The 89,662-nt window shown below is 50.1% G+C and carries 73 protein-coding genes (1 of these 73 running past the window's edge); 50 read left to right on the forward strand and 23 right to left on the reverse strand.

The genetic code is table 11. The annotated features are described in order from the left end of the window. The 4 genes in view from nuoK to K3G39_RS12910 are tightly spaced (at most 46 nt apart) and all read left to right on the forward strand, a layout consistent with a single transcriptional unit that may run on beyond the window. Nucleotides 1-157 carry the 3' end of an NADH-quinone oxidoreductase subunit NuoK gene (nuoK, locus tag K3G39_RS12895; RefSeq protein ID WP_188502252.1) on the forward strand. It extends 173 nt beyond the left edge of the window, so the window shows 157 of its 330 coding nt (coding positions 174-330); the start codon falls outside the window, past its left edge; it ends in the stop codon at nucleotides 155-157. A 46-nt stretch (nucleotides 158-203) separates the two neighbouring features. Beyond that, nucleotides 204-2,165 (forward strand): NADH-quinone oxidoreductase subunit L, encoded by a 1,962-nt coding sequence (gene nuoL, locus K3G39_RS12900; RefSeq protein ID WP_255594300.1) that lies wholly within the window; start codon nucleotides 204-206, stop codon nucleotides 2,163-2,165. Between the two features lie 12 nt (nucleotides 2,166-2,177). After that, a complete protein-coding gene (locus tag K3G39_RS12905) occupies nucleotides 2,178-3,638 on the forward strand; it encodes a NuoM family protein (RefSeq protein WP_220626580.1) in 1,461 nt (486 codons plus the stop codon). Nucleotides 3,639-3,666: 28 nt separating this feature from the next. Next, nucleotides 3,667-5,058, forward strand: a complete 1,392-nt coding sequence (locus K3G39_RS12910; RefSeq protein WP_220626581.1) for an NADH-quinone oxidoreductase subunit N — start codon at nucleotides 3,667-3,669, stop codon at nucleotides 5,056-5,058. Nucleotides 5,059-5,439: 381 nt separating this feature from the next. Here the strand turns inward: K3G39_RS12910 and aspS are convergent, their stop codons facing one another. Continuing rightward, on the reverse strand, nucleotides 5,440-7,197 hold the full coding sequence (aspS, locus tag K3G39_RS12915; RefSeq protein ID WP_220626582.1) for an aspartate--tRNA ligase: 1,758 nt from the start codon (nucleotides 7,195-7,197) through the stop codon (nucleotides 5,440-5,442). 49 nt (nucleotides 7,198-7,246) lie between these two features. Here aspS and K3G39_RS12920 point away from each other — a divergent pair, with 49 nt between their 5' ends. Further along, a complete protein-coding gene (locus K3G39_RS12920) occupies nucleotides 7,247-7,441 on the forward strand; it encodes a hypothetical protein (protein WP_220626583.1) in 195 nt (64 codons plus the stop codon). Nucleotides 7,442-7,448: 7 nt separating this feature from the next. On the opposite strand, the gene K3G39_RS12925 is transcribed toward K3G39_RS12920, so the two are convergent. Further along, nucleotides 7,449-8,357, reverse strand: coding sequence for a glycerophosphodiester phosphodiesterase family protein (locus tag K3G39_RS12925; RefSeq protein ID WP_220626584.1), 909 nt, complete (start codon nucleotides 8,355-8,357; stop codon nucleotides 7,449-7,451). An 86-nt stretch (nucleotides 8,358-8,443) separates the two neighbouring features. Here K3G39_RS12925 and K3G39_RS12930 point away from each other — a divergent pair, with 86 nt between their 5' ends. Continuing rightward, nucleotides 8,444-10,066, forward strand: coding sequence for a glycosyltransferase family 39 protein (locus K3G39_RS12930; protein ID WP_220626585.1), 1,623 nt, complete (start codon nucleotides 8,444-8,446; stop codon nucleotides 10,064-10,066). On the opposite strand, the gene K3G39_RS12935 is transcribed toward K3G39_RS12930, so the two are convergent. Together K3G39_RS12935 and K3G39_RS12940 are read right to left on the reverse strand one after the other, a co-directional pair. Then, nucleotides 10,063-10,479, reverse strand: a complete 417-nt coding sequence (locus tag K3G39_RS12935) for a GtrA family protein (RefSeq protein WP_255594301.1) — start codon at nucleotides 10,477-10,479, stop codon at nucleotides 10,063-10,065. The two genes, K3G39_RS12930 and K3G39_RS12935, sit on opposite strands and share 4 nt — an antisense overlap. Nucleotides 10,480-11,038: 559 nt before the next feature. Further along, a complete protein-coding gene (locus tag K3G39_RS12940; RefSeq protein ID WP_220626586.1) occupies nucleotides 11,039-11,470 on the reverse strand; it encodes a hypothetical protein in 432 nt (143 codons plus the stop codon). A gap of 213 nt (nucleotides 11,471-11,683) precedes the next feature. Here K3G39_RS12940 and K3G39_RS12945 point away from each other — a divergent pair, with 213 nt between their 5' ends. The 3 genes from K3G39_RS12945 to K3G39_RS12955 all read left to right on the forward strand — a co-directional run bounded on the left by K3G39_RS12945 (nucleotide 11,684) and on the right by K3G39_RS12955 (nucleotide 13,474). After that, nucleotides 11,684-12,238, forward strand: coding sequence for a hypothetical protein (locus tag K3G39_RS12945; protein ID WP_220626587.1), 555 nt, complete (start codon nucleotides 11,684-11,686; stop codon nucleotides 12,236-12,238). Between the two features lie 91 nt (nucleotides 12,239-12,329). Next, the gene (locus K3G39_RS12950; RefSeq protein ID WP_370627260.1) at nucleotides 12,330-12,779 is read left to right on the forward strand and encodes a nucleoside deaminase; all 450 of its coding nucleotides are present in this window, start codon (nucleotides 12,330-12,332) and stop codon (nucleotides 12,777-12,779) included. An 86-nt stretch (nucleotides 12,780-12,865) separates the two neighbouring features. After that, nucleotides 12,866-13,474: a superoxide dismutase gene (locus K3G39_RS12955; RefSeq protein WP_220626588.1), complete on the forward strand. Its 609-nt coding sequence runs from the start codon at nucleotides 12,866-12,868 to the stop codon at nucleotides 13,472-13,474. 106 nt (nucleotides 13,475-13,580) lie between these two features. Here K3G39_RS12955 and K3G39_RS12960 read toward each other — a convergent pair whose 3' ends face one another. Beyond that, nucleotides 13,581-15,797 (reverse strand): thioredoxin family protein, encoded by a 2,217-nt coding sequence (locus K3G39_RS12960; protein ID WP_220626589.1) that lies wholly within the window; start codon nucleotides 15,795-15,797, stop codon nucleotides 13,581-13,583. Between the two features lie 404 nt (nucleotides 15,798-16,201). On the opposite strand from K3G39_RS12960, the gene K3G39_RS12965 reads away from it, so the two are divergent. From K3G39_RS12965 to K3G39_RS12975, 3 genes are all read left to right on the forward strand, one after another. Further along, nucleotides 16,202-16,513 (forward strand): hypothetical protein, encoded by a 312-nt coding sequence (locus K3G39_RS12965; RefSeq protein ID WP_220626590.1) that lies wholly within the window; start codon nucleotides 16,202-16,204, stop codon nucleotides 16,511-16,513. A 183-nt stretch (nucleotides 16,514-16,696) separates the two neighbouring features. Then, nucleotides 16,697-18,034 carry a hemolysin family protein gene (locus K3G39_RS12970; RefSeq protein ID WP_220626591.1) on the forward strand — a complete coding sequence of 446 codons (1,338 nt, stop codon included), beginning with the start codon at nucleotides 16,697-16,699 and terminating at the stop codon, nucleotides 18,032-18,034. Between the two features lie 95 nt (nucleotides 18,035-18,129). Continuing rightward, the gene (locus tag K3G39_RS12975; RefSeq protein WP_220626592.1) at nucleotides 18,130-19,485 is read left to right on the forward strand and encodes a transposase; all 1,356 of its coding nucleotides are present in this window, start codon (nucleotides 18,130-18,132) and stop codon (nucleotides 19,483-19,485) included. Between the two features lie 18 nt (nucleotides 19,486-19,503). On the opposite strand, the gene K3G39_RS12980 is transcribed toward K3G39_RS12975, so the two are convergent. Both K3G39_RS12980 and K3G39_RS12985 read right to left on the reverse strand, forming a co-directional pair. Next, nucleotides 19,504-20,025 (reverse strand): gamma carbonic anhydrase family protein, encoded by a 522-nt coding sequence (locus K3G39_RS12980; protein ID WP_220626593.1) that lies wholly within the window; start codon nucleotides 20,023-20,025, stop codon nucleotides 19,504-19,506. 141 nt (nucleotides 20,026-20,166) lie between these two features. After that, entirely contained in the window at nucleotides 20,167-21,150 is a 984-nt protein-coding gene (locus tag K3G39_RS12985; protein WP_220626594.1) for a radical SAM protein, read from the reverse strand. A 251-nt stretch (nucleotides 21,151-21,401) separates the two neighbouring features. Between K3G39_RS12985 and K3G39_RS12990 the strand changes: the two genes are divergently transcribed. The 4 genes from K3G39_RS12990 to K3G39_RS13005 all read left to right on the forward strand — a co-directional run bounded on the left by K3G39_RS12990 (nucleotide 21,402) and on the right by K3G39_RS13005 (nucleotide 24,418). Next, entirely contained in the window at nucleotides 21,402-21,833 is a 432-nt protein-coding gene (locus tag K3G39_RS12990) for a RidA family protein (RefSeq protein ID WP_220626595.1), read from the forward strand. Beyond that, nucleotides 21,790-22,614 carry a hypothetical protein gene (locus K3G39_RS12995; RefSeq protein WP_220626596.1) on the forward strand — a complete coding sequence of 275 codons (825 nt, stop codon included), beginning with the start codon at nucleotides 21,790-21,792 and terminating at the stop codon, nucleotides 22,612-22,614. The genes K3G39_RS12990 and K3G39_RS12995 overlap by 44 nt, the downstream gene beginning before the upstream one ends. Nucleotides 22,615-22,706: 92 nt before the next feature. Then, complete coding sequence (locus K3G39_RS13000) at nucleotides 22,707-23,642, forward strand: hypothetical protein (protein WP_220626597.1); 936 nt, start codon at nucleotides 22,707-22,709, stop codon at nucleotides 23,640-23,642. Between the two features lie 173 nt (nucleotides 23,643-23,815). After that, nucleotides 23,816-24,418 (forward strand): porin family protein, encoded by a 603-nt coding sequence (locus K3G39_RS13005; protein WP_220626598.1) that lies wholly within the window; start codon nucleotides 23,816-23,818, stop codon nucleotides 24,416-24,418. A 90-nt stretch (nucleotides 24,419-24,508) separates the two neighbouring features. Here K3G39_RS13005 and K3G39_RS13010 read toward each other — a convergent pair whose 3' ends face one another. Continuing rightward, a complete protein-coding gene (locus K3G39_RS13010) occupies nucleotides 24,509-26,041 on the reverse strand; it encodes an AbgT family transporter (RefSeq protein ID WP_220626599.1) in 1,533 nt (510 codons plus the stop codon). A 167-nt stretch (nucleotides 26,042-26,208) separates the two neighbouring features. Between K3G39_RS13010 and K3G39_RS13015 the strand changes: the two genes are divergently transcribed. The 6 genes from K3G39_RS13015 (at nucleotide 26,209) to K3G39_RS20915 (ending at nucleotide 29,102) form a co-directional block, all read left to right on the forward strand. Continuing rightward, nucleotides 26,209-27,099: an LD-carboxypeptidase gene (locus tag K3G39_RS13015; RefSeq protein WP_220626600.1), complete on the forward strand. Its 891-nt coding sequence runs from the start codon at nucleotides 26,209-26,211 to the stop codon at nucleotides 27,097-27,099. Between the two features lie 12 nt (nucleotides 27,100-27,111). Continuing rightward, nucleotides 27,112-27,408 carry a hypothetical protein gene (locus K3G39_RS13020; protein WP_220626601.1) on the forward strand — a complete coding sequence of 99 codons (297 nt, stop codon included), beginning with the start codon at nucleotides 27,112-27,114 and terminating at the stop codon, nucleotides 27,406-27,408. A 202-nt stretch (nucleotides 27,409-27,610) separates the two neighbouring features. Further along, nucleotides 27,611-27,865: a hypothetical protein gene (locus tag K3G39_RS13025; RefSeq protein WP_220626602.1), complete on the forward strand. Its 255-nt coding sequence runs from the start codon at nucleotides 27,611-27,613 to the stop codon at nucleotides 27,863-27,865. 111 nt (nucleotides 27,866-27,976) lie between these two features. Then, nucleotides 27,977-28,495 carry a GNAT family N-acetyltransferase gene (locus K3G39_RS13030; RefSeq protein ID WP_220626603.1) on the forward strand — a complete coding sequence of 173 codons (519 nt, stop codon included), beginning with the start codon at nucleotides 27,977-27,979 and terminating at the stop codon, nucleotides 28,493-28,495. 81 nt (nucleotides 28,496-28,576) lie between these two features. Further along, the gene (locus K3G39_RS13035) at nucleotides 28,577-28,954 is read left to right on the forward strand and encodes a GNAT family N-acetyltransferase (protein WP_255594303.1); all 378 of its coding nucleotides are present in this window, start codon (nucleotides 28,577-28,579) and stop codon (nucleotides 28,952-28,954) included. Beyond that, nucleotides 28,935-29,102 (forward strand): hypothetical protein, encoded by a 168-nt coding sequence (locus K3G39_RS20915; protein ID WP_370627261.1) that lies wholly within the window; start codon nucleotides 28,935-28,937, stop codon nucleotides 29,100-29,102. The genes K3G39_RS13035 and K3G39_RS20915 overlap by 20 nt, the downstream gene beginning before the upstream one ends. A gap of 5 nt (nucleotides 29,103-29,107) precedes the next feature. Here K3G39_RS20915 and nth read toward each other — a convergent pair whose 3' ends face one another. Further along, the gene (gene nth / locus K3G39_RS13040) at nucleotides 29,108-29,815 is read right to left on the reverse strand and encodes an endonuclease III (protein ID WP_220626604.1); all 708 of its coding nucleotides are present in this window, start codon (nucleotides 29,813-29,815) and stop codon (nucleotides 29,108-29,110) included. Nucleotides 29,816-30,004: 189 nt separating this feature from the next. Between nth and K3G39_RS13045 the strand changes: the two genes are divergently transcribed. Next, the gene (locus tag K3G39_RS13045) at nucleotides 30,005-30,697 is read left to right on the forward strand and encodes an MBL fold metallo-hydrolase (protein ID WP_220626605.1); all 693 of its coding nucleotides are present in this window, start codon (nucleotides 30,005-30,007) and stop codon (nucleotides 30,695-30,697) included. Between the two features lie 89 nt (nucleotides 30,698-30,786). After that, nucleotides 30,787-31,449 carry a DUF2238 domain-containing protein gene (locus tag K3G39_RS13050; RefSeq protein ID WP_255594304.1) on the forward strand — a complete coding sequence of 221 codons (663 nt, stop codon included), beginning with the start codon at nucleotides 30,787-30,789 and terminating at the stop codon, nucleotides 31,447-31,449. Between the two features lie 61 nt (nucleotides 31,450-31,510). Here K3G39_RS13050 and K3G39_RS13055 read toward each other — a convergent pair whose 3' ends face one another. The 4 genes from K3G39_RS13055 to K3G39_RS13070 form a co-directional block, all read right to left on the reverse strand. After that, on the reverse strand, nucleotides 31,511-32,176 hold the full coding sequence (locus tag K3G39_RS13055) for an OmpA family protein (RefSeq protein WP_220626606.1): 666 nt from the start codon (nucleotides 32,174-32,176) through the stop codon (nucleotides 31,511-31,513). A 320-nt stretch (nucleotides 32,177-32,496) separates the two neighbouring features. Continuing rightward, entirely contained in the window at nucleotides 32,497-33,258 is a 762-nt protein-coding gene (locus tag K3G39_RS13060; protein WP_255594306.1) for an OmpA family protein, read from the reverse strand. Between the two features lie 260 nt (nucleotides 33,259-33,518). Next, nucleotides 33,519-34,418, reverse strand: a complete 900-nt coding sequence (gene accD, locus K3G39_RS13065; protein WP_220626649.1) for an acetyl-CoA carboxylase, carboxyltransferase subunit beta — start codon at nucleotides 34,416-34,418, stop codon at nucleotides 33,519-33,521. Between the two features lie 170 nt (nucleotides 34,419-34,588). After that, entirely contained in the window at nucleotides 34,589-35,647 is a 1,059-nt protein-coding gene (locus K3G39_RS13070) for a class I fructose-bisphosphate aldolase (RefSeq protein WP_220626607.1), read from the reverse strand. A gap of 269 nt (nucleotides 35,648-35,916) precedes the next feature. Between K3G39_RS13070 and K3G39_RS13075 the strand changes: the two genes are divergently transcribed. Next, a complete protein-coding gene (locus K3G39_RS13075) occupies nucleotides 35,917-36,582 on the forward strand; it encodes a hypothetical protein (RefSeq protein ID WP_220626608.1) in 666 nt (221 codons plus the stop codon). 49 nt (nucleotides 36,583-36,631) lie between these two features. Here K3G39_RS13075 and K3G39_RS13080 read toward each other — a convergent pair whose 3' ends face one another. From K3G39_RS13080 to K3G39_RS13090, 3 genes are all read right to left on the reverse strand, one after another. After that, entirely contained in the window at nucleotides 36,632-37,645 is a 1,014-nt protein-coding gene (locus K3G39_RS13080) for a M28 family peptidase (RefSeq protein ID WP_255594308.1), read from the reverse strand. Further along, the gene (gene cysS, locus K3G39_RS13085) at nucleotides 37,635-39,161 is read right to left on the reverse strand and encodes a cysteine--tRNA ligase (RefSeq protein WP_255594310.1); all 1,527 of its coding nucleotides are present in this window, start codon (nucleotides 39,159-39,161) and stop codon (nucleotides 37,635-37,637) included. The genes K3G39_RS13080 and cysS overlap by 11 nt, the downstream gene beginning before the upstream one ends. An 82-nt stretch (nucleotides 39,162-39,243) precedes the next feature. Beyond that, nucleotides 39,244-40,374: an endonuclease/exonuclease/phosphatase family protein gene (locus K3G39_RS13090; protein WP_220626609.1), complete on the reverse strand. Its 1,131-nt coding sequence runs from the start codon at nucleotides 40,372-40,374 to the stop codon at nucleotides 39,244-39,246. Between the two features lie 338 nt (nucleotides 40,375-40,712). On the opposite strand from K3G39_RS13090, the gene rimP reads away from it, so the two are divergent. The 3 genes from rimP to infB all read left to right on the forward strand — a co-directional run bounded on the left by rimP (nucleotide 40,713) and on the right by infB (nucleotide 45,608). Further along, on the forward strand, nucleotides 40,713-41,156 hold the full coding sequence (rimP, locus tag K3G39_RS13095; protein WP_220626610.1) for a ribosome maturation factor RimP: 444 nt from the start codon (nucleotides 40,713-40,715) through the stop codon (nucleotides 41,154-41,156). A gap of 7 nt (nucleotides 41,157-41,163) precedes the next feature. Beyond that, nucleotides 41,164-42,417, forward strand: coding sequence for a transcription termination factor NusA (gene nusA, locus K3G39_RS13100; RefSeq protein WP_220626611.1), 1,254 nt, complete (start codon nucleotides 41,164-41,166; stop codon nucleotides 42,415-42,417). A 119-nt stretch (nucleotides 42,418-42,536) separates the two neighbouring features. Then, on the forward strand, nucleotides 42,537-45,608 hold the full coding sequence (gene infB / locus K3G39_RS13105; RefSeq protein WP_220626612.1) for a translation initiation factor IF-2: 3,072 nt from the start codon (nucleotides 42,537-42,539) through the stop codon (nucleotides 45,606-45,608). A 317-nt stretch (nucleotides 45,609-45,925) separates the two neighbouring features. Here infB and K3G39_RS13110 read toward each other — a convergent pair whose 3' ends face one another. Both K3G39_RS13110 and K3G39_RS13115 read right to left on the reverse strand, forming a co-directional pair. Further along, nucleotides 45,926-46,270: a hypothetical protein gene (locus tag K3G39_RS13110; RefSeq protein WP_220626613.1), complete on the reverse strand. Its 345-nt coding sequence runs from the start codon at nucleotides 46,268-46,270 to the stop codon at nucleotides 45,926-45,928. Between the two features lie 93 nt (nucleotides 46,271-46,363). Continuing rightward, the gene (locus K3G39_RS13115; protein WP_220626614.1) at nucleotides 46,364-47,323 is read right to left on the reverse strand and encodes a DUF3078 domain-containing protein; all 960 of its coding nucleotides are present in this window, start codon (nucleotides 47,321-47,323) and stop codon (nucleotides 46,364-46,366) included. Nucleotides 47,324-47,522: 199 nt separating this feature from the next. On the opposite strand from K3G39_RS13115, the gene K3G39_RS13120 reads away from it, so the two are divergent. From K3G39_RS13120 to K3G39_RS13200, 17 genes are all read left to right on the forward strand, one after another. Then, a complete protein-coding gene (locus K3G39_RS13120; RefSeq protein WP_220626615.1) occupies nucleotides 47,523-48,305 on the forward strand; it encodes an enoyl-CoA hydratase/isomerase family protein in 783 nt (260 codons plus the stop codon). Nucleotides 48,306-48,408: 103 nt separating this feature from the next. After that, complete coding sequence (locus K3G39_RS13125) at nucleotides 48,409-49,902, forward strand: lipopolysaccharide biosynthesis protein (protein ID WP_220626616.1); 1,494 nt, start codon at nucleotides 48,409-48,411, stop codon at nucleotides 49,900-49,902. 16 nt (nucleotides 49,903-49,918) lie between these two features. Continuing rightward, entirely contained in the window at nucleotides 49,919-50,368 is a 450-nt protein-coding gene (dut, locus tag K3G39_RS13130) for a dUTP diphosphatase (protein ID WP_220626617.1), read from the forward strand. Nucleotides 50,369-50,520: 152 nt separating this feature from the next. Beyond that, nucleotides 50,521-51,528 (forward strand): sugar phosphate nucleotidyltransferase, encoded by a 1,008-nt coding sequence (locus K3G39_RS13135; protein WP_220626618.1) that lies wholly within the window; start codon nucleotides 50,521-50,523, stop codon nucleotides 51,526-51,528. Between the two features lie 12 nt (nucleotides 51,529-51,540). Further along, nucleotides 51,541-53,313 (forward strand): tetratricopeptide repeat protein, encoded by a 1,773-nt coding sequence (locus tag K3G39_RS13140; RefSeq protein WP_255594313.1) that lies wholly within the window; start codon nucleotides 51,541-51,543, stop codon nucleotides 53,311-53,313. Continuing rightward, entirely contained in the window at nucleotides 53,306-54,049 is a 744-nt protein-coding gene (locus K3G39_RS13145; RefSeq protein WP_220626619.1) for a DUF4292 domain-containing protein, read from the forward strand. Before K3G39_RS13140 ends, K3G39_RS13145 begins: the two co-directional genes overlap by 8 nt. An 83-nt stretch (nucleotides 54,050-54,132) precedes the next feature. Further along, a complete protein-coding gene (locus K3G39_RS13150; RefSeq protein ID WP_220626620.1) occupies nucleotides 54,133-55,368 on the forward strand; it encodes a murein hydrolase activator EnvC in 1,236 nt (411 codons plus the stop codon). A 735-nt stretch (nucleotides 55,369-56,103) separates the two neighbouring features. Further along, nucleotides 56,104-56,313, forward strand: coding sequence for a twin-arginine translocase TatA/TatE family subunit (locus K3G39_RS13155; RefSeq protein WP_101446552.1), 210 nt, complete (start codon nucleotides 56,104-56,106; stop codon nucleotides 56,311-56,313). Nucleotides 56,314-56,331: 18 nt separating this feature from the next. Beyond that, nucleotides 56,332-56,544: a twin-arginine translocase TatA/TatE family subunit gene (locus K3G39_RS13160; protein ID WP_220626621.1), complete on the forward strand. Its 213-nt coding sequence runs from the start codon at nucleotides 56,332-56,334 to the stop codon at nucleotides 56,542-56,544. 1 nt (nucleotide 56,545) lies between these two features. Continuing rightward, on the forward strand, nucleotides 56,546-57,982 hold the full coding sequence (gene gatA, locus K3G39_RS13165) for an Asp-tRNA(Asn)/Glu-tRNA(Gln) amidotransferase subunit GatA (protein WP_220626622.1): 1,437 nt from the start codon (nucleotides 56,546-56,548) through the stop codon (nucleotides 57,980-57,982). 6 nt (nucleotides 57,983-57,988) lie between these two features. Beyond that, nucleotides 57,989-59,491 carry a lytic transglycosylase domain-containing protein gene (locus tag K3G39_RS13170; protein WP_220626623.1) on the forward strand — a complete coding sequence of 501 codons (1,503 nt, stop codon included), beginning with the start codon at nucleotides 57,989-57,991 and terminating at the stop codon, nucleotides 59,489-59,491. Between the two features lie 295 nt (nucleotides 59,492-59,786). Further along, nucleotides 59,787-62,060, forward strand: coding sequence for an NADP-dependent malic enzyme (locus tag K3G39_RS13175; RefSeq protein WP_220626624.1), 2,274 nt, complete (start codon nucleotides 59,787-59,789; stop codon nucleotides 62,058-62,060). After that, nucleotides 62,061-62,654: a Holliday junction branch migration protein RuvA gene (gene ruvA, locus K3G39_RS13180; protein WP_220626625.1), complete on the forward strand. Its 594-nt coding sequence runs from the start codon at nucleotides 62,061-62,063 to the stop codon at nucleotides 62,652-62,654. 72 nt (nucleotides 62,655-62,726) lie between these two features. Next, complete coding sequence (gene sprA, locus K3G39_RS13185) at nucleotides 62,727-69,857, forward strand: cell surface protein SprA (RefSeq protein WP_220626626.1); 7,131 nt, start codon at nucleotides 62,727-62,729, stop codon at nucleotides 69,855-69,857. 59 nt (nucleotides 69,858-69,916) lie between these two features. Further along, complete coding sequence (gcvH, locus tag K3G39_RS13190; protein WP_220626627.1) at nucleotides 69,917-70,297, forward strand: glycine cleavage system protein GcvH; 381 nt, start codon at nucleotides 69,917-69,919, stop codon at nucleotides 70,295-70,297. A 22-nt stretch (nucleotides 70,298-70,319) separates the two neighbouring features. After that, on the forward strand, nucleotides 70,320-70,694 hold the full coding sequence (locus K3G39_RS13195; RefSeq protein WP_255594314.1) for a VanZ family protein: 375 nt from the start codon (nucleotides 70,320-70,322) through the stop codon (nucleotides 70,692-70,694). A 164-nt stretch (nucleotides 70,695-70,858) separates the two neighbouring features. Beyond that, complete coding sequence (locus tag K3G39_RS13200; protein WP_220626628.1) at nucleotides 70,859-73,507, forward strand: S8 family peptidase; 2,649 nt, start codon at nucleotides 70,859-70,861, stop codon at nucleotides 73,505-73,507. Between the two features lie 244 nt (nucleotides 73,508-73,751). On the opposite strand, the gene K3G39_RS13205 is transcribed toward K3G39_RS13200, so the two are convergent. The 5 genes from K3G39_RS13205 to K3G39_RS13225 form a co-directional block, all read right to left on the reverse strand. Beyond that, complete coding sequence (locus K3G39_RS13205; protein ID WP_220626629.1) at nucleotides 73,752-74,555, reverse strand: M57 family metalloprotease; 804 nt, start codon at nucleotides 74,553-74,555, stop codon at nucleotides 73,752-73,754. A 365-nt stretch (nucleotides 74,556-74,920) separates the two neighbouring features. Continuing rightward, entirely contained in the window at nucleotides 74,921-75,802 is an 882-nt protein-coding gene (locus K3G39_RS13210) for a YicC/YloC family endoribonuclease (RefSeq protein WP_220626630.1), read from the reverse strand. Between the two features lie 157 nt (nucleotides 75,803-75,959). Continuing rightward, the gene (locus tag K3G39_RS13215) at nucleotides 75,960-77,111 is read right to left on the reverse strand and encodes a serine hydrolase (protein ID WP_220626631.1); all 1,152 of its coding nucleotides are present in this window, start codon (nucleotides 77,109-77,111) and stop codon (nucleotides 75,960-75,962) included. Nucleotides 77,112-77,118: 7 nt separating this feature from the next. Further along, on the reverse strand, nucleotides 77,119-80,322 hold the full coding sequence (locus K3G39_RS13220; protein WP_220626632.1) for a hypothetical protein: 3,204 nt from the start codon (nucleotides 80,320-80,322) through the stop codon (nucleotides 77,119-77,121). Nucleotides 80,323-80,326: 4 nt separating this feature from the next. Continuing rightward, the gene (locus K3G39_RS13225; RefSeq protein ID WP_220626633.1) at nucleotides 80,327-81,418 is read right to left on the reverse strand and encodes an FAD-binding oxidoreductase; all 1,092 of its coding nucleotides are present in this window, start codon (nucleotides 81,416-81,418) and stop codon (nucleotides 80,327-80,329) included. A gap of 81 nt (nucleotides 81,419-81,499) precedes the next feature. On the opposite strand from K3G39_RS13225, the gene K3G39_RS13230 reads away from it, so the two are divergent. The 5 genes from K3G39_RS13230 to K3G39_RS13250 all read left to right on the forward strand — a co-directional run bounded on the left by K3G39_RS13230 (nucleotide 81,500) and on the right by K3G39_RS13250 (nucleotide 89,089). Continuing rightward, nucleotides 81,500-82,138 (forward strand): MBL fold metallo-hydrolase, encoded by a 639-nt coding sequence (locus K3G39_RS13230; RefSeq protein WP_220626654.1) that lies wholly within the window; start codon nucleotides 81,500-81,502, stop codon nucleotides 82,136-82,138. Nucleotides 82,139-82,146: 8 nt separating this feature from the next. Beyond that, nucleotides 82,147-82,869 carry a phosphatidylcholine/phosphatidylserine synthase gene (locus K3G39_RS13235; RefSeq protein ID WP_220626634.1) on the forward strand — a complete coding sequence of 241 codons (723 nt, stop codon included), beginning with the start codon at nucleotides 82,147-82,149 and terminating at the stop codon, nucleotides 82,867-82,869. Nucleotides 82,870-83,068: 199 nt separating this feature from the next. Beyond that, on the forward strand, nucleotides 83,069-86,623 hold the full coding sequence (gene porU / locus K3G39_RS13240) for a type IX secretion system sortase PorU (protein ID WP_220626635.1): 3,555 nt from the start codon (nucleotides 83,069-83,071) through the stop codon (nucleotides 86,621-86,623). 49 nt (nucleotides 86,624-86,672) lie between these two features. Continuing rightward, a complete protein-coding gene (porV, locus tag K3G39_RS13245) occupies nucleotides 86,673-87,797 on the forward strand; it encodes a type IX secretion system outer membrane channel protein PorV (protein WP_220626636.1) in 1,125 nt (374 codons plus the stop codon). A gap of 14 nt (nucleotides 87,798-87,811) precedes the next feature. Further along, nucleotides 87,812-89,089 (forward strand): pitrilysin family protein, encoded by a 1,278-nt coding sequence (locus tag K3G39_RS13250; RefSeq protein ID WP_220626637.1) that lies wholly within the window; start codon nucleotides 87,812-87,814, stop codon nucleotides 89,087-89,089. The last annotated feature ends 573 nt before the right edge of the window (nucleotides 89,090-89,662 follow it).

Genomic DNA, 89,662 nt, shown 5'->3' on the forward strand with positions numbered 1-89,662 from the left:
GTCGTCATACCGCTCTGACCCGAACGGACAGATCTTCGTGTTCTTCATCATGGCAGTGGCAGCGGCAGAAGTTACAGTTGGTCTGGCCATCATCGTGATGATTTACCGCAATATCCGCTCGACGGATGTGCAACTGATGAACTACCTGAAGTGGTAGCCGCACACCTAATTAATCTGAATAGCTTAACTAAATCATACGCTAAATGCAAGAAGTAGTAATGCCCTTCAACAACCAGGAAATGGCGCTGCTGTGTTTGCTTGTTCCGCTCCTGCCGTTCATCGGCTTTCTGATTAACGGACTTGGCAACCGCAAATTGCCCAAGGCCCTTGTAGGGCTGCTGGGCTCTGGCACGGTGCTGGCCTCGTTCCTGATCTCGGTATACCTGTTCATCGACTTCACTTCCAACGGCAGCCGCCCTTACATCGTCGACCTCTACAACTGGTTCACGGTAGGCAGCCTCGAGATTGGTTTCTCGTTCATGATTGACCAGCTTACGCTGCTGATGTTGCTGATGGTGACAGGTATAGGTTTCCTGATTCACGTGTACTCGGCCGGTTACATGAGCCACGACGAAGGCTACGGCAAGTTTTTCGCCTACCTCAACCTGTTCATGTTCTCGATGTTGGTACTCGTAATGGGCTCTAACTACGTGATGATGTTCGTGGGATGGGAAGGCGTTGGTCTTTGCTCCTACCTGCTGATCGGCTTCTGGAACAAGAACCACAATTACAACAATGCCGCTAAGAAAGCCTTCATTATGAACCGTATTGGTGACCTGGGCTTTCTGCTGGCTATTTTCCTGATCTTCATCACTTTCGGCAGCGTGAGCTTCCCGGAGGTGTTCCTGTCTGCCTCGCAGATGTCGGGCCTGACTGACAGTGGTGTGATGATTGCCATTACCATGCTGCTGTTTGTAGGCGCGATGGGTAAAAGTGCTCAGTTGCCGCTCTTTACGTGGCTTCCGGATGCAATGGCGGGTCCTACGCCGGTTTCTGCCCTGATTCACGCCGCTACCATGGTGACGGCAGGTATCTACATGGTTATTCGTTCGAACGTGCTGTATGTGATGGCCCCGACTACCATGGAGTTTATCGCCATCATTGGTCTGATAACGGCCCTGGTGGCCGCTACCATTGGTCTGGCACAAAATGACATCAAGAAAGTGTTGGCTTACTCTACCGTTTCGCAGTTGGGCTTTATGTTCCTGGCGCTGGGTGTGATGGCCTTCTCTTCTTCTATCTTCCACGTACTCACGCACGCTTTCTTTAAGGCATTGCTGTTCCTGGGTGCTGGTTCTGTGATTCATGCCGTGAGCAACGAACAGGATATCCGCAACATGGGTGGCCTGCGCAAGTGGCTGCCGGTTACGTTCATCACTTTCCTGATTGGTACACTCGCTATTTCAGGTATACCGCCATTCGCTGGTTTCTTCTCGAAAGACGAATTGCTGGCGCATGTATTTGAGCACAACAAGCTTATGTGGGTTGGAGGCCTGCTGGCTTCGTTCATGACGGCTTTCTACATGTTCCGCCTCCTGTTCCTGACATTCTTCGGCAAGTTCCGTGGCACGGAAGCACAGCGTTCGCACCTGCACGAGTCACCTTCTTCCATGACCATTCCCCTGATTGTACTAGCCATTCTTTCCACTATAGGTGGTTTTATTGGTCTGCCAGCTGTTTTCAGCGACACGCATACGCTGGGTAACTTCCTGGCTCCTATTTATGACCTGGCACGCCGTGCTAACGGTGCCGCCATGGAAGCGCCGCACATTGATCATGCTACAGAATACATCCTGATGGCAGTTTCGGTAGCAGTGGCAGTTATCGCAATTATCATTGCCTACATCATGTATGTGAAGAAAGAAACAGTGCCGGCTCCGGAAGGAACGCGTCTGTCTCCTATCCACAACCTGATCTACAACAAATACTACATCGACGAAATTTACGACACTGTGTTTGTGCGCCCAGTCATGGCGCTGTCTACTGCCCTGCACCGCTTCGTGGATGTGGTAGTGGTAGACGGAATTGTAAATGGCTTCGGCAAACTGGTGATGGTAAGCGGCCGCGTGCTGCGCCTGACACAGAGTGGCGTTACTGGCTTCTATGTGTTTGTGATGGTGGCCAGCATCGTTCTGATTCTATTTTTAAACTTCTTTATCGGTTAAGGTTCTAAGAAGATGATTACAGCTCTATTACTTTTCTGGCCTGCCCTAGCTGCACTGCTGGTGCTGCTTATAAAAGGCGAAGGTGCCAAGAAAGTGGCTTTTATAGCAACGCTAGTTGAGTTTGCCATTGCCCTGTTTGCAACTGTAAACTTTGTTCCGGATGCCACTACACAATTCGCCCTCGATATACCGTGGGTGGAGCGCGCAGGTATAGGCTTCAGCATTGGTATGGACGGCATCAGCCTCCTGATGGTGCTCCTGACTGCCTTCCTGGTGCCCTTGATCGTCCTTTCCTCTTTCAAGCACGACTACAAGAACCCGCACGTGTTCTATGCGCTGGTACTGTTTATGCAGACGGGCCTGACTGGTGTATTTGTGGCGATGGACGCGTTCCTGTTCTACTTCTTCTGGGAAGTGGCCTTGATTCCAATCTACTTTATCGCAGCCATTTGGGGCGGCGCACGCAGAATTCCGGTTACGTTCAAGTTCTTTGTGTATACGATTTTCGGTTCGCTCTTCATGCTGGCCGCTTTCGTATACCTGTACTTCCAAACGGCTGGTACAGAGCTGGCGGCGCATTCTTCTAATGTGAACGCTTTCTACCAACTGACGCTGGACAGCGCGACGCAGAGCTGGATTTTCTGGTTCCTGTTCCTTGCCTTCGCCATTAAAATGCCGGTTTTCCCTTTCCATACCTGGCAGCCGGATACCTATACCGAGTCACCTACACAGGCAACGATGTTGCTGGCTGGTATCATGCTGAAAATGGGTATCTATGGTGTGCTGCGCTGGTTACTACCTGTTGTGCCACTTGGCGTGAGCGAATGGGCAGACACGGTGCTGGTGCTGTCCATCATCGGCATCATCTACGGTTCTATCATCGCCATCCGTCAGCACGACCTCAAGCGCCTGATCGCTTACTCGTCCATTGCACACGTTGGCCTAATCGCTGCGGGTATCTTTACCCTGAACGAGCAAGGTCTGCAAGGCGGCATGATTCAAATGCTGAGCCACGGTATCAACGTGGTGGGCCTGTTCTTCATCATCGACATCATTTTCCGCAGAACGAACACACGAGAGATTGCCAGCCTGGGCGGTATCACCCAGACCACGCCAGCACTTTCTATCATGTTCCTGATTCTGTTGATGGGTTCTGTGGCACTTCCGCTAACTAACGGCTTCATTGGTGAATTCCTGCTGCTGTCGGGCGTATTCCAGTATAACTACTACTTCGGTGCTGTAGCTGGCCTGACCATTATTCTGGCAGCGGTATACATGCTGCGTATGTTCCAGGGCGTGATGTTTGGCTCGAAGTCAGAGGCTACCGAGGGCTTCGCTGACCTGACCTTCCACGAGAAAGCTGTTTTGATTCCACTGGTGATCATGGTCTTCTGGATTGGTTTGTTCCCGAACACTTTTCTGAGCATTTCAGAGCCTGCGGTTGGACAGCTGCTGAGCATTATCAATAGATAGTCCGCAAAAAGAAACGATAATAAACGACATGATTTCGATTATACTTCTATCTGGATTTGGGATTATCAACCTTTTCGTAGGTTTCCTGAAATCTAAACGAATTCTGTTGCCGCTGTCGCTGCTGTTTTTGGCGATCGTGTTCGGCATCAATCTACTCGACTGGAACGATACCAAGAGCTACTTCGATAATATGATTACCATCGACAATTACGCGGTGGCTTTCACAGGTATCATGGTACTTTCAACGCTCCTGATTCTTCCTTTCACGCAGCACTACATCACCCGCAACGACGAAAACATCGGCGAGCTTTATGCCCTGATTCTGTTCTCGCTGGTTGGTGCTATCATGATGGTGAGCTACAACAACATGCTGATGCTGTTCATAGGTATAGAGATTCTCTCGATTGCCATGTACGTGTTGGCCGGTAGTGACAAGAGAAGTATGCGCTCCGCGGAAGCTGCCCTGAAGTACTTCCTGATGGGCTCTTTCTTTACAGGCATTATGCTATTCGGCATTGTGATGGTATATGGCGCGACTGGCACCTTCAACATCTCAGAAATTGCCGGCTCAGCTGAAGCCATGGGCACGGAAGGTATGAATAATGTAATGTTCATGCTGGGTGTGCTGATCATCATAATCGGTATCTCTTTCAAAATCTCCGCCGCTCCTTTCCACTTCTGGACACCTGACGTATACGAAGGTACCCCAACAGTGTGGACAGCTTACATGTCGACTGTAGTTAAAACAGCTGGTGTTGCGGCATTCTATAAGCTGATGGACGCTGCTTTCGCCGCTTCTTATCCGGCCTGGATGCCAACGCTGGTGGCCATCATCGTACTCTCGCTCCTGATTGGTAACGTAGGCGCGGTGGTGCAGCAAAGCATGAAGCGTATGCTGGCTTACTCCAGTATCTCACACGCAGGTTACCTGCTGATGACGCTCCTTGCCTTTAACAATCTCTCTACTTCTGCTATCCTGTTCTATTCTTTCGCTTACTCCACTGCTTCTATCGCTGCTTTTGGTGTGCTGCAGCTCGTAGCGAAACAGCGTGGCAGCGAGAACTATGAAGCTTTTAACGGTTTGGGCAAAACCAATCCATTGATGGCCTTCGCGGTAACAGTTGCCATGATGTCTTTGGGAGGTATACCACTCACAGCCGGCTTCTTCGGTAAATTCTTCGTGTTCTCTGCCCTCATCGAAAATCCTGATATGATGTGGCTGATTGTAGTAGCCGTGATTCTGGCTGCTGTGGGTATCTATTACTATTTCCGTGTGGTGATTGCCATGTACCTGCACCCGGTTGCGGAAGATCATACGCCAATCCAGAGCACCAGCTTTATCAATGTCATGCTGATTATCATCTCTGCTCTGACGATTCTGCTAGGTATAGCGCCTGCTTTGTTAAGTGGTGTGTTGTAAGGTATAGCTGATGATATGGAAGCGGCTGCTCTGTGGAAGGGCAGCCGCTTTTTTTATACCTATACCTTGTTGGCGTAGCTTTTACTTTTGCAGGTATAGCTAGTTGTGTAGTTTTATAGCGTCGCCTATGCGGCGGGCACTTACTCTTTTTCCTTGATGGGGGTAAGGGCCAGCAACTGGCTCACACTCATCCGGTGGTCTTTGAATAGGCACATCATCTTGATCAGTTAGCCTATAAAGACAACAAACAAAAGAAGCAGAGAGGTCAGAGAAGTGAAAAAATAGCCCCTAAATCAAAAATGGCCGGAAGATTTCATCTTCCGACCACACCTGCCTTTACAAGCAGCCTTTCCAATATCTCAATAGCGTAAGTTTTACGCCTTACGACGACAAGTTCTTCATTTTAATATGCAATTCATCCAGCTGCGCATCGGCAATCGGAGACGGTGCGTCTATCATTACATCGCGGCCGGAGTTGTTTTTCGGGAAGGCGATGTAGTCGCGGATGGAGTCGGAACCACCAAAGAGGGAGCACAAACGGTCGAAACCGAAGGCGATACCACCGTGAGGAGGTGCTCCGTATTCGAAAGCATCCATCAGGAAGCCGAACTGTGCTTTGGCCTCGTCGTTAGAGAAGCCAAGCAAACGGAACATCTGCTCCTGTAGACGCCGGTCGTGGATACGGATAGAGCCACCGCCAACTTCTACCCCATTTATCACCATGTCGTAAGCATTGGCGCGGATGTCACCCGGACGGTCATCGATCAATTCGAGGTCCTCAGGCTTCGGCGATGTGAACGGGTGGTGCATGGCATGGTAGCGGTTGCTGTCCTCGTCCCACTCCAATAGCGGAAAGTCTACTACCCACAGCGGAGAGAATACGTTCTTGTCACGCAATCCCATACACTCGCCCATCTCCAGACGAAGCTCGTTCAAGGCCTTACGGGTTTTATCTCTGCCGCCGGCCAACACCAGTAGCAGGTCACCAGGGGCAGCATTAAAAGCTTTCGCCCATTCCTGCAGGTCTTCTAAGGTATAGAATTTGTCAACCGATGACTTTACGGTACCGTCTTCCTGCACGCGGGCATATACCAAACCGGTTGCCCCGATCTGCGGACGCTTCACGAAATCAGTTAGTTCGTCGAGTTGCTTACGGGTATAGCTGGCAGCTCCTTTGGCGTTTATACCTACGACCAGTTCGGCATCATCAAATACTTTGAAGCCTTTGTTCTTTACCAGCTGGTTCAGCTCCACGAAACGCATGTCGAAGCGGGTATCTGGCTTGTCGGAGCCGTAGAACTTCATGGCGTCGGCATAGGTCATGCGTGGCAATTTCTCGATGTTCACACCTTTTACTTTCAGGAACAGGTGACGAATCAGGCCTTCGAACGTGTTCAGGATATCTTCCTGGGTCACAAAAGAAAGCTCGCAGTCTATCTGGGTAAATTCCGGCTGACGGTCGGCACGAAGGTCTTCATCGCGGAAGCATTTTACGATCTGGTAATATTTATCAAAGCCCGATACCATCAGCAATTGCTTGAAGGTCTGCGGTGATTGCGGCAGCGCATAGAACTCACCTGGGTTCATGCGGCTTGGTACCACAAAATCGCGGGCACCTTCCGGCGTGGATTTGATCAGCACCGGCGTTTCCACTTCAATGAAATAATGCTCGTCCAGGTATGAGCGTACGGCACGCATCATCTGGTGGCGCAGCTCCAGGTTGCGGCGCACAGGCGTACGGCGCAGATCAAGGTAACGGTACTTCATGCGCAAGTCGTCGCCACCGTCGGTTTCGTCCTCAATCATGAATGGAGGCAGTTTGGCTGCATTCAGCAACTCTATTTTAGAAGCATGGATCTCGATATCGCCTGTCGGCATTTTGTCGTTTTTAGAGTAGCGCTCTATTACTTTGCCGGTCACTTTTACCACGTACTCGCGGCCCAGGCTGCGGGCTTCTTCAAACAGGTGAGCAGGCGTTATGCCTTCTTCAAACGTAAGTTGTGTAATGCCATAGCGGTCGCGCAGGTCAATCCAGAGCATGCCGCCCTTGTCGCGCAGGCGCTGCACCCAGCCAGTTAGTACAACCTCTTCGCCTACATTGTCTATTCTTAGTTCGCCGCAAGTATGTGTCCGGAGCATAAATGTCGTTTTGTTATGATATGGTGCAAAAGTAATAATTGTTTCGCTGTTGTGCCTCGAAAAGCGAGGCCTCCGCAGGTATAATCTTGTCAGGTTAATCTCAGGCCATCCCAATCACGTTATTATACCTGAAAAGGAATTAACTCAACCGAGATACTCCCCTATGAAACGCAATTTGTTCACTTTCCGGAACATCGCGCTGGCGATCATCCTGATTGCATTGCTCATGATGCTGGTAGGCTAATTTCGGCCTACTTGCTGCCCATCAGGGAACGCATCCGCTTTACGTTGTTCACCTGTATGGCGTCGGGTTCCAGCTCTAGCATGTTGGCAATAGTGCCTTTCGATTTACCACCAAACAGCACCACCTGCAAGCCCTGCGCCCTCGCCCGCAGCAATTGCTCCCGGCTCACGTGCTTCCCGTTCGCAGTTACACCGTGTAGTTTGTTGTCCAGCGCTTGCTGCGCCGCAAGATCAAAGTCCTCTCCCGCATCCAGCATCAGCATCGCCTCAGGTTCCAGTTCATGCACGCCATGCAGCATACCCGGATCGTTAAAAATAAAGGCCAGTTTCTCTATAGGGTAGTCATATTTACGAAGTAGTTCCAAGACCGATTGAGCATAAAAGCTATTCCGGTTTGGGTCGTGATTCCGGATGTCGATGTGCAGGTATGGTAACTCCGGATAAGTCTGGAAGCGCTGCAACATTGCTTCCATCGAAATGATCTTTTCGCTGTGAAAAAGGTCATACAATACTCCTCCTCTATACCTTATACCTACCACCTCACTAGCTGGTAGTTCTGCGATGATGCCGGAACCTTCGCTCATCGTCTCCAGCGTGTTGTCGTGGTAGAGAATCGGTACGCCATCCCGGCTCACATGTACATCCACCTCTACTCCGTCGGCTCCATCATCTTCCATGGCTTGGGCAATAGACGCCATGCTGTTGGCGGGTAGCGGATTATAAGGGTTGAGAGGAGAGAAAAAGCCGGAACCGGCATGGCCCATCACCAGAATTTGACGAGAATAAATGCCTGACTCGGGCTGCAGGATGTTGTGTACATTCAGCAGGAGCACCGCTAAACCGAGTATACCCACGAGTAAGGTAGTGCTTCTACGCTTTAAAAATAGGATCTTCTGTTTCGGCTCAGTCAAATTCATACACAAACTTAAGTGTATATCTTTTAACTTTGGAACGGATTTCCTTAAAAAATCATAGGTCAATCCCTATTCCATAATATTGCCTTATGTCATTCTCTCCTCAAACTGCCCCTGACAAGCTCACGACGGCTGATCAAGTCGGTGTCCATAACCGGCTCATGGTACCGCTGTCGCTTATCATGCTGATCGCTTTTGTTATCCGTATGGTGGCGGCTTTCTTTTCGAAGGGCTTTGCTTTTCACGACGACCATTTTGACGTGATCACGATTGCGCAGCACTGGCTTTATGGCTTGCCTTCGTGGCTGCACGAACCGATGCCGCCGCGCCACAGCATGTTTTACGCAGGTATACACTACAGCCTGTTTTACCTGCTGGAGAGTATCGGCATCTCGAATGCGGATACTAAAATGACCATTGTGCGGGTGTTGCACGGGCTGTACTCACTGCTGATTGTGTACTATGGCTATAAGATTACGGAACGACTTTCGAACCAGGCGAATGCCCGTATTGTGGGCCTGATGCTGTCACTGATGTGGTTTATGCCCTTTATGAGTGTGCGTAATCTGGTCGAAATGGTTTGCATTCCGCCATACCTGGCAGCCTTCTATTTTATGCTGAAGCAGGATGACCGAAAAAAGAACCTGCACTACCTGTGGGCAGGGGCATTGTTTGCGCTGGCTTTTGTGCTGCGTTACCATGCGGTACTCTTCGCGGTAGGCGCAGGTATGGTACTGCTATACCGTCGTCAGTGGAAAGAAATCTTTTGGTTGGCGCTGGGCTTTATTCTCATGGCGACGCTTATTCAGGGGACAATCGACCTGATCTTCTTCGACTACCCTTTCCACTCGGTTATTACCTATTTCTTCTACAACGCTGATAACGCCTACAACTACAGCACCGGACCGGTATATCGATTCCTGCTCACCATACTAGGTTTTATGGTGCCGCCCATCAGCGTATACCTGTTGCTGGGTTATAGTCGTACGGCAAGGCTGGCTCCTATGCTGTTCTGGGGCGGACTGCTGTTTTTTGTAGTGCACTCACTTTTCCCGAACAAGCAAGAGCGTTTCATTCTGCCGCTTTTCCCGCTTATCATGGTCTTGGGTGTAATCGGCTGGCAGGATTTTGTGCGCAACTCCAGATTCTGGCAGGGCCGCAAAAAGCTCTTGGCTGCCAGCTGGACCTTCTTTTGGATTCTCAACATTGTGGTAGCAGTGGCCATGTCCTTTACCTATACCAAAAAGAGCCGCATTGCGCCGCTCGTATACCTGTCGGAAAAGCAGGACATGGACGCCGTATTGCTCGAGTTTGGCAACTCATCCATGAAGCAGCCGCCGCTATATTACCTCAACCGCCTGGCTGCAGAGTTTCACGAGTACCACTTCAACGAAAAGCGTGACTGGGACGAGTATAAGGCCGGTAAGCCGCTGCCGCAAAATTTTGCGATGACCTACAGCCTGAATGGAGAAAAGTCGCTGGACAGCCTGCAAACAGAGCTCAGCCTATACCCCTTCCAACCAGACTATGTGGTAGTGGTGGGTCAGAAAGACATGGAAGAGCGCATGCAGCGCATCAACAGCCTATACCCTGCGCTGGAATTGGAGGAAACCATCACGCCTTCGCTCTACGACCGAGTGCTGCACTTCCTCAACCCGCGCGTGCACAAAGACGAGCATGTACGTATTTACCGCATACAGGGACAGAACTAACGGGTAAAGGTATAAAGGTAATTGAGCAGGAAGTTCCAGATGAAGACTAGCACGATGGCGATGAACTTGGAAACGTAGAAGTTGAGTTTCGCTTTTTCGGTGAGCAGGTATACGATCAGGTTGTTGATGACCAGCCCGGCCACGGCTACCAGCAGGAACTTAGAAAACTGCCAGCCTATTTCGGGGTCGTGGCTATGGAAGGTCCAGAGGCGGTTGAGGACGTAGTTGTTAATACTGGCCAGAATAAAGCCCAGGCTGTTAGCTACATACTTGTTCCAGCGCAGTTTTTCCTTTACCAGAAAAGTAACGCCGAAATCAATGATGAGCCCTGTAAAGCCCACCAGACCAAACTTCAGAAATTTAAGAAAGAAAGCGCCTATACCTTCGGACATGCCGGCAGTTGATGTGTACAACTGATTTAACTTACGTATTAACTGGTAAAATTAAGCACTTTCGTACACAGTGACAAATCGCATTCTGTTGAAGTATTTACCGCTTTGGTCGAGTAAATGCAGATGTTTGCAGAGTACATTTTGAAATATGCATATTAATGCCTTACTTAGTAGAGCATCAGTAAAACACTGCAGCAGCCCGATCGAGCCACTATTAGGTAACTGATCGGGTTTCTAATGAAATTTATGCTATCTTCGCGCCACAATCCTGATAGTAGCGCAATTAATACCTATCCGGTGGCCAGTTTAAGGAACTGCCGCTTTTCTTAAAGCATTGTAAACTTTTTAGTGTTTGGTATGGTTAGAGAATCATCCACGTGAAACTACGCGCATTATAAATTCAGTACAAATAATTTAAAGATATTGCTTAGGAGCTCCCCGCTCCGGCAATTACAGGCATACTTGTTTAAGGTGAGATGTAAGTAAGTTGCCGACTTGCAACCAAAAAACACAACAACACAACCAAAGAGAAGCCATACCTGCTAGGTATGGCTTCTCTTATTTCAGGCTACCGGTGATCTTATTTAAAAAGACCACCGAGTTTATCTCCTATACCTTTCGGCAGCTTGTCTGTCAGTCCGCCACCCAGCATGCCCATTAAATCTGACTGGCTATTCACGTTGCCGCTTATTTTATTCATCAGAAACGACACAACAAAGGGAGCAACCTGCTGCGCCATCGACTCCGGTATACCTACTTTTGAGGTCAGGTCGCCCAGGTATCTCTGAATCATGTTGTTGATAGCCGGGTTGTCCTGTGGTGCCTGCTGGCCTTTCAGCATGTTCATAATACCCCCGGCATCTCCACCTGTAGCTTCCTTTTTCAAACCTTCCTCCACATGCTCTTTCGCCAGGTCCACTGACTGATTAGCTTGCTGCGGGTCTAGCTTGAATTTGTCTTGCAATTCGCCAGTCAGCTGGCCTTTTACACTGTTGATGATGTTTCCTAACATAGCTTTTACATTTACATGATACTAATTTTCAGACAGCTGGAATTATACGGTTGCATCTAGCTGTTTAATTTTTAACGTCATTCCCCTGCAGAAGATATAAATCCAACAGGTATACACACTAAACAGGTACTGCAGCGGCTTTGGCAAAATAATTGCTACAGTTTATCGCAGTCCTTATTATTTGATACCTTTGCCCCCAACAACCCTATGAACATGCGCTATTTAGCCTTTTTAGTTATTATTCTGATTGCCGGCGCAACCCTGGCTGACACCAAATTAAAGAAGACACAGATCACGAAGGAGGTCAGTATCATGTTGCCCCGCGATTTCACACCTCTTCATGACGAAGGTATTGCTAGCAAGTACCCGGCTGCCAACCGCCCGGTTGCTGTTTACTCAAGCCCGAACGGCCAGGTAGACTTCAGCATGACCCAAAAGCGCTCTCAGTTTCGCGCACAGGATTTGAATATGCTCCGGGAAATATATAAGGCAAACCTGCTGGAGCGCTTCACCAAGGTGGATTTTATAAGAGATGAGGTAGCCAACATCAATGGCCGCGACTATATTCTGTATGAGTTTGTGTCGGTAATGGCCGATGAGCGCAACGGTAGCCACTTGGCGCCTGTGCAGAAGTATAGCATCATGCTTTATACCGTGCAGGGCAACCAAATGATGGTGTTCTCGATGCACATGCCGTTCATGATGAAAAACGACTGGCAGAATACTGCCCGTGAGGTCATGGGCTCCCTGAAAATAAAAACAAAATAGACTTCCCTATACCTAGTCATTAAGGCCTCTCCTTTCCTGGAGGGGCTTTTTTTTGTATCTTGTGCAAAAGCGAACACTAATACCTATACCTGTGGACTTACTATCTATACACAGCGACGACCATTTTATGCAGGAGGCTTACCGGCAGGCTACTTATGCCTTCGAGGAAGGAGAAATCCCGATTGGGGCTGTAATTGTGAGCAACAACCGCATCATTGCCAAAGCCTATAACCAGACCGAGAAGCTGAACGACGTAACCGCCCATGCCGAAATGCTGGCACTCACCGCCGCAGCCGAATACCTGGGCAACAAATACCTAAATGACTGCACCATGTTTGTAACCGTGGAGCCCTGCGTGATGTGTGCAGGTGCCAGCTACTGGGCACAGCTGAAACGGGTGGTATTTGGAACATCTGAGCCCAAGCGTGGGTATAGGAGAGTGGGCAAGCTGCTGCACCCTAAAACAGAAATGGTGAGCGGTATAATGGCCCAGGAGTGTGCCGAACTGATGGCTACTTTTTTTGCAGCTAAAAGAAAATAACTAAATTGAAACTCACATTTCAAACGCATACGTACACCTAAAATCTGTACGCATGCTATTATTCACATATATAACCACATAAAACTATGGCTTTCGAATTACCGAAACTACCGTACGCCTACGACGCGCTGGAACCACATATTGATGCGCGCACCATGGAAATCCACCATACAAAGCACCACCAGGCCTATACCGATAACCTGAACAAGGCAATTGCGGGTACTGAGATGGAAAACATGAGCATCGAGGAGATCATGCAAAATGTGAAGGAAGATAACAAAGCAGTTCGTAACAACGGCGGTGGCTACTACAACCACAACCTGTTCTGGACTATCCTGTCGCCAAACGGTGGCGGTCAGCCTTCCGGTGAACTTGCTGATGCGATCAACTCCGCTTTTGGTTCTTTTGAGCAGATGAAAGAGAAGTTCAACGCAGCTGCGGCTACCCGCTTTGGCTCTGGCTGGGCCTGGCTGTGCGTAAAAGGCGACACGCTGGAGATCTGCTCTACACCAAACCAGGACAACACACTCATGCCATTTGCAGAAGGTTGCGGCGGCCAGCCAATCCTTGGTCTTGACGTATGGGAGCACGCGTATTACCTCAACTACCAGAACCGTCGTCCGGATTACGTGAACGCTTTCTGGAACGTGGTGAACTGGGAAGAAGTAACCCGTCGCTACAACGAGGCGAAGTAATTAACAAAGGGAGATAGACACAAGCTGTCAGATTTCCTTTAAAACAAGAGAGCCCCGCCTGAAAAGGTGGGGCTCTCTTGTTTATTTACTTAACAGGTATAGCTAGTTATTTCTTTGCAACCTGCTGATTGTTCTTATACGCTGCCACGCCAGCATCCAGAAACTTCACAAAGTTCTCCACACTCAGGTCGTAAGCGATTGGCTTTACCAGCACGTTCTCGTTCTCATCCATCAGCACATAGTAAGGCTGGGCATTCACGTTGAATTTTGTGATCTGGTAATCCGCGTACTTCTTGCCGAGAGTCTTCTTCTCTTTACTATCGTACTCGCTCACATACCATTCGCTTTCCGGCAGTTCGCTTTTATCATCCACATACAGGGCGGCTATCACGTAATCTTCCTGCAGGCGGCGCAGTACCTCTGGATGCGACCACACATTGGCCTCCATTTCGCGGCAGTTTACGCAGCCATGGCCCGTAAAGTCGATGAAGATCGGCTTGCCCTGCTCGGCAGCGCAGCGCTTGGCCTGCTCCAGATCAAAGTAACCCTGCAAGCCATGTGGCAGGTGCAGGAAGTCGGCATATTTAGGTGGTTCGCAGAGTTGGTTTGAAGTAAACTGTGCCGTGCTTCCTCCTCCGCTCTGGCGCACCAGCGCGTTAATATCAAAGTCGTGGGTGGATTGCGGCGGCAGATAACCTGACAAGGCCTTGAGCGGCGCTCCGAACATTCCCGGGATCAGGTATACCACAAAGCCAAAGGTTGCAATGGCCATGAAAATGCGCGGCACACTGATGTAAGGCAGATCCGAGTCGTGCGCAAACTTGAGTTTGCCCAGCAGGTAGAAGCCCATCAAGGTAAAGATCACGATCCAGAGGGCCAGGTATACTTCACGATCGAGGATACCCCAGTGGTATACCTGATCGGCGATGCTCAGGAACTTTAGCGCCAGCGCCAATTCCAGGAAGCCCAGCACCACTTTCACGGAGTTGAGCCAGCCACCGGACTTGGGCAGGCCACTCAGCCACGATGGGAAAATGGCGAATAAGGTAAACGGTAGCGCAAATGCGAGTGAGAAACCGAACATACCCATAACCGGCCGAAGCGTTTCGCCACCAGCAGAAGCCACCAAAATACTGCCCACAATTGGCCCCGTGCACGAAAACGACACCAGCACCAAGGTAAAGGCCATGAAAAATACGCCCAGTATACCACCTTTATCTGCCTGCGCATCGGCTTTGTTCAGCCAGGAGCTTGGCAGCGTAATCTCGAACAGGCCCAGGAAGGACATACCGAAAATCACGAAAACAGCAAAGAAAAGCACATTGGGTAGCCAGTGCGTGCTCAGAAAGTTAGCGCCGTCGGCTCCGAATAGCTTGGCAACCACCGTACCGGCGATGGTATAGATGGCAATGATGGAGATACCGTATAGCAATGCCTTGCCAATGGCCTGTGCCCGGCTCTGGCTGCTGCCCGTAAAAAAGCTTACCGTCATAGGGACCATCGGGAATACGCAGGGCGTGAGCAACGCCACTAGCCCCGACCCAAAGGCGATCAGCATAAAGGCCCAGATGTTTCCGTCAGACGATGCATCTTCGTTTGAGAAATCGATCAGAGCAGGAGCTACAGTTTCGGCCGCAGCCTCTTCATCCTCCAGTGTTTCATCAGCGGCCAGCATCGAATCCTGTGGTAAGGCAGGCGGCACAGCTGTGTCAAGGCCATCGGGAGCAGCGGCCTGGGTTGTAGCCTGCTCAGGCGCTTGTTCTAATTTTTGGGCAGGTGATTGGGTAGGCGTGATTGTTGGTGTCGCTGCACCGCTGGCGGCTGTTACTTTAATTTGTGCATTGGTGAAGGCAAAGTCATCATCAAACGGGATACACTTGCCATCGATGTCGGTGCATACCTGGTATTCGTATGAGCCTTTTACAACCAGATTAGGCTGCAGTACTCTTACTTTTTGCCGGAACTGAGCGGTGCCTACAAAGTAGGTATATTCTCCCTCCCACAGCTCATCATATTTCTTTTTGGGGTTAACCGGCTTTATTTTTCCTACCAACTCATAGGATGGATGCTTGGCAAATGTAAACTCCGTCACCATCGGACCCAGTTCCGGGTCAAAATCAGAGGAATAGAGATACCAGTCCTTGTCTATTTTTACGTTGAAAATGAGCTCAACTTCCTCCCCCACTCTGACTTCCTTTTTGGAAACATCGTAGCTCCAGGAAGCAGGCTTCAGCACCTGTGCCTGCACCAGTTGCGTTGTAAAGGTTAACAGGACCACCAACAGCCAGGGGAGGCGCAGCGCCGGCCTCAATTTATTTCTCATAAGGGTATGTCAGGTTAATTCAGTAAGATCACAGACGCTCAAGAACGTCAGTACAAAAGTACTGATTTTGATCGAAAGCCCCATCTGTCTGGCAGCACCGTTCTATCCACGAAGACAGATAACAAGCTATTGCCTGCCAATGCCGCTCCTATCGCTATGAATAACAGAAAGCAGAAGCCGGTTGTTTCCAGCTAGACTAATAGCTTTTCCCTTTTTTTTAAACACTTCGGGTCTAAATCTACCAAAAACTTACCAATACCCTGATTATCAGAGCGCTGTCATTCACCCTGATTTTAGCACTGTTCACGGATATAAAAGGTATAACAGGCACTGGTATGGAATTATACGACTCCCCTAAACGTATATTTTATATCAGTTTATTTACAAAACCCGCTTACAAAACTATGAATACAAACTTTCAGCCACAGGAATTTACTTCTATCAAAACTGTTTGCGGTAAAGCACTGGGCTCTACCTTCAAAGCGATCAAGCTGGTGCGCGATGAGAAGCACAATTTCCATATCGTGTACCGTACTTTCTCTGATGAATTTATTTACTCCTTCTGCAATCCCTTCCTCGATACCTCTTCAGAGCATGTTTACAAAATAATTTCCGAAGAAGAAGCAAAGGTTATTTTTATGCCGCTCCTCTCTCAGGAAAATGCCCGCGAGTTGTTTAGCACCGCCCAGGCACCCGCTATGCTGGTTCAATACTAGCCCCCTGAAGATGTATCAATAAGAAAAGGTGCCCGGCGGCACCTTTTCTTATTTAAGCCTTTTTGTCATCTCCCTGCTACACCGCAGGTGCGGTTTCTCGTTAATACGACATACATATATAGTAAAAACACGTATTTTAGTTTAATTTTACGCCACCGGAAGCAAACCGCGCTGTAACAAACTATGGTTCTAAACATTCTACTCACTATACTTCTGGTACTACTCAATGGCTTCTTTGTGGCGGCAGAGTTTGCGATTGTGAAGGTGCGCTCCTCCCAGATTGAACTGAGGGCACAGGCGGGCAGCTCGATGGCCAAACTGGCCCAGCACATGCTCACCCACCTCGATGCCTACCTTTCGGCCACACAACTCGGCATCACGCTGGCCTCGCTTGGCCTGGGCTGGATAGGCGAAAGTGTGGTGTCGCAGATCGTGATTAATGTGATGAATTTCTTTGGCTTCCAGGGAAGTGAGGCACTGGCCCATAAAATAGCGCTTCCGATCTCCTTTGCTATCATTACGGTCCTGCACATCGTGTTTGGTGAGCTTGCCCCAAAGTCACTCGCTATTCAGCGCTCCGAAGCCACTACGCTGGCTATTACGTTGCCGCTCCGCTTCTTTTACTACGTGTTCAGACCATTTATCTGGATTCTCAACGGCTTTGCCAACCTGGTGCTGCGTTCGATGGGTATACGCCCCGTGCATGGCTCCGAGGTACACTCGCCAGAAGAACTACGCCTGCTTTTTGAGCAAAGCGCCGAAGGTGGTTTACTCGTCGATTCGCAGCACGAGCTCCTCGAAAATGTGTTTGAGTTTAACGAGCGTATGGTCAAACAGATCATGGTGCCCCGCACCCGCATGGTGGCCATCGATGTGAATATACCTGAGCCGGAGCTAATGGAAATTATTTTTGAGGAGGGATACTCCAGGCTTCCGGTATACGACGGCTCCATCGATAATATTGTGGGCGTGCTTTACGTGAAAGACATCCTGAGCCTGATGCGGCTGAATGAGCAGATTATTATTAATAAGCTGATGCGTCCCGCTTATTTTGTACCGGAGACCAAAAAGATCCCGCGCCTGTTGCAGCAGTTTCAGCGCCGCCACATGCACATGGCCATCGTAACTGATGAGTTTGGTGGTGTGTCAGGCATCGTGACAATCGAGGACATTATTGAAGAACTGGTAGGCGAAATTCAGGACGAATACGATGAGGAGGTGCCTATTGTAGAGCGCCTGGGCGATTTTGAATACCGTGTAAACGGTGGTGCTCCGGTTTCAGATGCCAACGACTACCTACCCTTTCCTATACCTGAAGGCGACGACTATGAAACGGTAGGCGGCTTCGTGACCATGATCTACGGCCATATACCTGACGATCTGAATGAAGCGGCCGATTTTAACGAGTATGAGATACGGGTGCTCGACAAATCGGATCGCCGCGTGGAATGGGTGCTCTTTACAGTGAAAGAGGACTTTCATTCCCAGATAGAGCCGCAAACAGAAGATCCGGAACTTTAACACAAACATGAAACATCCCGGAGTTTAGGAATGGGATGAAAAAGGAAAACCTCCTGTTTTGTGGTTGTAAGGCCATTTAAAAACAGGAGGTTTTTATGTTTACTACTTCTAAAAACGCATCTTTCCAGGCTGAGGTTCTCTCCCAGGCCCGTTTTTTCTCCCACCGCCTGGAGGATTTCCTCGCTCCCTTCCTGGTGCAGCTCGACCGGCTGCTGGACCACCGCCTTGTTTTGACCTTCCAGGCCCTGTGCCAGGCGCTGGTGCGCCACCGCAGCCGCTCCTCGGGCCTGCTTTTAAGCGAGCTGGGCGGGGTGCTGCTCTCCCCCCACAAGGCGCCGGCCGGCACCAAGCGCCTCTCCAACCTGTTGAGGAGCAAAAAATGGTCGGCCGAAGCCATCACCGATTACCTGACGGGTGAAGCCCAAACGTATGTGGATAGGCTCCTGGAGCAGGAGCGGGAGCTGCCCCTCTTGCTCTGGGACGAGAGCGTGCAGGAGAAAACCGAAAGCCTCAAAAGCCAGGGCCTGTGTGCTGTGCGCAGCATGAAGGCCAGGCGGCAGCTGCGCGTAAAGCCCGGTTATTATGATCCCCCTACCCGTCAGCCGGTGCATGTGCCGGGTTTCCGCTGGGTGGGCCTTTTGTGCTGCGGCCTGTGGGCTCAGCCCCGCCTGGCCCGCTTCACGTGGTGGACCAGCCGGGGGATAAACGCCACTTCCCTGGAGCAAGTCAGGCTCTGGCTGCTGTTGTGGGCCCGCCAGGCCTTCGGCAGGGCCGTGCTGCACGTCTTTGACCGCGGCTACGCCTCCTCTAGGTGGCTGGGGCTGCTCTTGGCCCGAGGAGACCGCTTTCCTTTACGCTGGCCTTCCCGCTACAAGCTTCTGGACGTGAAGGGACTGCTGAAAAATGGCTACCGCTTTTCGGTGGGCAAAAAAGCCACCTCCTCCAAGGTAGTGCGCGACATGGTGCGCCAGCTCGCCTACCGCCGCAGCCTCCTCTGGCAGCGCTGCCTGCACCCGGACTACCCCGACTGCCCGCTCACTTTGATCATCTGCCGGCCGGGCCGAAAGGGCCGCCCGCCCTGGTATTTGCTCACCAATGAAGAGGTGCACACGGATCGGGACGCCTGGCGGTTGGTCTTTGCCTACGCCCGCCGCTGGCAGGTCGAGCAGGCCTTCCGCTTCAACAAGTCGGAGATGGGCATGGAGAGCTGCAGGCTCTGGTTCTGGGACAATAGAATGAAGCTGCTGCAGATCGTCACGCTGGTGTATGCCTTCCTGCTCTCGCTGCTGGAAAAGGAGCTGCGCCAGGCCGTCTCCAACCTGCTCCGGCAGGGCTGCCATAGAACAGGAAAGCGGTGCAGGAAAACTCCCACACCGCTTTACCGCATCCGCCTGGCACTGGCCAACTTATGGAATCTGCTCTACTTATCCCTGATTCAAACTCCGGGATGATTCATGTTCCCTGTATTTCTATACCTCCGGATTTGTAAACCAGCCACTGTACATCACATAGTTATTGGCTACCTTATCCAGACCATCTATCTGCTCCTGGCTCAGCTGCTTTACCTTTTTGGCAGGTATACCGGCATAAATATAGCCCGACTCGCACACGGTGTTTTCGAGCACGATGGCCCCCGCCGCTACAATACAGTTTTTCTGCACCAGCGCATTGTCCATCACAATAGCCCCCATCCCGATCAGTACATTGTCCTCTACCGTGCAGCCGTGCACAATGGCGTTGTGCCCGATGGAAACATTGCTGCCGATGGTGGTAGCGGCTTTCTGATAAGTGCAGTGAATCACGGCGCCGTCCTGAATGTTGGTCTTGTCACCAATCCGAATCGCGTTCACATCGCCCCGGATCACGGCATTGAACCACACCGAGCACGAACGTCCCATCACGACATCGCCCACAATCGTGGCGTTTTCGGCTACAAAGCAATCCACACCCATCTGCGGACTTATTCCTTTTACAGGTAATATAACTGGCATATTTTGAGTTTAGGAGTTTGAGAATTTAAGAGTTTGAGAGTTCAGCGGGTATACCTGTCCGAATCATGTACTGGCAATCATGCAGTAAATAATGTCTGAAAAGTACACGAACAACCAGCAACAATTTAACAATTCAGCCATTTAACCTTTCAGAAGCCGCTTCCATGTTCCTTTGCTCAGGTTGTATTTAAGCGTACTTGGCAGCGCTTTCCAGAAGTATTTATTCATTTCTACCGCGAAACTGGGTTGCATGTAACAGTTGATGGTACAGCCTTCACAGGCCGGCAACCTCCCTTCCAGTCGCTTCAGTTCCTCCACCTCCTGACTCAGGTATAGCTCGCTCAGCTTGCTTTGTATCGGGAAGCTTTTCGTACCCAAATGGTAGCAGGGCAGCACCAGTTCGTTTTCAGGCGAGATGACCAGCGTGGTGCTGGCGGCCTTGCAAACCGGGTCTGCCACCTTATTGCCACCGTCCCGGCGAAGCTGCACAAAGCCCTCGTTCAGGTATACGCCTTTGCGCTTTCCAAAAGCTGTCAGGTAATTTAGTTCCGTTTCCGTAAGCTGCTCCCCTACCGCAACTTCGTTGTATTCAAAAGCCGGGTTGATGATCAGCATCAGTTTATTAGGCTGAGTGATAGTGCGGTATACCTCTTCGAGTTGGTCTAGATTATGACGAAACACGGTAAAGAGAATATCCGGTCGTTCCCCCAGTTTTCGGGCCACTTGTATTGACTCCATCACAAAATCGTAGCAGGCTACGCCCCGGCCTGTATCGTGCTCATCTTTGTGCGCTGAGTCCAGCGAAAAGTGCAGCATGTCTACTTTTCCTTTCAGTCGCGCGGCTAGTTTGGGGTAAAGCATGCCGTTGGTGGTGAGTGTGGTGATGAAACCCAGCTCATGCGCCATACCCAGCATCTGGTCGATCTGCCGGTGCAAAAGGGGCTCTCCGCCTGTAAAATCGATTACCTGCACACCCAGCTTTTTCAGATCGCGCAGGTTTTGGGCCACGTCCTCCAGCGTAATGTAAGGAGAGGGTTTTTCCCAGATATCACAGAACGAGCACTTCGCGTTACAGCGGTAGGTAACGTAGTAGTTGCAAAGCACAGGTTTCGATCGCAGGCGCATCCGGGGGCAGTTGTTTACTCAAAATTAAGGATTCTACCGGAGTATCAGGTATAGAAGTAATCAGGAAACTGAAATAGGCGATATTGCTTCTGAGAATCTGTATATTGAGGGGTTAAATTGTTGAATTGTTAAATGTTGTTCGTGCACGATTCGTGAAGGTATACCGATGCACGATTCGGACAGGCCGCGACCTATCCCTACAGGTATACTGGCTTAACTTTTTAACTCCTAAACTCTCAAAATCCTAAACTATGATAAGACAAAATATTTCATCAGGTGCTGTATGGGAAAACACGATAGGGTATAGCCGTGCTGTGCGCGTGGGCAATGTAGTGGAAGTGGCAGGCACCACGGCCATGGATGGGGACCAGGTTGTAGGTATAGGCAATGCCTACGAGCAGACCCGGTTTATCCTCCAGAAGATTGAGAAGGCCCTGCAGGAAGCCGGCGCTACCATGCAGCAGGTAGTGCGTACACGCATTTACGTGACCGATATCGGCCAGTGGGATGCTGTCGGTCGTGCCCACGGCGAGTTTTTCAGTGACATAAAACCTGCCGCTACTATGGTGCAGGTCAGTGCGCTGATCAGGCCGGAACAACTGGTGGAAATAGAGGCCACGGCCATCCTGAGCGCAACTGATGATCAAATCAACCCCAATGCTATACCTGATGATGAAGTATAAACCGCTGTTCGCGCTGCTCTTCTTGTTTCTGGTCGGCTGCACCAGCACTGTCCCGCCAGCACAAAACTCATCCGGAACTAAGGTTGCTCCCACCCAGGTCATGCTGCTGGCCACACTGCACGGCCTCCACAAAAGTAACCCCCGCTATACCTACAATGATGTGTATGAACTTATCCGCAGGTATAACCCCGACGTGATCGGTGTGGAAATACGCCCTGAAGATATTGGTCAGGATACCACCTACCTGAAGCAGCTATACCCACTGGAGATGCGCCAGATCACAGTACTTTTCCCCCAAAACAAGGTATACGGCGTAGACTGGTATGGCGAAGAAGCGGAAGGGAAGCTCCTCCCTGATAACGTTTTTAAAGGTGCAAACAAGCAACTCACCGAGATAAAGCAACTGGAACGTGACCTGAACACAGACTCAAGCTTGAGTGCACAGCTTAAGCTAATTGCTGTTTTACCACAGAAGATGGTGGCTCTGGCGAGCAGCAGCTCTCCGGCTGAGTTTAACAATTCGGGCCATTACGATCTGGTAGCAGAGCTTTTTTACAAGCAAATGGATATTATGCTGCAGGGCACCCCCTACGAAGCCTACGCTCAGTTCAACCGTCGCCGCGACGAGCACATTGGCCACAACATCATAACGCTGATCAAAAAGAACCCTGGCAGAAAACTCATTTTTGTGTTAGGAGCCAACCATCGATTTGCAGCCGAAAAAAATATTCGGGAGCTACTTGGAGATCAGGTGCGGCCAGTGGAAGTGCCTGAAATTTAATTGCCCAGCCATGCATTGACAGAGTATTTTCATATATTAGTTTGTCATTATATAGCATATTCACTTTTTACCTTTTACAGGCAGTTTGGGCAATGGAACAGCACGAAATTGAAAGCGCGGAGAAGCATATCCGCAACGCATGGATTGTAGGTATTATCTCCACTGCTATGACCATCGTGGTCTCGCTGGTAGGGGCCTATAATGAGGATTTCAGGTATAGCTCCGGTTTTGACACATGGACTTTGTTTGACGCCGCACTTATCGCGGCCCTCACTTACGGCACCTACAAGAAAAGTAGATTCAGCGCCTTGGGCCTTCTTATTTATTTTGTGCTCTCCAAATTTATAGCAGCAGCCTCTGACGGACAGTTTCCTTTTGGCTTTGGAGCCCTCCTATTCGGCTACTTTTACCTGATGGGCACCATTTCCGCTTTCAAACTGCACGCCCATAACAAGCGCCTTGCCGAACAGGAAAGTGGTCCTAAGAAACGAAGCGTTGTATTTTATGCACTAACCGGTTTTGGCGTGTTGGTTGTAGGTTTGTTTATCTGGCTGATCGTGATTAGCGCCGATGGTCCCGGCACCGAGGTAATCCCCGGAAGACAGCTTAAAGCAAAATACGTGGAGTTTGCTTTAAACAAAGGCCTGCTAGATCCGGAAGAGCAAATTCAATTCTGGTATTCTGATGCCTTCAGCGACTTCACAGAGGGCTTCTATTTCTTCACAGACAAAAAGGTGGTTGTTTACAACAAAACATGGGAAGAACCCGCTCTTCTTATGCCTTTCGACTCTATCCAGAACATCAGTTTCACGGCTGATCCATCTTTACTGGAAGACAGCCAACTGTTTCTGGAACTGACTGACGGCACCTACGTCAACTTTCCTGTATCAAGCGACAAGGGAGGTGACCAGCGCTTTCACAAACGGTTGCGGACACTTTGGAAGAAGGCACAGGCTGCGCAGCTAACTGATACACGCTCAGAGCAGGAGGAGGAGCAAAGCAAAGTAACCGTCGTCTCTTATGAATAACCAGGATTTCGTGTTAGCCCCACTTATTAGAAATACTCCATAACAGAATAATACCACAATACCATACTACATACCCTATATTTACAAGGTAACGTACTAAAAAGCTATTGATTTTTCGTTATACCTGTGCCGCTTTGGCTGAGGCTTAACCATGTAAAACTAATCTGATAGCTATGAAAAATTTAGTGCTAACTATATTCGCGCTGGTCGCCCTGAGTACAGCGGCGCAGGCGCAGTTCCTGACGGGTGGACTTAAAGCTGGCGTAGGCTCCTCGAGTGTGAGCGTGCACGATGTCACCAGCAACCCCGCCGAGTATGCCAAAAAAGAATCTGTGACTAGTTACCATGCCGGTGCTTTTGCCCGCATCAATATTCTGGGTCTTTTCATTCAGCCCGAGGCGGTGTTCACGCAGACGGGCGGCCGATTAGAGTCTAACCCCAACGCGACGCTTGCCAACCGTGTAGCCGACATCAAATTTAATCGCCTCGATGTGCCCATTATGGCAGGTATAAGCCTTGGCAATGTGGTGCGGCTGCAGGCCGGTCCGGTGGCCTCCACGCTACTGAGTGCGCGACAGGATGGGCAAAGCATCAAGAGCTTTATGGAAAGTTCTGACTGGGGCTACCAGGCAGGTATAGGTCTCGACATTCAGCGCCTGACCCTTGACGTTCGATACGAGCGTATTAACCGTGGTTATGATAACCCTACAAGTCAGAGCAACTACGACCTGGCCAATAAGCAGATTCTGGTGAGTGTCGGGTTGAAATTGTTTTAGGTATAAATCGATCTCAACTCGCATAAACAAAGCAGCCGATGCAGTTTTATACCTGCATCGGCTGCTTTGTTTATGTAGACTGCATACCTGTTATGGCTGCGGCATATACATTTCGGCTCCCGGACCAATGGGCAGACCAATCAGTATCCAGACGATCAGCAGCAGTACCCAGCCAATAAAGAATACAATTGAGTAAGGAAGCATGGTTGAAATCACAGTACCTATACCTGCGTTCTTGTCATAGCGCTGGATGAAGGCCACGATCAGGGCGAAGTACGACATCATTGGCGAGATAATGTTGGTCACGCTGTCGCCGATGCGGTAGGCCACCTGCGTGAACTCCGGGGTATAACCCAGCAGCATGAACATCGGGATGAATACCGGCGCCATGATGGCCCATTTGGCCGAAGCTGAGCCCATTACCAGGTTAATGACAGCAGCTACCAGGATGAACATGATCATCAGCGGAATCTCGCTCAAACCCATCGTTTGAAGTACATCGGCCCCGTTGATAGCCAGAATCAGGCCCAGGTTCGTCCAGTTGAAGTAAGCCACAAACTGCGCCGCGAAGAACACGAGCACAATGTATGAGCCCAACGTCTCCATGGACTTGGACATCCCGCGCATTACGTCGCTGTCGTTTTTGATGGATTTGGCACCTATGCCATACGCTATACCGCCGATAGCAGCAAGCAGGAAAATAAAGGCAACTATACCTGACATGAATGGCGAGTTAAGTACCTCACCGGTTTCCGGATTGCGCAGGTAACCGTCTTCAGGTAATAAGCCACCTAAAATAAAGGCAATAGAAGCCAGAATAGCCAATGAAGCGTAGAGAAGGCCGCGCTTTTCCTGACTGTTCAGTCGGTCAATACTCTGCGGTTTTTCGTCTCCTGTATACTCTCCCAACCTTGGTATCACTATTCTTTCCGTTACCCAGGTACCCAAACCGGCCACCAGGAAAGTAGAAACAAACATAAAGTAATAGTTGGCTGCCGGGTTCACAATATAGTCGGCATCAATAATACGGGCCGCCTCTGTGGACAGACCAGCCAATAGCGGATCAATTGTACCCAACAACAGGTTGGCGCTGTAACCACCCGACACGCCCGCAAAAGCAGCTGCCAGACCAGCCAGCGGATTACGGCCGGCCGCCAGGAAGATAACTGCTGCCAGCGGCACCAGCAGCACGTAACCTACTTCAGAAGCCGTGTTGGAGATAACTCCGGCAAATACAATCACGAAAGTGAGCAAACGTTTCGGAGATGACAGCACTACCAGGCGCAGCACCGCACCAATCAGGCCTGTGCCCTCGGCTATACCTATACCTAACAAGGAAACAAGCACTGTACCCAGCGGCGCAAAATCGGTAAAGTTGGTCACCATGCGGGTCAGGATCATGTGCAGGCCTTCGGTCGAGAGCAAGTTGACCGGTGTTATGGTCTGGCCAGTGCCCGGGTGTACCACTGCCATGTCGAACATGCTGGCTACCCAAGACAAGATGATAACGAACAGCGCGAAGCCGGCAAAGAGCGTGGCCGGGTGCGGCAGGGCGTTGCCGATGCGTTCCACCACCGACAGGAATTTGTCAATCCCTGACTTTTTTTTCTGAATTTGCGTCATAAAAAGGGGTTAGTTTTAGGTTCCCGCCTGCGCAGCGTTTGTTCAGGTATAGGTGCCGGGCATGCGAGGCCGTAGCAAACGGGTTCCGAAATTGCCCAAAAATTTGCAGCCTCGCAAATTTTAGCAAAAAGCCATACCTTCGTTTATCATCAAAAATTGCTTTACCTATGATCACACCTCTTCAGCCCGCCGACAAAATCGCCATCATCGCCACCGCCCGACTCATTAGCCACGAAGAAATAGCCACTGCCATCGACATACTGCAAGGCTGGGGTCTGGAAGTAGAAGTCGGCCCGACGGTAGGGGCGCAGTACGGTGTGTTTGCCGGCGACGATGCGCTGCGTTTGCAGGACCTGCAGCAGGCCCTCGACCGCCCCGATATCAAAGCGATCATCTGCGCGCGTGGCGGTTACGGCACCACCCGCATCCTTGATCAGGTAGACTTCAGCCATTTCCAAAAACATCCAAAGTGGATAGTTGGCTTCAGCGACATCACCTCGCTTCTGTGCCACATTCACAGTTTAGGTATAGAGAGCGTGCACGGCATCATGCCCCTGCTTTTCCCGAAAGGTACTGAAGCTGCTCTGGACAGTCTGCGCCGCGTGCTCTTCGGTGAAGAACTCAGCTACAGCACAGGCCCCCATACCTTCAACCGCACAGGTATAGCCGAAGGCGAACTGATCGGTGGCAATCTGGCGCTCCTGCACAACGTCTCCGGCACTAGCTCCGACTTCAGCACAAAAGGCAAAGTCCTGTTCCTGGAAGACGTGGACGAGTACCTCTACAGCATCGACCGCATGATGGTGCACCTCGACCGGGCTGGTAAGCTGAAAGACCTGGCAGGTCTCATCGTGGGCCACTTCAGCGATATGAAAGATAATGCTATACCTTTCGGGAAAGATGCCTACGAGATCATAGCTGAACACACTGGCAAATATAACTACCCTGTTTGCTACGGCTTCCCGACCGGCCATGAGCCGGATAACCTGGCGCTGGTATGCGGGAGAAGAGCGAAATTGGAGGTTGAGGAGACTGGGGTGAGGCTGGAGTATTTCTAATTTTGGAGAGTTATGAACCTCTTCAAAAGATTAAAGCTGAATGAAGAATATATCTTTTTCGGAAATGCGCAGGATCTCGAGCGATTTTTACTCTCTTCTAAAGAACCTAAAGTTGAGAAAATCGGCAGGCAGGAATACAGTTTAACTCCTAGCTTTTCGATGGGCACTCTGATGGTGATGGGGATGAAAAAACAAGTGACAGGTATAAATGTAACAGCTTCTGTTACAACAATCAACCAAGCTTATCAACAAATACAGTTTACAACGACACCTCGCATAGAACATTTTTTATCATTTTGGTATTCTTAATTTTCATTGTGGTTGTAACAACTCAAGGAGAGTCTTTTTAGTTTTACCCAATTCTGCTAGGACTATGGGGCTCTCCCATCTGTGATTTCATACTATCTATAGGGCTCAGGGGGAAGAAGTGGTTGATAAGATAGTCCGGCGCTTGCGGCTAATTGATGAAAGCCATTTTCTCTTATCAAGAGATCAAGTTTAATGTATAAGTATGAAGAAGTGGATTAATCTCTTTATCGCTGCACTATTTATCACTTCATTTGTCTTTGCATTTGGAGTATTGAATTCTATGGTAAGCCTCAAATACGAAACTACCTCTCCGGAGCAATGCATATCCACGGTCACAGGAGCTAATCTTTGCGATGCAATACAATTTAATAAGACAGCTGCCAAAGTCTCTTTTTTCATCGCTGTTGTAGCTATAATTTACAGGCTATACTTCATTAAAAATAAAGAAACTGATTAGGCTTAGAAAAACCTATTAGATCAGTACAAAATGGAGCAGCGGCTACATATATCTCACTTTATGCATGAAACTGTTAGTTTCAACCTCAAAAACAACAGACTATAGAACACAATGAATAACGTCGCTATAAAAAGAGTTACGCTAGACGACATCAACCAACTGCAAAAAATCAGCAGACAAACTTTTTCTGAGACATTCTCAGCTGGCAATACAGAGAAGAATATGAAAAGGTATCTGGAGGAAGAGCTTTCTGTTGAGAAGCTGACTGCCGAACTCCGTGACAGCAACTCCCAATTCTACTTCGCTACAATCGATGATAAAGTAGTCGGTTATTTAAAGCTAAACACCGGTCAGGCCCAGACAGAACTGAAAGATGGTCAGAGCCTTGAGATCGAAAGAATTTATGCGCTAAAAGAGTATCACGGAAAAGGCGTGGGACAATCGCTTTATCAACACGCCATCCAGATCGCAAGGCAGCAGCACGTAGACTATGTTTGGTTAGGTGTATGGGAAGAAAATCCGAGAGCAATTAACTTCTATAAAAAGAATGGCTTTGTCGAGTTTGACAAGCATGTTTTCCAGCTAGGTGATGACGAGCAGACGGACATCATGATGAAACTTCAACTGTAGCTACATAGGATTGCAAAAAAGAGCTCCCTCACTCCCTCTACATTAATCGTAAAAATCTTATAACCCACTTTCCAGTATACCATGGCCTCTGCATCACATCCCATCCAACTGCGGCAAGCAACGATCGATGATCTGGCGCTTCTTCGAAAATGGGACGAGGAACCTCACGTGATAGACGCTGACCCAAACGATGACTGGGATTGGGCAATAGAACTGCAGCGCGACCTAGCCTGGCGTAAGCAGCTCGTAGCAGTACTCAATGGCCGTCCTATTGGCTTTGTTCAGATCATTGACCCGGCACAGGAAGAGTCCCATTACTGGGGCGATGTACCGCCTAACCTCAAGGCTGTCGATATCTGGATTGGTGAAAGAGATTGCCTGAACAAAGGCTACGGAACACAGATAATGCACCTGACGCTGGTGCTTCGAAGACGCCAGGGTGACGGCCGTTCTTATTGATCCGTTGGCTTCGAATGTGAGAGCGCACCGGTTCTACGAGCGCCTTGGCTTCCGATTCTTGGAGCAAAGACAGTTCAACGAGGATCTGTGCTTTGTTTATCAACTGAAGCGACAGGACTGGGAAAAGCTGAAAGATAAGCTGGATTAAGTTTGTCAGGCAGCTCTATCAATTCCCTTCGCCCGCACTGCGTTGTAGTAGTTGCAAATTCCGTTCAACACACACTTCTCGCACCTCGGGTATGACCAAGTACAGATCTTCTGCCCGTGCTTGAGCAGGTGCTTGTGAAAATTAAAAAGCACCACCGCATCATTAGGCAGCAGCTCCAGCAGGATATCATGTGCTTTGTTAGCCGTGACTTTGGCTCCGATCAGCCCCACCCGCTGGCTTACCCGGAACACATGCGTATCAACGGGTAGCACCGGCTTTTTGAAGTTGAACAGTAGCACCAGCGTTGCCGTTTTGAGCCCTACACCCGGTAGTCGCGTCAGCCAGGCCAGCGCCTCCTCTACCGGCATCTGTTCCAAAAAATCGATGCTGAATTCTCCCCGCTCCTCTTTGATGATGCGCAACGTTTCCTGAATTTGGGGCACTTTCTGCCCCGGGTAACGTGTCGTGCTGATGGCATCGGCCAGATCATCAAAAGGAGCGTTCATCACTCCTTCCCAGTCTCCAAAACGCTCCATCATGGTATAAAAGGCCTTTTCTTCGTCTTTGTGGTTGGTGCGGTGCGAGAGCATGGTCGAGATCAGCTCGTGCATGTGGCTGCGACGCGGATCAAGTTTCAAGGGCTTGTACTCCTGGTTCAGCAGCTCGTGGGTAATCATTATTTTTTCCTCAGCAGGTAGCTCATATCCTTCCATATTGTATTTAAGTTAGCCAGTTCTTAATTAACGGTTTTCCTTAAATGGCGTTTACGGCAATTACAGTAGCAAAGAGCGACTGTAATTGCTTGAACATTTACTCATAAAAATTGTAATATATCACAACAATTTATTTCGATTCCCGCTATACCTGTAGTCTCAGCCCAAACCGGTATTAATTTTCACTCAATGCAAATTAAATTTTTAGGGACAGGAGGTGCCTTTGACATCGATTATCTGAACTCTGCTGCTCTGGTAACGGTACGGGAAAAATGTGTCCTGCTAGATTGTGGCTTCACGGTATACCCGACGCTGGTGCACAAAAATCTGTTGCATCGGGTAGACTACATCCTGCTCACACACCTGCACAACGACCATTGCGGCAGCCTGGCCAATCTGTTGCTGCACAAGCATGTGATAGACAAAGCCCCGAAGCCAACCATCCTATACCCGACCGATCAATTCAAGGCGCAGGTATACGAGTTCCTCAAAATACAGGTGAAGAACCCGGATAAGTATGCTGAGTTCGTGCCTCTGGAGCATTTTGAAGGTATAAAGGCCGTCAATACCTACGGTATGCACTCAGAAGGGCTGCAGTCGTTTGCTTACATTTTTGAAGAAGAGGATAACCGCATCGTATACTCCGGTGACCTCGGCAAGCCTGACATACTGTTCGACAGACTGAGCCGCATGCCTTCACTGGCTACTTGCGTGTATCACGACATTACCTTCAACCAGGAAAACACGGGCCATACTTTCTACAAAAAGCTGCTGCCTCACATGAATGGCGTAGAGATGTTCGGCTACCACTGTGACCCAACGCAGAATCCGGAGGATAACCCGATTAGACTGGTGTTCTACCAAAAAGACCTACTGGCCTGACGCTTTACCGAAAGCATGTATCCTATTGCGCAAAACATGTGTATCAATTTTAGGTTAATGCTGTATTAAAGCACAAAACCAGTTGGCACATGACCTTTACAATGACTTTTCGCTCTGAGAACAAACTACCTTTCCTTCGCAAGCCGCTACACATAGCTTATACTGCTATTTTCCTGGTTTTCCTGGCGTACACAGGCATTACCACACCAGACCTGCTCAACTGGCTCATCGAAAACTCGCTCACGCTTTCCGTGGTGATCCTTTTGGCGGCATTTTACAACATCTTCCGCCTCACCGATCCCAGCTATACCTTGATTTTCCTGTTTATGATGTTGCACGTGTACGGCAGCTACTACCAGTATGCCGACAACCCGTTTGGAGAATGGATGAAAGGACCGTTTAATTTCCAGCGCAACCATTACGACCGCCTGGTGCACTTTGGCTTCGGACTAATGCTCACATACCCACTGTATGAAATTGCAAGGCGTGGCTTTAACCTGAGCATTTTCTTAAGCAGTGTACTCACACTGTCGCTTGTTCTGTCGCTGGGCGCCTTGTACGAAATTGTAGAGTGGGTTGTGGCGGACCTTGTGTATGATGGAGATGAACAGGGAATGGCCTACCTGGGGATGCAGGGCGATATTTGGGATGCGCAAAAAGACATGGTGCTGGCCTTTGCAGGGGCTTGTATAGCCATTGGGTTTGCTATCGTCTTCCGCAGGCGCAAGCAAGCCGTTGGTTCTGAAAGCTAGCACAAAAAAAGCCAGCTATACCTGATTGGCATAGCTGGCTTTTTTAAGATCTGTTTAATGACTACAAATCACCCCGCTCAGCGGCTTTCTTCATTTTCTCATTTGCAAAGATCGCGATCTCTACACGACGGTTAGCCTGACGGCCAGCTGCTGTAGAGTTATCGGCTACCGGGTGGTCAAAAGCCCAGCCCTGTGTCGTGATGCGGGTACGTGCCACACCCTGCTGTGTAGTATAGTTAGCTACCGACTCAGCGCGACGCTCCGACAGACGTTGGTTTAGATCACGGCTACCGGTGTTGTCGGTGTGGCCCTCAATAATCACGTTTGTATCTTCGTACTTCTTCAGCGTAGTTGCCAGCTGCTGAATGTCAGTTTGTGCATTCGAACGCAGCTCTGCAGAGTTTACATCGAACAGGATACCGGAGTCGAAGGTAATTTTTATACCCTCGCCTACACGCTCTACTTTAGCATTTTCGAGGTCACGGCGCAGCTCTTCGGCCTGCTTGTCCATTCGGCGGCCAATCAGGGCACCAGCCGTACCACCTACGGCAGCACCAATAATAGCACCTGCTGCTGTGTTACCGGCTACTTTACCAATTACACCACCTACTACGGCACCACCACCGGCACCGATGGCGCCGCCTTTGGCCGTACGACTGGCATTACAAGAACTAAATAAGAAGCCGAATACGGCCAGGACTAATAAATAAATTCTAATATGTTTCATTGTTTTTGCTTTTTAAATTTCAATTATAGTTGTCAGATTAAGCCCTTAATACTCAAAATGTATTAAAATGTTGTATCCGCATATAGCAGTTGCACTACTTATCACGCTCAAACTACTAATAACCAGCCCATTACCACTAAACCTTGTTATTCTGCATTAGACAAAGTATATACGTAAACTAATTACAGAATATGCAAAAGCCGTTAAAATGTGGCTTCTGCAGCCTGTAGAGCAGGTTTTCAATAAAAATCTGGTGCACAAAAAAGCGCCTGCCAGGTATACCCGACAGGCGCTTTCGTACAGGTGCTATACCTGATACCTTATTTTACTTCACCGCTTTCGGCAGCTTTTTTCAGCTCCTCGTTTGCTACGATGATAACCTCCACACGGCGGTTTTGCTGGCGACCTTCTGCAGTTGTGTTGTCAGCAATAGGCTGATCAAAGGCATATCCTTTGGCCTCCATACGCGATGCTTCTACACCAAGTGTGCGGGCGTAGTTAGCTACCGACTGTGCACGGCGCTCAGATAAGCCCTGGTTCAGCTCACGGCTACCCGTGTTGTCAGTATGGCCTTCGATGATGATGTTGGTGCCATCATACTTCTTCAGCGTCTCTGCCAGTTTAGCAATATCTTTCTTAGCAGCGGCGCTCAGTTCAGCTGAGTTCACAGCGAACAGGATACCAGAGTCGAAGTTAACGCGGATAGCCTCACCCACGCGCTCTACATTGGCGTTTTCCATGCTCTTCTCCAGTTCCTCAGCCTGCTTGTCCATACGGCGACCGATCACCGCACCAGTGGCACCACCTACAGCAGCACCTATAATGGCACCGGCTGCTGTGTTACCCATACGGTTACCGATGATACCACCTACAACAGCGCCGGAGCCAGCTCCGATAATACCGCCTTTGGTGGTTTTATTCATACCTGTCTTTTCCTGACCGGTAGTGCTTGTATCAGTTCTGTTACCTGTTGTGGTTGACGTATCGCCTGTACCAGAAGTGGTAGGAGCTGTTGTCTGGCACGAAGTGAACAGCATAGTTACAGCCAGCATCGATGTCAACGATAGTTTTACTAATTTCATAGTCATGTGATAAAATTAAAAAAATGGTTATTGGTTGATAGTAGTATTACTTAATACGAGTTGTGTTGCTTTTGTGCTTTCGCAATACTAATGCCAAACGTAGGCACAATATTGTGCTTTACCCAAACTATTACTTTCAGCTGCTGAAAAAGTTTGTTTGCACCCGCTCAGCTTATATTCTGTCATGTTTGAGTACTAGCACAAGAGCCTGTCAGCGACACTAACAGGCTCTTTTAGTCTGAAATTTTAATGCAATCCGTCTATGCCGGCTTGGCAGCTTTCTGAACTTTGGCAGCACCGGCGTTTTCTGCAGTGGCAGGCATGATCATACCCAGCAGGTCAACCAGACGTTGCTTCAGTTCTTTGCGATCCACAATGAAGTCAAGGAAGCCGTGCTCCAATACAAACTCCGCACTCTGGAAGCCTTTCGGCAGGTCTTTGCCAATCGTTTCTTTGATAACACGAGGGCCGGCAAAACCAATCAGCGCACCCGGCTCGGCAATGTTAAAATCGCCCAGCATGGCGTAAGACGCAGTCACGCCACCAGTAGTCGGGTCGGTGAGCAGGGAAATATAAGGCAGTTTTTCTTCTGAAAGCAGGGCTAGTTTAGCAGAGGTCTTGGCCATCTGCATCAGCGAGAAGCCTGCCTCCATCATGCGGGCACCACCCGATTTTGAGATCATCATGAAAGGGGTGCGCGTCTTGCGGGCATGGTCAATGGCGCGGGCAATCTTTTCACCCACCACAGATCCCATAGAGCCGCCGATGTAGGCAAAGTCCATACAGGCGATGGTGATGTCTTTGCCACCGGACTTGCCGTAGGCAGTGCGCACGGCATCTTTCAAACCGGTTTTGCGCTCTGTTTCGACAATGCGCTGCGGGTATGGCTTGGAGTCAGTGAAGTTCAGCGGGTCGCCCGAGCTCATGTCCTGATCCATTTCCGTGAATTTATTGTCGTCGAACAGGATGGCAAAATATTCCTTGGAGCCAATACGGTCGTGGTAGTTGCACTTCACGCAGGTCTTCAGGTTTTTGCGGTGCTCGGTCATGCTGGTCACTGTTTTGCAATCCGGGCACTTAAACCACAAGCCGTCCGGAGTTTCTTTCTTCTCCTCTGTCGGTGTGATAATTCCTTTTTCTACTCGTTTAAACCAAGGCATCATAATCGTATCGGGCGTGCGTGCTGCACATTAAATGGTTGTTCTGCCATACTCCTCTTTCCAAACCGGGCAGATTTGGGCACAAATATAGCCTGCTCCGGAATACTCACAAAAGAGCAATTCCAAAGCAGGCTGTAAAATTAGTTAATAATCAGCAGTTCTGCTACAGATTACGCAAGTGTAATGTCGTTGGCCAGGTATACGTCCTGAATCGCGTTCAGCAACTCCACGCCAACTTTCATGTCTTTCTGGAATGCCTTACGGCCAGAGATCAGGCCCATACCGCCTGCACGCTTGTTAATAACAGCTGTGCGCACAGCATCCGCCAGATCCGACTCACCTTTCGACTCACCACCGGAGTTGATCAGACCGGCACGGCCCATGTAGCAGTTTGCCACCTGGTAGCGAGCCAGGTCAATCGGGTTGTCAGAAGAAAGCTCCGAGTACATTTTCTCGTGGGTCTTGGCAAAACCAACCGCCTTGAAACCGCCGTTGTTCTCCGGCAATTTCTGCTTGATAATGTCGGCCTGAATCGTTACGCCCAGGTGGTTGGCCTGCGCTGTCAGGTCAGCTGCTACGTGGTAGTCTATACCATCTTTTTTGAAAGCATTGTTACGGGCATAGCACCAAAGAATAGTGGCCATACCTAACTGGTGCGCTCTTTCGAAGGCTTCTGCCACTTCTACGATCTGACGCGAAGACTCCTCAGAACCGAAGTAAATGGTGGCACCCACAGCCGTAGCACCCAGGTTCCAGGCTTCGTCCACGGAGCCGAACATGATCTGGTCGAACTTGTTCGGGTAAGTCATCAGTTCGTTGTGGTTGATCTTCACTACAAACGGAATCTTATGGGCGTACTTTCTGGACATCATCGCCAGGTTACCAAACGTAGTGGCCACCGCGTTACAACCACCCTCCATCGCTAATTTGATGATGTTCTCAGGATCGAAGTAAATCGGATTTGGAGCAAAAGAGGCACCAGCTGTGTGCTCTATACCTTGGTCCACGGGCAGGATGGACAGGTAACCGGTACCCGCCAGACGACCATGATTGAAGAGCTGCTGCAGGCTGCGTAATACCTGCGGGTTACGGTTAGACTGCGAGAACACACGGTCTACGAAGTCAGGTCCCGGTGCCTGGATCAGGTCCTTGGAGATTGTTTTACTTTCATACTGAAGCAGGTTCTCCGCTTCAGAACCCAGTAAGGAAACGATGTTATCGTACGACATTTTTTTAATGGTTTTTAATAAAGGGACGTATTGAATTGCAGGACAAATATATAATGCTTTTGTATACTTCAGAAATTATCATGCCTTCTGATTACTTCACAGATATACTGCCCCAACATACCGCATACCGCATTAAAATGTTGCTCTATACCTGACGATCAAAAAACTTTAAATTCCGGGTCTGTCTATACCTGATCATACCTAAACCTAATTCAATTCTGCACTCGTTATACAAAGCAGTAGGTATAAGCATGTTATGCACGTTCGATATGAAACGCAAACTTCTTACAAACGCCTGGCTGCCACTTCTGTTACTGTTGACAGGTATAGCAGGCTGTACTTCTTCTACACAAATTATGGGGTCCTGGAAGAGCTCTGATATCGAAGCTCAGAACTACCGGCGGGTGGTTGTGGCCGCCTTGACCGATAATCTGCTGGCCCGGCAGGAAGTGGAGAATGACCTGCAGGCGCAGCTGCAAACGCGCGGCATCCAGGCCACCCGCAGCATCGATTTGTTCCCGCCCTCAGCCACCGCCAAAGCCAGCCCTGATGTTAATCTGCTCATCGAGCGCATTAAAGCAGACGGACACGATGCTATCCTCACCGCCGCTCTGGTAGACGAGCAAACTGAAACCCGCTATGTGCCCGGCAACATGGGGTATCGCCCTGTGACGCGATTTATGTGGTATGGCAGTTTCAGGGGCTACTATACCTACTGGTACCCTACACTCTATGACCCGGGTTACTACACCGAGGACAAGGTATACTACCTCGAAACAAACCTCTACGACATCAACACGGATCGCCTGGTATGGTCAGCACAGTCCAAGTCGCACAGCCCCCGTAGCCTGCGCAAGGCAGCCAGTAAATTTGCTGAGCTCACCATACAAAAGATGATTGAAGACAATGTGCTTCCCGCTGTAGTAAGCCAATAAAAAAAGGCGCTCCATGGAGCGCCTTTTTTTATGTTAGTCAGGTATAACCTTACTCGTTATACAGCACGTGCAGCACAGTCTGGCCTACTGCTTTCAGGGTGTTTTTGCTGATGATGTCCATCGAGTCAGTATGGCGGTGATGATAGTGCCCGAAGTAGTCGTCCTGATTTGCCATGTTGTACTCAATGATGTCGATCATACGGATGCCGGCTATTGTATTTACATAGTAATGGTCGTCGGTTATGGCCGGAGCATTCACATACTTAAAGTAGTCGGAGTAACCGATCTTATTGCCGGCACGCCATACCTTGTCCACAATGTTGCGGGCATACTGCATGGAGGTGCCTTCGCGGGCAAATTTGGCATTCTCGGCGCCCACCATATCGAGCAGGATGCCATAGTTCGCTTTGTAATTCGGGGTGTGCTTGTTTTTGCTCCAGTGCTGCGAACCCAGGCACCAGTCGTCCTGCATGTAAGGGTAGTCACTGTTGTCAGGACGTCCGTAGTCTTCGCCGTCAAAGAAAATGATATCAATGCCTATACCTGGTTTTTGCTCAGCAGCCTGAATGGTGCGGGCAATCTCGAGCAGTACACCTACACCGCTGGCACCGTCGTTAGCACCGTCAATCGGTTTGTTCTGATCCTTGTCGTCTTTGTCGGCAAAGGGGCGTGTGTCCCAGTGAGCCGCCAGCAGTACCCGCTTGGCTGCGTTGGGGTTGATGGTGCCGATGATGTTGCGCAGATTCAGCATAGTACCGTCAAAAGCACGCGCCTGAAATGTCTGCACCTGTACCTCAGCACCGTAGCTTCTTAGTGTCTCGATCAGCCACTCCCCTGTTTTGTAATGCTCTGCCGTGTTGGGTACACGCGGCCCGAAAGCCACCTGATGATCTACAAAAAAGTAAGCAGAGTCCGCATTGAACTCCGGTGCGTGCACGATAGCTTCTTCCACCTCGGCAGTTGAAACGCGTTCACTGTTGCTTCCGTTCTCAGAAGAGTCGCAGCTGTTAAGCCCCATCGTACCAAACAGCAGCATGGCCAGTAGCTTCATATTATTCTTCATAAGCCCAGTCTATTCCGGTTTTCAGGTCTTTTATCACGATGCCCTGCTTCTTCAGTTCAGCACGAATGGCATCTACCTTATCGTACGCTTTATTCTCCTTGGCCTCTTTGTAGAAACTAAGTACCAGCCCCAGCATTTCTTCCATATCAGCGGTCGGCTCATCTTTCAGGCCCAGCACATCGGTTACCAGTTCGGTATAGGTTGAACGGATGGCATCGAAAGTGCCACGTGTCAGCGCCCCGATTTGCAACTGCCCCAGGTATAGGCTGTTGATTTTCTTGAGCAGGTTAAAGAGCGATGCAATCGTACGGGCCGTGTTCAGGTCGTCGTTCAGGCCACGGAAGCAATCTTCTGTCAGCTTGATCAGTTCTGCGTTCAGCTTCTCATCCGGTGCACCTATACCTTCTTCCGGATACTCCAGTTTCTCGAGTACGCGCAGGCCATTCATCAGCTTCCGATACCCTTTCTGGGCGGCTTGCAGTGCTTCGTTGCTAAAGTCGAGTGTGCTGCGGTAATGTGCCTGCAGGATAAAGAAACGAATCGTCATCGGGCTGTAGGCTTGCTCCAGCATTTTGTGGTTGCCGTTGAAGAGTTCGCTCAGGTTAATGAAGTTGCCCAGCGACTTACCCATTTTCTGGCCGTTCACCGTAATCATGTTGTTGTGCACCCAGTAACGGGCGGCATCGGAGTGGCTGTGGCTGGCCTGGCTCTGCGCAATCTCGCATTCATGGTGTGGGAACATCAGGTCGAGTCCGCCACCATGTATATCGAAAGTTTCGCCAAGGTACTTGCGACTCATGGCCGAGCACTCGAGGTGCCAGCCCGGAAAGCCGTCGCTCCAGGGCGAAGGCCAGCGCATGATGTGCTGCGGCGATGCTTTTTTCCAGAGCGCAAAGTCCATTGGAGAACGCTTCTCGCCCTGTCCCTCAGTGTCGCGGGTGTTACTCAGCAGGTCCTCGATAATGCGGCCGGAAAGCTTGCCATAGTTGTTATGCTTATGGTAGGCTGGCACGTCAAAGTATACCGAGCCGTTCACCTCGTAGGCCATCCCGTTTTCGAGTATCTCCTGTATCATCTGGATCTGCTCAATGATGTGACCGGAAGCACGTGGCTCTATATCCGGCGACTTCACGTTGAGCGTGGCCATGTCCTGCTGATATACATTGGTATAATGTTGCACCACTTCCATCGGCTCGAGGTGCTCCAGCTTGGCTCTTTTCTGAATCTTGTCTTCGCCTTCGTCAGCGTCGTTTTCCAGATGGCCAACGTCAGTGATGTTGCGCACGTAGCGTACTTTGTAGCCCAGGTATTTGAGGTAACGGTACAGCACATCGAAGGTAACGGCACTGCGGGCATGGCCCAGGTGCGGCTCGCCGTATACTGTCGGCCCGCAGACATACATACCCACAAAGGGAGCGTGCAGCGGTTCGAACAGTTCTCGTTTGCGCGTAAGCGTATTGTACAGGTTCAGTTTGTGTTGCATGGTATGGATATGCACAGCATGCGCACAGGGCATGCCTTCTGTTTATACTTGATTTTCTCGGTTAACCTCACTGGCAAACCAAAGTTCAAAATTAAGAAAATATACCGTCAGTGCCTTACTCCTCCTTCGGCTTGATGACATAGGTGGCCGAGATGGGGAAGTGGTCAGAAAGCGGCATTTCGTAATGCGTTTTAAAATCGTAGGCCTCCAGCCCTTCGCTATAGAACTGGTTATCAATACGCAGGAATGGCAGCGGACCGTTGTAAGTGGCCCCCACTCCGTTACCGGCTTTCTCAAACGAGTTGTTCAGTTCACTTACCAATTGACTGTAGGTATAGCTAAACGGAATATCGTTGAAGTCGCCCGTCACAATAACCGGATAGGGTGAAGTTTTGACGTGGTCGAGTAACTGCTGTACCTGCATAGCCCGGGCCCGGAAACCCATGCGCAAACGACGAGCCAGGTTGCGGCTTTCTTTCTTAAAGCTCACTTCATCGCCAATTGCAGAGTAGGTATTTTCGATATCTGCAGCCCTGATGCTCATCGACTGCAGGTGTACAGCATATACCCTAACCGTATCTCCTTTCACATTGATATCAACCCAGGCGGCCCGGTTGGCACTGCGTTTTGAAGTATTTGAGAAGTAGAGCGTATTACCTCTTATGATAGGATATTTTGAGAAAATCACGACCCCAACGTCAGAAACAATACGGTCACTCTGGTAGGTCGACGAGAAAACATACCTGTCATATCGCTTCCCGATCCGGTTAAAATTATTGAACTCAGTAGAATTGACCCGGCTATAAAACTCCTGCAGACAGAACACATCGGCAGGGTGCGTAGCTACCCAATCCACCATCTCTTCCGACACACGCGGCACGCCCTCCACAATCTTTTCGTAAGCGTTAAAGATATGCACGTTGAAGCTGAGCACCTCGAGGGTTTTAGCGCCCATCGGCACTTCCTTATCCCATGAAACAGATAACAGCCGACCATAATGGTTCCAGCCTAGACCGATCACGGCAAGCGGCAGAAAAACATACCACGAGCGCTTCAGCAGCCAGTAAACAAAGAACAAAAAATTGAGGACAAGAGCACCGGGCAGCGAGAAGGCCATAAAGCCGGCAGGCCAGAATTCGTAGGGAGGCACGCGCATGCTCAACACACCCAGCAGCAACCAAAGTACCACCAGGATATTCAGGATCAGCCAGATTCTCCGGCGTATTTGTTTGAATGTACCTGCCACGGTGGCAAACTTACAAATTATGCTTGTAGGAATATCAAGCCTCGCTTCAGAATATATTTAGTTGTGCGGGCTGTAGTGTTCTAAAAAGCAGAACTTTTCGCACGCAGGTTAATGTTACAGAACCGAAGCCCTTCCGGCAGCCCGCATTTGCCATCCAAAAGCCGTCCGAAATCTCCAGAAACCATATAATTACAGCGTACTTAAACACTTATTGTTGTTTATATAATGTTTTTATAGTAAATTTGTGACATTATTTCCAAGGAGATGAGGGGACGCGAGGTCCCCTTCTTTATTTTCTTTAAGTGACTATGGCAATAACGGCACCAAGTATTCGCGCTATGGCTGAGGCCAGCCTACCGGAAAATGACCTGTTCATCGTAGATGTGGCAGTGTCTGATTCGGCGGTGCGTCCCAAGATAACCGTGCTGGCTGACGGCGAGCAGGGCATTACCATTGACCAATGCGCTACCATCAGCCGCCGCGTCAATTCAAAGATCGCGGAGGAGTATGGCGAGGAAATATCTTATGTGCTGGAGGTGAGCTCACCGGGTGTGGATTTTCCGCTCACGCAGCCAAAGCAGTATATGCGAAACATTGGCCGCAACCTGAAACTGAAAATGCAGGATGGCACCGAGAAAACCGGCAAGCTGGAAGAGGTGACAGAAACAGGTATAAGCCTGACACAAGAAATCAAACAAAAAGGCAAAAAGGCAACGTATGAGCCTGTGCAAATACCTTTCGGGGAGATTGTAAAAGCAAATGTTGTAATATCTTTTAAATGATAAAATAATGAACAGTTCAGTCCTGATCGAGTCGTTCGCTGAATTTGCGAAATTCAAGAACATAGACCGCCCGACGATGATGCGCATCCTGGAGGATGTATTCCGTACCATGATCCGCAAGAAGTGGGGCACCGACGAGAACTTTGACATCATCCTGAACGTGGAGAAGGGTGACCTGGAGATCTGGCGCAACCGCGAAATTGTGGACGACAACTCGGAGGACATCTGGGATCATGACAAGATCGCCTTATCAGAGGCACAGAAGATTGAACCTGACTTTGAGGTGGGTGAAGAGGTATCAGAAGAGATACAGTTGGAGGACTTCGGTCGCCGTGCTGTTTTGACTGCCCGCCAAACCCTGATTCAGCGCATCAAGGACATGGAGAAAGAACTCCTGTTCCAGAAATACAAGGACCTTGTTGGCGAGATTATTTCCGGTGAGGTATACCAGGTATGGAACCGCGAGGTGTTGCTGCTCGACCAGGAAGAAAACGAACTGCTGATCCCGAAAGGTGAGCAGATCCCGAAAGACCGTTACCGCAAAGGTGATGTAGTGCGTGCTGTGGTACAGCGTGTTGAGATCGTGAACGGTAATCCGAAAATCATTCTTTCCCGTACATCTCCTGCATTCCTGGAGCGCTTGTTCGAGAACGAGGTACCAGAGATTTATGACGGTTTGATCGCCATTAAAAAAATTGTGCGTGAGCCCGGCGAGCGTGCCAAAGTAGCCGTAGAATCGTTTGACGATCGCATTGACCCGGTAGGTGCCTGCGTGGGCATGAAGGGTTCCCGTATCCACAGCATCGTACGCGAACTGGAGAACGAGAACATCGACGTGATCAACTACACCGACAACCTGGAGCTATACATACAGCGTGCTCTTAGCCCGGCTAAGATCACCAGCATGAAAATAGACAACGAGAACGGCCGTGTATCGGTGTTCCTGAAGCCAGACCAGGTATCGCTTGCGATCGGTAAAGGCGGACAGAACATTAAACTGGCCAGCAAACTGGTTGACATGGAAATCGACGTATTCAGAGAGTCTGAAGTATACGAAGAAGACATCAGCCTGGAAGAATTTACAGACGAAATCGAGGACTGGGTGATTGCAGAATTGCGTCGCATCGGTCTGGACACAGCCAAGAGTGTACTGGCTGTTTCGAAAGAAGACCTGCTTCGCAGAACAGAACTGGAAGAAGAGACGATCGAAAGCGTGCTCTCTATCCTGCGCGAAGAGTTGGAAGAAGAAGACAATCAATAGTTGTGAGTTGCGCCCCATTGCTGTAATTTTGAAAAAAATACAGCAATGGGGCTCGGTTCTATACCTTGCAAGGCAACTATAGTATATTAACAGAATAAATAAAGACAGCATATCAGAACATGGCAGAAGACAAAATCAGGAGGCTCAAACAGGTTGCAACTACTTTAAACATTGGTACAGCTACCATTGTGGATTACCTCTCTGCTAAAGGCTTTGACGTGGAAAACAAACCCACTACCAAAATCACGGCAGAGCAGTTCGGTATGCTGGCTAAGGAGTTCGCCTCTTCCATGCAAGACAAGATTGAGGCAGAAGAACTCAACATCGGCAAGAAACCACAAAGCAACCAGGTTGTGGAATCGGAGCCGCATCACGAGCCAAAGAAAACAACAGAACCTGAGCAGGAGATTCTGATCAAGAACGCGCAGCAGCCGAAAGGCGATGCTCCGGAGGCGAAGCCAAAAGCAGAGCCGGCACCTGAGCCAGCACCTGTTGAATCGAAACTCCCAGGTATAAAAGTACTCGGCAAAATAGAGCTTGACGCTAAAGGCCGCCCTATACCAAAGGCAGCCGCCCCTAAAGCAGAAGAGCCAAAGGCGCCTGTTGCAGAGCAGCCAAAAGTTCCGGAAGCAAAAGCGCCGGAGCAGCCTGTTGCTGCTGCCCCTCAGGTAGAAAAGCCGGTGGAGAAGCCAGCAGCACCTGTGCAGGAAACACCTGCCGCTCCTGCAGCCGAAACACCAAAAGTGGAAGCCCCTAAAGTGGAAGCTCCAAAAATTGAAACACCACAGCAGCCGGCAACGCCTCCTGCCCCTGCTGCGGAACAGAAACCAGCTGAAAAACCAGTTGAGAAAGAACAAGCTCCTGCGCAGGCAGCGGAATCACAGGCCCCGGAAAAGCCGGCACCTACAACTCCTGAAGAAAAAGGACCAGAACAAATAGAAACAATTACAGCAAAAGCCGACCAGCTGAAAGGCCTTACGGTGCTAGGCAAGATTGAATTGCCAGACAGCTCCCGTAGAAAAGGCACCAAGCCGGTAGCGTCTTCTGATGACAAGAAGGCAGGTAAGAAGAAAAAGCGCAAGCGCATTATTGTGGCCGGCCCGGAACAGGGTGGCGGTCAGAACCAGGGACAAAGTGTTGCCAATCCACAGGCTCGCCCAATACAGCACACAGGTGGCGGTGGCGGAGGCTACCAGGGTAATCGTCCGGGACAGCGTCCTGGCGGACCAGGCGGCCGTGGGCCACGCAATGCACCGGGACCACGCGTAGAAAAAGCGGAAGTAACAGATAAGGAAATCCAGGAGCAGATAAAAGCCACACTGGCTAAGCTGAGCGGCGGCAAAGGCGGCGGTGGTAACCGTGCCAAATACCGTCGTGAGAAACGCTCTGCGATTGCCGATGCAACAGAAGAACGTCGTTTGATGGAGCAGGCAGAGTCGAAGACCCTGCGTGTAACAGAATTCGTGTCCGCCAATGACCTCGCCTCGCTGATGAACGTGAGCGTGAATGATGTTATCAAGGTATGTATGCAGCTGGGTATGTTCGTATCCATTAACCAACGCCTTGATGCGGAAGCCATCACCATCATTGCAGACGAGTTTGGCTATGCAGTTGAGTTCATCACATCAGAAGATGAGCAGGCACTGGAAGAAGCACTTGAGGAGAACGAAGAGGACCTGTTGGATCGTGCCCCAATTGTGACTATCATGGGTCACGTTGACCACGGTAAAACGTCCCTCCTTGACTATATCCGAAATGCCAACGTAACTGCTGGCGAAGCCGGCGGTATTACGCAGCACATTGGTGCCTACAGCGTGAAAACCGAAGGTGGCCGTACGGTTACTTTCCTCGATACACCTGGTCACGAAGCCTTTACAGCCATGCGTGCCCGTGGTGCCAAGGTTACGGACGTTGTAATCATTGTGGTAGCCGCCGACGACTCGGTAATGCCACAGACAAAAGAAGCGATCAACCACGCACAAGCTGCTGGTTCACCAATTATTATTGCACTCAACAAAATTGACAAGCCAAGCGCCAACCCGGATAAGGTGCGTGAGGAACTTGCCCAGATGAACATTCTGGTCGAAGAGTGGGGTGGTAAATACCAATCGCAGGAAGTATCTGCCAAAACAGGTCAAGGTATACCAGACCTGCTGGAGAAAGTACTGCTTGAAGCAGAGTTACTTGAGCTCAAGGCGAACCCGAGCAGAAATGCAGTGGGTACAGTAATTGAAGCCTCACTTGACAAAGGCCGCGGTTACGTAGCCACTGTGCTGGTACAAACCGGTACGTTGAACATAGGCGATGTGGTACTGGCTGGCTCTCACTATGGTAGAGTAAAAGCCATGACTGATCACCGCGGTCGCAAAATGAAAGTGGCCGGGCCTTCTACACCGGTACAGTTGCTCGGTCTTGATGGTGCGCCACAGGCAGGTGACAAATTCCAGGTAATGGAGTCGGAGCGTGAAGCCCGTGAGATTGCAAGCAACCGCGCACAACTGCAGCGTGAGCAAAGCCTGCGCACACGTAAGCACATCACTTTGGATGAGATTGGCCGTCGACTGGCGATCGGTACATTCAAGGAGCTGAACGTAATTGTGAAAGGTGACGTGGACGGTTCAGTAGAAGCACTTTCTGACTCCCTGTTGAAGCTTTCAACTGCCGAAGTGCAGGTGAATATCATCAACAAAGGTGTAGGTGCCATTTCAGAATCCGACGTATTGCTTGCTTCGGCATCTGATGCGATCATTATCGGCTTCCAGGTACGTCCTTCGCAAAATGCCCGCAGACTGGCAGAGCAGGAACAGATTGATGTTCGACTGTACTCTATCATCTACGATGCGATCAACGAGGTGAAAGACGCAATGGAAGGTATGCTTGCTCCTACCATGAAAGAGGAGATCACAGGTAACGCTGAAGTGCGCGATGTGTTCAAAATCACGAAGGTTGGTACGATTGCAGGCTGTATGATCACAGACGGCTCTATCCAGCGTAATTCCAAGGTACGTCTCGTGCGTGACGGCATCGTAGTACACGATGGTGAGATCCTGGCCCTTAAGCGTTTCAAAGACGATGTGGCTGAGGTTCGCCAGGGCTACGAGTGCGGTATCAGCCTGAGAGGATACAACGAGATCGAGATCGGAGACGTGATCGAGGCATACGTAGAGAAAGAAGTGAAACGTACGCTGTAGTACAACTGATTTCATGAATCATAAGAAAGGCTCCTGCGAAAGCGGGAGCCTTTTGTTTTGAGTAAGTTAAAAGCGAGAAACTATACCTGATGTGGCTGGCTATACCTGTTGCATTGGCCTGCTTTTACTGTGGTACAGTTGCATCGGGCATCTACTTTGAGGACACATACAAACACAAGTATCCGGCTATACCTGAGGTATAAATTTCATACAGCGCTATACCTATCCCAATACTGACAGCACCATATAGAAGCACAAAAAAAGCCCTGCCTGTTAAATTACAGGCAGGGCTTTTTTGTGCTTTTAGAAGAAGCTAATTATAATGACATCCGGGCCAGACGACGTTTGTCGCGCTTGTGCTTGCGGTGCATCTCTTTCTCTTTTTTCAGAATGGCTTCCATGCGTTTGCTTCCCTTGATGCGGTCCTTGGTGAAGCGGGTACGGTTTGAATTTTCATAAGCATTCCAGCGAGCATCCATACCGGCAGCGCGGGTACCAACGGCATCAACAGTAGTACCTTTTTCCTGCACTCTGGCAGTACCCCAGTACTCATCTTTCCCAGCGTTCAGCGAAGTGCTCGAAGAACTGGAAGTCTGTGCCATCGCATCGGACACAAACAGCAGGATAGCTAAAGAAAACAGTAATGATATGGCTTTTTTCATAAATCCACTTTTGATAATGTATCTATACAACGTACATTATACGCTAAAGTATACATTTTTAGTGAATAACACGAAGTGGTGGAAAAAAGTTTACTATTCAAATTTGTAAGAAAGTCCTATTCCCATAGTTTCTTTTAGCTGCAAACGAGGACCTTTCCCATCCATTGTGCCATCTCCGCTGCGGTCTATATCGATCAAAATATCATCGTCGTAGATCATGTGCAGGAAGAGACTGGCTGACAAAAATTTGTTCACCTTAAAGTTTACCAAATTCTCCCAGCTCACATCAATATTCTTCGCGTTGCGCAGGTAATTGGAGAACAAGTCGGCTTTTGATTGCAGGGTCACATTCTTAAAAATCTCATCTTTGAAGCGCACATTCACAAACCCACCAAACTCTTCACGGAAACGCTCCCCGGTACCAGGTATAAGATTCCCCTCTAGGTCGCGCTGGGCTGGCTCCACCCCGAATGCCCCATAGTCGGCCATGCGCTGGTTGAGCACTGCCGTGAACTTGCCAGTAAAAGGAGAAATGAAGATCGAAAGTTTGGGATTGGGTTTGTAGTCCATACCGATGGAGGCCAGCATAAAAGCGGGTGCCATAAAGTTGGAAACCACCGAATCACGCTCAGGGGTATAGGTCGGGCTGATTTGGGTGCGGGTGTTCAGCTGCACGGTATAAAACCATTTGCTCGAAGCCTGACGTCCATACTTTAAATTCAGCTCCAGGCGGTCGTCGCTTTTGCGCAGGCGCTGATCCTGCAGTTTTACAGTGCCGTAAGTCAGATCGAGGGTATTGTTCCAGGTATTTTTGCCTTTTTTATAATTACCGTATAGGTTCAGGATACCCAATACCGAGAACGAACTCTGGCCTCCGGCTGCCCAGTTGCTGAGACTCACCTGGCTGAAATTGACTGTACCGGCTCCGCCAAAGTTCCAGATATTTTGCACTGCTGCTGTATCAGCCGGTGTGTCTTGGGCGGAAGCGGCGGATAAGGTAAAATGTGTCAGCAAGAAAAAGAGCGTAAAAATGCGCAAGGAGGCCTTAAACATGAAAATAAGGTATAAAGTGAGCGTAATACGTTTAAAAATTGCGCAAATATAACAAATCAGCACCGGAGGAAAGAATCAGGTATGAAACTTTGGAGGATTGGCATTTGAACTGGACCATTGCCAGATTGCATTTTAGGGATTTAAGCAAATCACTGCTATATTTGCTGCTGTTATCTAAACACCCATACAGCATTAAACTATGTCTTTATACGAAAACCTGCTGCTCAACCTTGACAACGGCATTCTGGTCATCACGATAAACCGTGCAGATAAACTCAATGCCCTCAACATCGATACCATCAAGGAGATAAAAGCTGCCATACAGCAAGTCTATGACGACCCTGCTGTAAAGGGGGCTATATTTACTGGTGCTGGTGAGAAAGCCTTTGTGGCAGGTGCTGACATTTCGGAGATCTCAGAACTGAGCAATGTGAATGCCCGCGGATTTGCGGAGCGCGGACAGGAGGTTTTCAGTATGATCGAACGTTGCACCAAGCCCGTAATTGCTGCAGTAAATGGTTTTGCATTGGGTGGAGGTTGCGAACTTGCCATGGCCTGCCACATGCGCGTTGCCAGCGAAGTGGCCCGTTTTGGTCAGCCCGAAGTAAACCTGGGCCTTATACCTGGCTATGGCGGCACACAGCGCCTGACCCAACTTATCGGCAAAGGTAAAGCTATGGAACTGATGATGACCGCCGATATGATTGGCGCTAACGAAGCCAAAGCGCTCGGTCTGGTAAACCACGTGGTGCCAGCCGCAGAGTTGATGCCGAAGTGTATGGAAATCATGACCAAGATTCTGTCCAAGGCGCCACTGGCCATCGGCCTGGTAATCGACTGTGTGAATGCCGTGTACGATAAGGATGAAGATGGCTACCAGACAGAGGCGAATTCGTTTGCCCGCTGCTGCTCATCAGAAGATTTTGTGGAAGGAACGAACGCATTCCTCGAGAAACGCAAGCCCGTATTCAAAGGCGCTTAATTTTACACCTCCTGCAACGCGCTATACCTATCATAAAAGGCAGGTATAGCGCGTTCTGTCTTTTTCAGCTGATACCTATACCTCCCTGCCCTAAAACAAACGCATGAGCATTGCCAAAAAACTGGTCGGGCAAACGGCTGCCTACGGACTGAGCAGCATCGTGGGCCGCGCCCTCAACTACCTGCTCGTACCGGTATATACCCGTGTGTTCCTGCCAGAGGAGTATGGGGTGGTCTCCTACCTGTATGCTTTTGTGGCTTTTTTCAACGTGGTGTATACCTACGGCATGGAGACGGCTTTTTTCCGATTTGCCAATAAACCTGAGCAAGACCCCAAAACGGTTTATAACCGGGTGCTGAGCGCCATTCTGGCCAGCAGCACGATTCTCACAGGTATACTGCTTCTATTTTCACAGCAAATTGCAGATTACATCGGGTACCCGGAGCATCGGGAATACATTATCTGGCTGGCGCTGGTGCTGGCGATCGATGCGCTGGTGGCCATACCTTTTGCCTGGCTCCGGCATCAGAACAAAGCTATTAAGTTTGCCTCCATCAAACTGTCCAACATTCTGTTAACGGTGGGTGCCAATTTGTTTTTCCTGGTACTGTTGCGGCACATCTATGAAGGTCAATACCTACAGAGCCTGCAACCGCTAACCGCATACCTGTACAATCCGAATTTTGGAGTCGGCTATATCTTTGTGATTAACCTAGTGGCCAATGCACTGCTGTTGCCTATGCTGTGGAAGGAGCTGCGCATTTTCCGCTTCAGGCTGGATGTAGAGCAACTCAAACCTATGCTGCGCTATGCTTGGCCACTCATGTTTATGGGCCTGGCAGGTATGGTCAATGAAGTGATCGACCGGATACTTTTAGAGCGCTACCTGCCCGAAGGTTTCTATCCGGGCACCAGCAACATGGCGGCAGTAGGTATATACAGCGCCTGCTACAAGCTTGCCATCTTCATGACGCTCACTATACAGGCTTTCCGTTATGCTGCTGAACCTTTCTTTTTCTCGCAGTCAAAGGAGAAAGACTCTCCTCAGGCCTTTGCCCTGGTGATGAAATGGTTTGTGATCGCTTGCGCCTTCATTTATCTCTTTATCTCGACTAATCTGGAAGACTTCGCCTTGCTAATCGGCCCCGAATACCACGAGGGCCTGATGGTGGTGCCAGTGCTGTTGCTGGCCAATCTGTTCCTAGGAATCTACTACAACCTGACCGTATGGTTTAAGCTGACAGACAAAACCCATTTCGGCACCTACATCAGTTTTGGAGGCGCCGCTGTTACCATTGTTTTAAACTTGCTTCTTATACCTGTGTTGGGGTACATGGGCTCAGCCATTGCCACGCTCTTTTGCTATGCAGGTATGGCACTGGCGACATACCTATTGGGCAATGTGCACTACCCGATCCCATACCCTGTCAAAACCATTTTAGGCTATATCGCGCTGGCAACGGTATTGGTAGCAGTAGCCTTTTTTATACCTGTCGAGAACTTCTGGCTGCGCCATGCATACCACCTGTCGCTCTCAGGCGTCTTCCTGGCGGTGGTCTGGTTCAGGGAGCGGGCGTACTTTCTAACTAAAAAATAATCTTTATCTTTAATAGATGAACACAACGAACTTACCGGTTAAAGTCATTAACCAATCAAAGCATGCGCTCCCTTCTTACCAAACGGAGCACTCGGCAGGAATGGACCTGCGTGCCAACCTGGAAGCACCCATTACGCTAAAGCCACTGCAGCGCGCCCTTATACCTACCGGTCTTTTCATTGAACTGCCCGAAGGACACGAGGCGCAGATCAGACCACGCAGCGGACTGGCGTATAAACACGGCATTTCCATTGTGAACAGCCCCGGCACTATTGATGCCGACTATCGTGGTGAGATTAAGGTGCTGCTCGTTAACCTGTCGGACCAGGACTTTGTGGTAGAGGATGGCGAACGTGTCGCCCAAATGGTGGTAGCACGTTATGAGCGTGTGGGATGGGCGCAAGCGGAGGTGTTGACAGACACCGAGCGCGGCGCAGGCGGCTACGGAAGCACGGGCACTAAGTAACCGCAGCTTAACCATCAATACAAGGTATAGCCAGCCTTTTTCTTCTTTTTGGAAAGGGCTTAAACCAAACATTCAAAATACAGTATTAATCAAAACCAATAGTGGCCGGGCTCCTCGTCTGGCTACATTTTTCAATCCATAAACTAGCAGCTATGAGGATTATTGTACCTATGGCAGGTATGGGCAAGCGTATGCGCCCACACACACTTACTGTTCCTAAACCACTTATACCTATTGCAGGCAAGCCGATCGTGCAGCGCCTGGTAGAAGATATTGCCAAAGTATGCCACGAGCCGATCGAGGAAGTGGCTTTCATAATCGGTCACTTTGGTGAGGCCGTGGAGCGCGACCTGAAAGCAATCGCCGAGTCAGTAGGCGCCAAGTGCAGCATTTTTTACCAGGAAGAAGCCCTGGGAACAGCACACGCCATCATGTGCGCGCAGGACTCGCTGGAAGGCAAGGTAGTCGTGGCTTTTGCCGACACCCTGTTCAAAGCCGACTTCCAGCTCGACACCAACGCCGACGGTACCATCTGGGTGCAGCGCGTAGAGGATCCGCGTCCTTACGGCGTGATCAAACTCAACAACAATAACGAGATCACCGACTTTGTAGAGAAGCCGCAGGAGTTTGTTTCGGACATGGCCATCATTGGCATCTACTTCTTTAAAGATGGTGCCTACCTGCGCAGCGAACTGCAGTACCTACTCGACAACGATATCAAAGACAAGGGCGAGTACCAGCTGACAAATGCGCTGGAGAACATGAAAAACAAAGGCACGAAATTTATTCCTGCCGTTATCTCCGAATGGCTCGATTGTGGCAATAAAAATGCAACTGTTTACACGAATCAACGCTATTTAGAGTATATCAAGGATGAGAAGGACCTGGTAGCCGCGTCGGCTGATATCCAGAACTCTGTCATCATTCCGCCCGTGTATATCGGAGAGAATGCCGTGATCCACAATTCAGTTGTAGGTCCGCACGTTTCTATTGGAGACAACACCAGCGTACTGGAGTCTATTTTGAGCAATTCCATCGTTCAGAAGGAGTCGACCATCAAAAACGGGAACATAGCAAACTCAATGGTAGGTAATTTTGTTTCCTATGAAGGCCGCCAGTCAGACCTGAGCATTGGCGACTACAACACGCTCAAAGATTAGCATACCCATTTTATGACCCGATTCAGAAACATTGTGCTCGCTACTTGCTGCCTTGCACTGGTCGCGACCGGCGAAAGCCAGGCCCAGTCTAAGAAGAAAAAAAAGAAGGGCAAGGAGAAGAGCGAGACGGAGCAGGTAGCCATACCTGTGCCGCAGCCCGAACCCAGCGAGCAGGAAAAGCTGCTGAGCGAGGCATTGTTTCTGGAGGGCATGAAATATTTCATGCTGGAAGATTATAAGCAGGCACTTAGCCAGTTTCAGAAAGCCTATGCTGTTACGCCCAGTAACGCAGCGCTTAACTACAAACTGGCCGAAACTTACATGCTGATGGAGAACCCCAAAGCGGGCCTAACATTTGCACAAGCCGCCATCGCCGGCGATAATCAGAACCCTTACTACTACCTGCTGCTCGCGCAGTTGCATGCCGAACAAAAGCAGTATACCGAGGCTGCTCAGGCTTACAACGACCTGATGCGCAACATACCTGATCAGGAGCAATATCTGTTCAGTTTGGCCGAGCTATACCTGGCACAGTCCAAGTACGACGATGCGCTGAAGACCTACGACCGGATCGAGAAAAAGTACGGAGCGCTGGAGCAGCTTTCCATGAACCGTCAGCAGATATACCTGCGCCAGAAAAATATTGGGAAAGCCCTTGCGGAAGGCGAAAAGCTAATTGCCTCCAACCCTACCGAGATTCGCTATCTGCTGGCCCAGGCCGAGTTGTACAATGCCAGTCAAAAGCCAGACATTGCCATTGAAACGCTCAACCGCGCCCTGCGCATCGAGCCAAACAACCCTTTTGCTCACCTGATGCTCTCGGACCTGCAACGTCAGAAGGGTAATTTACCGGAATCTGAAAAGCAGGTAAAAATCGCATTTGCCAGCACCGACCTCGATATCGACACCAAAGTACGTATTCTGGTTGATTTTATCCGGCAGCTGCCTAACCCCGCTATAGAAGGTATAGCCTTGGAGTTGGCGGACCTCACTATAGCGTCCCATCCCGAGGAAGCCAAGGCCTACGCGGTAGCTGGCGACCTGCAAACCATTACCGGCAAAAAAGACAAGGCCCGTGTCAACTACATCAAAGCTGTAAAACTGGACGACTCGCACTTCAAAATCTGGCAGCAGATCGTGCTGTTGGATGCTGAACTGGGGGAGTCCGGAGAATTGGTGAAGCACTCAGAGCAAGCACTGGAGTTATTCCCTAACCAAGCTGTTTTCTGGTTCTACAACGGCACCGGCCATTTGATTGAGAAGAATTTTGACCGGGCTGCTAAATCGCTGGAACATGGCAAACGACTTTCGGCAAGTGAGCCAGAGCTGGTAGCACAGTTTAATGCGCAGCTTGGAGATGCCTACAACTCCATAAAAGAGTATAAAAAATCGGATGAGGCGTATGAGGCGGTGCTTTCACACGACCCAGACAACGAACACGTACTTAATAACTACAGTTACTTTTTGTCGCTGCGTGGCGAGCAACTGCCCAAAGCCAAAGCCATGGCTGGCCGACTGGTAGAGCAACATCCTGCCAACCCCACTTACCTGGATACCTATGCCTGGGTGCTGTACAAGATGGAAGATTACGAGGGCGCCCTAAAATATCTCGAGCAAGCTATCGCTGTTTCTGAAGACGCCACCATTGTGGAACATTACGGCGACGTGCTGTTTAAGATGGGCAAACGCGATGAAGCAGTCAGACAGTGGGAAAAGGCCAAGCTTAAAGGGGAGGCATCCGCTTTCCTGGACAGAAAGATAAAAGAAAAGAAACTCTATGAATAAACAGCTCCTGCTATGCCTGCTGGGCATACTCCTGTTTTCCGCTTGCAAAAAAGAAACGATCCCTTCTACTGCCACCGCTGCCACTGAAACTGTTGGCAACGTCACTGTCCAGAATCTTGAATTCACTTACCTGAATGCCCGCGGCCAGCTCAAATTCGATGACAAAGGCCAGAGCACTTCGTCGGGTTATGCCCTTCGCATGCAAAAAGACAGCGTGATCTGGGTGTCGGTACTGCCGGGCTTAGGTATAGAAGCTGCCCGTATTAAGCTCACGCCCGACTCCGTATACCTGATGAACCGTATCCAGCGGGAGTATGTTGTTACTGATTATGCTTTTCTGAGCAAGCGCTTTAATGTAGCGCTCGACTTTCAGGTGGTGCAGGCCATTTTGCTTGGAAACTACCAGGCCAACGGCTCTGAAAAAGCCACCAACCAGGGACAGATGCAGCATGTGCAGCAACTGCGCCAAAACCTCCTCTTCGAGTATTTCATCAGCTCTGAAAATCTGAAACTGCAGCAGCTCAACGTGAAAGACCAGCTTTCCGGCAATAGCATTGTGGTGCAATATGAGAGTTTTCAGCCCTTGGGCGATGTCCCTTTTGCCTACAACATGCTGGCTCAGATTCTACAGTCGGGTCAGATATCTGACTTCAATCTAAGCCATACCAAGGTCACTGTTTCTGAGGATGTGCTGGAGTTTCCTTTCAGTGTTCCTTCTGGTTACAAGCGCCTTTAGTCGAATAAAATTTCCGGGCTTCTGGTTCGGGCCATTTAGTTTTACCATATTTGTAAGCTAAGTGTAGTATACCCCTATTTCTGATGAAGGCCCTTTACAAATCAGCCTTTTTCCTGATCGTCCTGCTGTTGCCGTTGGTTACACAAGCCCAGAAACAAAAATCGAAGGCACAGCTTGAGAAAGAGAAAAAGGAAAATCTAAACCGTATTAAAGAAGCAAATCGCATTCTGCAGCAGACCAAGGTGCAGAAGGAAGCTTCTATTGGCCAGCTCAACGCCATTCAGGAAAAAATTGCGGTACAGAAAGGCGTTATCAGCACCATCTCCCGGGAAATAAAGCTGCTCGAGTCGGGTATGAAAGAAACGGAAGGTATAGTAGGCGAACTGCAGGCCGACCTGGAAAGCCTGAAAGCCGAGTACGCCACCATGGTTTACGCCGCCTCCAAAACTGCCAACAGCTACAATAAACTCATGTTCGTGTTCGCTGCTGATTCCTTCAACCAAATGGTACGCCGACTACGTTACCTGCAGCAGTATTCTGAGGCCCGCAAGAAACAGGTAGAACAAATCAACAAGGTACAGGTAGCCCTGACCGGCCAGCTGCGCACCCTGGAATCACAGCGGGAAGAGAAACGTGGTCTGCTCGATAAGCAGATGCTGGAAAATAAAAATCTGGTAACGCTGCGCACCCAGCAGGATGGCATGATCCAAAAGCTCAGCAAGCAGGAGTCGCAACTTAAAAAAGAAGTGGCGCAACGCCAGCAAGCCGTCAGAAAGCTGGATAACCTCATAGCCGACATTGTGAAAGAGGAAATAGCCCGCGCCGCCCGCGCTGCCCGCGAAGAAGGTCGTGCCACCAGCGGAAGCTCCAGCAAAATCACCCTCACACCGGAAGCGGCACTTATCTCCTCATCTTTTGCGGGTAATCGCGGTCGCCTGGCCTGGCCCGTGGACCGTGGTTTTATTTCGCAGAAATTTGGCCGGCACAATCACCCGGTACTGAAAGGCGTAGTCATAGAAAACAGAGGAATTGATATTCAGACCGGTCAGGGAGAGCCTGCACGTGCTATTTTCGAAGGCAAAGTATTAACAGTAGCCAGTGTACCCGGCATGAACAATATTGTGATGGTGCAGCACGGTGAGTACTTTGTGGTTTATGCAAAACTGCGCACCGTGAGCGTAAAAGAAGGGCAGAATGTGAAGCAAAAAGACGTGATCGGCACGGTGTACACCGACTCAAACGGCACGACCGAATTGCAGTTCCAACTCTGGAAAAACAATACCAACCTGAACCCTGAAAGCTGGATCAGGCCAAAGTAGACCTCCTGTTATACCTGACATAAAAAAGCGCAGTGGACCATCTTATAAGATGCCCGCTGCGCTTTTTTAGCTTTCGATTTCTTGTAAGCTAATTTTCTATACCCCCTATAAAGAAAAAACACCCTACAAAGCAGGGTGCCTTTCCAAGCTATGAAAACAAACTTAAAATTATATTTAGACACTCTCTCCTATTCGGGAGGGCTGTGTTAAATTTCTAGGATTAATTTACAACCTTTTAATCACACTTGCAAACAGAAGATTAAAAAAACTTAATATTTAATTTTCTTCTTAACTTGCGATTTTGCTTTCCGCCTCTGCCAGGCGTTTCTATGCGATTCTGTTGTACAAGGCATATTACAAGTAGCTTGCCAAAAATAATAAAAACACTAAACAGCTTATTATCAGCTATAAAAGCAAATCCACAAGCATTCATTTTTCCCTATATCGGAAACTTTATTTTCATTTTGGGAAAAAGACCGATGTAAATCGGTTCGAAAAGATTCTGTTTGTAATAGAACCCTTAAATTTATTTGCCCCTCTATACGCCTCTTCCTATATGAAGTTGCAACTCACTTGCATCGTACCCTAATCACGACTGATGAACCACATGTTACCGTTCCCTATACCTGATTTCTCAAGGTTAATGACAGGTGACTAAACTAATGTTTCCAAATGTGGGTTTAATTAAAATATAAGCTTTATTTTTGCAGCAATTCATCTTAAAATTTTAAGAACATGGTACTTACCAACACACTAGCATTTATCCAGAACATTGGGGGCGGTTCGTTGATCCTGATCCTTGTGGTGATTCTGCTTCTTTTTGGAGCAAAGCGCATTCCAGAGCTTGCAAGAGGTCTGGGCCGTGGAATCCGTGAGTTCAAGGACGCCACCAACGAGATCAAAGACGATCTGGAAAAGTCGACAAAGGATACTCCTGTAAAGTAATTTCCGGCATAACGCTTTATGATACCTAGTGCAATTCTCCTCTTCCTGGCAGACCTGGGAGGAGGAGAAATTCTTGTTGTACTAACCGCAGTACTCCTGCTTTTTGGCGCCGATAAACTCCCAGGCATGGCACGTTCTGCCGGTCGCGGTCTCCGTAGCTTTAACGATGCCAAAAACGAAATCCAGAACGAGCTTGAACGCTCCATCAAGGACATAAAAAAGCCTGACTAGTTTGAAATCATACCACTCACTTCGTGACATTCGCAGCGATATTGCCAACGGGCAACTTTCGTGCAGACAGCTGGTAGAGCACTACCTTCATAATATAAAGCAGAAGCCTGAGCTAAACGCTTTCCTGGAGATATTCGAGGAAGAAGCATTTGCCCAGGCCGACGCTGTAGACAAGAAACTCGCCTCAGGCCATGCCGGCAAACTGGCAGGTATGGTAATCGGCCTTAAAGATGTACTGGCGTACGAAGGCCATAGCCTGCAGGCATCCAGCCAGATTCTGGACGGTTTTAAGTCGCTTTATACCGCTACGGCAGTACAGCGCCTGCTTGCTGAAGATGCTATTATCATTGGTCGCCAGAACTGTGACGAGTTTGCGATGGGAGCTTCTAACGAAAACTCTTCCTTTGGTCCCGTGCTCAACGCAGACGATACGACCCGCGTACCGGGTGGTTCGTCCGGAGGATCTGCCGTAGCCGTACAGGCTGACCTGTGCCTGGCTTCGATTGGTTCCGACACAGGTGGCTCTGTTCGCCAGCCAGCTTCTTTCTGCGGTGTGGTGGGTCTTAAGCCTACTTATTCGCGTATTTCCCGCTACGGCCTGATCGCCTATGCTTCTTCTTTCGACCAGATCGGTATCATTTCGAAGAGCGTAGAAGACGCAGCCCTACTGCTGGAAGTAATGGCTGGTAGTGACGAGTATGACAGCACTGTAAGTCACCGCCCGGTTCCGGCTTATAGCCAGATGCTGCAGACAGACAAGAAATACAAAATTGGCTATATCCGCGACTGCTTCGAAAGTGAGGGTCTGGACGCCGAGGTGAAAGAAAGCATCCTAGGCGTGAAAGACATGTTACAGGAGGCAGGCCACCAGGTAGAAGCCGTGGAGTTCCCATACCTGGATTACATGGTGCCGACTTATTATATTCTCACGACTGCCGAAGCCAGTTCTAACCTGGGTCGTTTTGACGGCGTGAAGTACGGCTACCGCAGCGAGAACGCAACCGACCTTACCTCCCTTTACAAAAAAACGCGTGCCGAGGGCTTCGGTCCGGAGGTGCAGCGCCGCATTATGCTGGGCACTTTTGTGCTGAGCGCCGACTACTATGACGCCTACTATACCAAGGCCCAGCGCGTACGCCGTCTCATAAAAGATAAGACGGATGAGTTGCTGCAACATTATGATTTTCTTATATTGCCTACTGCTCCTACTACGGCCTTCAGGCTAGAGGAGAATACGGCGAATCCGTTGGCTATGTACTTGGCTGACATCTTTACGGTTCAGGCCTCGCTTGCTGGTGTTCCTGCCATCTCTATTCCGGCAGGTCGCGATGCGAATGGCCTTTCCATCGGGTTGCAGTTAATGACCCGCTCATTTGAGGAGCCGCAACTGCTGGCTTTCTCGAATTACATACTGGACAAGCTAACCGTTGAAGCATAAATTATAATGACGCAGTTTAGACTCTTTACAGTACTTGCAGCACTGGTTGGAAGTATGTGGGCGATCCATGCCCAGGCTTTTGGCTATACGATCAGGTTCGAAAGACTCATAGAAGAGGATTCCTTAAAAAAACCACAGGCAGATACTACCTTCCTTTCAGATGAGGAACTGGCGCTGCTCGTGGAGTATATCCCCTATGAGCCCGACGAAGTGATTCAAGACAGGCTGAGCTGTATTGAGGCTGACATCCCTTTGGTATTCAATAAATTTGTGCGCAATCACATCGATTACTTTACTGTCCGTAACAGAAAATATACGCGCACCATGATCTCCCGTGAAAATGTGTATTTCCCGATCTACGAGAAGTACCTGAAGAAGTACAACATGCCGCAGGACATCAAGTACCTTTCCATTGTAGAGTCTGGCCTGAACCCGAAAGCGGCTTCATGGGCGGGTGCAGTTGGTCCCTGGCAGTTCATCAAATCCACGGGCAAAGAATACGGCCTGAACCAGGACCAGCACATCGATGAGCGCATGGATATCGAGAAATCCACGGATGCGGCTATGCGCTTTCTGAGCAGGCTATACCGCACGTATGGCGACTGGGAACTAGCCATGGCTGCCTACAACTGCGGTCAGGGCAACGTGAACAAAGCAATCAGGCGAGCAGGTGGCGGTAAAAAGACCTTTTGGGAAATTTACCCATACCTGCCCAGAGAAACCCGCAACTATATACCTTCTATGACGGCGGTGATCTATGCGATGAAGTATGCGCCGGAGCATAATATTTTCTCTGACTCTATTCTGTATGCAGCCGACTATACTCACCTGGATGTGAACCAGGCGCTGGATCTCGAAAAGCTGGCGGCTGAACTACACATAGACACGCTGGCTTTGCTGGCTCTGAACCCGGAGATCAAACAAGCAAAACTGCCAGCTACGACCCGCAATTACAAATTGCGCGTTCCGGCGCAGGCTGCATACCTGCTGGCTGCCGAACAGAGCTGCATTTTGCTCGCCGCTGCCCCTACGCCTCCTCCGGCCAAAAAGATTACTCCAGCAGAAGCACCGGTTATGCTGGCCTCTGCCACCACGCAGGAAGCGACCAAAGACAGCCTGGTACAAGCCACCTACATTGTACGCCGCGGCGATAACCTGTTTACAATTGCCCGCAGGCATGGCGTTACGATAGAAGACCTGAAGGAGTGGAATAAACTAGAAGGCTCCTCGATCAGAGTGCAGGACAAGCTACTGGTGTGGAAACCTGCTCCGGAAGTAAACACAGCCAAACTGGCTATGGCCACAGAGAAGCCAAAAGCCAATACAACACAAAAGCAGTCATCGGCCAAGAGCCAGGCCCAGGATCGTTTCATTTATCATGTACAGCCAGGCGACACACTCTGGACTATTTCCCAGCGACATGAAGGGGTGACAGTCGAAAAGATCAAGAAGCTGAACAAGCTCAAAAACAGCGCTATAAAACCGGGCCAGCAACTGATTCTGAGCTAGGCAGACAGGTATAAATCAAACGGAACACTCTTCTAACGGAAGGGTGTTTCGTCGTTTATACCCTCCCGATTATCCATTTATTGCAATAAGAGACAGTAGTCCATACCTGAATCTGAGCAGCCTGATAAAAAACAGGGTATTCTGCTAGATGCAGGTTATTCAGAATGTATCTTTGTCGATTACGACTTTGATAAACCATAAAATCTTATCAAATTGGCTTTAAGCTTCTGCCAGGTGCGGGAGCCGCAAAGTGCGAGGGAACAACTAAACACGAGACAACACAACAACGCATACCATGATCAAAGTAAACAAAGAGGACGCACTTAACTACCACATGCAGGGGCAACCCGGCAAAATAGAAGTAGTGCCGACCAAAATGCTGAGTACGCAGCATGACCTGGCTCTGGCTTACTCTCCTGGAGTAGCAGAGCCCTGCAAAGAAATAGCCGCTGACAAAGACAATGTATATAAGTATACTGCCAAGGGAAACCTGGTAGGTGTTATCTCCAACGGCACAGCCGTTCTCGGACTGGGCAATATCGGCCCGGATGCCTCAAAGCCTGTGATGGAAGGGAAAGGCGTGCTTTTTAAGAAGTTCGCAGGTATAGACGTGTTTGATATTGAAATCGACTGCACCGATCCGGAAGAATTCATCCGTATTGTAAAGTCGCTGGAACCAACGTTTGGCGGCATCAACCTGGAAGACATCAAAGCGCCGGAGAGCTTTAAGATAGAAAACGCCCTGAAGGAGCAGATGAACATTCCGCTCATGCACGACGACCAGCACGGCACAGCCATTATCTCTTCGGCAGCGCTGCTCAACGCACTGGAACTGGCAGGCAAAAGAATTGAAGATATCCAGATTGTAATAAATGGCGCGGGCGCTGCTGCTATCGCCTGTACCAAACTATATGTGGCCCTGGGTGCCAAGCTGGACAACATCGTGATGTTCGACAAGGATGGCATCATCCGTCCCGAACGCAACGACCTGGACATTTACAGAGCACAGTTTGTGACCCTGCGCAAGATAAACACACTGCCAGAAGCCATGGAAGGCGCTGATGTATTCATCGGACTCTCGGCCGGCAACGTGCTGGCACCAGAGTTGGTAAGGCTGATGGCCCCTAACCCGATCATTTTTGCACTGGCCAACCCGGACCCGGAGATTCCTTATGAGGTAGCCATGGAAACCCGCGATGATCTGATCATGGCAACCGGCCGCTCAGACCATCCGAACCAGGTAAACAACGTGCTTGGTTTCCCCTACATATTCAGAGGAGCCCTGGATGTACGCGCCACAGAAATCAACGAAGCGATGAAGCTGGCCGCTGTGCGTGCCCTGGCTGATCTCGCAAAAGAGCCCGTTCCGGAAATGGTGCACAAAGCCTACGGAGACAACACTATTTCATTTGGCCGTACCTACCTGATACCGAAGCCACTTGATCCGCGCCTGATTACAACGGTGTCGCCGGCAGTAGCCAAAGCAGCCATGGAGAGTGGTGTGGCCAAGCACCCGATCACCAATTGGGAAGCCTACGAACAGGAACTGCAGGAGCGTATCGGTATTGATCAGAAGCTGATGACACGCATTACCAACCAGGCGAAGAAAGATCCGAAGACGGTGGTGTTTGCGGAAGCAGATCATTATAAGATACTTAAAGCGGCTCAGATCGTAAAAGAACAGCGCATCGCGAACCCGATCCTGCTGGGCAACAAAGCCCGAATTGCCGCTATTATAGAAGAAACCAACCTCGACCTGCATGACTGCGTGATCATTGACACGTACGAAGAGGATGCCAAGCGGGAAGAATTTGCCCAACTGCTATATAAGAAACGTCAGCGCAAGGGGCTCACCCTGTTCGACAGCCGTCGCCAGATGCGTGACCGCAACTACTTTGGCGCCATGATGCTCGAAACAGGCGAAGCAGATGCGCTCATCTCAGGCCTTACGCGTGACTACTCCAAAACGATCCTGCCTTCGCTGCAGATTATCGGGGTGGAAGAAGGCATTAACAAAGTGGCAGGTATGTACATTATCCTGAGCAAAAAAGAGCCTTATTTCTTCGCTGATACCACAGTAAACGTAAACCCTACTGCCGACGAACTGGTAGACATTATTGGCCTGACCGCCCGTGCCGTGCGCTTCTTCGACACGGAGCCGCGCATGGCTGTATTGTCATACTCTAACTTCGGCTCCGTGCAGGGCGATATACCTAACAAAGGTGCTGAGGCAGTGCGCAAGGCGAAGCAGCGTTACCCGGACCTCATGATTGATGGTGAAATGCAGGCGAACACGGCCATGAACAAGAACCTGCTACGTGAACACTATCCATTTAGCGAACTGGCTGAAAAAGGAGCAAATACACTTGTTTTCCCGACACTTACTTCGGGTAACATCGCTTACAAACTGCTACAGGAAATAGGTGGTGCTGAGGCAATTGGCCCTGTGCTAATGGGTATGCGCAAACCGGTTCATATTCTGCAGTTGGGAAGCTCCATCCGCGAAATCGTTAACATGGTTTCCATTGCTGTCGTAGATGCTCAAAACTATAATAATAAACATATATAGATGATTGCGTACATTGATGGTAAGCTGGCTCTAAAAGATCCTACCTATGTCATTGTCGATGTCAATGGCATAGGTTATCAGATCAAAATTTCCCTCAACACGTATTCGTCACTGCCTGAGGGGGAGCGCTGCAAGCTGCATACTTACCTGCATATCAAAGAGGATGCCCATACCTTGTATGGCTTTACAACAGCCGCTGAGAAGGAGACATTTCTGCTTCTGATCTCAATTTCTGGGGTGGGGCCAAACACGGGCCTGATGATTTTATCGTCGCTGTCGGTGGATGAAGTGCAGCAGGCTATTGTGCGGGAAGATGTGCGTACCATTCAACATGTGAAGGGAATCGGAGCGAAAACTGCGCAGCGCATCATATTGGAATTAAAAGATAAAATAAAGAAAGAAACCATGCTGGCTGGTAGCACAGCAGTTCCCGTTTCCGCACACAATACGTCTCGTGCAGAAGCGTTATCAGCTTTAGTTACACTAGGCTTTGCTAAGAACGTGGCAGAGAAAACGCTTGATGCGATCATCAAGCGGGAAGACAGAAGCCTGAGCGTAGAGGAACTAATAAAATTTGCCTTAAAGTCTTCTTAATCGGTAGAGCCCAACTTGATCTGGAAAAGTAAAAAAAACAGCCTGCTGTTTGCAACGGTTGCTGCGATCACTATGCTGGCATGGTGGTCGCATGCCGAAGGAGTGCGTTCGCACAACAGGTATAGCACCCTGATTTTTTCAGATTTTTTCGTTCAGGATACCATTCCGCAGGACTCTGCCCGCTTACAGCCCTACATTCCGAGCCGTCGCCCGACATTTAAGCCGAGCGATCGCATTGGAAGCCCTTTCGGCACCCGCCCGAGCACTTCTCCCCTGCTGCTTGGTCAGCCCTCTAACATAGAACTCGAAATACAACTCGACGATAGCCTGCGGCAGTACAACATCAACGAGCGTATGGGTGAGTTGGATTATCGACTTCCCTCTACCATGTCGTGGGAAGAATATTCCCGCTACCAGCGCCAACAAGCCATCCGCGACTACTGGCGCAGTAAGTCAGCCGGACTGGATGGCGAAAGCGTAGTAAGTGGACGCCGCCTGGTACCGAAGATCTACATCAGCCCGGTATTTGACCGAGTGTTCGGAGGCAACTTTGTGGATATTCAGCCGAATGGTAACGTCAACCTGAAGTTCGGAGCCCGTTTCAACCGCAACGAAAACCCTTCTATACCTCTCCGGCAGCAACGCACCGGCGACTTTGATTTCGACCAGAACATTTCGCTCAACCTGGTGGGCAAGATCGGGGAGAAAATGCGCCTCAACTTTAACTGGGACAACAACGCCAACTTCGAGTTCGAAAACAACATGAAGCTGGACTATACTGGCTTCGAGGAGGAAATCATTCGTAAGGTAGAGGCTGGTAATGTGAGTCTGCCACTTAACAACTCTTTGATCACGGGCGCACAGAATCTGTTTGGTTTAAAAACACAATTGCAGTTCGGCCGCCTGGGCGTGACGACGATTGCCGCTAACGTGCGTGGCCGTAACGACGAGGTAGTGATCCAGAACGGAGCACAGAACAAGCCTTTTGAGATACGAGCCGACAGTTACGACCGCGACCGCCACTTCTTCCTGTCACAGTTCTTCCGCGGTAGGTATGACAAAACGCTGCAGAACCTGCCGCTGGTAAACTCCGGCATCGTGATTCGCCGTCTGGAGCTATACGTAACCAACAACAACCGCAGCACCGAAAACCTGCGCAACATGGTCGCCTACATGGACTTAGGCGAAGCCGATCCATTTAGAAATCAGTTTGAGCGCAACCCGTTAGCCCCGGCCGCTAACAACGCCAACGCACTGTATAGCCTGATCAACACTAACCCGCAGGCCCGCAACAACGACCAGGTAGATACATACCTAAACAGCTTGGGCCTACAGAAAGCTATTGATTTTGAGCACGTGCGCGCCCGCAGGCTGGACCCGCGTGAGTATAAGTTCAACCAGCAGTTGGGCTATATTTCCCTGACCACCGCCCTGCTGCCCGACCAGGTGCTGGGCGTCGCTTTTGAGTATACCTACAACGGCCAGACCTACAAAGTGGGCGAGTTGATGGAGGACTACCAGAACCTGCGAGATGACCAGGTGATTCACATGAAGTTGCTGAAGGCGACCAATCCGGCACTGGAATACCCAACCTGGGACTTGATGATGAAAAACGTCTACAGTCTGGACGCGACACAGGTAAACCGCCAGAATTTCCAGCTGCAGATCGTTTACAAAGACGACGAGACTGGCGTTGACATCACCAGCTTAAAAGAGCCGAGCCCGATCCAGAACATCCCGCTGATCGAAGTACTCAACCTTGATAATGTCAACACGAACAATGACAAACCCCGCGACGGTAACTTCGACTTCCTGGAAGGTATAACCATTGACCCTGAAACAGGGCGCATCATCTTTCCGGTAGTAGAACCTTTTGGCTCATACCTGGCTAATCAATTCGAAGGGCGGCAGGACCTGATTGAACGCTACGTTTTCCAAGAACTCTACGAACAAACTCAAACAGACGCGCAGCAGAACACACTGAAAGCAAAGTTCTTTCTCAAAGGCCGCTTTCAAGCCAGTTCCACCGATGAAATTATGCTGCCGGGCTTCCGAATTGCCGAAGGTTCTGTGGCGGTATACTCCGGTGGCACGCGCCTCGAAGAAGGCACCGACTACCAGGTATTCTATGACCTTGGTCGCATCAAAATACTGAACCCGAGTTACATTGCTTCGGCCAGCGACCTGCGCGTGACGTACGAAAAGGCCGAACTGCTTAACATACAACCCCGCACCATGCTGGGCGCCCGATTCGACTACCGCGTAAACAACGACCTGAACCTGGGCGGTACGGTGCTGCACCTTAACGAGCGGCCGTACATTAACCGCGTGAGCATCGGCGACGAACCTACCAACAATACAATTTACGGGCTGGATGTGAATTTTAACCGGGAGTCGCGCTTCCTGACGAAGATGACGGACATGATTCCGTTCATTCAGACAAAAGTACCGTCGAGCGTGACTTTCAGCGGCGAGTTTGCACACTTGGTGCCCTCCGCGTCCAAGTCGCCGGTGAACGAAGATGGCACCTCATACCTGGATGACTTTGAAGGCGCTGAAACTCCATTTAGTCTGGGAGGCTTTAACAATACCACTTGGCGACTAGCGGCCACTCCTGCCCCATTAGCGCAGGGAGAAGGCCTGGAATATGCCTACAACCGTGCCCGTGTAGCCTGGTATACCATCGACCAGATTTTCTACCGCGACAGCGAAGGCCTGCGCCCGAGCAACATCGGCGACGAGGAACTCAAGAACCACTATGTACGACCTGTTCAACGGTATGAGGTATTCCCGGGCCGCGATCGTGAGATAGCCAACGCCTACGAGTATACCTTCGATGTGGCCTACTACCCGCAGGAGCGCGGGCAGTACAACTACAATCCGAACCTGGATGGACAGGGTAGACTACAGAACGATCCGCGCAAGAACTGGGGCGGTATCAGCCGGGAGATTACTTTCGACACAGACTTTGACAATGCCAACGTAGAGTATGTGGAATTCTGGCTGATGGACCCTTTCCTGACCGGACCAAATGGACGCAAAGACTCGAACGGCAACCCGATAGCGAGCAACGATGGTGGTGAACTGGTGATCAACCTGGGTAACGTGTCGGAAGATATCCTAAAAGACAACCGCTACGCATTTGAGAACGGCTTACCGACCTCCGCTACCGATAACCAGAATATGCAGACCACAGAATGGGGACGCGTCACCACGCAGCAGTTTCTGACGGATGCTTTTTCGGCTGTACCGGGCGCCCGCGGTTTCCAGGACATCGGTCTGGATGGTTTAGGAGACAACGCAGAACGTGAGTTTTTCCAGAACACCTTCCTGGGCCGTATACCTGGCGGAGCACCGCAAACCGTCCTATCTGACCCTTCTGCTGACAACTTCCTGCACCACCTCGATGAGGCTTATGACCAGCAGAATGCCGGCATCCTGGAGCGTTACAAACGCTTCAACGGCATGGAAGGCAACTCGCCGGAACAGAGCCGCTTTTCTAACTATGCTTTCCCTGACAAAGAAGACCTGAACCGCGACAACGTGATCAGTGACCTGGAGCAGTACTACGAGTACAAGATCAAACTGCAGCCAGGCGGTATGAGCGTGGGCGAAAACTACATCGTAGACAAGATCGTGGATACTAAAACCGGTGACAACGTAACCTGGTACCAGTTCCGGGTCCCGGTGCGCCAGCCAACGGGCAATGTGGGTAACATCAGTGGTTTCAAATCGATCCGCTTCATGCGTATGTATATGACGGAGTTCGCCGACCCGGTGGTGCTCCGTTTTGTGCAGTTCCAGTTTGTGGCCAACCAGTGGCGTACTTTCCTGCAGCCAATCACCGACGGCAACCCTTGCCTGAACTGTACCGACGATGCCCGATCTTTTACCGTGTCTACCGTGAACATAGAAGAGAACAGCGAAACAGGCAACGACGAAACGATCATCCCTTATGTGATGCCTCCAGGTATAGAGCGTCTGCGCGATTATGCTGCCACTAATAACCGTCGGCAGAACGAGCAGGCAATGCAGTTGTGTGTCGAGGATCTGAAAGATTCTTTCTCTAAGGCAGTTTACAAGAACCTGTCGATTGACATGCTGATCTACAAGCGCCTCAAACTGTTCCTACATGCCCAAACCCGCGACCCGAACACCCGCGACGATGATGTGCAGGCTTTTGTCAGAATAGGTACAGACTATACCCAAAACTACTACGAGTACGTGGTGCCGCTTAAACTAACACCACTGGGCACCACCAGCCGCGAAGGCATCTGGCTTGCCGAAAACGAAGTGGACGTTGCCCTGGAGGATTTTGTAAATGCCAAAGTAGAGCGAAACAAAACTGCCGGAGGCTGGGACAACCGCCGTCCTTTTGAGGTGATGCTCGAAGGTGGCAAGATGATACGCGTGGTGGGTAACCCGGATTTCAGTGAGGTGCAAAGTGTGATGATTGGTCTGCGTAACCCAACCGTACCGGGCGAAGATGCCCGTCCGCAATCGGTTTGCGTGTGGGTGAACGAACTGCGTGTAACAGACTTCCGGAATAACTCCGGCTGGGCTGCCAATGCCCGCCTCAACACCAAACTGGCCGACTTTGCCAACATCACAGCAACAGGCAGCTATACGACCATTGGTTTTGGATCACTGCAGCAGAAAATTGCGCAACGAGCCCGAGAAAACACAGCCATATTTGATGTAAGCGCCAACATTGTGGCCGATAAGTTCCTGCCCGAAAAGCTAGGTATAAAAGTGCCGGTATCGGTGCAGTATGGCACCATGAACAGCGCTCCGCAGTTTGACCCACTCGACAAGGACGTGCCACTGGAGCAGTCGCTGACAAGGTATGAGACAGATGAAACGCAGCGGGAGTACAGGCGTGAAGTAAGTACCAGAGAAACCCGGAAAAGCGTGAGTTTGCTGAACGTGCGGAAAGAACGCACCAATCCGGAGGCCAAGGTGCGCCCATATGACGTCGAAAACCTGTCCTTCTCGTACTCCTATGCCGAGCGCCTATTCACCAACATCGAGACCGACCGCGACTTTACCCGCACCTATACCGGAGCGGTGGCCTATACCTATACCAACACGCCGCGCAACTATGAGTTGTTTGCTAAAAGCGAGCGCCTCAAGTCGCCGTACATGCGCCTGATCAAAGATCTGAACTTTACGCCGCTGCCAAGCCGTTTTGCCTTCCGCGCCGACCTCGACCGCAGGTATAACGAGACTTTCCTGCAGCGCCGCGATCCGGGTTCGGGCCTGATCACCTCCAGAGGTATAGAACCTACGTTCCAGAAGTACTTCTTCTTCAACCGTATTTATGACCTCAAGTGGGACATCAGCAAGAGCCTGTCGCTGGACTATACTGCCACCAACCGTGCTGTAGTAGACGAGCCGGACTACCGCATTAACCGCGATGTGGACTCGCTGCGCTACAAGAACAAAGTAATTTGGGACAACCTGCGCAATTTTGGGCGTAACACAAACTATAATCAGTTGGTGGCGGCCAACTACAAGGTGCCGTTTGACAAATTCCCACTTACCGACTGGTTGGGCGCCGAAACCCGCTATGCCGTTACCTACATCTGGACGGCCGGCTCTACGGCCCTGAACGAGGATGCCTCTTTCCGCTTGGGTAACACTGCCGAGAATAGTACCGAGTTTAGCGTAAATGGCCGATTTGACCTGGTGAAGCTCTACAACAAAGTGAAGTTCCTGAAAGAGGTGAACAGCCCGACACAGCCGCAAGCCGGACCACCGGTGCCTGCCCCAGGCGACAGCGTGGTACAGAAGCGATCTGAAATGAAACTTGCCAAGGGATTGGCCCGCTTCCTGATGATGACCCGCTCGGTGAACTTTACTTACCTGCAAAACCGGGGTACCATGATGCCGGGCTACCTGCCGCGCACCAAAATGCTTGGCTTTGACGATGGCTTCGATGCGCCGGGCCTGCCGTTTATATTAGGCCGTCAGTATGACCTGGATGACCTTTATAACCGCGCCTTTACCAACGGTTGGTATACTGACAGCAGCCAGTACCTGAACACGCCATTCAGTGGAATTGAAACAGAGACTTTTACGGCCAGGGCCAACATGGAGCCGTTCCGTAACTTTAACCTGCAGCTCGACGCCCGCCGCAACATGTCGGAGATACAGGAAGTGTTTTACCGCAAGCAGTTCGATGACTTCGGGAATATTGGCACTGTAAATGAGCGCCAGAACCCGATCAACACCGGCTCATTCAGCACATCCTTCTTTGCACTGGGTACTATTTTTGAGCCTACTGCAGACGGAACTTCGGCCGCTTTCGATAACTTTATCCGTAACCGCCACGAGATACGGGAGCGCCTCACCAATGCCAATGCAGCAGCCGGTGACTCAGGCTATACCTTAAACTCGCAGGATGTGCTCCTGCAGTCGTTTTTGTATGCTTACCAAGGGCGCAATGCGAGTGGCTTTAAGGCAAGTGGTGGCAATCCGTTCAAGCGACTGCCTATACCTAACTGGCGCATCGACTACAATGGCCTGTCGCAGTTGGAGTTCTTTAAACGCTGGTTCAGCCAGGTAAACCTCACGCACTCCTATAACTCGACTTACAACGTAACAAGCTTTACAACCTCGCTGGCTTACGAGAACAGCCCAGGCGACTACCCGACCCGCACCAATGAGTTTGGGCAGCTGATTCCGTACTACATCGTGAACCAACTGACGGTGCAGGAGCGACTGGAACTGTTGGGCGTAAACTTCCGGACGAACACCAACCTGACCGGTCGTTTAGGGTACAGGATAGAGCGCAACCTGTCGCTGAACCTGACCAACGCGCAGGTAACCGAAACCAACGTGAAGGACTATACCTTCGGCTTCGGGTATAGCACGACAAACTTCCGTATACCTTTCCGGATAGGCGGGGAGAAACGCACGCTGGAGAATGAACTAACTTTGCGTATGGACATGTCGGTGCGCGATAACCAGACCGTGCAGCGGGCCATTGCGCAGGACGACCAGGGCAACGAAATCAGCCAGAACCAGATCACCAATGGCACGCGTCAGCTGCAGTTGCGCCCAACTGTAGACTATGTGCTGAGCCAGCGCGTGAACATACAGTTCTACCTGCTGCGCACGGTGTCTGACCCTAAAATTTCGACCTCTTTCCGTAACAGTGTGTCAGAAGGGGGAGTACAGCTACGTGTTAGTCTGCAATAATTTTTAGCATTGCAAAAAAGAGCGTATTTTTGGATATCATTTAACCCAAAGCAATAGATATGAATTTACCTGACAACCTAAAGTATACCAAAGACCACGAGTGGGTGCGCATAGAAGGTGACGTAGCCTACATTGGCATCACAGACTTTGCACAGAGCGAGCTGGGCGACATCGTGTATGTTGACATCGACACTGTGGACAAAGAAATCAGCCAGAACGATGTGTTTGGTACAGTAGAAGCCGTGAAGACTGTGTCTGACCTGTTCAGCCCACTGAGCGGTACCGTGCAGGAGTTCAACGAGAAGCTGGACGGCAGCCCGGAACTGGTAAACTCAGATCCTTACGGAGACGGCTGGATCATCAAATTGTCTATCAGCGACGCAAGCGAAATCGAAGGCCTGTTGACGGCTGAAGGTTACCGCGAAGTAATCGGTCAGTAATTTTGCAAGTATAGAAGCAGGTTTGATCCTACGGTATAATTTCTTTACCATCATTTGGGCAGCAGTGATCATGGTTTTGACGCTGCTGCCCTCCTCTTCTATGCCCTCCCTTTCCATCTGGGAGATTTTCTCTTTTGATTCGTTTGCCCACGCTTTTATGTTTGCCGTGCTCACATACCTGATGGTGGTGGGCCTGAAGAAACAGTATACCTATCTCCAGCTGAAGCACTACGCCATCCGCGCCGCATTTTTTGTGAGCTCTATGTTTGGCATCGCGATCGAACTGCTGCAGCATTTTTTTGTACCCGGCCGCCAGGGCGATATGATTGATGTGCTCAGCAACACAATTGGCTGTATACTCGGCATCCTGCTCTTTAAGTGGATCTACAGAATGTAGCCCACCCAAAAATCCCGTCAACAATACTTCTGGTTCACACACTGGTATAGACTTGATTTTCAGCAGATCAGGCTTGATTAACTATTGCCTATATGGTGGCTATTGATTAGCTTTAGTGCTATTTTATCAAAATAGAAACTGAGCTTTACTCTTACGTCTGCTCTATGCCACCACGCCACAAACTTAAACAAACACTTTGGGTGCCTTTGCTGTGTCTATTGGCATTGCTCCCACTCCAAAGCCAGTCACAACAAGTAGCTTCTCCACTTCCCAAACAGGTGGCCCGCAAGCTGGCGCCTCACCTGCAGCAATTCAACGGAGATCATCCGGCAGCCTCTTACCGCATCAAAGTATCTGACAAAAAGCGCTTCTATACCTGGCTGCAACAGCAACAACTCAACGCCACTGTAAAAGAGTCTGGCTCACATACCAATACCCTGGTGATAACAGGCATCAAACCTGCGCAACTACTGCGGCTGGCCGCTTCGCCGGAGGTGCTTTATGTGGATAAGCCCAACCGCCGGGCTGTGGAGGAACTGGAGCTGCGGGATACTGATTTCGTGGTGAACAACATCTATGCAGTGCAGGCGGCCTTCCGGGATATTGCCGGACAAGGTATGGCAGTGTCCGTAAAAGAGGCTGCCTTCGACCCAGCTGACCTCGACCTGCAGGGCCGTGTTATTAGCCCCCAGTCAATAGAGGAAAAACCCAGTTCGCATGCCACTACCATGGCCACCCTGATAGCAGGAGCCGGCAACACAGGCCCGAATGGCAGAGGTGTCACGCAGCATACTCTTATCGCCCACTCCAGTTTCGAAGAGTTGTTTCCTGACGACAGCGAAGCCCTGTTGAGCCAGGGTATAAGTGTACAGAACCACTCTTACGGTGTGGGTATAGAAAATTACTACGGTCTGGAAGCACAGGCCTATGACCAGCAGAGTTACCAGCACCCAGAGTTGCTGCATGTGTTTTCGTCTGGCAACAGCGGCGACCAAGCTGAAAAAAGTGGTACCTATGCCAACCTGCCAGGTATAGCCAACCTGACCGGTCAGTTCAAAACTTCTAAAAACACGCTGAGTGTAGGCGCACTGGGTCCGGATGGGCAGGTAGGTATACGCAGCTCCAGAGGCCCCGCCTACGACGGCCGCATCAAACCGGAACTGGTGGCACAGGGCGCTGCGGGCACTTCAGAATCGGCGGCAGTGGTTTCAGGTATAGCCTTGCTGGTACAACAGCTCTATAAAGCACAACACGGCAATCTGCCGCCCGCTTCGCTGGTAAAAGCAGCCTTGATCAACAGTGCAGAAGATACAGGCAGTCCAGGACCCGATTTCACTGCAGGTTTCGGCAATGCTGATGCCCTCGGAGCACTTCGAACTATACAAGCGCAACAGTTCAAACTGGATGCAGTAGCAAAAGGTCAGACGCGAACTTTCCAATTGAACGTACCCAAAGGAGTGCGCCGGTTAAAGGCAACCTTGGTTTGGCATGACCCTGAAGCGGAGCCCAACTCCGAAAAAGCGCTTGTCAATGACCTGGATCTGGTACTGCGGCATGCCACTTCTGGCAAGAACTGGCTGCCTTGGGTGCTGAGCACTTACCCTCACCCCGATTCCCTGCAACAGCCCGCCCGCCGTCGGTTGGACCGCCTGAACAACATAGAACAGATCACGCTGGAAGCCCCGGCAGCCGGCACCTATACCTTGCAGGTAACGGGTTATCAGGTAACAGGAGAGCCTCAGGAATACAGCCTGGTGTATGAACTGGAGCAAGGCATGGAATGGCTATACCCTGTTGCTACGTCTACACTGGCAGCCGGACAGCCTAACCGCCTTGCCTGGCAGTCCGGTGCTGTGACGGGTGCGGCCGACCTGCAATACCGTCTGCACAATTCCGATACGTGGTATACTATAGCTGAAGGTATAGACCTGAGCCAGGGCAGCTATACCTGGCAAACACCTGATACGGCAGCATTAGCCCAACTGCGCCTGTCTCATAAAGGTATAGCTTTGCCAACAGAAGCGTTCATCCTGGCCCAGCCTGCGGATTTACGAATCGGCTTTAATTGTGAGGAGCAGGTGATGTTGCACTGGTCCAGACATCCTAATGCGCAGGAATATAAGTTGTTTCAGTTGGGTGACACACACCTGGAGCCTCTCCTGCAGACTTCCGACACACTTGCTATTATCGACAGAAGCTTGTTGCAGGGCAATTACCTGGCAGTGGCACCCATTATTCAGGGCAACCAGGCAGCCTACAGTCGCAGTATACCTGTACAGGCAGAAGCTTCACCTTGCTACATTAGTAGCTTCCAGCCGCTAGAGTTGGTGACGCCAGACATTGCCCGCTTCTCCCTAAACCTCAGCACCACGCACCAGTTGACATACCTGCGTCTGGAGCGTTTAGAAAACGGCAACTTTAAAGCTTTACATACCGGTACGCCTTCATCCAGCTTGCAATACCAACTCATGGACGAGTCTCCTATACCTGGCCGGAATGTATACAGAGCCAGTGCGACCACTGCCGATGGCAAAACGATTTACAGCCAGGAAGAAACAGTAATCCATACCCCGGAAAACTTTGTACAGGTATACCCGAATCCGGTAGCGGCCGGAGAACCCGTTTATGTAGCTATGGAAGGCGAGACTGCACAGGTACAGGTATTCGACCGCTTGGGAAGACTCAGGCGTGTATCGCAGGAAACCGGCATGCTGAAGGAAGTGCAGACCAAAGGCCTTCCGCCAGGGCTTTACATACTCCGGCTAACCACTGAAAAAGGTACCGTCCTGTCGCGTAAGGTGATTCTGCAGTAAATAGCCATTCTAAACCGCCTTTGCTCCATCATAGGTTTATCCTTTTAGGATTCAAACTGCAATGCCTTATCTTTTTGTGCTCTTAGGCTTCCTGAAGTTTATTAAACCCGAAGCAACGAGTTGCGGCTGCACGGTTTCTGTTGCGATGACATGTGTGGTATACCTTGCTGGCGTAGTTCAAGCGCACAAAAAAAGGCACAGCCCCTCTTGCGGGACTGTGCCTTTTATAGCATTAAGGACTGGACTACTGGTAGAGGTATCTTAAAGCTGTTCTGTCATTGGAGTTGAAGTAGCGGTTGGAGCCATTGCCGATGCAGGCCAGCATCCAGGAGTTCGGATCGGCACCGGTTGGTGTGCCCGGGATGTGCACAGCACCTACACTAGAGGCCCCCTCGTTGTAATAAGAACCACCGCAGCTATACGCTCTGTTCATGTAATCGGTGTGGCGGAAGCCGATGGTGTGCCCGATCTCGTGTGCCAGGATGGTGGCCAGGTAGTTGGTGCCCGGGTTGGTGCCCAGGTAGGCTGAGTTCACCTTTACAGAGTTGTAGGGATTGCCACCAGACGGGAAGCCGGCAGAGGCCAGGTAAGAAGAGCCAGTCGGTGCCTTCGATACCAGGATGTTGTAGCCGGAAGATACGCGGCGGAACTTGAGGCGCAGGTTCTCGGCATTGAAGCGGCGGATAGCCTCGTCCAGTGCCGTTACATAGGAAGATGGCAGGCTGGTGGTGATGGCCACATTGATGGTGCGGCTGGAGCCTACGCTTACCAGGTTGTTGGTGCGGTACTGCTCCTCTTCACCCACGCGCAGGGCGGTGGTTTCAGGAGAAGACTGCAAATCGCTTTCAGAGAAGAAGATGTCACCCTCTACAATGTAGCCACCCTCGGTGCGCTGCACATTGTCAGTGTTGAAACCCATCTCTGAAATTTTAGCCATGGTGAGGGGTGAGATCTCATTGGCTGTTACATCGGCCTCTTCTTTCTGGCAAGAGGAGAAACCAAACAGGGCCGCCAGGGCCAGGAGCGAAAGTAAGCGTGTTGTTTTCATTAAAATATATTTTTTTAGTTAAACATGATGAAATATAGAAGAAAACAACACACCAAACAACACCTCAAATCTACTGAAAATCAGCGTTTTAACAGTGTTTCCATACCTGCAAAAAGGTTTCGCTATTAACAAACATTAAATATAATTTATATAAGAATTTAAGTATACTTCTGAAACTGGGTTGCAATAACAAAGCGCGTCCGCAGCTGAAAAAAATTTCAAAAAAATAATAAAAATTTATGCAAGTTGGCTGATCTATATACGGGTGTTTAAACACTAACTCAAAACCGTTGGCTCACCAGATGACATACAAAAAAAGCAGCTGCCCGGGTGGGCAGCTGCTTTCATAAAAGTAGCGGTTTCTGCTACAGAATATTGTTGATCTGTTCTTTTATCTTCTCCAGTTCTTCTTTCATTTCCACCACATGGTGTTGTATGGCCGCATCGTTGGCTTTTGAGCCGATCGTGTTGATTTCACGGCCAATCTCCTGCGAAATGAAACCCAGCTTTTTGCCAGTAGGCTCCGGCAGGTATACCGTTTCGGTGAAGTAGTGCAGGTGGTTAACCAGGCGAACCTTTTCCTCTGCAATGTCGAGCTTCTCCATATAATAGATCATCTCCTGCTCGTAGCGGTTCTGGTCATAGTGTTCGGAGGAAGAAACTTCGATGATATGGTTTTTGATGCGGTTGCGGATATGCTCCATGCGCACCGGGTCCTGCTTCTCCACCTCAGACAGCAGTATCCGGATACGATCGATGTAAGACATAATCTCGGTGGTCAGTGCCTTTCCTTCGTCAGCCCGGAATGAGTTGATGTTCTCAAGCGCCTGCTCTACAAGTGGTTGTACGGTGTTCCAGTCCGCTTCGCCTTCCTCGTCTTCGGCCTGGTCTTGCTGCAGCACATCCGGCATGTGCAGAGCCAGCCGAAAAAGATCGTTTTTAGACCCGCCCACCATGTCCGCGGCCGTATTCAGCTCCTCGTAATAAGCCTTTAGCAACTCCTTGTTGATATTGCTCTTGGCTCGCTGCGCTTTGTTTTTGGTATAGTCAACACAGATGCTCACTTTGCCGCGCACAAGCGCTTTTGTCAGCATGGTGCGTATCTCGTACTCACGCTCTGACAGAAACCGTGGCAGACGCACGGTCAGGTCCATACTTTTGGAATTGAGCGATCTTATTTCGACGTTAATAGAATACTGGTCAGTATCGAGGCGGGCACTGCCATAGCCTGTCATGGACTGCAACATAAGCACTTTAAAGAATGATGTTCCGGCAAATTAGCTATAATTCCTCACTTATACGTAGCCGGAACATCAAAAGCTCAAAACGGATTAGAAGAGTTGCTCCCTGTTATTACAGAGCGATCCAGGTAGTGCGCCTTCAGCTTCGCTGATCATTTTATACCTAGGGCACCATCTTGTTAACTGCATCGATCATCGCCGTCACCTCTGCGGGATGACCGTCGATGCGTTCGCCGCGTTTCCTGCCGAGCCGCACAATCACAAGCTCTTTCTCAGGTATAACAATGACATACTGCCCCAGTATGCCGCGTGCATAGAAGATAGATTGGTCTTTGTAATCTGGCAGCAGCCACCACTGGTAGCCATAGTGTGTGGTTGGGTTCCCGGTGTTCGCATCCGTCAGACCGCTAGGTGTAAGCGAGGCCTGCACGAAATCCGCTGAGACCAGGGTGTCGCCCTTCCAGATCCCTTTCTGCAGGTATAGCTGCCCGATACGGGCGAAATCGCGGGCATTGGAAAAGAAGCAGCAATAGGCTTTTTCGTTACCAAGCGGATGATCGATGCTCCACTCTGCTTTTCGCTCGGCTCCCAGCGGTCGCCATAGTTTTTGTTCAGCATAGTCAGCCAGGTTTTGCCCGGTGGCCGCTTCCAGCACAAATGCCAGTATCTGGGTATCGCCACTCTTATAAGAAAAAGCCTGCCCCGGCTCCTCCACCGCCTCCAGTTTCCGGACTACTTTCTTCAGGTCAGACCCGTAGTAGGCTTCTGTGGTAACGGAAAGCGGGTTGCCATACGATTCATCCCAGTTCAGGCCGGAGCTCATCCAGAGCAGGTGCCGGAGTGTGATCTTTGCCTTGGCTCCTTCTCTGAATTCGGGCAAAAAGTCCCCAACCGGCTGGTCTATACTTTGAATCGCTCCTTCCTGCAGGGCTACACCTACCAGAATGCTCACAATGCTCTTTGCCACCGAAAACGAATTACTCAACGACTCTTCAGAGTAGCCATCCCAGTACTGCTCATGCAGCAACGAGTCGCGGTGCACTACCACGAAGGCAACAGACTCCAATTGTTCGTGGAGTTGCTGTAATTCCTGCGGGAGGGAAAGCTGGTTATACCTGCTGGCAAGCGGCCAGGGCTGGGGTGTATCGGCTGCCGCTATCTTGCGCTGATGAAAGATCAGGTTGTCGTCAATATCTGCGAAGTTATGGTATAGCGCCTTGTACACATAGTTTTTGTCGGCCATATGCAGCCAGGCGGCTGCCAGCCCGAGTACCAGAATAAAGCCAATACCAAATCGTTTGGTTTTCCGGTTCATGCCTCTTTTAGAAGTCGTAGCCTAAAGTGATGTAAAACTTAGGCCCTTTTCGTGCATCGTCCTCCTCACTCCAGGCCATGTCGACCTTGCCATACACACCAAATAAGGTGGTGCGTGCGCCTACCCCATAGCCCAGCAAGAATGGATTGCGGTAGTTGATCACCGTGATCTCAAACGGACTTGTGTTGGTCTGGTCAATACGACCACCGATCACACGGGTATTGATGGAGTTGTTGCCCGTGAACGGGTTGGTACCGTTGTAGGCCGACCCTGCGTCGCCAAAGGCAGTAAACTGCAGGTTGCGGAAGAAGCCTGAAGGTATAGGTCCGTCATAAAGATACTGAACGATAGGCACCCGCAGCTCCAGATTGGCCAACAGCACCTTAGACCCGCGACGAGCATTGAAATTGAAGCCACGCAGCGGAGTTGTGTAATCGAGGTAAAAGAGGTCAGCTGGTGTGCTTACCACCACGTCGTCGCGGGTTGAAGTTCCGTCATCCTCCGATGCAAAAAGCCAGTTATCCATACCTCCGATCAGGAAGTTTTTAGGTGCGTTACCGAAGAACGTACCATAGTTGATCCGTCCGGCCAATATAATCTGTCGGTGTATTTTCTGGTAATGACGCAGATCCAGGTAAAACTTGCTGAAGTTCTCCGAGCTGTGTTCGAAGTTTTTCAGGCTCATGATCCCTGCTTTCATACGCGTTCCTTCCAGCATGTTCACACCGCGCACCACAGAGTTATCATACACCAGTTCCACGCTGCCGCCACCAAAATAGTCGGTCCTGTCTGGCGTCACGAAGCTGTTGATGTAGGTGAAGCGCGTGTTTACAAAACGGGGCTGCATGCGGATGCTGGTGCTATAGCTTAGCGGGTATACCAACAAGGGAGAGAACTCGTGTTTACCAAAGCGCACCACAGAACCCGGGAACTCCGGTGCCTGGCCCACAATCACATCGCGTCGGTACTGCAACCCGATGTCGAAACGATTTTTCAGGTTCATGTATTCTGCAAACATGCGGCTGGTCTCCAGGTCGGTGCGAACAAAAGCGTTACCCCGGATGTGGTGATTCTCAAACAAGTCGCTCATATTGACACCGCCCACAATACCGAAGCCCAGTTGCGGATCAGCATATACGGAAGTGATCACCTCCTGCACGCTAAAGCGCAAGTCATAGTCTACAGGGCCGGCAATTGGTACACCGCCCTCGGTGGTGCGGGCACGCTGTGGCACTGCAGCTTGCGTTTTGGCCTCTGTTTCGGCTTGCTCCTGTTCTTTTGCGTCACTCTCAAACTGATAATTCTCAATGTCTACCTCCCCTTGTCGCTGCATTCTCTTAGGTGTAGCACCTTCCACAATCTTGCGGGTAGTGGCTGTGGTTGCAGCAGCGCTACGGGCACGGGTTTCCAGTATGATCTGGCGGGAAGTTCTTGGCAGCGAGTCCTGAGCAGTTGGACTGAAAGCCGGGAAAGCATAGACAAAGCTGCGGGCATTGTCGTTTGCCGTCAACACCAGGGCATTTGCATCGCCTCCCAGATCGTAGCTTTCAATGTCCTGCAGGAAGTTGGTTATAGGTTGGCGAGCGCCTGTGGCAACATTGTACTGATACAGACTGCGCACCCCGGTTTCTTCACTCAGGTATACCAGGTTGCCGTCTGCTGTAGCACGCGGACGCAACTCGCTCGCAATCGAAAAGGTGATCTGACGCGCACTGCCTCCGTCGCGCGGCATCAGGAAAATATCGTAGTTATTGACCACACCCGAGAAACTGCCTGTTGCCGTCTGGCCAGTTGTGTCTATAAAGCGGTTGGAACTAAAAGCAATGTTGCTACTGCCCCCTTTCAGGAAAACCGGCTGAATGTCGTCGTAAATATCATTGGTGAGTTGCTGCTGCATACGCCCGCCACTGGAGAGTAGGTATAGGTCCGTCTGTCCATCGCGCACCGCACTTATCAGCAGGGTATTGCCGTCTTCAGAATAACTCATGTCACGTACCTGCGAGAACTGGCTCAGCGTAACGGCTGTGGTGCGGATGTCATCAAACACAGGTATACGGGAACGGCGACGAGTGGAGTTGATCTGCCGCAGCACCATCTGGCCACGCCTTGCCTCCACAAAACCCAGCTGGGTATTGGTACGCCAGGCCAGCACAGGCAGTTTGTAATCGATGCGCTGGTCCACTGTTCTATAGCCGCTCTTCCATACCACGCGGCTGCGGTTGCTGCCTACTTCTTTCACGATGATCTGGTAGCTGCCGTTTTCGTTTTCGGCATAGGCCATCAGCGTACCGGCCGGGTTCAGCACAGGCTGGGTATAGTGGATGTCTTTTTTGTTCTTCTGGAAAACTTTATTCGCGGCTGGCAGGGTAACCAGCGGGTTCTCACCGCGGGTGTTGATCTGCATGTAGTAGTTGTGGCAATCCTGCAGAAAACGCTTGTACGGGATGTTCAGGCTGCTCGTAATGCCCACCTCGGTATCGCGGGTAATGCGGGTCAGGTTGAGAATATTCTGAATAGAGGTATAGCCGTATCGCTCAGCTATATAATTCCAGATGGCCTGGCCGCCCAACTCCTGGTTGCGGGCCAGCACATCTTCCATGCGGGCCTTATTATTCACCACGAGCATATCGCGCACATAATTGTCCATGCGCAGGCTCCAACCCTCTGCAGTATAAGCCGCCACACCGCCGATGAACCAATCCGGAAGACGCAGCAGGTAGCTGCTCTGCAAGGCTTCTTTCAGGCTGCCGCCATACATCATATCGTTGAGCAGAAGCTCGGTAAGCTGATAGCTCAGGTCACGCTTGAAATCGGTTTGGGTGCCGTCGTAGGCCAGTTCCAGTTTGTTTTTGAGAAAGAGCGTTTCGCCACCGGTCTGGAACTGGTCGCGCTGCATACCAATGTTGCTTTGCTTCAGGTCCGTCATCGAGTTGTAGACGATGAGCGTGATCTTGGAGTAAGGATAATAGCCGATAAAACTGGTGATGCGCTTGAGTTCGCGCTCGGCATGCTCGGCTGCGTTACGGGCCGACTGGTCACCGCCTTTGTAGAAGTATATGTTAAAATTCTGGGTGCTGTAGAGCTTCCAATCGAAGTTCTTATACTGAATTCGGCTCCTGCCAAAAGTCTGCACATTAGGCTGGGCCATAGCCACTTCGCCTGCAGTAACGCAGCACAGGAACAGTAACAATAACCTTATAGGAAAACGCATGCGCTTAGAGTTCAGGGTTATGGTGTTTTATGTAGTCGTAATATAACGAATAATATCTCGAAATGTGTACGTCCGGCAGTATTTCTCCCCCTCCAATCAATGCTTTGGCAAACACATCAGCCAGGTATGGCGCCATCAGCACTCCTTTGGATCCCATACCGTTGAACACGCTCAGTTGTGCATGTTCAGGGTGCTGGCCCATAAGCGGACGGCGGTCGCGCACGGCAGGCCTTATACCGGCCCAGTGCCTGCTCACCTGGTAAGTTTGTGTGGTAATCTGCTCAAAGCGCTCGCTCAGTTCTTCCTTGCCTTCGGGAGTTGGTAGCTCGTCGGGTTGGCGCCAGTTGTAGGTGGCCCCTATCTTAAAGCGGCCCTCTCCTACCGGAACAACGTAAACGGCTTTATTATAGATGCACTCCGGGTTAAAATCCTGTGTTTGCACTTCCAGCACCTCGCCTTTGGTAGGCTGCAGCGGCAACCAGCTAAAGTACGGATTGTGCACCGCCTGCCAGCCTTCACAGAAAACCAGCTGCCTTGCTGTTATGTTTTTGTAAGCTATACCTTGCTCGGTCAGTTGCAGTTGATCCATCTCAAAACGCTCCGGCAGCAGCGCATTGGCCTGTTGTAAGTCTTGTAGTAAGAGGTCCAGCGTATCGGCAATGCGCAGATAACCACCCTTGCTGATCATGATGCCGCCGAATGGGTCCTGTATAGAAGCGTCTTGACCGGTGCTTTGGGTATAGGTCGCGCCCATATACTCGCTCCAGTTGCCTTCGGCGCTTTTGGCCATCCAGTTGTTTTGCTCCTCTATGGTAGAGAATATTTTGTAAACTGGTTTGTGGATGAAAAGCTGCTGCTCGAATCGATCCTCCAGTTCGTCGTAAAAGTTGTCGGCATAAGGCAGCAGCGTGTCCACGAGCCAGGACTTGGCGAAACGCTTGCCCGCCACCGGGTTCACAAGTCCGGCCGCTACACGGGAGGCGGAGTTGGCTTTGGGCTCGTCGATCACCAGCACCCGCTGGCCATGTTTGCGCAAGGTATAGGCAAGTGTGGCGCCGGCAATACCATGCCCCACGACTATGTAGTCATAATTCATACAGGCAATTTACGACTTACGCCTGAAGTTCGTAACTTAGAAGCCGAATTTGTGGGCCCGCGCCCTGTGAACGAGAAGAACATGAAAGTTACCTGCCTTACCTTTAACCCCTTCCAGGAAAACACATACCTGCTGTACGACGATACCAAGGAGTGCGTGGTGGTAGACCCTGGTTGCTATGAGCTAACAGAACAGCAAGAATTAAAGCGCTACATTGAATCGAACGATCTGAAAGTAGTACGCCTGCTTAACACCCATTGCCACATCGACCATGTGTTGGGCAACAGGTTTGTGGCCGATACCTACAAGGTGGAACTGGAGATACACGAAGATGAACTGCAGACGCTTCGTTCAGTACCGGTATACGCCCCGAATTATGGCTTTCAGATGTACAGCGGTATAGAAGCCTCTACCAATTACCTGAAGGAAGGCGATACCATAAAGTTTGGCAATTCCGAGCTTCAGATTCTATTTGCCCCCGGACACGCACCCGGCCATGTGGTGTTCTACAGCGAGACTGACAAAGTATGCATCGGCGGCGATGTGCTCTTTAAGGGCAGCATTGGCCGCACCGACCTGCCTGGCGGTGACTTCGATACCTTGATCAACAGCATCAGAACCAAACTATTTACGCTGCCGGATGACACCGTGGTATACCCGGGTCACGGACCTGAAACTACCATTGCGTACGAAAAGAAGTATAACCCATTTCTGCGCTAGCCCTCCGGATGAAAAAACACATACCTAACGCCATCACGTGCATCAATCTGTTTTGCGGTTGCCTGGCCCTATATTTTGCCTTTAACCTCCGGTTGGAATATGCAGCCTACCTCATAGGTATAGCAGCTATTTTCGACTTTATGGACGGTATGATAGCCCGTGTGCTGAATGCTTACTCCGAGATTGGAAAGCAACTTGACTCGCTGGCGGACATGGTTTCGTTTGGAGCCGCACCGGGTGCTATTATGTTTGGGCTGTTATCGCAGGCTGAAGCGTCTGTATTAGGTATACCGGCTGACGCTTTGCCTTTCTTCGGCTTTGTGATCACGATCTTCTCGGCACTGCGCCTGGCCAAATTCAACATTGATACGCGGCAGGCCGAGTCCTTTATCGGGGTGCCGACGCCGGCCTGTTCTATGTTCATTGGTTCGCTGCCGCTTATACTGGCCACCTCCGGCAACCTGTACGACAACATCATCCTGAACCCTTATTTTCTGCTGGCGGTAACAGTCATTTTCTCATACCTGCTGGTGGCGGAACTGCCCTTGTTTGCGCTTAAATTCAAGAACCTGACCTGGAAAGACAACGCTATCCGCTTCATTTTCCTTGGTCTGTCCGTTATCTTGTTGGCACTCGCTAAGTTCGCCGCCATCCCTTTGATCATCGTGCTTTACGTTGTCTTGTCGATCTTCAGAAAAACACCAGTCCCTTCAAACTCTCCACTGGAGTAAAGGTATGCTTTGCTCGGGACAAGGATCAACTTAAGATAGAAGCAGGTATAGCAGGTAAGGTATACGCTTCGTAACTGCTGGCTGACAGCCACATACCCGCCTGCTCCGTAACTGCAATTATCGCCGATTTATTTAGCTGAAAGGAGAATCTTCTGTAAATTTAGAAAGCGTATTATTCTTTCATTTACCTGCGCCTGCCATGCGGATTTTTCCTCTGCTGTATACCTGTCTGCTAATTGGCTGCATAGCCCTTCATGCAAGGGCACAGGAAGGCATAACAGCCACACAGCAAAGTGCTGCGCAGCCATCTCAATCTACCCAGAGCACAGAAAATACTCCCAGCAGATTTGTCACTTCATCGGTGCTCAGCACAGGCAACTGGTATAAAATCGGCATAACCGAGTCAGGTATACACCGCATCGACCGGGCGCTACTGCAGTCGCTGGGCATCAATACCCAGCAGCTTGACCCGCGCACGCTGCAGCTGTTCGGGAACGGAGGTGGTATGCTCCCACAACCAAACAATGCACCTCGCCCTGATGATCTTTTGGAAAATGCCATTTGGGTGGCAGGTGAAACCGATGGACGCTTCGACGAGGCAGATTATGCGTTGTTTTATGCGCAAGGTCCTCATACCTGGCAGCACACGGGAGATAACCCAGCTTTTCGGCACAGCCACAACATCTACTCCGATACAGCTTATTACTTTATTCGCGTCGGGGCAGGCCAAGGCTTACGGGTAAGCGAGCGCGGCCAGGCAAGCGGTTCAGGCCAAACTGTCAGCAGCTACAACGAGCGGCTCTACCATGAGCGTGACCTGAAGAACATGGTATACTCCGGCCGGGAATGGTATGGCGAGGATTTCAGCGCTTTTACGACCTCCCGCGAAATCAGCTTGCCTGCATCGGACCTGGTGCCGGGTTCTGAGGTTCAACTGACGGCTTTCCTGATGGCCAACTCCTCGGCGGAGAGTTCCTATACCTTGCGACTCAACGGCCATACCCTGGGCACACAAACGATCAGCGGGCGTGGCACTTTTCCTTACCATCCGGAAGGCATCAACAGTAGCAGCACCTATACCTTAACCCAGCAGCAACTCGGGCAACCTAAAGAATTAAAGGTAGGCATCAGCTTCAGCACAGGCAGCAACGCTTCCGCCCTTGGCTTTCTGAATTACCTGACAGTCAACTACGAGCGTCAGCTCAGGCTCTACGGCGACCAGACCAATTTTCGCTCCGTAGCCAGTATGGCTAGTCCGGTGAGCGCTTTCCGGTTGGCAGGCACGCCCGCTACTACACAGGTATGGGATGTAACAGATCCGCAACGACCTGTTGTGCAGCAAACAAACGCTTCTGGCTCTGATCTGATTTTTAGCGCTCCAACTGAAATACTCAGAGAATTTGTCGCTATCAGGAACAACACCGGCCTTAAACCGAAAGCTTTGGGCAAGTTGGCCAACCAGGATCTACACAGCCACAATCTCGATGGTCGGCTTGATCTCGTTATCCTGACCCATCCACGTTTTCTACAGGAGGCGAACCGGCTGGCAGCGCACCGCCAACAGCACAGCAACATGCAAGTTGCAGTCGTTACAACTACACAGGTATACAACGAGTTTTCGTCGGGCGCCCAAGACGTGACAGCCATCCGCGACTACATGCGCATGCTCTACAACCGCAGCAGCAAGCAGGTCGACGATGTGCTACACCTGCTCCTCTTTGGCGATGCGTCTTATGATTACAAAAACAGGCTACCCAACAACACGAATTTTGTGCCTGTGTACCAGTCCCGGCAGTCGCTCCACCCGATCAGCAGCTATTCTTCCGAGGACTATTATGGCTTTCTGGATGAGGACGAAGGAGAATGGGCAGAAAATAGCGCTGGCAACCACTTGCTCGACATAGGTATAGGACGCCTGCCCGTGAAAACATTAACTGAGGCTGCCACGATGGTTGACAAAATCATCGCTTATGACAGTCCGGGGCATTTTGGAAAGTGGCGTAGCCAGGTAACGTTTGTGGCAGATGACGGTGACTACAACGAGCACCTGAACGACGCCGAGTTTTTGAACAGCTACCTGGAGCGCGAGCACGCTAATTACAACCCAAACAAGGTATACCTGGACCTGTACCCGCAGGAAGCCGAAGCCAACCGGCAACGTGCCCCTGAAGCCGCTGCTGCCATCGATAAGGCTGTGGAGCAGGGCTCTCTGATCATAAACTATACCGGGCACGGCAATGAAGTCAGTTGGGCCTGGGAGCAAATACTGACAGCACCTCAGATCAACAACTGGCGCAACAAAGACCGGCTGACCTTTCTGCTTACCGCCACCTGCGAATTTGGTCGCTACGACGACCCAAGACGCTCATCCGGTGCTGAACTAGCTTTGTTAAATCCGCAAGGCGGTGCCATTGGCCTGCTCACGACTACACGTCCTGTTTTTTCGAGCGATAACCGTGTGCTCAACCGCAATTTCTATAAAGCAGCTCTCAGCCCAATTAATGGCCGCATGCCTCGCTTAGGGGATGTTATGCGGATCACTAAAAACAGCAGCCTGACAGACCAGACGGGTGGCGCGCGGGGCGTGAATAACCGAAACTTCACGTTGCTGGCCGATCCTTCCCAACAGCTCGCTTATCCGCATCTGCAAGCCCGCATCACCCAAACTAATGACCAACCAGCCGCTTCTGACACTTTAAAAGCACTGGGCAAGGTGAACATGCAAGGTGTCATAACAGCTGCAGACGGGAGCATTGCCACTGATTTTAACGGCATCCTGCACATTACCATTTTTGAAAAACCGAGTACCCTTCGCACCCTCGGCGACAACACACCGGAGCGCACAGGCGAACCTGCTATACCTGGAGGCAGTCAACCTATACCTGTGCAGTTGCGCGAGAACATTGTGTTTGATGGGCAAGCCTCAGTCAGATCAGGTGCTTTTGAGTTAAACTTCGTTGTTCCCAAAGACATCGACTACCGCTTAGGCACAGGCAAAATCAGCCTTTATGCCAGCAGCACTACTCACGACGCACTGGGCGCTGACACCACAATGGTGATCGGAGGCACTGCCTCAGGTATAGCCCTGGATAATACGCCGCCTCAGGTTAAGCTGTTCATGGATGATGAGTCCTTCGTATCCGGTGGCTCGACAAGCCAGAACCCGGTACTGCTGGCAAAGCTATCCGACGAGAATGGGCTGAACACGGCAGGTATAGGATCGGGCCGCGAGATGATGGCCATACTGAATTCGGAAACAGGCCAGGCCATTGTGTTGAACGACTACTATAACGCTGAACGTGACAGCTACCAATCCGGCACCATTCGTTATCCGTTTAAAGATCTGGAAGAAGGCTCCTATACCTTGTTGCTTAAAGCTTGGGATACGCACAACAATTCTGCTGAAGAGCAAATTGAATTCATTGTGTCCAACAACGAAAAGCTGACAATAACGCAGTTGCGGAATGTCCCAAACCCTTTCTCAACAAACACGACTTTTCATTTTGACCATAACAGGGCAGGTGAAAATTTAGATATCCATATACACATATTTAACGTATCAGGGAAACTGGTAAAGACGCTGCAAGGCACCAGTTATGGCAGCAATTCACACTTGACCGGGATCAACTGGAATGGTCGGGATGAATTAAACGGCACATTAGCCCGCGGCGTATACGTTTACCGAATCATTGTACGTTCTCAGTATGATGGAGCAACAGCTACAAGAATTGAGAAACTTGTGCTCTTGAATTAGTAAAATCCTATAATATTTCTATATTTGATTTTGCATCAATACACGCTATATGTATAAGAAAAATTTACTTGTAAAAGCCACTGCATTTGTGGCTGCATTCTTTTCAGTGCACCTTGCATCGGCACAAACTTCTACAATTGGGCAGGACTCGCGCACCGTTACGACCGCCGTTCCGATCCTGACTGTAGCTCCTGATGCACGCTCTGCTGGTTTGGGCGATGCCGGTGTTGCCCTCAGCCCGGATGCGAACGCACCACACTGGAATCCAGCCAAGCTAGGCTTCGTGCAGAATGATATGAGTGTGAGCTTTTCTTATTCTCCTTGGCTACGCAACATCGTAGATGATATGTCGCTTAGCTACCTATCCGGCTACAAAAAACTTTCTGAGACTTCTGCCATCTCTGCCTCGCTTTTATATTTCGATTTGGGTGATATTCAGTTCATCGACGCCAACGGCAACGATATCACAGAATTCTCCCCTAAAGAGTATGCCCTGTCGATTGCTTACGGACAAGCGTTGAGCGAGTACTTCAGTTTAGGTATAGGAGCCCGCTTTATCCGCTCCAACCTGGCCGGTAACGTGACAATTGGCGGTGGCGCCAGCCCATTCGAGTCAAAGCCAGGTAACACAGCTGCTGTTGACGTGGGTGTTTACTACAACCGTGATCTCACTCAAAATCTGAATCTTGGCTTGGGTGCCAACATTTCAAATATCGGTGGTAAGATTGCTTATACCAACGGCGACCAAAAGGATTTTCTGCCTACAAACCTGAAACTAGGCACAGCGATTACGTATAACCTTGACCAGTACAACTCACTGACTTTTGTGCTCGATGCCAATAAGCTACTAGTTCCTTCGCCGGGTGCTGACAGCACACAAACTGTGATCAGTGGCATCTTTTCTTCATTTGGCGACGCACCAGATGGCTTTAGCGAAGAACTAAAAGAGATCAATTTCTCCGGAGGTATAGAATATTGGTATAATAATCTGTTCGCCGCGCGTCTTGGTTATTTTTATGAAAACCCGGATAAGGGCAACAGAAAGTACATTTCAACAGGTGTAGGGTTGCGTTACCAGAAATTCGGGATAGACGCAGCTTACCTGATACCGAGCGAAAGAGGCAATCCACTTGCTGAAACAATTCGTTTTAGCTTGTCGCTTAACTTAGATTAAAAACTAATTACAGAATGCTTGATAGAACAAAAGCACCAGAAATACATGAAATAGAAGCAGTCACGCTACAGATAGCTGAAGTAAGCCACTTAAGCAACGGAGCCAGACTGCATTATATAAAAAGCGAAACCCAGCCTGTAATCAGGCTGGATTTTGTTTTTAAGGCGGGTAAGTGGTTCGAAGAACACGCTGGCGTAGCCGACCTGACAGGAAAAATGCTCTTTGAAGGCAGTATGAATTATACCGCCAAGCAGATCGCTGAAAAAGTAGCTTTCTACGGAGCCTCTTTTGAGAATAACCATGGCTACGACCGGTCAGAGTTTACCCTATACTGTCTCAGCAAATATGTTCCTGAGCTGCTTCCTTTAGTACTTGACGTTTTACAAAACCCTGTTTTTCCAACAGAGGAATTTGAGCTTCTACGCAAACGTAATCAGCAAAACCTAAAGGTACAGCGCCAGAAGAATAGCTACCTGGCAACGCACAGCTTTACAAAACTGGTTTATGGGAAGACGCATCCTTACGTATTTGGTCTCGATGAACATGCGCTGGATAATACTGCTAAAGTAGAGTTGGCGAACTTTTATAAGCACAGGTATAGCACAGACCAGCTCGAGGTATTTGCTTGTGGAGACATTAGCGAAGAGCTGGAAAAACTCTTGGAGAAAGAAATTGCCACATTGCAATTAACAGGAGCACCTAGTGCGCCGTCAATATCAAAGGTAGAGGGTCAGGATGAAGATTTTGTCTCGATGCCGGAAAGTCTACAATCATCCATCCGCCTAGGTAAGCAGTTTCCATTAATAGGCCACGAGGATTATCACAAGCTTGTCGTGTTAAATGAAATACTGGGTGGATACTTTGGTTCCAGATTAATGCGCAACATCCGGGAAGACAAAGGTTATACCTACGGCATATACTCAGCCATATCACCAAAGGAACAGGATAGTCTTTTTTTCATTGGTACGGATGTAAACTACCAGGTAACAGAGAAAACGCTTGCAGAAATTCATAAGGAGATTAAGCTGCTGCAGAAAGAGTTGGTAACGGAAGAGGAGTTGCAAACTGTAAAGAGTTATATGCTTGGTAAATTCCTCAACGACATAGCCACCATCTTCGAGCAATGTGACAGGTATAAACGAATTATACTTCACAAGCTCCCATACGAGCATTACAATAATTATATCAGTACGATCAGAGGTGTGACAGCTGAAGAATTAAAAGACCTGGCAAACCAATATCTGGCAACTGAGGGTTTAAAGACTGCTATCGCGGGTAAGAGACCGGACTGAGGGACTCCTTAATTTATCAATGACATGTACTAGCTAAACACAGAAGGCTGCCCAATATGGGCAGCCTTCTGTGTTTAAGATTATTTATTCAAAGTCATGAGTATGTTGAGTTATTAACCGAAGGCCCACATGGAAACATACATAAAAACGCTTCGATACCTGGCTGAATCAACAACTGAATATGAATATGTGCAAGATTCTACGCAGGCGTAAAGGCAGCAAATTCAAAATGATTTTGACTAGTTGATTGTGTAAATGAGCGCGTTATTAGGGTATAAAGTTATCTCAATATGATTATCTGAGTCCTTTCAAGGCTTTGATACGCCGAATGGTTTCGTCCGCTACCCCCATCTAGTCCACCCATAAATCTACTTCTGTGAACTGCAAAATTGGCGCCCTCCTAAATTAATTGTTGTATCGTGCAGGTAGCGAGCTTAGCATCTGCTGTTGCCCGCGCAGCTATCGGCTTATGTCTATGTGCCAGCGTTCCCTGCCTTCCCTAAGCTAGATTATAAGCAAGACAGCCCCTGCTTCTTTGGGGAAACAGGGGCTGTTTGTTGTTGGGGTTGGCGG

This window comes from Pontibacter sp. HSC-14F20 (genome assembly GCF_019599265.1).
GTDB lineage: Bacteria > Bacteroidota > Bacteroidia > Cytophagales > Hymenobacteraceae > Pontibacter.

What these genes read in the sequence shown, in the direction of transcription:
- nusA (WP_220626611.1), top strand. Translation starts at nt 41,164, where the DNA reads ATGAACAGTTCAGTCCTGATCGAGTCGTTCGCTGAATTTGCGAAATTC.
- K3G39_RS13050 (WP_255594304.1), top strand. Translation starts at nt 30,787, where the DNA reads ATGACCTTTACAATGACTTTTCGCTCTGAGAACAAACTACCTTTCCTT.
- porU (WP_220626635.1), top strand. Translation starts at nt 83,069, where the DNA reads ATGCGGATTTTTCCTCTGCTGTATACCTGTCTGCTAATTGGCTGCATA.
- K3G39_RS13140 (WP_255594313.1), top strand. Translation starts at nt 51,541, where the DNA reads ATGACCCGATTCAGAAACATTGTGCTCGCTACTTGCTGCCTTGCACTG.
- sprA (WP_220626626.1), top strand. Translation starts at nt 62,727, where the DNA reads ATGCTGGCATGGTGGTCGCATGCCGAAGGAGTGCGTTCGCACAACAGG.
- K3G39_RS13225 (WP_220626633.1), bottom strand. Translation starts at nt 81,418, where the DNA reads ATGAATTATGACTACATAGTCGTGGGGCATGGTATTGCCGGCGCCACA.
- K3G39_RS12970 (WP_220626591.1), top strand. Translation starts at nt 16,697, where the DNA reads ATGGTTCTAAACATTCTACTCACTATACTTCTGGTACTACTCAATGGC.
- K3G39_RS12910 (WP_220626581.1), top strand. Translation starts at nt 3,667, where the DNA reads ATGATTTCGATTATACTTCTATCTGGATTTGGGATTATCAACCTTTTC.
- K3G39_RS12965 (WP_220626590.1), top strand. Translation starts at nt 16,202, where the DNA reads ATGAATACAAACTTTCAGCCACAGGAATTTACTTCTATCAAAACTGTT.
- K3G39_RS13000 (WP_220626597.1), top strand. Translation starts at nt 22,707, where the DNA reads ATGGAACAGCACGAAATTGAAAGCGCGGAGAAGCATATCCGCAACGCA.
- K3G39_RS12945 (WP_220626587.1), top strand. Translation starts at nt 11,684, where the DNA reads ATGCGCTATTTAGCCTTTTTAGTTATTATTCTGATTGCCGGCGCAACC.
- rimP (WP_220626610.1), top strand. Translation starts at nt 40,713, where the DNA reads ATGGCTGAGGCCAGCCTACCGGAAAATGACCTGTTCATCGTAGATGTG.
- K3G39_RS12975 (WP_220626592.1), top strand. Translation starts at nt 18,130, where the DNA reads ATGTTTACTACTTCTAAAAACGCATCTTTCCAGGCTGAGGTTCTCTCC.
- K3G39_RS13230 (WP_220626654.1), top strand. Translation starts at nt 81,500, where the DNA reads ATGAAAGTTACCTGCCTTACCTTTAACCCCTTCCAGGAAAACACATAC.
- K3G39_RS12995 (WP_220626596.1), top strand. Translation starts at nt 21,790, where the DNA reads ATGATCAAATCAACCCCAATGCTATACCTGATGATGAAGTATAAACCG.
- K3G39_RS13145 (WP_220626619.1), top strand. Translation starts at nt 53,306, where the DNA reads ATGAATAAACAGCTCCTGCTATGCCTGCTGGGCATACTCCTGTTTTCC.
- K3G39_RS13015 (WP_220626600.1), top strand. Translation starts at nt 26,209, where the DNA reads ATGATCACACCTCTTCAGCCCGCCGACAAAATCGCCATCATCGCCACC.
- K3G39_RS12930 (WP_220626585.1), top strand. Translation starts at nt 8,444, where the DNA reads ATGTCATTCTCTCCTCAAACTGCCCCTGACAAGCTCACGACGGCTGAT.
- K3G39_RS12940 (WP_220626586.1), bottom strand. Translation starts at nt 11,470, where the DNA reads ATGTTAGGAAACATCATCAACAGTGTAAAAGGCCAGCTGACTGGCGAA.
- K3G39_RS13010 (WP_220626599.1), bottom strand. Translation starts at nt 26,041, where the DNA reads ATGACGCAAATTCAGAAAAAAAAGTCAGGGATTGACAAATTCCTGTCG.
- infB (WP_220626612.1), top strand. Translation starts at nt 42,537, where the DNA reads ATGGCAGAAGACAAAATCAGGAGGCTCAAACAGGTTGCAACTACTTTA.
- accD (WP_220626649.1), bottom strand. Translation starts at nt 34,418, where the DNA reads ATGCCTTGGTTTAAACGAGTAGAAAAAGGAATTATCACACCGACAGAG.
- K3G39_RS12990 (WP_220626595.1), top strand. Translation starts at nt 21,402, where the DNA reads ATGATAAGACAAAATATTTCATCAGGTGCTGTATGGGAAAACACGATA.
- K3G39_RS13205 (WP_220626629.1), bottom strand. Translation starts at nt 74,555, where the DNA reads ATGAAAACAACACGCTTACTTTCGCTCCTGGCCCTGGCGGCCCTGTTT.
- K3G39_RS12905 (WP_220626580.1), top strand. Translation starts at nt 2,178, where the DNA reads ATGATTACAGCTCTATTACTTTTCTGGCCTGCCCTAGCTGCACTGCTG.
- cysS (WP_255594310.1), bottom strand. Translation starts at nt 39,161, where the DNA reads ATGCCCTGTGCGCATGCTGTGCATATCCATACCATGCAACACAAACTG.
- K3G39_RS13170 (WP_220626623.1), top strand. Translation starts at nt 57,989, where the DNA reads ATGACGCAGTTTAGACTCTTTACAGTACTTGCAGCACTGGTTGGAAGT.
- gcvH (WP_220626627.1), top strand. Translation starts at nt 69,917, where the DNA reads ATGAATTTACCTGACAACCTAAAGTATACCAAAGACCACGAGTGGGTG.
- K3G39_RS13155 (WP_101446552.1), top strand. Translation starts at nt 56,104, where the DNA reads ATGGTACTTACCAACACACTAGCATTTATCCAGAACATTGGGGGCGGT.
- K3G39_RS13125 (WP_220626616.1), top strand. Translation starts at nt 48,409, where the DNA reads ATGAGCATTGCCAAAAAACTGGTCGGGCAAACGGCTGCCTACGGACTG.
- K3G39_RS13235 (WP_220626634.1), top strand. Translation starts at nt 82,147, where the DNA reads ATGAAAAAACACATACCTAACGCCATCACGTGCATCAATCTGTTTTGC.
- K3G39_RS13120 (WP_220626615.1), top strand. Translation starts at nt 47,523, where the DNA reads ATGTCTTTATACGAAAACCTGCTGCTCAACCTTGACAACGGCATTCTG.
- K3G39_RS12955 (WP_220626588.1), top strand. Translation starts at nt 12,866, where the DNA reads ATGGCTTTCGAATTACCGAAACTACCGTACGCCTACGACGCGCTGGAA.
- nth (WP_220626604.1), bottom strand. Translation starts at nt 29,815, where the DNA reads ATGGAAGGATATGAGCTACCTGCTGAGGAAAAAATAATGATTACCCAC.
- K3G39_RS13220 (WP_220626632.1), bottom strand. Translation starts at nt 80,322, where the DNA reads ATGCGTTTTCCTATAAGGTTATTGTTACTGTTCCTGTGCTGCGTTACT.
- K3G39_RS13055 (WP_220626606.1), bottom strand. Translation starts at nt 32,176, where the DNA reads ATGAAACATATTAGAATTTATTTATTAGTCCTGGCCGTATTCGGCTTC.
- K3G39_RS13200 (WP_220626628.1), top strand. Translation starts at nt 70,859, where the DNA reads ATGCCACCACGCCACAAACTTAAACAAACACTTTGGGTGCCTTTGCTG.
- K3G39_RS13060 (WP_255594306.1), bottom strand. Translation starts at nt 33,258, where the DNA reads ATGAAATTAGTAAAACTATCGTTGACATCGATGCTGGCTGTAACTATG.
- K3G39_RS12960 (WP_220626589.1), bottom strand. Translation starts at nt 15,797, where the DNA reads ATGAGAAATAAATTGAGGCCGGCGCTGCGCCTCCCCTGGCTGTTGGTG.
- K3G39_RS13075 (WP_220626608.1), top strand. Translation starts at nt 35,917, where the DNA reads ATGAAACGCAAACTTCTTACAAACGCCTGGCTGCCACTTCTGTTACTG.
- ruvA (WP_220626625.1), top strand. Translation starts at nt 62,061, where the DNA reads ATGATTGCGTACATTGATGGTAAGCTGGCTCTAAAAGATCCTACCTAT.
- K3G39_RS13030 (WP_220626603.1), top strand. Translation starts at nt 27,977, where the DNA reads ATGAATAACGTCGCTATAAAAAGAGTTACGCTAGACGACATCAACCAA.
- K3G39_RS13160 (WP_220626621.1), top strand. Translation starts at nt 56,332, where the DNA reads ATGATACCTAGTGCAATTCTCCTCTTCCTGGCAGACCTGGGAGGAGGA.
- K3G39_RS13005 (WP_220626598.1), top strand. Translation starts at nt 23,816, where the DNA reads ATGAAAAATTTAGTGCTAACTATATTCGCGCTGGTCGCCCTGAGTACA.
- K3G39_RS13135 (WP_220626618.1), top strand. Translation starts at nt 50,521, where the DNA reads ATGAGGATTATTGTACCTATGGCAGGTATGGGCAAGCGTATGCGCCCA.
- K3G39_RS13150 (WP_220626620.1), top strand. Translation starts at nt 54,133, where the DNA reads ATGAAGGCCCTTTACAAATCAGCCTTTTTCCTGATCGTCCTGCTGTTG.
- K3G39_RS13175 (WP_220626624.1), top strand. Translation starts at nt 59,787, where the DNA reads ATGATCAAAGTAAACAAAGAGGACGCACTTAACTACCACATGCAGGGG.
- K3G39_RS13020 (WP_220626601.1), top strand. Translation starts at nt 27,112, where the DNA reads ATGAACCTCTTCAAAAGATTAAAGCTGAATGAAGAATATATCTTTTTC.
- K3G39_RS12980 (WP_220626593.1), bottom strand. Translation starts at nt 20,025, where the DNA reads ATGCCAGTTATATTACCTGTAAAAGGAATAAGTCCGCAGATGGGTGTG.
- K3G39_RS13115 (WP_220626614.1), bottom strand. Translation starts at nt 47,323, where the DNA reads ATGTTTAAGGCCTCCTTGCGCATTTTTACGCTCTTTTTCTTGCTGACA.
- nuoL (WP_255594300.1), top strand. Translation starts at nt 204, where the DNA reads ATGCAAGAAGTAGTAATGCCCTTCAACAACCAGGAAATGGCGCTGCTG.
- K3G39_RS13215 (WP_220626631.1), bottom strand. Translation starts at nt 77,111, where the DNA reads ATGAACCGGAAAACCAAACGATTTGGTATTGGCTTTATTCTGGTACTC.
- porV (WP_220626636.1), top strand. Translation starts at nt 86,673, where the DNA reads ATGTATAAGAAAAATTTACTTGTAAAAGCCACTGCATTTGTGGCTGCA.
- K3G39_RS12925 (WP_220626584.1), bottom strand. Translation starts at nt 8,357, where the DNA reads ATGAATTTGACTGAGCCGAAACAGAAGATCCTATTTTTAAAGCGTAGA.
- K3G39_RS13035 (WP_255594303.1), top strand. Translation starts at nt 28,577, where the DNA reads ATGGCCTCTGCATCACATCCCATCCAACTGCGGCAAGCAACGATCGAT.
- K3G39_RS13025 (WP_220626602.1), top strand. Translation starts at nt 27,611, where the DNA reads ATGAAGAAGTGGATTAATCTCTTTATCGCTGCACTATTTATCACTTCA.
- K3G39_RS13210 (WP_220626630.1), bottom strand. Translation starts at nt 75,802, where the DNA reads ATGTTGCAGTCCATGACAGGCTATGGCAGTGCCCGCCTCGATACTGAC.
- aspS (WP_220626582.1), bottom strand. Translation starts at nt 7,197, where the DNA reads ATGCTCCGGACACATACTTGCGGCGAACTAAGAATAGACAATGTAGGC.
- K3G39_RS13045 (WP_220626605.1), top strand. Translation starts at nt 30,005, where the DNA reads ATGCAAATTAAATTTTTAGGGACAGGAGGTGCCTTTGACATCGATTAT.
- dut (WP_220626617.1), top strand. Translation starts at nt 49,919, where the DNA reads ATGAACACAACGAACTTACCGGTTAAAGTCATTAACCAATCAAAGCAT.
- K3G39_RS13080 (WP_255594308.1), bottom strand. Translation starts at nt 37,645, where the DNA reads ATGAAGAATAATATGAAGCTACTGGCCATGCTGCTGTTTGGTACGATG.
- K3G39_RS13070 (WP_220626607.1), bottom strand. Translation starts at nt 35,647, where the DNA reads ATGTCGTACGATAACATCGTTTCCTTACTGGGTTCTGAAGCGGAGAAC.
- K3G39_RS13250 (WP_220626637.1), top strand. Translation starts at nt 87,812, where the DNA reads ATGCTTGATAGAACAAAAGCACCAGAAATACATGAAATAGAAGCAGTC.
- K3G39_RS13110 (WP_220626613.1), bottom strand. Translation starts at nt 46,270, where the DNA reads ATGAAAAAAGCCATATCATTACTGTTTTCTTTAGCTATCCTGCTGTTT.
- K3G39_RS12985 (WP_220626594.1), bottom strand. Translation starts at nt 21,150, where the DNA reads ATGCGCCTGCGATCGAAACCTGTGCTTTGCAACTACTACGTTACCTAC.